Here is a 110,116-nt window from a genome sequence, read left to right on the forward strand (position 1 = left end):
CGCGGCGACGGCGAATTGATCCCGGCGGCGATCTTTCTGTCGGATCTGCGCGGTTCCCCCGCCATGGCCGAGCGGCTGGGCGTCGGCCGGTTCATGGAACTGGTGAACCGCTATTTCGAATGCGCGGCCGAACCGGTGCTGGGGGCGGGGGGCGAGGTGCTGTCGCTGATGGGCGACAGCGTGCTCGCGATCTTCCCGCTGGCGGTCTATGGCGACGAGGTGGAGGCGGCCTGCGATGCGGCCCTGGCCGCGGCGCGTGATGCCGAACGCCGGCTGGAGCTGTGGAACCGCGAACGCGTGGCCGAGGGCGAGCCGCGGGTCGATTTCGGCATCGGCCTGCATCTGGGGCGGGTGATGTTCGGCAATATCGGCACCGCCGAACGGCTGCAGTTCACCGCCATCGACCGGTCGATCAACGAGGCGGCGCGGCTGGAAGATCTGAGCAAGACACTTGGCCACCGGATCATCGCCAGCGGCACCTTTGCCGCCAGGGCCACCGCCGCCTGGCGATCGCTGGGCCGGGTGCAGCTGCGCGGCTCGGCGCGGGAACAGGAGGTGTTCACCCCGGCGCCTGCCGCCAACCGCCTGGCCCTGGCTGCCGGCACCGATGCGGGCGGGCCGCCCTGCCCCGTGCCGCCCGATCTGGTGGTTCATGCCGATTGGAGCGTCGATGCCCGCAAGCGCTGGATGGCGGTGGCGACGCGGATGGAGGATGGCCGCTATGCCGCGGGTGTCCCGGAACCGGTGGGGCCGGTCGACAGCCTGATCACCCGGCTGATTGAGCGCGCCCAGGGTGGACGTAGCCGGGGTGGACGTAGCGGGGGCGGGCGGGTGCTGCTGGGGCTGGACGTGGTGCTGGGCCTGCCGGCGGCCTATGCCGGGCTGCTCAGGGCCGAACGCTTCTCCGACGCACTCGACCGGTTCGCGGCCGCGCCCGAAGGGCTTGAGCCGGCGGACCGGCCCGAGGAGATTTCGCCCGAGCGGCCGTTCTTTCCGCGCCGCCCGGGGCAGGGGCAGGGCGGCCCGGCCGAGCTTGCCCGCCGGCTGGGGCTGGACGGGCCCGACGATCTGCGGCGGATCTGCGAGCATGCGACCATCGCCCGTCGGGCGGCGGCCCCGCTGTTCTGGACCATGGGCCCCGCCCAGGTCGGCCGTGCGGCCGCCCATGTCTGGCGGCATCTGCTGATCCCGGCCCGCCGCGCGGGGCTGGATCTGGGGCTCTGGCCCTTCGACGGCCGGCTGGGCGAGCTGGTCGCCCGCCATTCCGTTACCGTGGTCGAGGCCTATCCGGCGGCCTTCCATCGCCATCTGGGGGTGCGGCTGGGCCGTCAGGCCGCCAACGGCCGGGGCAGCAAGCGCAACCGCAACGATCGCGCCGCCAATGCCGCGACCCTGATGGAAGCGGCCCGCCGGCTGGATTTCGTCATCGACATGCCGCTGGTTGCCGAACTGGGCGACGGCTTCGGCAATGGTGCCCGCGGCGAGGACCAGTTCGATGCCGTGGTCGGGCTGATGGGCATGCTGCAGGTGCTGGCCGGGGCCCGACCCACGGGAGAGCCGCGGCTGGCGCCGGTCACGACCGTGGAGGGCTGGATCCTGGGGCAGTCCCCGGCCGAGCTGAAACTGCCCGAGGACAGTTTTTCGTGATCAACCGGTCGCTTCCGCGGCCCGGATATGGGCGGCGAGTGGGGCGAGGAACAGTGGCGTCGCTGCCTCGGTGATCAGATGACCCAGCCCCTCGATGACGTGCAGGCGGGCATTCGGGATCCGCTCTACACCTTCCCGCGCCCGGTCCAGCGCCACCACCGGGTCGGCGGTGCCGTGAATGAACAGGGGGGGGCATGTGATGCGGCCCAGCAGTTCGCGGCGATCCATCGTGCTCTCGATCGCCGCCATCTGGCGGCCGGTGCCGAGCGGCCGGTAGCTGCGGGTGACCGCCTGCGTGATCCGCCGCCGGTGCTCGTCGTCGGACGCCTGAAGGGCCGTGCCGTCGAGCAGGCGGGACTGGGCGACGAACAGCTCGATATCGGGGGCATGGAGCAGGCGTTCCGCCCGGGTGGCACCCAGGGCGTCGCGGACATCGGCCTTCGCTTCCACCTGCCGGCGGCCGCCGGTCGATGACAGGCAGGTGAGCGAGGCCACGCGGGCCGGCTCAGTGGCGGCGATGATCTGGGTGATCCGCCCACCCATCGAATAGCCGACCAGATGCACCCGATCGAGGCCCAGACGGTCGAGCAGGGCCATGACGTCGCGGGCCATGTCGAACAGGTCATAGGCCTGGGGCGGCGGGGCGTCCGGCTCTCCCAGCACCACCGGTCCGAAGGCGGAAGAGAGCCCGGCATCGCGATTGTCGAGCAGCAGGATCGGATGGTCTGCACTAAGCTCGTCCAGGAAGGCCGCCGGCCATTCAGGCCCCTGCATCGACAGCCCGTGGACGAACACCACCGGCAGCCCGCCGGGCCGGTCTGCCGGCAGCAGGGTATGGGCGATGGCGACGTGCCCCAGATCGGCGACGGAAAAGGCGGGTATGGCGGTCATGGATGCAGATCCTGAACGGAGATCGGGCACGGGTCAGGCGGCAGCCTCGGCATCGGCGGGTTCGACGGCGGCGAGGACATCGCCGACCAGATAGAGCGAGCCGAAGATCAGGATGCGGTGGGCGATGTCGGGATTGGCGGCGGCGATCGCGGCCTGCCAGCCTGCGGCGGGGGCGGCGTCGATCCCCGCCCGGCGGGCGAGACCGGCCAGCATGTCCGGGTCATGCGAGGGATGACCGGGTATGGCGATGGTCGCGAGCCGAACCCGGCCGGCGAGCGGCGCGAGCCCCGCGATCACGGCTGTGGCATCCTTGCGGGCGAGCAGGCCCAGCACCAGCTGCAGCGGCCGGTCCGACCAGGGGCCCAGGCTGTGGCGGACGAGCGCATCCACCGCATCGGGATTGTGGCCGCCATCGATCCAGATCTCGTGCCGACCGGCCGGATCGAGCGCCGGCAGCGCCCGGGCGATCTCTGCCGTCACCGGCTGCAGCCGCCCGGGATGACGGGTGGTGCGCAGCCCTTCGGCCAGGGCGTCGGCCCGACCGAGCGGCGCCAGTGCCGGTATGTCCGCGGCGGCAAGCCGGGCGAGGGTGAGTGCGAGACCGGCATTCCAGGCCTGGTGGTCGCCGATCAGGGCCGGCAGCGGCCAGGCGCCCGCAGCCGGGCCGCCGCTGATCACCAGCCGGTCCGTGTCGAGCGAGGCCTGCCAGTCGCGGCCGCCTTCGGTAAAGGGGGCCTGCATGCGCAGGGCGGCGGCACGGATGACGGCGGCGGCATCGGGCGTCTGGGCGACGGTGGCGGCGGGGCGACCCTGCTTGATGATCGCCGCCTTTTCGGCCGCGATCAGCGCCGGGGTGTCGCCCAGGAATTCCATGTGGTCGAGCGCAATGCGGGTGATGCCGACCGCGGCCGGCCGGGCGACCAGGTTGGTGGCGTCCAGTCGCCCGCCGAGACCGGTTTCCAGGATCACCAGATCGGCCGGGGTTTCGGCGAAGGCCAGGAAGGCGGCCGCGGTGGTGATTTCGAAGAAGGTGATCGGGCGGCCGGCATTGACCTTTTCGATCCGGGCCAGCAGCCGGGCCAGCACCGGTTCGGCAATCGGCCGGCCGCCAAGGGCGATGCGTTCGTGGAAGCGGACCAGATGCGGCGAGGTATAGGCATGGGCGCAAAGCCCGGCGGCACGGGCGATCGCCCCGAGGCAGGCCACCACCGAGCCCTTGCCGTTGGTGCCGGCCAGATGGATGACCGGCGGCAACCGGTCCTGCGGATTGCCGAGATCGGCGAGCAGACGCAGGATCCTGTCGAAACCGAGTTCGATCTCGGTCGCGTGCAGCCGGCCCAGCCGGTCGAGGATGGTGGCGCTGTCATCCATGGGCCGGCAGCCCCTTCACGTCGGATGGCACCCGGGCCTTCGGGGCCCGGGCGCAGTATCAGGCCTTGTGCGGCTCGTCGGTCGCAGCCGTGCCCAGGGCGGGCTCGGCACGCGGTGTCGCCTCGGCGGGCCTGGCCGTGGCATTGCCGGCGGGCTTGCGCGGCGGAGTGACGGTGTTGGTCACCGGCTCTGCAAGCGCGGTGCCGGGCTTGGGGGCCGCCACCGGCGGCAGCTTCAGCAGCAGCTTCAGCGTCCGGGCCAGCGTCTCCTTCAGCGCGTTGCGCGGCACCACCATGTCGAGCATGCCGTGTTCCATCAGGTACTCGGCGCGCTGGAAGCCCTCAGGCAGGGCCTCGCGGATGGTGGTCTCGATCACCCGCTGGCCGGCAAAGCCGATCAGGGCCCCGGGTTCGGAGATGTGGATGTCGCCGATCATGGCGAAGGAGGCGGTGACGCCGCCGGTGGTCGGGTCGGTGAAGACCACGACATAGGGCAGGCCGGCTTCCTTCACCCGGTCGACGGCGACCGTGGTGCGGGCCATCTGCATCAGCGACAGCGCACCTTCCTGCATGCGGGCACCGCCCGAAGCCGGGAAGACGATCAGCGGACGCTTCTTCTGCACGGCGACGGCGGCGGCCTTGACCAGGCCTTCGCCCACGCCCATGCCCATCGAGCCACCCAGGAAATCGAAATCGAACACCGCAACCACGGCCGGCACGCCGCCGATGCGGCCCTCGCCCACCTGGATGGCGTCGGTCTCGTCGGTCTTGGCCTGGGCCTCGCGCAGACGGTCGGTATAGCGCTTGCGGTCGCGGAAGCGCAGCGGATCGGCCGTCACCTTGGGGGTGTCGATCCGGTCATAGGCGCCGTCGTCGAACAGCATGGCGAGCCGCTGCTTCGCCGGCAGGCGCATGTGATGTCCGCAATTGGTGCAGACATGCAGATTTTCCACCAGATCGCGGTGGAAGATCATCTGCTCGCAGGACGGGCATTTGTGCCAGAGATTGTCCGGCGTCGCATCGGGCTTGCGGACCAGAGCCTGGATCTTCGGACGGACGAAGTTCGACAGCCAGCTCATGCGGTTGGGGTCTCCGTTCGGATGCCTGGGGCGGGGCGGGTCACGGGCGTCGCCGTCAGGCGCGGGCGGCAGCGCTCTGCACACCGCCGGCCAGCCGGCTGACCAGATGGCGGACCCGGTCCGGCGCGGTTTCAGGCGCGCCGTCGGCCACCGCCTGTTCGACCTCCTGCACGATCGCCGAGCCGACCACGACGGCATCACCGATCGCCGCGAAGGCGGCTGCCTGTTCGGGAGTCTTTATACCGAAACCGATCGCCACCGGCAATTCGCTCGCCGCGCGAATCCGGGCGACCGACGGTGCCACCCTGGAGATGTCTGCTGAGGCGGTGCCGGTGATGCCGGTGATCGAGACATAGTAGAGGAAGCCGCTCGCCCGGCCGACCACCGAGGGCAGACGCTCAACCGAGGTGGTGGGGGCGACCAGGCGGACCAGGGCAAGACCTGCGGGATCGGTGAAGCGGACCAGCTCCTCCTCTTCCTCGGCCGGCAGATCGACCACGATCAGCCCGTCGACGCCGGCGGCCATCGCATCGGCGGCGAAGCGCTCGGCACCATAGGCGTAGATCGGATTGTAATAGCCCATCAGGATGACGGGGGTATCGGTATCGGTCGCCCGGAAGGCGCGGACCATGTCCAGCACCTTGATCATGGTGACCCCGGCGGCGAGGGCACGCAGCCCCGCCCGCTGGATCGCCGGACCGTCCGCCATCGGGTCGGTGAAGGGCACGCCCAGCTCGATCACGTCGGCACCCGCTTCGGCCAGCGCGGCCAGCACTCGGGCGCCGGTGTCGAGATCGGGGTCGCCCGCGGTCACGAAGGTGACCAGCCCGGCCCGGCCTTCGGCCTTCAGCGCCGCGAAACGGCGATCGATGCGGGCGGTGCCGCCCGGCACGGCGGAACGGTCGATGGTCTCAGCCATGGCGCTCACAGGTCCACTCCCAGGGCTTCGGCGACGGTGAAGACGTCCTTGTCGCCGCGGCCGCACATGTTCATCACCAGAATGGCGTCGCGGGGCAGGGTGGGGGCGGTCTTCACCACCTGCGCCACCGCATGGGCGGGTTCCAGCGCCGGCAGGATGCCTTCAAGGCGCGCGCAGAGCTGGAAGGCGTCGAGCGCCTCGCGGTCGGTGACGGCCGCATATTCCACCCGGCCGATATCGCGCAGCCAGGAATGCTCGGGGCCGATGCCGGGATAGTCCAGGCCGGCCGAGATCGAATGGGCGTTCAGGATCTGCCCGTCGGCATCCTGCAGCAGATAGGTGCGGTTGCCGTGCAGCACGCCCGGACGGCCGCCGGCCAGCGAGGCGGCATGCTCGCCGGTCTCGATGCCGTGGCCCGCCGCCTCGACGCCGATCATCCGCACCCCGTCGTCGTCGAGGAAGGGATGGAACAGGCCGATGGCGTTGGAACCGCCGCCGATGCAGGCGACCAGCATGTCGGGCAGCCGGCCTTCGCGCTCCAGAACCTGGGCCTTCGTCTCCTCGCCGATGATCGACTGGAAATCGCGGACCATCATCGGATAGGGGTGCGGGCCGGCCGCGGTGCCGATGCAGTAGAAGGTGTCGTCGACATTCGACACCCAGTCCCGCAGGGCTTCGTTCATCGCATCCTTGAGGGTCGCGGTGCCCGACGACACGCCGCGCACCTCGGCGCCGAGCAGGCGCATGCGGAACACGTTGGGCTTCTGGCGGACGATGTCGGTTTCGCCCATATAAACGACGCAGTCCATGCCGAGGCGCGCGCACATGGTGGCGGTGGCGACGCCATGCTGACCGGCGCCGGTCTCGGCGATGATCCGCTTCTTGCCCATGCGCTTCGCGACCAGCAGCTGGCCCAGCACGTTGTTGATCTTGTGCGCGCCGGTGTGGTTCAGCTCGTCGCGCTTGAAGTAGATCTTCGCGCCGCCCAGATGCTCCGTCAGCCGTTCGGCCAGATAGAGCGGGCTCGGCCGGCCGACATAGTCGCGCTGAAACAGGGCCATCTCGGCGGCAAATCCGGGATCCTGCCGCGCCGCCTCGTAGGCCCGCTCAAGCTCCAGGATCAGCGGCATCAGGGTCTCGGCGACGAAACGGCCGCCGAACAGTCCGAAACGGCCGTGCTCGTCCGGCCCGGAGCGGTAGGTGTTGGGTGTATGCGACATGAACCGGCTGTTCCTGACTGTCAGGTCTTGAGGTCGAAGGCGGCGCGCGCCGCGGAAACGAAGGCCCGGATCGCTGCGGGATCCTTGACCCCGGGGGCGCTTTCCACGCCCGATGAGACGTCGACACCCTGGGGACGGGTTCGGGTGATCGCGTCCGCCACCGTCGCCGGGGTCAGACCGCCGGCCAGCCACCAGGGGGTGTGGCCGACGGCCGCCGCGAACTCCGCACCTGAAAGCAGGCGCCAGTCGAAGGCCTGGCCCAGCCCGCCGGGGCGGGTGGCATCGCGCGGCGGGCGGGCATCCAGCAGCAGCAGGTCGGCCGCGGCGGCCAAAGGCTTCAGCGCCGCGACATCGGCGGCATCGGCGATGCCGGCCGCCTTGATCACCGGCAGGCGATAGCGGCTGCGCACCGCATCGATCCGCTCGGGCGTCTCGTGGCCGTGCAGCTGCAGCAGATCGGGGCCCAGCGCATCCACCGCGGCATCCAGAACCGGCCAGTCGGCGTCGACCGTCAGCAGCACTTTGGCCGGGCCGCCTCGGGGCAGGCTGTCCGCCAGCCGCGCCAGATCGGCATGATCGACATGGCGCGGCGAGGGCGCGAAATGCACGAAACCCAGATGAGTGGCGCCGGCCTCGATCGCCGTCCGGATCATGTCGGGCCGGTTGAGGCCGCAGATCTTGATCGCGGGGGACGAGGTGGATGAAGGGCCGGCCGGCGCGGTCATCGGTCAGGCAGCTCCCGTCAGTTCGGCCGCCGCAATCTCGTGGGCGATCCGGGCGGCGGCGTCCGCCGGATCGTCGGCACCGGTGATCGGGCGTCCGACCACCAGCACGTCGGCACCGGCACTGCGGGCCTCGGCCGGGGTCATCACCCGCTTCTGGTCGCCGCGGGCGGCATCGGCCGGCCGGATGCCGGGCACCACCATCAGCGGTTGGGCACCGAAACGCCCGCGCAGCCGGACGAGTTCCGTGGGTGCACAGACCACGCCCGCCGCCCCATGCGCCAGCGCCGTGTCGGTCAGTCGCAGCACCTGATCGCCCGAAGGCCCGCGCTGGCCGACCGACATGAGGTCGGTGTCGTCCAGGCTGGTGAGCACCGTGACCGCCACCACGGCCGGCGGCGTGGCGATGCCCAGCCGGTCGGCGGCTTCCGCCGCCGCCTCGCGCGCGGCGCGGATCATGGCCGGCCCGCCCGAGGCATGGATGGTGAGCAGGGCCGGGGCCAGCGGCGCCACGGCGCGCACGGCACCTGCGACCGTATTCGGAATGTCGTGGAACTTCAGGTCCAGGAACAGCGGCAGATCGGGGGCAGCCGCCCGCACCGCGTGCACGCCCCCGGCCCCGTTGGCCATGAAGAATTCGAGCCCGAGCTTGATGCCGCCGGCGGACGAGGCGACCGCACGGGCCAGCGCCGCGGCGCGGCCGGCATCGGTCGTGTCGATGGCGACGAAGAGCGGATTGTCGAAACGGGGAGGCGTGATCTTGCTCATGGTCTTCCGGTATGTCGCGAACCTCCGGGCTTATACCAGAGGCCGAAGCCCGCTTCCTATACCATTCCGGGCGCACGGGCATTCCGGGCGCAACGGCTGCAGGTCGCAGCGTCACATGGGGCCGGTGCAGGGGCGGGGCAAGGGTGCCCGTGTCGATACGGGCCGGTCGATGCAGGCCGGGTGTCGGCCATGTATCGGCTGCGGATCAGGCGGCGTCGCGGCTGCCGGCAAGCCGCGGAGCGGCCTCTGCCCTGCCGAGGGCGGGCCCGGCCGGTGCTGTCGGAGCGGCCGGACGGGCAGCGCCGGAACGCAGGCGGTGCAGCTCTCCCTCAAGCTCTTCCACACGGCGGGCCAGGCGGCGGGCGCGGGTCCGGTGGCGGCCGGCGCGGAGCCAGGCCACCAGCCCGCCCAGCACCAGGCCGATCAGCAGGGTCGCCTCCAGCGCCAGGAACAGCGGCAGGGCCAGTTCCAGACCGAAGGGCCACAGCGACAGCACCACGCCATCCCGATTGCCGATCGCGAAGGCGGCAACGATGATCGCGATCAGGGCGAGCAGGGCGAGTTTCAGGGCGCGCAGCATGGGGCCTTACATCCTCCGGATGAGCGAACGGGCAAAAACCGGCGGACGGAGACCGGGGGCCAGGTCCGCACCGGACCGATCATAACCGAAAACGCGCGCCTGTGGCGCGCGTCGTCGTCTCTGCGTGGACCGGCCGCGGGGTCACTCGCCGTTCAGGCGGTCGCGCAGTTCCTTGCCGGTCTTGAAGAAGGGCACGAACTTCGACGGCACATTGACCGTATCGCCGGTGCGCGGGTTGCGGCCGGTGCGCGAGCGGCGGTGCTTCACCGAGAACGCCCCGAAACCGCGCAGCTCGACCCGGTCGCCTCGCGCCAGCGCTTCGGAGATCTCGTCGAAGACGGTGCTCACGATCTGCTCGACGTCGCGCTGATAGAGATGGGGATGGCTCGCAGCGAGGCGGGCAATCAGCTCCGACTTGGTCATGGTGGTAAATGGTCCCTGGTGAAGGCATGTGAAGCGGGCCGCGCCTGGGGCGGGCCGCAGGATCGGCGGCCGGAAATGGCGGCACTGCGCCACCGTCCTCGCGGGCCGTATTCAGGGCCCGCCGGCGGTCATGCATCCGTCATGTTCAAGTCAGGGGCGAGGTTGCCAAACCGATACCAGTCCGTCAACTCTAAGCCGTTCTGACAGTTCGGTATTTTTGAGCAGGGCTTCGACCGCGGCATCCGCCGCGGCACCCAGCAGCCCACGCCCGTCTTCCGGACGGGGGGTGATATCCTCGATCGGGAGGTCCGCGTCCAGCCCCTTTTCGCCTTCAAGCCAGGCAAGCGCTGCCTTTTTGCCGCCCAGACCGTCGATCAGCCCCGCCGCAAGCGCCTGGCGGCCGGTGAAGACCCGGCCATCGGCCACCGCATCGAGCTTTTCGCCCGCAAGGCTGCGACGATCGGCCACAAGGCCGCGGAAATAGCCGTAGCTGTCGGCGACCACGTCGGCGAGGGCGGCACGGGCTTCGTCGCTCAGCGCTTCCAGCGGGTTGGGCTGGCCCTTGATCACCGAGCTTTTGATCAGATCGGCCTCGATGCCGATCGAGCGCAGCAGCTCGGTCGCCTCGACCGCCTGAAGATAGACGCCGATCGAGCCGGTCAGCGTCTCGCCATGGGCATAGATCCGGTCGGCACCGAGGGCGGTCATATAGGCGGCCGAGGCGGCAATGCCTTCCATCACCGCCACCACCGGCTTTTCGGCTGCGACCTCGCGGAGCTTTTCGTAATTCAGCTCGCCGCCGATCGAACTGCCGCCGCCGCTGTCGATGCGCAGGATCAGCGCCTTGACCGCAGGATCCTCCCGGGCCTCGTCCAGCCGGTCGTACAGCTCGTCATCCGGGGCGATGAAGCCGTCGATGGTGAGTTCGGCGATGCGGTCGCCCTTGAACGCGCCGCTGCCGCCGATATCCGTGGCCCGGAAGACGATGCCGCCCAGAATGGCGGCCAGCACGATGGCGGCGATGCGCCAGAAGGTCAGACCCCGCTTCAGGCGGCGTCGATCGACCGCACGGTCGGCGTCGAACGGAGACGCATCGAACGGAGACATGGGGTCGGCTTCCTTCCGGCTTGGTCCCGCGCCGCCCGGCGGCGGCGCCTCGGCGACATCTATAGCCGCTTGGACCCTTGCCGGCCAAGGGGATAAGCGCCGGGGGCGCTACTTGCCGACATCGGTCAGCCCGGCCACAAGCCGGCGCTGCAGAACCAGCACCAGGATCACCGGCGGCGCCATCGCGACCAGCGCCCGCCCCATGGTCAGCCCCCAGCGGGTTTCGGCATTATCGGTGGGCAGGGTGCGCGCCACCCCCATCACCACGGTCGCCATCCGTTCGTCGGTGGTGATCAGCAGCGGCCAGAGATACTGGTTCCAGCCATAGACGAACAGGATGACCGCCAGCGCCGCCGTCGCCGGCGCCGCCAGCGGCAGGGCCACGTCGCGCAGGAACCGCAGCGGACCGGCGCCGTCGATCCGGGCGGCCTCTACCAGATCCGCCGGTACGGCCAGGAAGACCTGGCGATAAAGGAAGGTGGCGGTGGCCGAGGCGATCAGCGGCAGCACCAGCCCTGCATGGGTGTCGAGCAGCGAGGGAGAGAGCCCGATCTCGATGCCGAGCAGGCGCAAGCCTCCGATCAGGGGTGCCAGCGGATCGGCCGCGACCGCATAGGTCGGCACGATCCGGACTTCGACCGGCAGCATCAGCGACAGGAAAATCGCCCAGAAGGCGAGCGCCCGGCCGCGGAAACGGAAATAGACCACCGCAAAGCCGGCCGTCAGCGAAATCGCGATCTTGCCCGCGGTGATCGCCGCCGCCATGACCAGGCTGTTGAACAGCTGCCGCTGGATCACCGGATCCAGGATCACATCGGCGAGCGTGTCGATCAGCGCAGGGCCCGGCAGGCTGCCGATCGACAGGCGACCGTCTTCGGGCATCGAGGCGATGGCCAGGGCATACCAGACCGGCAGCAGCATGACCAGGGCGCCGGCCAGGAAGACGCCGGCGGCGACCGCCCGGAAGACCGGGTCGCGGCGGACCATGCCGCCCGCGGATGCGGCTTTCGGATCAGCTGCGGGCATAGGACACCTTGCGCTCGATCCAGCCGAACTGGATGACCGTCAGCACGCCGACCAGCGCCATCAGCACGATCGACTGTGCCGCCGACCCGCCCAGATCCTGGGCCTGGAAGCCGTCGCGATAGGCCTTGTAGACCATCAGCCGGGTGGCCCCGCCGGGGCCGCCTTCGGTGATGGCGTCGACGATGCCGAAACTGTCGAAGAAGGCGTAGATCAGGTTCATGACCAGCAGGAAAAAGCTGGTGGGGGAGACCAGCGGCCAGACCACGTCGCGCAGCCGGCGCAAGGGGCCGGCCCCGTCGATGGCGGCGGCCTCGATCAGCGATTTCGGCACCGAGCGGATGGCGGCGAAGAAGAAGATGAAATTGTAGGAGACCTGCTTCCACACGGCCGCCGCCACGATCAGCGCCATGGCGTCGGTGCCGTCCAGCAGCGGGTTCCAGGCCAGCCCCGCCTCGTGGAGCAGCCGCGCGATCACGCCGAAGGACGGGTGCAGCAGGAACAGCCAGAGCACGCCCGCGACCGCCGGGGCGACCGCGTATGGCCAGATGATCGCCGAGCGCAGGGCCGGACGTTCCCCCAGCAGCCGGTCGGCGGCAGCGGCCAGCACGAAGGCCAGCGCCATGGCGACGCCGGCCACCAGACCGGCGAAGATCAGGCTTGCCCGAATGCTGTCCAGGTATTCCGGTTCGGCGAACAGCGCCCGGAAATTGTCGAGCCCGACGTAGATGCCGCGGCCGGTGAAGGGATCGGCCAGATGGAAGGCCTGCCGCAGCCCTTCCGCCGCCGGGCGGAAGAAGAACAGGGCAAGGATGGCCAGCTGTGGGGCAAGCAGCAGCCAGGGCAGCATGCGGCCGCGGAAGACCGCACCGGCGGGCGGGGTGTGGATGGACATGGGGAATCCGGGGATAAGTAGTGCCGGGCGGACCCGCAGGAGTCCGCCCGGCCGGGAGGGGCAGCCCCGCGGTATTACTGGCCGATGGTGCGCTCGAAGCGCTCCAGCAGCGGGTTGGCGCGGCGCACCGCGTCATCCATGGCCTGGGCAGCGGTCTTCTTCATCGACCAGATGTTTTCCAGCTCCTCGTTCAGGATCTCGTCGATCTGAACCAGATAGCCGAGGCGGATGCCACGGGTGTTGGGCGTGGGGGTCCCGCGGGTCAGCTGCAGGATGGCCAGTTCCTGATGGGGGAATTTCTGGTAATAGCCTTCGGCCTTGGCGGCCTCGTAGGCATCCAGCGTGATCGGGACATAACCCGACACCTTGTGCCAGTCCACCTGGCGCGGGGTCTCGGCCAGGAAGGCGAGGAAGGCGGCGACACCCTTGTAGACCTCGGGCGTCTGGCCGTTCATCACGAACAGCCCGGCACCACCGATGAAGCTGTTCTTCGGATCCGTGGTCCCGGCCTCCACCGGCAGCATGGCCGCGGCGAAATCGAATTTGGCCTTCTGCGAGATCCCGCCATACCCGGCCGAGCTTTCCAGCATGATCGCGCAGCGCTGAGCGTAGAAGGCTTCGTGGGCGCCGGTCCACTGGCGGCCCTGATAGCTCATCAGCCCGTCCTTCACCCAGCGCTGAAGCCGGTCGAGATGGGCGACCATGCGCGGGTCGTTGACGGTGAGGCGTGCCCCCGGTCCTTCCATGCCGTTGGCCGGGGTGGCGACGGGGATGTCCTGGATGAAGGCGTAGTTCTTGATCAGCGTCCATTCCTGCCAGGAGGGCACGACCGGGCAGTCCACCCCGGCGGCCTTCAGCCTGACGGCGGCGGCTTCCAGCTCGTCCCAGGTGGTGGGCACGGCCTCGACCCCCGCCTTCGACATCAGGTCGCGGTTCATCCACATCAGCGGGGTGGAGGTGTTGAAGGGCATGCCGATCTGGTGGCCACCCTCCTGATAGGCGGCGATGACCGGCTGGATATAGCGGCTCCAGTCGACCTGGATACCGGCTTCCGCCATCACCTCGTCGACCGGCTTTGCGGCCTTTGAATAGATCACGGTGGGGGCCGCCGGCGCATGGACCTGCACGATCGCCGGTGCCTTGCCGGCCCGGGCGGCGGCGATGGCGCCGTTGATCACGTCGTCATAGCTGCCCTTGAAGACCGCATTGACCTGGTAGTCGCTCTGTGCGGCGTTGAACTCGGCCGCATAGCGGGCGATGGTCTTGCCGAGCGTGATGTCGGGGGAATGGGCATGCCAGAGGTCGAACTCGACCCGGGCCATGGCCGGGGCAGCGACACCTGCGATGGTGAGCGCCACAAGGCCGGCGAGGCCCGCGCGCAGACGGAGGGTGGTCATGGTGCTGGTTCCTCGGGATGGCGGGAAGGAAGGGATCGGCCCGGTCGGAGCGGTCTGGATGCCGCCTTCGTCATAAACTCTACGCATGTCCTATGACATGCTTATGAAGATGACTTATGGATTCGGACGTATGCAGTCGGAGCCCGCAGCATGAACTTCAACCAGATGCGCGCCTTCCACGCCGTGGCGGTGGAGGGCGGTTTCTCGGCGGCGGCCAAATCGCTGGGGGTGACCCAGCCGGCGGTGACGGTGCAGATCCGCGGGCTGGAGGCGGAGCTGGGCGTGCGCCTGTTTCTGCGCCGCGGCCAGGGGGCCGTGGCCACCGAGGCGGGGGAAAGGCTGCTGGCCCATGTCCGGGCAGTGATGCTGCTGATGGACCGCACCGAGGCGGCGGTCGCCTCTGATCCGGCCATGGCGGGTGGGCTGGTGCGGCTGGGGCTCAGCACGCCGGCAACGATCATGGGGCTGGCCAAGCGCTTCGCCGACGCCCATCCGGCGGTGGAGCTTCGGCTGTCCACCGGTAATACCGGTCAGCTGATCGAGGATGTCCTGGCCTGCCGGGTGGATCTGATCGCCGCCAGCCATATCGAGCCCGACCCGCGGCTGGCGGGGGTGGTGCTGGGGCGCCAGCGTCTGGCCCTGCTGGTGCCGGCGGCGGATCCTCTTGCCCGGTCCGGCGACCCGCTGCCGCTGGATGCCCTGGCGGGGCTGCCGGTGCTGCTGCGCGAGCCGAGTTCGGTCACCCGTCAGGTCTTCCTCCGCGCCGCCGAGGCGATCGGCCTGTCCCCCCGCATGGCGGCCAGCCTGGGCAGCCGCGAGATGATCCGCGAGGCGACCGCCGCCGGCCTCGGCTATGGCATCGTTTTCGACGGCGAGACCGGCCACGACCCCCGCCTGGCCCACCGCCCCCTGACCGCCGCCGGCCCGGCCGCCGAACTTCTGGCGGCCGATGTCCGCCTGTCCTGCCTGCCCGAGCTTGCCGGGATCGGGGTGGTGGCGGCGTTTCTGGCACTCGCAGAGGGCGTGTGACGTCGGACCGGGCGGCCCGTTACCACCGCCTGATCGCTACCACCGCCCGATCATCCCGCCCGGTGCCGCGCGGGCCTCGGAGAGGGTGCGGTCGGCGTGGCGTATGCGGTGGTCGAGCAGGCGGCGCATCATGCGGTGGACGACCGGGGTGAAGGCGGGGTCGGCGGCGAGATTGCGGGTCTGGCCGGGGTCTGCTTCAAGGTCGAAGAGCACGGGATCCGCATCGGGGAAGTGCAGATAGGCCCAGCGCTCGTCCTGGATGGCGGTGAATTGTGCCTCATGCGGCGAGCGGGCGAGGCCCGGAACCGGGCCGGGCAGCTTGTCGCGGAAGTCATGCTCGTAGACCGCGGCATCCCGCCAGTCCGACGGGCGATCGCCGGCGATCAGGCCCAGCAGCGAGCGGCCGTCGCATTGCGGAGGGGCGGCGATGCCGAACCAGTCGAGCAGGGTCGGCAGCAGGTCGACATGTTCGGTGATGGCGTGGATCTGTCCGCCGCGGGTCGGATCGGCGCCCGGCCGCGGGTCGGCGATGATCAGCGGCACCCGGAACGAGGCCTGGTGGATGGCGCGCTTGCCGAACAGGCCATGTTCGCCCCATTGCTCCCCATGATCGGACATGAACACGACCAGGGTGTCCTGGCCGCGCCCGCTCCGCTCCAGCGCCGCCAGCACCCGGCCGACCTCGTCGTCGACTTCGGCCAGCAGGGCCAGATAGGCCTTGCGCAGGGCGGCGACCGTGGCGGCGGGCAGGGCGGATGCAGGGCCGTCCAGGCCCGGATGGGCGATCGATGCCGGCACCACCCGGCGGAACAGGGCGGCCAGGGGGTGGATCGCATCCTCGGCGGCGGCGTCGATCGGCGGCAGCGGCGGGGCGTCGGGCACCCGGGCCAGGTGGCGGGCGAGTGCCGCCAGCGGCGGATGCGGCCGGTAGAAGCCCAGATGCAGCAGCCAGGGCCGCTCGGGTGCGGTATCAAGGAACGCCACCGCCGCATCGGCCAGCCAGCGGCTGTCATGCAGCCCGTCGGGCTGTGGAGAGGTTTCTACCGGCGCACCGGCGCGGAGATGACGCGCGAAGCCGGCATCATAGTCGGGATCGAGATCGGCCCCCTGACCGCGGGCCCAGGCCGTATAGCGCGCCTTGTCCTCGTCCATCTCGCGCAGGATCTGCCAGCCTTCGGCGACCGAGGGGCCGCGGAAGACGGGATCCTGAGGGTCGCGGCCGCGCGGATCCGGCACGGCCGTGGTGTAGCCGATCATGTAGGGGGTGATGCCGGCGGTGCGCAGATGGTGCTGCAACAGCCGGCGCCCCGCCGCCATCGGCACCGGATTGGCGAAGACCCGGTGGTTGAAGACATACTGGCCGCTGGCGAAACTCGCCCGGGCCGGGCCGCAGGGCGCGCTCTGGGCGAAATGGCGGGTGAAGACCGCGCCGCGCGCGGCCAGCCGGTCGAGCGCCGGTGTCGCGACCAGCGGGTTGCCGAGGCCGGGAGAAAGATCCCAGCGCCACTGGTCGACCATGATCAGCAGGACATTGCGGGCCATCGGGGCGCTCCCGGACAGGGCATGCAGGGTGGGGTGTGGATCAGAGGCCGAGGGCCAGCCGTTCCAGCAGCGGCCGGAAACGCGCGACGCCGTCGCGGCCGGCGCCCTCGATCTTGGCCGCTTCGTCGATACGCCGCAGCGCAATGGCGTCGGCGGCATGAGGATCGGCCAGGAAAGCCGCGGCCTCGGCCCCGGTCATCGGGCCGCCCTGCAGCTCCAGGGTCCGGCGCGAGACGGGGGAGAGGGCGGCGGCATAGGCGGGCTCGGTGGTGACCAGGCAGCGCTTGGCGTCCACATGCATCTCGATCGGCCGGATCACCGCCGGCGGAAACAGCCCGGCCAGATATTTGCCGGCCAGGCGTTCATGGGCATCGTCCCGGCCGTCATGAAAGGCGGCTGCGGCATCGCGGTGGATCATGTGGCCGATGTCATGCAGCAGGGCCGCGGCGATCAGCGTCTCGGCGGCACCCTGTGCCTCGGCAATCTCGGCGGACTGGACGGCATGCTCGATCTGGCTCACCGCCTCGCCATAGCTGTCGTCGCCACGGGCCGCGAAGATGCCGAAGATCTCGTCCAGTCGGGCGGCGGCATCACGAGGGCGGCGGGGATCCGACATGGGATTGGCTCCACATAGAGAAAATTAATGATGTGGAGATTTATATAATATGGATTGATGTCAATCCTGTGACGGCAGCTGTCATCGCCGACAGATCTGCCCCCTGAAACGGCTGCGGCCGGCCCGGATTGCTCCGGGCCGGCCGCAGGACGCTCATCGATCCGCCGGGCAGATGCCCGGGGCACGGGATCGGATCAATCGTCCGCCTGGGTCCGCTCGCGCTCGCGGAGCGCGGCACCCAGGATGTCGCCGAGGCTGGCGCCGCTGTCGGACGAACCGAACTCGGCCATGGCCTTCTTCTCTTCCGCCATCTCCAGCGCCTTGATCGACAGGGTGAGCTTGCGGCTCGACCGGTCGATGTTGGTGATCAGGGCGTCGAACTTGTCGCCCTCGCTGTAGCGGTCGGTACGCTGATCCTGGCGGTCACGGGCGATTTCCGACTTGCGGATGAAGCCCTTGGCGCCATCGGCCGTGGAGATCTCCAGACCATTCTCGACGACCTTGGTGACCGTGCAGGTGACGGTCTGGCCGCGACGCAGGTCCTGGGTCGCCTCGGTGAAGGGATCCTTGTCGAGCTGCTTGATGCCGAGGGAGATGCGCTCCTTCTCGACGTCCACATCCAGCACCACGGCCTTGACCATGTCGCCCTTGCGGAAGTCCTTGAGCGCCTCTTCGCCGGGGCGGCTCCAGTCGAGATCCGACAGGTGCACCAGGCCGTCGATGTCGCCGTCGAGACCAACGAACAGACCGAACTCGGTGATGTTCTTGACCTCGCCCTCGATCGCCGAACCCACCGGGTGACGATCCAGGAAGGTCTCCCACGGGTTGTCGGCAACCTGCTTCAGGCCCAGGCTGATGCGGCGCTTCTGCGAGTCGACGTCGAGCACCATCACTTCGATCTCCTGCGAGGTCGAAACGATCTTGCCCGGGTGCACGTTCTTCTTGGTCCAGCTCATCTCGGAGACATGGACCAGACCCTCGACGCCCGGCTCCAGCTCCACGAAGGCGCCGTAGTCGGTGATGTTGGTGACGCGACCGGCGAACTTCACGCCCACCGGGTACTTCACCTCGACGCCTTCCCACGGATCCGCCTCGAGCTGCTTCATGCCGAGGCTGATGCGCTGGGTCTCGCGGTTGAAGCGGGTCACCACCACGCGGACCGACTGACCGATGGTCAGGGCTTCGGTCGGGTGGTTGATGCGGCGCCAGGAGATGTCGGTGACGTGCAGCAGGCCGTCGACGCCACCCAGGTCCACGAACGCACCGTAATCGGTGATGTTCTTGACCACGCCTTCCAGGATCTGACCTTCCTTGAGGTTCTCGATCAGTTCCTTGCGGGCTTCGGCGCGGCTCTCCTCGAGGACGGCACGGCGCGAGACGACGATGTTGCCGCGGCGCTTGTCCATCTTGAGGATCTGGAAGGGCTGGGTCGTGCCGATCAGGGGCGTGATGTCACGCACCGGACGGATGTCGATCTGGCTGCCCGGCAGGAAGGCCACGGCACCCTGAAGGTCGACGGTGCAGCCGCCCTTCACGCGCCCGAAGATCACGCCGTTGACGCGCTCGGCGTTCTTGAACGCCTGCTCGAGCTGGGTCCAGGCCTCTTCGCGGCGCGCACGCTCGCGGCTGATGACGACCTCGCCCTGGGCGTTCTCCATCCGGTCGATATAGACCTCGACCTCGTCGCCGACCGCAAGCTCGGTCTCCTGACCGGGCTGGGCGAATTCCTTGAGCGCGATGCGCCCGTCGGACTTCAGGCCGACGTCGATGAGGACCTGGTCGCCCTCGATGGCGGTGATCCGACCCTTAACGACGCTTCCCTCCAGGCCATCCTGGGCAATGAAGCTGTCGGCCAGCAGGGCTTCGAAATTCTCGTCCGACATGACGTCCTTCTCGGGCGCGGGGCTGGTGTTGATCATGGGTTCTCCTACCTCTCCACCCGTCCTGCCGGGGAACCTCGGCTCCAGGGCCATCCGGGCGTCGGTGGCTGGCCTGGGGAGAGGCTCCGGCACCCGCCGAGGCTCCGGCCGTTGCGGATCCTGCCGCTTCGGGTCGGGGCCGTCGTGGACGTCTGAACGCCGCGGTTCCTTGACCGGCGCTGCCGGGTGGGGCGGGTTCCGACCGACGGGGGTTCGGATACGGCGGGCATCCCCGCCGGTTGCTGGTTTACAGGATCGCGACGCCCGGCCGTCCGGCCGCCGCGGGCTTCAGTCGTCAATGCGCCGAAACGCCGCTCCTCCCCCGGGTGGGGGTGGGCGACGACCGGCGAAACCTCGATCCGGTGACGATCCGGCCCGTGCCCTGCCCCGGCCGGTCAGAGCCGGCTGGTGACATGCGCGAGCGCTGCCGCGAAAACCTCGTCCGCCGACATGTCGGTGGTGTCGAGGATGACCGCGTCGTCCGCGGGACGCAGCGGGGCCACCGCTCGTTCCCGGTCGCGACGGTCTCGCAGCCGCATCTCTTCCAGAACGTCGGCGAATATACTGGCAACCCCCTTGCCCCGCAACTCTTCGTGTCGCCTGAGTGCACGCGCTTCGGGCGAGGCTGTCACGAAGATCTTCGCGCGCGCGTCGGGGAAGACCACGGTGCCGATGTCGCGGCCGTCGAGCACGGCGCCCGGAGCGGTGCGGCCGAAGCTGCGCTGGAAGTCGAGCAGGGCGGCACGGACGGGGCCGAGTGCCGCGATTTTCGACGCGGTTTCCCCGGTGCGCTCGGCCCGCAGATCGGTGCGGACGAGATCGTCGGCACCAAGGGTCTGTGCCGCCAGGGCGGCCGCGGCCGGGTCGTCCGGATCGCCGCCGCCGGCGAGCAGCCGGCTTGCCGCCGCCCGATAGATCATGCCGGTGTCGAGATGGCGCAGCCCCAGTTCGGCGGCGAGCCTGCGGGCGAGCGTGCCCTTGCCGGCTGCGGCCGGGCCGTCGATGGCGATCACCGGCGGATGGATGAGGGTCTGGGTCATGATGCGCGGCGGGCTCCGGCAGGCTCAGAGATCGGTGATGTCGCAACCGAGCCCGGTCATCAGGGCGCGGAAGCCGGGGAAGCTGGTGGCGATCATCCGATCGTCGTCGACCACCATGCCGTTGCGTGCAGCCAGGCCCAGCACCAGGAAGGCCATGGCGATGCGATGGTCCAGATGCGTGACGACCGCGTCGGTGCCGCCCGGAACCGGGCCGCCGCAGCCGTCCACTTCCAGCCAGTCCTCGCCGGTGCGCACGGTGACGCCGGCACGGATCAGGCCGTCTGCCACCGCCTGAAGCCGGTCGCTTTCCTTCACCCTGAGTTCCGCCAGCCCCTCGAAACGGCTGGTGCCGTGGGCAGTGGCGGCGGCGGCGGCGAGCACCGGGAATTCGTCGATCATCGACGGCGCGCGATCCGCCGGTACGGTCACGGCCCTGAGCGCGGAAGAGCGCGCCACCAGATCGCCCACCGGCTCGCCGCCCACATCACGCGGATCGGTGACCGTCAGATCGGCGCCCATCTCGGCCAGGGTGCGGATCAGCCCGTCCCGGCCGGGGTTGAGGCAGACATTGCGCACGGTGACGGCCGAGCCTTCGGTGATCAGCCCCGCGACCAGCGGGAAGGCGGCCGAGGACGGATCGCCCGGCACCGTCATGTCGCGGGCGCTGAGTTCCGGCTGGCCGTCGAGGGTGATGACCCGGGCGCCGTCGGCTTCGGTTTCGACCGTGATCCGGGCGCCCATGGCCCCCAGCATGCGTTCGGTGTGGTCGCGCGTCGCTTCCGGTTCCACCACCACGGTCCGGCCGGGGGTGTTGAGCCCGGCCAGCAGGATGGCCGACTTCACCTGGGCCGAGGGCACCGGCAGGCGGTAGCGGATCGGCACCGGGCTGCGGGTGCCGATGACGGTGGCCGGCAGACGGCCGCCGGCGCGGGTGACGATCTTCGCGCCCATTTTTTCGAGCGGGGTGGCGACCCGGGCCATGGGCCGCTTGCGCAGACTGGCATCGCCGGTCATCACCGCCACCAGCGGATGGGTGGCGAGCAGGCCCATCAGCAGCCGCGCCGCCGTGCCTGAATTGCCCATGTCGAGCACATCGGCCGGTTCGGCCAGGCCGCCGACACCCACGCCGTCGATCACCCAGCGGATGGCCGGCGCGCCGTCGGGACCGGCGGTCTCTTCGCGGGTGATGCCGGCGCCGAGCGCGCGCATCGCGGCCGCGGTCGCGAGCACGTCTTCGCCTTCCAGCAGGCCGTCGACGGTGGAGCGCCCCACCGCCAGCGCCGACAGCATCAGCGCCCGATGCGAGATCGACTTGTCGCCGGGGACGGTGACGTCGCCCGAAAGCCCGCGGGAGAGGCGGGCGGTGGCGGGATGCGGCGCGGCATGGGTCATGACGGGGCCCTTGTCCGGAAAGGCGGGGCGGAAGCGGGAAAGGTTCGGGGCTGGTCTATCACAGCATGGGCCCCTGTGCATCATCGCAGGCCCCCCACGGAACGGCGATGTCGGCGATGCAACCCTGCCCGGACGCATTTAGCGGTTTGACAGCCCCGGCGCTTCGTGGCAAACGCAGCCGACGGGGTGGCGCACCGGATTGCGTCATCACCATGGCCGGCCCCTTGTGCCGGCGACCCGTTCCCGTGAATTCGTTCCTGTACACGTCCAACAGCTATCAAGGGTGGTCGCGTGGCGAAGGAGGAGTGGGGGCAGAAGCACACCTGCCGCAGCTGCGGTGCGCGCTTCTACGATATGCGCCGCACGCCGGTGACATGCCCCAAATGCGGTGCCGAGCAGCCGCAGATCGAAGAGACCCGTTCCCGCCGCGCCGCACGGGAGGCCGACGAGCTGGCCCGTGAGCGTGCGGCCCAGGCCCGCAAGGCCAAGGCCGTGCCGGCAGAGGTGGAGGATGTCGACGAGGAAGGCTTCGACGAAGCCTTCGACGATGACGACGAGGATGATGTCGGCATCGAAGATGCCTCGGAGCTGGGAGACGACGACGTCGGTGACGTCCGTCTCGGCGACGAGGACGACGAGAACTGATCCCGCGACCGGCGCCCCTCGACCCAGGGGCGCCGGTTTCGGTTTCAGAGGGCGGTTTTTAAGCAAAACCAGTGGCTTGCGTCGCAGTTCCTGCCGCCGTCGTCGAAGATGACGGTGGCGTGAAAAAAACCGCTTGCCAAGCCCGGCCGCGGCCACTATGTTCCGCTCCGCTGACGCACGGCGCGCCGCCCCAAACGGCGCAGGGCAGCGGAAACCGGGATCCCGGTCGCACGTAGCCAACGGCATCAGACAGGTTTCGGGGCCATAGCTCAGTTGGGAGAGCGCTTGAATGGCATTCAAGAGGTCAGGGGTTCGACTCCCCTTGGCTCCACCATCTTCGAAAAAGCCCGGTGCTTCGGTACCGGGCTTTTTCGTTGTTGCCCGGGGGTGGTTGTTGCCCAGGGGGCGCGTGTCGCCTGCCCCGGGCCGGGCCTGCCCGGTCTTGAACGGACCTCTCGGCTTCCCTATCTCCAGATAACCGATGGAACGGCCGGTGAACGCCGTCTCCGGCCCGGAATGCGGGCGGAGAAAGCGACCGGAGACCACCCGTCGGACGGACCTGCCGGCGCGCCGGCCGGGCGCGGTGGATGCTCCCCAAGGAGGTCGCCGCCACGGCAGCCGGATCCGGATCTCGCTCGTCTGTCGCGGAGGAGATGTCAGGGATGTCGCGGTTCACCGCTTTCAATCACCCGATGATGCTGGGCTTCGACCACATGGAGCGCATGCTGGACCGTCTGGCCAAGACCGGCTCCGACGGATACCCGCCCTACAACATCGAGAAACTCGGCGAGCGGCGGCTGCGCATCACGCTTGCGGTTGCGGGTTTCACCATGGACGACCTGACGGTCACGCTGGAAGACAACCAGCTGGTGATCCGCGGGCGGCAGCACGACGACGCCAATGACGGCCGGGAGTTCATCCATCGCGGCATCGCGGCCCGGCAGTTCCAGCGCACCTTCCTGCTCGCCGACGGCATCCAGGTGATGGACGCCTCGCTGGACAACGGCCTGCTTCATATCGATCTGGAGCAACCGCTGCCGCAATCCTCGGTGCGGACGATCTCGATCCGCAAGACCCAGCCGGACGGACGCCAGTCGGGCAGCCTGCTCGACGAGCGCTGACCGCTTATCCCCAAGAGACGTGGACCCATCGCGGGCGACAGGGCGACCGATCCGGTGCCCGGCACGGCCGCGGACGAAGGAGGCTGATCCCATGCCCCGCTTCAACCTGGAAGAGACGACCCGTTCCCCTGCCGATGTGGCTGAAGCGGCCCGCGCCGCCATCCGCCGGATGACCCCCGAAGCCTTCGCGGCGCTGGGGCTTGAGCAGGTGGCCTATGTTCGCCCGGTGACCACTGCCGGCGGCGTGATGTTCGGCGTATTTTCAGCAAGCGGTGAACGCGTCGCCGTGATGGCCGACAGCGCCTCTGCGATCGGCGCCATCCTGCAGCACGAGATGGTGCCGGCGACGATCCATTGATCGCCGTCGCCTGCGATCCTGCCCCACCAGCTTTTGCCCCACGACCTTTCCCGGCCGGTTGACGGATGTCGACCGGCCGGTCGCGTCTGGCGGCCGGGCGCCATGCATGATGCTAGGATGCCATCAGCCGACGCACATGCCCCGGCGGCCCCCGCCGGGCAGCCCCGTCGGGTCGCAACCCAGCTTGCAGGAACGCCCCCATGTCCGATGACAGCGCCCGTCTTCTCGTCGATCTGCTTGCCGCCGATCCGGGGCTTGCGGCGGCCCTGGCCGATGCGGCGACGCCGGCCGCCCGCGACGCCCTGCTGACCGCGGCCGCCGATGCCCAAGGCTTTGCCCTGGCCCCCGAGGTGCTGGCGCGGATCGAGGCGGCGCGGGATGCGGTCGGCCCCGACGGCGCAATCGACGACACGGCACTGGAGCGCGTGACCGGCGGTGCCGGCATCGACTGGATCTCGGTCGCGCAGGGGCAGATCTACGGCGGCTGAGGCGGTTCAGGCGTCGAGCAGGCTCATCAGTACCCGACGGCTGCGATAGCGCCGTCTGATCTCGTCCAGATGCGTTGCATGCGCGGCGGGGCTCCTCAGCGCTGCCAGCTGCTTCAGCAGCTGGCAGGCCTGTTCATAGGCCGGCCTGCCCCCGGTCGCGATCAGCGCTTCGATCCGATCCGTACGTGCCCGGATCTCCGCATCCGCAGGGGGGGACGGCGCCTTGGCCGGCGTCTCCAGCCTGGTCTTGAGGATGATCAGATCCCGGACCAGTTGCTTCCTGCCCTCAAACAGCCAGATCCCCTCGTCCAGCCAGTGCCGGGCAGCATCGGGCCGGTCGGCCTCCAGGCAGAACTCCACCAGTTTCCGATAGTCGGCGGGCGAGGTCAGGGTTCTGGCCCGGATGGCAATCCGGGCCTCGACATCGCCATCAGCTTCCGCGATCTGGTCCATGATCCGCGCCAGCGCGAGGCGCCGCGCCGATACCTCCGGGAACGTGCCACTATCAGGCCTGGGTGCAATCACCGGTTCGGCAGCCCAGGCATCGACGACCAGCCGGCGCCAGCTCGCAAGGCCTTCGGGTCCGAGGAGATCTGTGTAATCCGCGATCGTACGGCTGCCGATCTCTTCCGGTGCGATGATATCGCGTGCGAAAAGCCGCTCGGCCAGCGTGACGGGCGGCGGCGGTGCTGCCCGGCAGGCGGCCAGATGCAGCTGGTCCAACCTGGAGAACAGCTCGATGACCGGCGTGTTGTCGCCATCCATGCCGATAATCAGCCGGCAGGCGGCGGCCCGGATATGATCGATCAGGCGTCGGGCCAGCTCAGCGCGGCCGGTCTCGATCATTGTCAGCAGGGCGGTCAGGATCGGGTCGATCGAGAGTGTCCAGCCCTCGGCCATATCCGCATCGAGCCAGCCATCATCCTCCACGTCGGGCAGCGCAGCGTCGATCGCCCTGGCGAGGCGCGTGAAGGCGTCGTCGTCACTCTCATCGCCAGGCAAGGCGGTCAGATCGAGCCTGCGATAAAGCTCCGGATCGGTGAGCGCGCAGTCGAGCACGATTCCCACCAGGGTGTCGACGTCCAGGCTTTTCAGATGGGTGCGGATCCGCGCCCGGGTCCGGGCGATCTCGGGATCGGGCTGAAGCCCCGTCTTCAGGATGGTCAGCCCCACCGCGACCATATGCTTGCACGGCCCGTAATTTTCATAGGCCGGGCAGCTGCAGTCGCCATCGACATGGCCATCCCGGTCGATGAACAGGCGGCTGATGTAGGGCTCCGTGCCCTCCACCCTGGCCAGTACCCGGTGCGGATCGGCGTCGAGGATGGTCACGCGGCCATCGTGGTGGTAGCGCTCGCCCCGGCTGACGATCGAAGGGGCGATCTCATCGAGCAGACTGTCGATATCGATCCGGATCTTCAAGACGTGCTCCGCAAGAGGGCTCGGCTCGTGCTCAGGCGCTGACGACCTCGACCGTATCCTCGATCTCGATCGGACAGCTCAGGCTGTTGGCGATGAAGCAGAGATGATGCGCTTCGCCATGCAGCGACTGCGCCACGGTCGGATCGCCGGCGGAAATGGTCACCCGCGGCCTGAGCCGGATGCGGGGGAAGGCGCCGCCGCCATCGGTGCGTTCGGTCATCTCGCCCTCGGCGGTATCGGTATAGCCGCGCACGACGATGCCCCGGGTGCTGGCCAGATGCAGATACCAGAGCATGTGGCAGGCAGAGGCCGAGGCGACCAGCAGGTCTTCCGGATTGTGGCGCGTGGCGTCGCCGCGGAAGGCCGGGTCCGAAGAGCCGGCGATGACCGGCTTGCCCGCGATCTTCAGGTCGTGATCGCGGGAATAGCTGCGATAGCCGGCGGTGCCCGGGCCGGTATCGCCGGTCCAGACGGTTTCGGCGGTGTAGCGGTGGATGCGGCCGCTCATGGGCGTTTCTCCTCCGGCGGGGTGGCGGCGGCCCGCTTGCGGGCAAGCCGCGGGGTGGCGCCCTCGGCCCCGGCGGCACCCAGGGTGGAGAGCAGCAGCGTCTGGGCGTCGAGGGCGGCTTCCCCCCAATGGGCGGTGGTGCGGGCGACCTCGGCCGCGGAAATGATTTCGGCATCGTGATAGGCGCGGGCCACCGCCTTGCGCACGCCCAGATCGCCGGTCGCCACCACCGGCCGGCCCAGGCCGCGGGCCAGAACCCAGTCTGCGGTCCAGTCGCCGATGCCCGGGATGGCGGTCAGCCGGCGGCGGATTTCCGGCGTGTCGGCCGCGGCCATGGCGGCTGCATCCAGGCGGCCGTCGACGATCGCCCGGGCCACGCTCACGATCGCCCGGGCCTTGGCGCCGGTGAACTGCAGGGCCTTGATGTCGTCGGGGTCGATCGCCGCGATCCGGGCCGGATCGATGTCGATCACCCAGCCGCTGCCCACCGGCCGGCGGATGCCGAAGGCCTCGGCCAGGCGACGGCGGGTGGTCGCGGCCCAGGCGAGGTTGACCAGCTGGGCGCTGATCGTGCGCAGCATCACCACCATCGGCTCGGGGTAGAGCAGGGTGGGGCGCACCCCCTGGGCGGCGGCGATCCGGCCGATCACCGGATCCTCGGCGGCGAGCGCCGCGAAGGCCGCACCCGGCAGATGCAGACGGGCGGCGATGGCGCGGGTCGCGATCTCCAGCAGGTCGACGGCGCCGGTTTCCACCGTCACCTGCAAATCGCCCCGGGCATCGGGGGTGAGGACGGTTTCCACCGCCACCGGCGCGCGCTCGATCCGCTCGATCGTATAGAGCCGGTCGCCGTCGAGCCGCACCAGCCCGTCATCGCCATGGGCTGCGAGGCCCGCGAAGGCGGTGACCAGATCGATGCCGGCCGGCAGCCGGATCCGGCCGGGGGCGACCGCCTCGACGGCTCCGCTGTCTGCAGGCATCGCCGTCAATGTGCGGCATCCCAGTCGAGTCCGGTGCCGACCTCGACGACATAGGGCACCGGCCGCGACACCACATCTTCCATTACCCGCTTGACCAGGGCGGCGGTCTCTTCGACCTCGGCCTCGGGCACCTCCAGCAGGATTTCGTCATGGACCTGGAGCAGCATGCGCGCGCCGAGCGGGCTTGCCTTCAGCGCCTCATCCAGCGCCACCATGGCGAGCCGGACGATATCGGCGGCCGACCCCTGAAGCGGCGCGTTGATCGCGGCGCGTTCGGCAAAGGCCCTGAGCGCCGGGTTCTTGGCGGCGATGTCGGGCGTCCAGCATTTGCGGCCGAAGATCGTGGTCACGAAGCCATGGGCGCGGGCATCGGCCTTGGCCCGTTCCATATAGTCGCGGATGCCGGGATAGCGCTCGAAATAGGCCTCGATATAGCGCTTGGCCTCGGATTGCGGGATGTCCAGCTGCTGGGCCAGACCGAAGGCGCTGATGCCGTAGATGATGCCGAAATTGATCGCCTTGGCCCGGCGGCGGGTGATCGGATCCATCCCCTGCACCGGCACGCCGAAGACCTGAGAGGCGGTCAGTGCATGGATGTCGATGCCCTCGCGGAAGGCCTGGCGCAGGGCCTGGATGTTGGCGATGTCGGCCAGCAGGCGCAGCTCGATCTGGCTGTAGTCGGCCGACATCAGCACATGGCCCGCCTCGGGCACGAAGGCGCGGCGGATCCGCCGGCCTTCCTCGGTGCGCACGGGAATGTTCTGAAGATTGGGGTCGTTCGACGACAGCCGGCCGGTGGTGGTGACGGTCAGGGCGAAGCTGGTGTGGATGCGGCCGGTTTCCGGGTTCACCGCCTCGGCCAGCGCATCGGCATAGGTGTTCTTGAGCTTGGCGAGCTGGCGCCAGTCCAGCACCTTTGCCGGTAGTTCATGGCCGTCGGCGGCCAGCTTCTGCAGGATGTCGGCGCCGGTGGCATAGGCGCCGGTCTTGCCCTTCTTGCCCCCGGGCAGGCTCAGCTTGTCGAACAGAATCTCGCCCAGCTGCTTGGGGCTGCCGACGTTGAAACTCTCGCCGGCCAGCTCGTGGATGCGCGTTTCCAGCGCCGCCATGCCGTCGGCGAATTCCCGCGAGGCCTTGCCCAGCATGTCGCGGTCGATGCGGATGCCGCGCCGTTCCATCCGCGCCAGTACCGGCACCAGCGCCCGGTCGGTGCGCTCGTACAGCGCCCGCACGCCTTCAGGGCCGAGGCGGGGTTTCAGCAGCCGGTGCAGGTTCAGCGTGACGTCGGCGTCCTCGGCGGCATAGTCGCGGGCGCGGTCCAGCGGCACCTCGTCGAAGCCGATCCGGTCGCGGCCCTTGCCGGTGACCTCGTCATAGGAAATCGGCGTCACCCCCAGATGGATCTGGGCCAGCTCGTCCATGCCATGGCCGTGGCGGGTGCCGTCGAGCGCGTAGGACATGACCATGGTGTCGTCGATCGGCGCGATCTCGATGCCTTCGCGCGCCATGACGATCATGTCGTATTTGATGTTCTGGCCGACCTTCAGCACGCCCGGCGCTTCCAGCAGCGGGCGGAGCAGGGTGATCGCCCGGTCGACCGGGATCTGCTCGGGTGCCCCCTCATCCGCCCCGGCCTCGCCGGCCGCCCCCAGGTCGAGCGCACCCTGCCGGGCCTTGCGGGGTGCCACATGGCGAAGCGGCACATAGCAGGCCCGGCCCGGCGCCACCGCCAGCGAAAAGCCGACCAGCACGGCGCGATGGGCGTCGAGGCTGGTGGTCTCGGTGTCGAAACCGACGATGCCCGCCTCGGTCGCCATCTCGATCCAGCGGGTGAGGGCGGGTTCGTCCTGGATCAGCTCGTAATCGCGCACCGCCGCACGCACATCCTCGGCCGCCGCCGCGGCAGCCGAGCCGGCGCTGCCGCCATGGGCGGGTTTCGAGGCGCCCAGATGCGGCCGCAGCTTGGCCACCAGCGAGGTGAAGCCCTGCTGCTCCAGGAAGGAGAGCACGACCTCGGCGCTCATCTGGCCGACATGCAGGCTGTCCAGCGGATCGGGCAGGTCGACATCGTCGCGCAGCCGGACCAGCTCACGAGAGACCCGCGCCTTGTCGGCATTGTCGATCAGGGTCTGGCGACGCTTGGGCTGCTTGATCTCACCCGCGCGGGCGAGCAGCGTGTCCAGATCGCCATATTCGCCGATCAGCTGGGCGGCGGTCTTGACCCCGATGCCGGGCACGCCCGGCACGTTGTCGGTGGAATCACCCGCCAGCGCCTGAACGTCGACCACCTTGTCGGGGGCGACGCCGAATTTGGCCATCACCTCTTCAAGGCCGATCTTCTTGGCCTTCATCGGATCCATCAGCGACACGCCGTCCTGGATCAGCTGCATGAGGTCCTTGTCGGCCGAGACGATCACCACCTCCTGGCCGGCCTCGCGCGCCGCTTTCGCATAGCTCGCGATTAGGTCGTCGGCCTCAAAGCCGGGCAGCTCGATGCAGGGCAGGGCGAAGGCGCGGGTGGCGTCGCGGATCAGCGGGAACTGGGGCACCAGCTCTTCCGGCGGCTCGGGGCGATGGGCCTTGTAATCGGGGTAGATCTCGTTGCGGAAGCTCAGCCGGCCGGCATCGAAGATCACCGCCAGCCGTTCGGCCTTCAGATCCTCGATCAGCTTCAGCAGCATCGAACAGAAGCCGTAGACCGCGTTGACCGGCGTGCCGTCGGGGCGGTTCAGCGGCGGCAGGGCGTGGAAGGCCCGGAAGATGTAGCCCGATCCGTCGACGAGGTAGAGGGGGCTCTGGGGGCTCGGGGTCTGGTCGCTCATCTCTACCGTCTCGGCTCCGGGAAGTCTGGGTACAGGAAGGCCGCGGTCATCGCGGCGGGCAGTATGGCACGAAAGTCGCGCGGAACCCATCCGCGAACGGACACGGAACAAGGCCCCGGCCTGCCGGCCATGGCCGCCAGCACGAAGAACCCGGGCCGCGGCGGCGACCCGGGTTCCGGATGTCTCTGGGGGCCCCGGATAATCGGGGCCCGTGCCGGCTCAGTGGCCGTGCGAGGCCTTGGCGCCGGGCTTCAGCACATAGTGACGCCCGCAATAGGGGCAGTCGACATAGCCCTTGCCTTCCATGTTCAGAAAGACCCGCGGATGGCCGAGGGCGCCGACGCCGCCGTCGCATGCGAGCTGGGTCTGCTCGACGATGATGGTCTCAACGGGTTCCATGTTTCTCGCCTCGGATGTCGCCTGAACACGATATCTGTTTTGGGACCGGTCTGATCAGGGCCCTGGCCCGGCGCGCGCATCGCCCGGATGACGCCGCCCGGCCGGCCGGCGTTGACCGGACGGTGGCCCGATGATACCCAAGGTCGGCCCATGCGCAAGTGCGTCCCGCGGCCTCCGGCCGGGCCTGAAGCCCGGCTGCCGGTGACCGCCGCCAGGAAAGCCCCGCCGATGTCCCCGACCCGTACCGCCTCTGCCACCGCTCCCGACCTCGCCATCTCGGCCCGCGAGCTGCGCAAGACCTATGCCGGCGGCAAGACCGCGCTGCACGGGGTGACGCTCGAGGTGCCGCGCGGATCGATGTTCGCCCTGCTCGGCCCCAATGGCGCCGGCAAGTCGACCTTCATCAACATTCTGGCGGGCATGGTCCACAAGACCTCGGGCACGGTGGAAATCTGGGGCCGCGATCTCGATCGTCGCCAGCGCGATGCCCGGCTGGCCATCGGCATCGTGCCTCAGGAACTGGTGCTCGACCCCTTCTTCACCCCGCGCGAGGCGCTGGAGCTGCAGGCCGGGTTTTACGGCGTTCCCAAATCCGAACGCCGGACCATGGAACTGCTGAGGGCGGTGGGGCTGGACGACAAGGCCGATGCCTATGCCCGCACGCTTTCGGGCGGCATGCGCCGCCGGCTGCTGGTCGCCAAGGCGATGGTCCACAACCCGCCGGTGCTGGTGCTGGACGAGCCGACGGCGGGTGTCGATATCGAACTGCGCCGCAAGCTCTGGGATTATGTCCGCGAGCTGAACACCGCCGGCACGACGGTGGTGCTGACCACCCATTATCTGGAAGAGGCGCAGGAACTCTGCGACCGGATCGCGATCATCAATCACGGCCGGCTGATCGCCTGCGACCGCACCGACGCCCTGCTCTCGCAGCTGGACGCCAAGGAACTGGTGGTGCGGGTGGCCGAGGCCCTGGCCCCGGGCCAGGTGCCGGCACCGCTCGCCGCCTTCGGCGCCGCGGTCGATGCCGAGGCCGGCACCGTCTGCTTCCGCTTCCGCCCGAGCGAAACCCCCGTCGGCCGCCTGCTGGCCGCCGTGACCGCCGCGGGGCTGACGGTCGCCGACATCACCACCCGCGAACCCGACCTGGAAGACCTGTTCCTGCGCCTGACCCGCGAATCCGACGCGGCCAGAGAGGCGGCGGCCTGACCGGCGTCACCCCCGGCCCTCACCCCCTGTCAAAACCCCGCGCGAAACACTTTACGCCGCCGCCGCCTTCGGCTAATGTCCAGGCCTCGACGCCGGGGGCCACCCCCGCCGTCCGCCGCAGGTTCGCCCCGGCCACGCACTCGTAGCTCAGTTGGATAGAGCGCCGCCCTCCGAAGGCGGAGGTCACAGGTTCGAATCCTGTCGAGTGCGCCATTCTCAATTACCCTATGTCATGATCAGCTGGTCCCGGTTGCAGGCATTTTAGCTCTGTGCGGTGGCTCGGGATTCCCGACGGCTATTGCAGCGCCGTTGCTCCACTTGTGGTGCCCAAGGCGTTAGGCCATATCTGTTCATCGGAAAATGCTTCATCCGGCTTTTCACAGCCGCAATAGATGCAGACTCTCATTCCTTGCTCCGTGGTGGCATTCGGCCGACGGAGGTCGAAAGGTAATGTGGCCGAATCATAGAACCAGCTTCCCCACCACCACCATAGGCAACACCAGCCGCATCGAGTCCGGCAGCTGCATGAAGCCATGGGCGGCATAGAACGCCGCTGCCCGTACGTTCAGGGCATCAACAACTACCATGCAGGAACCGATCGTCGTAGCGGAGGCGTAAGCGCGGCGGAGGGCGTCGGCGAGGAGGATGGCGCCGAGGCCCGTGCCCTGGCAGGTCGTCGAGACGGCGAGCCGGCCGAGCAGGGTGGCGCTGACCAGGGGATAGCGTGGGATGTGCTTCCGAGCGGCAGCGGGGACCGCTCCCGGCTCAAGCGCGGTGGCGCACAGCGTGTAATAGCCGAGCACGGTTTCGGGCCGGGCGCAGGCCGTTACCACGAAGACGCCATTGGCCTTGCGCCGTACATCCTGCCCGGCCTGCGTCGCAAGATAGCGATCCAGGTCGTCGATACCGCAGGAGAAGCCGGCCCGATCGTGATGTGGCGCAAGAGCGTCGATCCGCAAATCCGGATCCGTCGCCGCCATCGTCAGGAAACCACGCGCCGCCCGTGTTCCGAGAAGGCGTGGCGGAGCCGGTCGTTCGGTTCGGGGGGCGCGATCAGGGCATCGAAGAAGGCTGCCCGATCCCGGTCGGACAGAGCGAGGGTCTCATGTTCGGCGATCGTTCGGCGGGCGGTCTCGACGAGGGCGGTGACGCAGAAATCACTCACCTTGCGCCGCGACAGATGGGCGGCCCGCTCGATCAGTTCCTTGGTTTCTTCGTCCAGCCGGAAGCCGAACCGTTCAGCCCGGGCCGGCGTATCCCGTTCGAGGCGGGGCTGCTTGTTTGCCATGGGGATGCTCCGGCCAAAGTGGTGGTGGACGAATTGTACGTCGGATTGCCCCACACTGAAAGATGCTGTGGCGGCTATCGTCATGGTCAGTGACCCGGCCTATCATGCTGTCGAGGATCATGCCGAGCGGAGACGCCCCCATGCCCGTCGCCGATCTCTTCCCCCCGTCGATGACCTTCTCGCACCTCTGGCCCTGGATCGGGCTGGTGCTGGCGGTGCCGCTGGCGATCGCGCTGGCCGGTGGGGGATTGCGGGGAGACCGTTCCGTCACGCGCTGGCGGGATCCGGTCTGGCTGTGCTGGGCGGGGACGCTGGCCTATCTGTTCCATCAGGTGGAGGAGCACGGCGTCGATGCGCTGGGGGTGCCCTATGCCTTCCGGGGCATGCTGTGCGCCACCTTCGGCTTTCCGGATCCCGCCGCCTGTCCGATCCCTGAGGCCTTCATCACCGCCGTGAACATCCCGGTGGTCTGGCTGGCGGGGCCTGTCTGTGCGCTGCTGGGGCGGCGGCGGCCGGCGCTGGCGCTGGCCTGGCTGGGGGTGCCGGCGGTGAATACCATGGCCCATCTTGTGCCGGCCGTGGTGGAGGGGGCCTATAACCCCGGTCTGGTGACCGCGCTGGTTCTGTTTCTGCCGCTGTCGGTGTGGAGTTTCCGCATGGCGCTGCGCCGGCCCGATCTGGGGCGGCGGGCGGTTGCGGGCACGGTTGCAGGCGGGGTGCTGCTGCACGCGGTGCTGATGGGCTCTCTGGTCGCCTTCCTGGCGGGACGGATCGGAACGGCGCTGCTGGTGCTGATCCAGATCGTCAATCCGGTGATCCCCCCGGCACTGGTCGCGCGGGTAACGGCCGGGCAGCAGATCAGCCCGCCGCCGGCACGGCCCCGGCCAGGAAGCCGCTGATCAGCTCCACCAGGTCGGCCTCTGATTCGCGGTGGGGCACATGGCCGATGCCGGCCAGGATGCGCGCGGTGCCGGTGGTGCCGGCAATGCGGCGGGGATGTTCGGTCGAGCCGTATTCGTCAAGCTCACCATGGATCGCGAGCACCGGGCAGCGCACCAGGGCGCGGGCCGCATCCACCGTCCAGTCGGCGAAGACGGGTGACAGCCAGGTCTCGGTCCAGGCATCGACCACCCAGCGTGCCTTGTCGCCGTGATAGCGGGCGAGTTTGGCCAGCTCTTCAGGCCGCTGAAAGCCGGCCTTGGCGACCTCGATCCCGGCGATGGTGCGGTCCTCGACGAAGGCCTGTGCGGCAATGGTCACAAGCGCCCGGCAACGCTCGGGAAGGGCGGCGGCGGTATGGATGCCCATGCCGCCGCCGACACTGTGGCCGCAGGCGATGAAGCCCTCAATGCCGAGCGCGTCACAGATTGCCGGCACCACCTCGCGCGCTTCGGCGGCGACGAAATCGATCGGCAGCAAGCCGGGAAAGGGATCGGAACGACCGAAGCCCAGCCGGTCATAGGCGATCACCCGCCGGCCGGTGGCGGCGGCGAGCCGTTCCGGAAAGCTGCGCCAGAGCGCGACGCAGCCGAGCGAATCATGGAAGAGCAGGATGGGAACCTCGCCATTCCCGGCCTCACCCTCCGAACCGGGCGGCGTCCAGCTGCGGGCGAAGAGCCGCCCTTTGGGCGTCGGGATCAGATGGTCCTGCACCTGGGGGGCGGTCGGGGCGGCAGTCTCGGCGGGGGCGATCTCGGTCATGTCCGGTCCGGGCTTTTTCGGGGCATGGCCGCTAGCATAGACACGTGGGCGGGATTGATCACCCGCCAGATGAGGGGACAGATCCTGGCCTGCCCCCTTGCCGACCCGCCCGGGCCGTGTCCAGATCTGACCGGGTGCCGTCAGTGAGGTGCCATCCCCTGCGACGAGGAGGTACAGGCCATGACCGGAACACGCACGGTCCGGGTGCCCGGGCCCGACCATCCGATCACCGTCACCGCCTGGCCCGGCCGGGTCCGGGTGCGCGCCGACGGCCGGGTGATCGCCGACAGCCGCAAGGCGGTGGTGCTGAAGGAGGCCGACTATCCGCCGGTCTTCTACCTGCCGCGCGCCGATGTGGCGATGGGCGCGCTTGCCCGCACCGGCCACACCAGCTGGTGCCCCTATAAGGGCGAGGCGGCCTATTTCTCGATCCCCGCGGCTGGTGCGCGTGGCGAGAACGCCGTCTGGAGTTACGAGGATCCGCTGCCGGCGATGGCATCGATCTGCGGCCGGGTCGCCTTCTACCCGGACAGGGTGGATGCGATCGAGACCGATGATGCGCCCGCAACCGATGGTCGCGGAGACGATGGCGATGGGCCGGCATGACCCTGCCCCCGGACTGGCGGAGCCTGCAGATCCTGCTGGCGGCGATCGATTGCGGCAGCGTCACCCGTGCCGCCGGGCGCTGCGGCATCGCGGTTTCGGCCGCGGCCAAGCGCATCCAGGAGCTGGAGGCGGAACTTGGGGTGCGGCTGCTCGACCGGGCCGCCCGTGGGGTCACCCCCACCCCCGAGGGGGAGGTGCTGGCCCGCCATGCCCGGGCGATGTTCGCCTTTGGTGACCGGCTGGCCGATGATCTGCGGGCGGTGGCGGGCGGCGGGCTCGGTCGGGTGCGGCTGGCGGCGACCATGTCGGTGGTCGCCGGCCATCCGCTGCCCCAGGCCCTGGCCGCCTTTGCCCGCACCCGGCCCGGCATCGAGGTCGAGCTGATCGAGAGCACCAGCCTGACCATTCTGAGCGAGCTGGTCGAGGGGCGGGCGGATCTGGGGATCATCACCATCGGGACCGCCCTGCCCGAAGGGCTGACCGGCCAGCCCTGGGGGCGCGACCGGCTGCTGGCGGTGGTGCCGGCCGGTCACCCGCTTGCCGACAGAGGCGGGCCCGGCGGAGAGGGGATCGGTCTGGGGGAGCTGCTGCGCGAGCCGCTGATCGAGATCATCGAGGGTGGCGCCATCACCCTGCTGCTGAACGACATGGCCGAACGCGCCGGTCTGAACCCGCGCGCCGCCTTTCGGGTGGCGACGGTGGACAGCGCCATCCGCATGGTGGCGGCCGGCCAGGGCGTTGCGGTCATCCCCGACGGTGTGTTCGACATCTTCTCGCCGGCGCTGGGCCTGGTGGGGGTGGCGATCGCCGAGCCCTGGGCACATCGGCGCCTGCGGCTGGTCGGGCGCCCGGCGGCGGTGCTGCCGCCGGCGGCGCGGCTGCTGCATGACCACCTCGCCAGCCTGAGTGAGGCAGATTGAGCTTCCGTCAATGACGGAAGCTTCCTTCGCATCTTTGCGATTCTCCTTCGTGTTCTGCGGAGGCACTCTTCCTGAAAACCGCATACGGACGGCCTGCACCCGCAGGTGCATGGGAGGATCAGGAGATGACGCAGGAAACGAGCGGCCGCCCCCGGGTGATCGTGCGCGAGGTCGGCCCGCGCGACGGGTTGCAGAACGCCCGCGCGGTGATGGCCACGGCCGACAAACTTGCCTGGATCGCCGCCCTGGTGGCGGCCGGCCTTCGAGAGATGGAGGTGGCGAGCTTCGTGCCGCCCGCCCTGATGCCGCAGATGGCGGATGCCGCCGAGGTCACCGCCCGGGTCCGCGCCGCCCATCCCGACCTGCATGCCGTGGTGCTTGCCCCCAATATGAAGGGCGTCGAAGCCGCGATCGCGGCCGGCGCCACCACGATCATCCTGCCGGTCTCGGCCAGCGAGGCGCACAGTCAGGCCAATGTCCGCCGCAGCCGTGCCGAACAGGTGGCGGCGGTCGCGGAGATCGTGGCCCGCCTGCACGATGGCGGGCCCGGCCGGCCACTGATCGAGGCGGGCATCTCCACCGCCTTCGGCTGTTCCCGCCAGGGCGTGGTGCCGGAGCGGGACGTGATCGACACCGCGGTCGCACTGGCCCGGGCCGGGGCCGATGCGGTGGCGCTGGCCGATACGCTGGGCTATGCGACCCCCGGTCAGGTCCGCCGGCTGGTGCGGGCGGTGCGCGCCGAACTGGGGGCGGTGCCGCTTGGCAATCTGCATCTGCACGACACGCTCGGCACCGGCCTCGCCAATGTGCTGGCCGGGCTGGAAGAGGGGGTGCGCGGCTTCGACGCCGCCCATGGCGGCCTTGGCGGTTGCCCCTTCGCGCCCGGATCGGTCGGTAACGTGACCACTGAGGATCTGGTCTATCTGCTGGAATCCGAGGGCTTCGACACCGGCATCGATCTGGACCGGCTGATCCGCGCGCGGGAGCTGCTGTCGGCCGGCCTGCCCGGCGAGACCCTGCACGGCCGGGTTGCCGCCGCCGGCATTCCGCCGACCTGGCACATGGCCCGGTGATATCCGTCTCGCCTCTGTCTGCCCCTGCTTTGCAAGAGGATACCGTCTTGCCAGTCTCCTCCCCGAACACCCCCGTTCTGCCGCTTGCCGGTCTGCGCGTGCTCGAATTCACCCACATGGTCATGGGGCCGTCCTGCGGCATGATCCTGGCGGATCTGGGCGCCGATGTGGTGAAGATCGAACCCGGCCCGGCGGGGGATGCCACCCGCCGGCTGACCGGGGCGGCGATCGGTTTCTTCCCGACCTTCAACCGCAACAAGCGCAGCCTGTGCATCGATCTGAAGCGGCCCGAGGGCGTGGCCCTGGTCCGCCGGCTGGCGGAAGATGCCGATGTGCTGATCGAGAATTTCCGTCCCGGCGCCATGGAGGCACTGGGGCTTGGGCCGGCAGCGATGGCAGAAATCAATCCCCGGCTGGTCTATTGCGCGCTGAAGGGTTTTCTGCCCGGGCCTTACGAGCACCGCACCGCGCTCGACGAGGTGGTGCAGATGATGGGCGGGCTTGCCTATATGACCGGGCCGCGCGGCCGGCCGCTGCGCGCCGGATCTTCGGTCAACGACATCATGGGCGGCATGTTCGGGGTGATCGCGATCCTGGCGGCGCTGCGCGAGCGCGAGAGCACCGGCCGCGGCGGGCTGGTCCAGTCGGGCCTGTTCGAGACCAACATGATCCTGGTCGCCCAGCACATGGCGCGCGCGGCCATCGAGGCGGCCGATCCGGAACCCTTCGGGGATCCGGGCATGCGCAAGCCCTGGCCGGTCTATGACGTGTTCGACACGGCCCGGCCCGGCGAGCAGGTCTTTGCCGGGGTGGTGAGCATGGGCCAGTGGCGTGCCTTCTGCGGCGCCTTCGGGCTGGAGGATCTGCTGGCCGATCCGGCGCTGGACAGCGTGCCGCGGCTTGCGGCGGCGCGGCCGGCCTTTCTGCCCCGGGTGGCCGACGCCTTCCGGCGCGTGACCAAGGCCGAGGCGATGGCGCGGCTGGAGCGGCTGGGCGTGCCTTTCGCGCCGATCGCCAAACCGTCGGACCTGTTCGACGACCCGCATCTTCTGGCCTCGGGCGGGCTGCTGGATGTGGATCTCGCGGCCTCGGAAGGTCGGGCCGGGGGGCCAGCGGCCGCGCGGGCCGGCATTCCGGCCCTGCCGGTGCATCTGCCCGGCGGCCGGCCGGGTCTGCGCCGCCAGCCGCCCGCGGCGGGTGAGCACGGGATCGAACTGCTGCGCGAGGCGGGACTGTCGGAGACCGAGATCGGCGATATCCTGGCAGCGGGCGTCGTGACGGCGCCCCCATCCAAGGCGGCCGACTGACCGGACCGCCCGCCACCCGCGAGAGGAGACCCCGCCGATGCCGCTCTATGCCCTGGACGACCTGGAACCCGAGATCGCCGATCCCGCCCGGATCTGGATCGCCCCCGATGCCCATGTCATCGGACGGGTACGGCTGGGGCTGGATGTCGGCATCTGGTTCGGCGCGGTGCTGCGCGGCGACAACGACCTGATCGCGGTCGGCGACCGGACCAATGTCCAGGACGGCGCCACGCTCCATACCGACCAGGGCATGCCGCTTACCATCGGCACCGGCGTCACCATCGGCCACCACGCCATGGTCCATGGCTGCACCATCGGCGACAACGCCCTGATCGGCATCGGCGCCACCATCCTGAACGGCGCCCGGATCGGCGCCAACTGCCTGGTCGGCGCCCATGCGCTGGTGACCGAAGGCAAGGACTTCCCCGAGGGCAGCCTGATCCTGGGCTCCCCCGCAAAGGCGGTCCGGCCGCTCGACGCGGCAGCGCTTGCGATGCTGAAAGGCTCGGCCGAGGGCTATGTCCGCAATGCGGCGCGATTCCGGACGGGGTTGCGCGTCATCGGCTGACCGACGCGGTCCTGTCGGGAGACCGCGTCATCAGCCGTCCGGCCTTCAGCCGAACAGCAGCACCATCACCAGCGAGACGACCACCAGCGCGCCGAGCCAGACCACGGGGTTCGCGCCTTTGCCGTGGCTGCCATGGCCGTGACCATGATCGTCATGGCCGTGATCGTCGTGGCCATGGCCGTTATGGCCGGCGATATCCATCGCCGCGGCGGCCGGCGAGATGCCCGCGCTCATGCCGGCGGCGGCCGGCGAGACCGGGGCCCCGCGATCGGGCTGCGGTGCCGGCTGAGGGGTGTCTGCCGTTGCGGGCGCTGCGGCAGGTGTGGCCGCCGGGGTGGCCGGTTCACTTGCCGCGGCGAGTTCGGCGAATTTGGCGAAGAATTCGTCGGCCAGCTTCTGCACCGTGCCCTGAATCAGCCGGGCGCCGAGCTGGGCCATCTTGCCGCCGACCTGGGCATCGGCCGTGTAGCGCAGGATGGTGCCGCCCGCGCCGTCGGGCTCCAGCGTCACATCGGCGGTGCCCTTGCCGAAGCCGGCGGCACCGCCCTTGCCCTCGCCCGCAATGCGGTAGCTCTTCGGCGGATCGAAATCCGACAGGGTCACCTGGCCGTTGAAGGTGGCCTTCACCGGGCCGATCTTGGCGGTGACGACGGCGGCATACTGGTTCTCGCCGGTCTGCTCGACCGACTGGCAGCCTGGAATGCAGTCCTTGAGCGCTGCCGGATCGACCAGCTTTGCCCAGACCGTCTCAGGGGCGGCGGGGATGCGGTATTCGCCCGAAAGCTCCATGGGTTTCCTCGTCCTTCCGTATCGTCTGCCGCCGGTCGGAACAGGCTGCCGGCGTGGGGCATTCCTGATGCGATCCTAGCATTCCTGCGGACGGGGGACAGCCTGCGCTTCATTGTGTGCAATCAGTCACGCACATTCGGCACCTTCCGGGCATCAAGTGCCCCGATCACCACAGGCGCCAGCCGCGCCGCCATCTTCTTGACCCCCGCCGCATTCGGGTGCAGCCCGTCGGGCTGAACGAGTGACGGCTCCAGCGCCACGCCTTCCAGAATGAAGGGGTCGAGCGGCACGTCATGGGCCCGGGCCAGGGCCGGATAGATCGCATCGAAGGCCTTGCGGTAGTCCGGGCCCCAATTGGTCGGGGCCAGCATGCCGACCAGCAGCACCGGCAGGCCCTTGCGGCCGAGCGTGTCCAGAATGGCGTCCAGATTGGCTTTGGCCTCGTCGGGCGCGATGCCGCGCAGGGCATCGTTGGCGCCGAGTGCCACGATCACCAGATCCGGCTGGCGGGGCAGGCCCCCCAGGGCCCAGTCGAGCCGGGCCCGACCGCCGGCGGTGGTGTCGCCCGAAACCCCGGCATTCTCCACCTGTGCCGGCCGGCCGGCGGCTTCCAGGGCGGCTTCAAGCTGCGGCACCAGGCCCTCGCCTTCCGGCAGGCCATAGCCGGCGGTCAGGCTGTCGCCGAGCGCCAGGATCAGCGGCTGGTTCTCTGCGGCGCCGAGGGGTCCGGGGCGGACAAGAAGGGCGGTGAGGCCGAGGCCGATCAGCCCCAGCCCCGCCCGCCGCGTCGGAGATCCGCAGTCTGCCCGTGAAGGAAGGGTGTGTGGTGAAACCGACACCGCCGATCCGTCGGAACGGGCTTCCGGTTTGATCCCGCCCGTCGCGGCGCCATATGGCGACGGAGATCCATGCGCGCGACGGGCATTGTCCGTGCCCGGGGCATGGCGGGAATGGTCGCAGGGGCCGGCATCGGTCGGTCGGAACAGGGTCACGTCTGGGAGGCTCCTCAATCTCATGATCCGGCTGCAACAGGTGTCGGTGTCGTTCGGCCGCGGATCCGCCGCGGTCGACGTGCTGAAATCGGTCGATCTCGATCTCGAAGCCGGGCGCACGCTGGCGGTGCTGGGGCCCTCGGGCGCGGGCAAATCGACACTGCTCGCGATCGTTGCGGGGCTGGAGCGGGCGAGTGCCGGCCGGGTGGAGATCGCGGGCCAGGATCTGGGCCGGCTCGACGAGGATGGCCTGGCCCGGCTCCGCGCCCGACATATCGGGATCGTCTTCCAGGCTTTCCACCTGATTCCGACGCTGACCGCGCGCGAGAACGTCGCCCTGCCGCTGGAACTGGCCGGGGCGGCCGATGCCGACGACCGCGCCCGGGCCGCGCTGGAACAGGTGGGGCTGGGGCCTCGTCTCGACCATTATCCGGCAGCCCTGTCGGGGGGTGAACAGCAGCGGGTGGCCTTTGCCCGGGCGGTGGTGCATCGCCCGTCGCTGCTGCTCGCCGACGAGCCGACCGGCAATCTGGACCGGGCGACGGCACGGCTGATTTCCGATGCGCTGTTCGGCTATCGCGACGAGACCGGGGCCGCGGTGATGGTCATCACCCATGACGAGGCGCTCGCTCGCCGGGCCGATCGGGTGGTGCGGATCGAAGACGGCCGCCTGTCCGAAGCGGCGGGGCTTCCGGCCGAGGTTCGGCCATGAGCGCGGGCGAAACGGTCGCCGGCCGCGCCGGGCATGCCGTGCCGTCTGCGCGCGGCCTGCCCTGGCGGGCGCTGATCCGCTTCGCCCTGCGCGATCTGCGCCGGGGGGTCGGCGGGTTCGCCATCGTGCTCGCCTCTCTGGCGCTGGGCGTGGCGGCGATGGCCGGCATCGGGGCGCTGGATGCCGCGGTGGTCGCCGGCCAGGCCCGCGATGCCCGCGCCCTGCTGGGCGGTGATCTGGAACTCGCCACCACCGGCCGGCCGCTGCCCGATGCGGTCCGGGCCGATCTGGCGGCGCGGTCCACGGCGATCTCGGCCGTGGTCGACCTGCGCGGCATGGTCCGCCTGACGCCGGACGAGGTCCGGGCCCGGGGTGCGGTACGGGGGGCGGCGCCGGGTGCGCCGGTCAACGACCGCGCCCTGGTCCAGGTGCTGGCGGTGGATGCGGCCTATCCGCTGGTGGGCCGGATGGAGACGGAGCCGCCGATCGCAGGGTCACCGGCTGCGGCGTTGGGGGCCGACGGGCTGCTGGCCGAGGGCACCCTGCTTGCGCGGTTGCGGCTTGCCCCGGGGGATGTCGTGCAACTGGGCGGGGCCGATTTCACCATCCGCGGCCGGCTGATCGCCCAGCCCGATCAGGGCGGGTTCGGCTTCGCGCTCGGGCCGCGGGTTGTGATCGCCCAGGCCGGGCTGGCCCGGGCGGGGCTGGATGCGCCGGGCACGATCTCGCGCCACATGACCCGTGCTTTGCTGGCGCCCGGTGTCTCCCCCACCGCCACGGTGGCGGCGCTGGAGGCGGCCTGGCCGGCCGAGAGCTGGCGCGCCCGCACCCTCGACCGGGCCAATCCCGGCCTGGCGGGCTTCGTCGACCGGCTGGCGACCCATCTGGAACTGGTGGCGCTGGCTGCCCTCGCCATCGGCGGTATCGGTGTCGCCGGCGCCGCACGGGCGCATCTCGAGGCGCGGGCCCGCACGGTTGCGGTGCTGAAGGCGCTGGCGCTGGGCCCGGCGGCGGTCTTCCTGGTCTACATGATGCAGATGGCCGTGGTGGCGGCGCTCGGCATCCTGATCGGTGTCGTGGCGGGGGCGACGGTGCCCTGGATCGCCGCCGGCTTCGCCGACGGGCTGCTGCCGACACCCATCCTGCCCGATCTTTACCTGCTGCCTCTGGCGCGTGCCGCGCTGATCGGCGCCGGGGTGGCGATCGCCTTCACCGCCCCCGCCCTGGGGCGTGCCTCGGGCGTGCGGCCCGCAGATCTGCTGCGGGCGGCGGTGGTGCCGCTGGCCGCCCGCACCGGCCGCCGGGGAATTCTGACCGGTCTTGCCGCGGGCACGCTGGTCGTGGCCCTGGTGGTGGGCGGTGCTGCGGACCCGATGCTGGCCGGGGTCGCCATCCTGTCGATCGCGGTGGCGCTGCTGGTCTTCCGTGCGGCCTCGATCGGGATTGCGGCGGTGGCGCGGCGGGTCCGGGTGCCGGGGCGGCCGGCGCTGCGCCTGGGCGTCGCCGGGCTGCGCCGCCCCGGGGCGCCCACGGCCGAGATTGCAGCCGCGCTGGGGGCCGGGCTGATGGTGCTGACCGCCCTTGCCCTGGTGCAGGACAATCTGACCCGGCTGATCGATCGCAGCCTGCCCGCGCGGGCGCCGCAATACTTCTTCCTGGACATCCAGCCGGACCAGGTGCCGGTCTTCGATCGCCTGGCGGCCGAGGCGGTGGGACCTGAGAACCTTGCCCGCATGCCGACGCTGCGTGGCCGGATCCGGGCGCTGAACGGCCAGGTGATCGACGAGGCGGATGTGGTGGAGCGCGAGCGCTGGGCGATCCGCGGCGAGGTCGGCATGTCCTGGTCGGCAGAGATGCCCGAGGGTACCCGGCTGACCGAAGGCAGCTGGTGGCCGGCCGATTATGACGGGCCGCCGCTGGTCTCGATCGATGACGAACTGGCCCGGGGCATGGGTGCGAAGATCGGCGACCGGCTGGATGTGCTGGTTCTGGGCCGGACCATCACGGTGGAGATCGCCAATCTCAGGCGGATCGAATGGCTGGATCTGTCGCTCAACTTCGTGATGGTGCTGTCACCGGGCGCCCTTGCCGGGGCGCCGGCCACCCATATCGCCACCGTTTCGGGCGATCCGGCTGCAGCCGAGGGGCTGATGGTCGAGGCCACCGACCGCTTCCCCAATGTCTCGGCGGTCAGCGTCGGCGATGCCGTGCGCCAGGCCGGCGCGCTGATCGAGGGGGTAGCGGGGGCGGTGCGGATCACCGCGATCGCCGTGCTGGCGGCGGGCGCCCTGGTGCTGGCGGCGGCGGTGCTGGCCGCCCAGTCCAAGCGGCGCTTCGATGCGGTGATGATGAAGGTGGTCGGCGCCTCGCGTCGGACCATCGCCGCCGGGCTTGCGATCGAATTCCTGATCGTGGCGGTGGTGGTGGGGCTGATCGGGGCGGCCGGCGGCACGCTGGCCGCCTGGGCGATCACCCGCTGGCTGCTGGAGATCGATTTCGCCTTCTCGGTGCTGCCGGTGGCGGCATCGGCCCTGGCGGGCATCGGCCTTGCCCTGGCTGTGGGGCTGGCGGCGGTGGCCGGCGCGCTGCGCGTGCCGCCGGCGCGGATCCTGCGCGAACGTGCCGGTCTCTGAGGGTGGGCCGGTCTCTGAGGGTGGGCCGGTCTCTGAGGTTGGGTCGGGGCGGCGGAAAAAGAACGTTATGCGCGATGAAACGCCGACTGCTTCGCTTTGACAGTGGGCGGCAAGGGAGTATGCTTTCATCCAGAACATGCCGGCTGCCTGCCCTCGGAACGGAGGGCAGGGGCGGCATCTCGACGTCCCGTTGCCCCGCCACCGGCGCCCGAGCCTCCGGACCCTCCCGAGACCCCGGTTTCAATCCGGGCCGAGCCTCGCGGGCCCGCCGCTTTCGTGCAGGATCGTGACCGGCAGCGGCATCGCTTGCAGGAGCAGCACCCCATGGCTTTCGCCAATCTGTCGAGCCTGGCGGCCTGGTCGTATATCGACGGCCGCTGGGTCGAAGGCAATCCGCCGATCATGGGACCGATGTCCCAGGGCTACCAGTTCGCCTCGATGGTCTTCGACGGCGCCCGCTCCTTCGATGGCGTGGTGCCCGATCTCGAGGGGCATTGCGCCCGCCTGCTCCGCTCGGCCAGGTCGTTCGAACTTGAACCCAAGGTCGATCTCGACACCGTGATCGGCACGGCGATCGACGGCGTGAAGCGCTTCCCGCGCGAGGTGGCGACCTATATCCGTCCGGTGATGTACGCCGATGACGGCATGGTTCAGGTCAACCCCGACAGCACGAAATTCGTGATGACGGTGTTCGCCATCCCGTTCTCGAACGAGATGGGCAGCTTCTCGACCGGGCTCAGCCCCTATCGCCGGCCCGGGCCCGACATGGCGCCCACCGACGCCAAGGCGGCCTGCCTTTATCCGATGACCGGCCGGGCGCTGAACGAAGGCGCGCGCCGGGGCATCGACAACCCGGTCATGCTCGACCCCGAGGGCAATGTCGCCGAATTCGCCTCGGCCAATCTGTTCATGGTCAAGGACGGCGTGGTCCACACCCCGAAGCTGAACGGGACTTTCCTGGCCGGTGTCACCCGCAAGCGGGTGATGGAGCTGTTCGCCGCCGACGGCATCGAGGTGGTCGAGCGCTCGATCACCTATGACGAGCTGAAGGATGCCGACGAGCTGTTCTCGACCGGCAACTTCAACAAGGTGGCGAGCGTCAACCGGATCGAGGATCGCAATCTTCAGCCCGGCCCGATCGCCCGCAAGGCCTGGGATCTGTACTTCGCCTGGGCGCGCGATCAGGCCTATTGATCCGGCGCATCCGACGATCTGGCGGCGGCCGTGGAGCGGACAGCTCTGCGGCCGCCGTCGTCGTTTCGGGAGATGGAAAACGACGGTTGGCCGCGGGCGCCTGCCGCCATTGGACAGAATTCCACCCGACCCCTCACGGTACCTGGACCGGGACCGGTGCCCGCGGTTATTCTCGGGCCACTTCCGGCGGCGCGCCCCCGAACGCGCTGGCGACGACCGGATCAGCGTCAGCGACCCCGAGGAACATCATGAGCATCGACGACACCGGGTCTGTACCCGAAGACGACGAGGACGGCGTTGCACCAGGCGAGGCAGGCCAGATCGAGAGCCGTGTCTCCCGGCGCATCCGCGAGCTTCGCCGCGACCGCGGCATGACGCTGCAGACGCTGGCCGAGAAGGCCGGCGTCTCGAAGTCGATGATCTCCAAGGTCGAACGCGGCGAGGCCAGCCCTTCGGCGGCGACCGTGGCGCGGCTGGCCGCCGGGCTGGGCGTCCCCATCTCCAGCCTGCTGGGCGAACATGACCGCCACGACGTGCTGGTGTTGCGCCGTGCCGATCAGGCGGCCTTCGTCGACCCCGAGACCGGTTTCGAGCGCCGGTCGATGTCGCCGATCTTCCCCTCGCGTGGGCTGGACCTGGTTCAGGTGACCGTGCCCCAGGGGGCGACGGCGGGGCCCTTCGTCGGCCATCGCTATGGCGTCGAGGAATATCTGGTGGTGGTGGAAGGCCGGCTGGGCGTCACCGTCGGCGGCATCAACCACGTGCTTCAGCGCGGTGATGCGATCTTCTATCAGGCCCATGTCGCGCATCAATACGCCAATCTGGGCGAGGGCCCTGCCGTGGCCCTGGTGGTGATCGGCGACATCCGCGATCTGCGCGACGGCCGGGATTGAGCCTGCCCGCTTTCCCCGGCGGCGCGCGACACGCCGGGGGGCGGGGGCCTGGCAGGCGAGGTGGGCTCAGTGGCCGCCCGACAGGTTCAGGCCGATCACGCCCAGCACGATCAACCCCAGAGAGACCAGTTTGATCGTGTTCATGCTCTCGCCGAAGGCCAGCACGCCGATGGTGGCGATGGCCGCCGTACCCACCCCCGACCAGATGGCATAGGCGACACCGATCTCGATCCGCTTGAGCGCGACCGCCAGCAGGCCGAAGGCGATCAGATAGCCGACCACCATCACCGCCGTCGGCCCGAGCCGGGTGAGGCCGGCCGACATCTTCATCGAGGTGGTGGCGACGATTTCAGCCATGATGGCGCCGGCAAGCAGCACCCAGGCGAGGCCCGCACCCATTCCGCTGCCACCCATGGCCTGCAGATCTCCGCATGTGAGTGTGACGGGTGTAACCGTGACGAATGTAACGTGACGGGCCGGTCAGCGGGCGGTGGCGTCCGGATCCTGCTGCCGGCGCGGGCTTGCCGGATAGACGCCCAGGATGCGGACATCGGTCGAGAAGAAGCCCAGCTCCTCCATCGCCAGCGCCACGGCCCGGTCTTCCGGGTGGCCCTCGATCTCGGCATAGAACACCGCCGGCGTGAAGGCGCCGTCGATCAGATAATTCTCGAGCTTGGTCATGTTGACGCCGTTGGTGGCGAAGCCGCCCAGCGCCTTGTAGAGCGCCGCCGGCACATTGCGCACCTGGAACAGGAAACTGGTCACCACCAGCCCGTTATCCGGCGCCGGGATCACCGGTTCGCGCATCATCACCACGAAGCGGGTGGTGTTGTGCTCGGCATCCTCGATCGCCTCGGCCAGCACGTCCAGGCCGTAGATGTCGGCCGACAGCCGCGAGGCGATGGCGGCGACCGCCGGGTCACGCAGCTCCGCCACCCGGGCGGCGGCACTGGCGGTGTCGGAATGGATCACCGGCCGGATGCCGTGCGCTTCCATGAAGCGGTGGCACTGGCCAAGGGCGTGGACGTGGCTGAGTGCCGTCTTTACCTGATCCAGACGCGCGCCGGGGGCGCCCAGCAGGCAGTGGCTGACCCGCATGAAATGCTCGCCGGTCAGATGGAGCCCTGAGGTCGGCAGCAGCCGGTGCACATCCGCGACCCGGCCGGCCAGGGTGTTGTCGATCGGGATCATCGCCCGGTCGGCCTTGCCCTCGCGCACCGCCTCGATCGCATCGGCGAAGGTCGGGCAGGGCAGGGGGACCAGCTCGGGAAACATCTCCAGGCACGCCATGTGGGAATAGGCACCGGGCTGGCCCTGGAAAGCGATGGAGCGGGCTGGCGTGACGGGCATGTCCTGGGCGGCGGGCATCGATGGGTTCCGGCTGGAATGGCAGGGGCCGGCATCTTGCGCCCGCCCGCTGCATCTGTCCATCGCCCCCGCATGTCACGGACGCCGTTGACACCGGGCGCCGTCGACGCCGTGTCTCCGGCCGGCCGCCCAGGTCAGCCGGCGGGCTTCAGCAGCCGGCGGGCCACTTCCAGATCCTCGGGCGCGTTCACCTCGAAGGGCACGGTGTCGACGATGGCGGCGTCGATGCGCAGCCCCGCTTCAAGGGCGCGCAGCTGCTCCAGCCGCTCGCGCAGCTCCAGCGGGCTGGGCGGCAGCGAGACGAAGCGGTCGAGCGCGCCGCGCCGGAAGGCATAGAAGCCGATATGATGGTGAACCGGCCCGTCCCCCCAGGGGGCGTTGGCGCGGGTGAAATAGAGCGCCCGGCCGATCCGGCTGCCCGGCGCCATCGACAGCACCGCCTTGGCGGCATTGGGGTTCGCGCGGACCGCCGGATCCGAGGTCTCGACCACGAGCGTCGCGATATCGGCCTGATCGCCCAGCGCCTCCAGCGCCGCACGCGGCAGGGCCGGGTCCAGCGCGGGCATGTCGCCCTGGAAGTTGATGATCACGTCATGGCGCCGGTCGGGATCGAAGATCTCGGCCGCCGCCTGGACGCGGTCGGACCCCGACGGCAGGGCCGGATCGGTCAGCACCGCCGTGCCGCCGGCCGCTTCCACCACGTCCACGATCTCCTGATCGCCCGCCGCCACCACCACCGGGCCGACGCCGGCGGCAAGGGCATGGTCGAGGCAATGCAGGATCATCGGCCGGCCGTTGATGTCCGCCAGCGGCTTGCGCGGCAGGCGGGTGGCAGCCAGACGGGTGGGGATCACGACCAGGGGGTTCATTCTCTGCCTCGGCGATGGAACAATCGGGCGTCCACATTCCGGACCGGAGGTTGCGACCATGTGACGCAGGCTCGACCTCTCGTATGGAACCGGAGCCCCTGGAACCCTTATAGGGATTGGACAGAAGCGGGGGAAGTGGCTAATCTTCGCCCGTCATGACCGCATCTGCGGTGTGACCCATAAACCCGTGCCGTAACGCTTCCCGAAGGTGTCCGGACGCTCCCGCAAGTGCGGCTGCCGCCTGACGGAATTCCCTCCGCTGGGACGGGCCGGATCCGCAGATCGACGGGCATGTCATCCGTCGGCCGCGGGCTCCGCCGGGACCGCTCCGGAGAGTGCGGCGCTCATCAAGAACCTGCGGCACGGCCGGATCCGTGTCGACCCGTGCCCTGCTGTCCGGAATGCATGTCAAGGGCCGTCGGGCGTCGTGTGGAAGAGGATTGGGCATGTCAGGCTTCGAATTCAACAAGCTGATGGCCGCGTTCCTGACGGCGGCATTGTTCGCCATGGTCGTGGGTGTCATCTCCGACATGGTGTACGAGCCTGAACACCTGGAGAAGAACGCCTACGCGATCGAAGGCGTCGCCACCGACGCCGCCGCCGAGGCGCCGAAGGAAGTGCCGTTCGAGGTGGCGCTGGCCAGTGCCGATCCCAAGGCCGGTGCCAAGGTCTTCGCCCGCTGCACCGCCTGCCACGACGACTCGAAGGGTGGCCCGAACAAGGTCGGCCCCGAGCTGTGGAGCGTGGTCGGCCGCCCGGTCGCCTCGGCCGACGGCTTCGCCTATTCCGACGCCCTGAAGGGCATCGGCGGCGAGTGGACCTTCGAGAAGCTCGACCACTTCCTGACCAAGCCGGCCTCGTTTGCGCCGGGCACCAAGATGTCCTTCGCCGGCCTGTCGAAGGTCGAGGATCGCGCCGCGGTCATCGCCTATCTCAACAGCCAGTCGGATGCCCCCAAGGAGATCCCGGCGGCGCCCGTCGAGGGTGCGGCCGAAGGTGGCGAGCAGCCCGCTGCCGAACAGCCGGCCGGCGAGCAGCCCGCCGCCCAGCAGAACGCCGGCTGAGGTCAGACCAGGCGGCGGATTTCCGGCGATGCCGTCGCCGGGTTGCATCCCCTGCCCGGCCCGGTCATCTTTCGCGACGCCCGCCGGTCCCATGCGGACCCGGCGGGCGTCGTCGTTCCGGACCCCGCTCTCTCGGAGCCATCCTCTCGGAGCCCTGTGCGCCACATGACCCCGACCCGTCTTGCCGAAGACGCCGCCGCTTTCCTGCCCGTCGCCTTCCGGCTGGCCGATGCCGCCCGGGCAGAGGCCCGGCGCTATTTCCGCACCGCCGTGCCGGTCGACGTGAAGCCAGATCAGAGCCCGGTGACCTTGGCCGATCGCGAGGCGGAGGCCGCCATGCGCCGCATTCTCGAGGCGGAGCTGCCCGCGCACGGCATCTTCGGCGAGGAGCATGGCCGGGTGCGCGAGGCGGCGGACTGGCAATGGGTCCTGGACCCGATCGACGGCACCCGCTCGTTCATCACCGGCCGACCCACCTTCGGCTCGCTGGTCGGGCTGTGCTTTCGCGGCCACCCCGTGCTGGGGGTGATCGATGCCGGCGGCACGGGGGAGCGCTGGTGGGGGATCACCGGCGGACAGAGCTGTTTCGACGGCCGGCCGATCCGCACGCGCGCCTGCGCGGATCCCGCGCTGGCCCGGCTTGCCGCCACCTCTCCCGCCATGTTCGGACCCGACGACCGGGCCCGGTTCGACCGCCTGGCCGGGCGGGTCACCGACGTGCTCTGGGGGGGGGATTGCTACAATTACGGCCTGCTCGCCCTCGGGCTGATCGATCTCGTCGCGGAAGTGGATCTGAAACCATACGACTGGTGCGCACTTGTGCCGGTGATCGAGGGTGCCGGCGGGGTGGTGACCGACTGGTCGGGGCAGAAGCTGGGGCTGGAGGGCGATGGCCGCGTGCTGGCCGCCGGCGACCCGCGCGCGCATCGGATTGCACTGGAAATGCTGGCCTTGGCCTGAACTTGCCCTATCATCGCGGATGGAGGGATAGCGTCACCGACCGGAGGGATGACGACAGGTGATGGCCGAACAACGGATGCGGGGACGCGGATGGCGTCGCCCCGCCCGGGTGGTACTGATGCTGGGCGGCCTCTTGGCCGGAAGCATCGCCGCCTTCACGCCGGTTCTTTCGGGCCAGGCTCTGGCGGAGCCGTCGCATGGCATATCGATGTATGGGGATCTGAAATATCCCGCCGATTTCGATCACTTCGCCTATGCCTATCCCGAAGCACCCAAGGGCGGCACGCTGAGAAGCGCCGCCCGGGGCACTTTCGACAGTCTCAACCCGTTTGCGCTGCGGGGCATCTCCGCACCGGTCAGTCTTGCCTTCGACACGCTGACCGTGCAGAGCCTGGACGAACCCTTCTCGGAATACGGGCTGATCGCCAGGACCATCGACAAGGCGCCGGACAATTCCTCGGTGACCTTCACCATCCGCCCCGAAGCGCGTTTCCACGACGGGACGCCGATCACCGCCGCCGATGTGGCGGCGACCTTCGATCAGCTGCGCGAGAAGGGCCACCCGACCTATCGGATCTATTATGCCGAGGTGGCGGGCGTCGACGTGCTGGACGACCGCACCGTCCGCTTCCGCTTCGCCAACACGAAGAACCGTGAACTGGCGCTGATCCTGGGTCAGCTGCCGGTGCTGCCCAAGGCCTGGCTCGATACCCACGATCTGGGGGCGGGCACGCTGGAGCCGATCCCCAGCAGCGGGCCCTACAGGGTGGCCCGCGCCGAGCCCGGCCGCACGCTGGTGATGGAGCGGGTGAAGGACTATTGGGCCAGAGATCTGCCGGTGAATGTCGGCCGGTACAATTTCGACCGCATCGTCACCGACTATTACCGCGACGACGAGGTCTCGGTGGAGGCGTTCAAGGCCGGCCAGTACGATCTTCGGGTCGAGAACAGCGCCCGGCGCTGGGCCACCGCCTACAACATGCCCGAGGTCGAAAGCGGCAAGCTGAAGCTCGACACCATCCCGCACCGGCTGTCGACCGGCATGCAGGGGCTGGTGATGAACACCCGCCGTCCGGTCTTCCAGGACCCGGCGATGCGCCGGGCGATGCAGTATGTGTTCGATTTCGAATGGTCGAACAAGACCCTGTTCTACGGCGCCTATACCCGCACCGACAGCTATTTCGAGAACTCGAACATGGCATCCTCGGGCATTCCCGAGGGGGCGGAGCTGGCGCTGCTGGAGCCCTATCGCGACCAGCTGCCGGCGGATCTGTTCACCAGGCCCTATACCGTGCCCAAGACCGATGGCAGCGGCGCCAATCGCGCGGGGCTGAAGACCGCCTACGACATCCTGGCCAAAGCCGGCTACGAGGTGAAGAACGGCAAGCTGTTCGCCCCTGATGCCGATGCCCCGGTGCGGATGGAGTTCCTGATCCAGGATGCCGCCGAGGAACGCATCGTGATGCCGATCACCCGCAGTCTGGGCCGGCTGGGCATCGAGGCGACGGTACGACAGGTGGATGCGGCGCAGTACGAGAACCGGCTGCAGACCTTCGATTTCGACATCATCACCGAAATCTGGCCGCAGTCTCAATCCCCCGGCAACGAGCAGCGCGAATTCTGGGGCAGCGAGGCTGCCGACCGTCCCGGCAGCCGCAATTATGCCGGGATCAGGAACCCCGTGGTCGATGCGCTGATCCAGAAGGGGATCGATGCCGAGGACCGGCAGAGCCTGGTGACCGCCGTGAAAGCGTTGGACCGGGTGCTGCTCTGGGGCGACTACGTCATCCCGCAATTTCACCTCCCGGCCTTCCGGATCGTCCACTGGAATAAGTTCGGTCGCCCGCCGGTGCTGCCCGATTACGGCATCGATCTTTACACCTGGTGGGTCGACGACGCGCTCGCCGCCCGCTACGGCCTGCGCTGACAGGGGGCCCGGTTCCGGATGTTCGCTTACGTCCTGCGCCGCCTGGCCCTTATTCCGCTCACATTGTTCGGCATCATGGTGATCAACTTCGCCGTCGTCCAGTTCGCCCCCGGCGGACCGGTCGAACAGATGCTGGCGACGCTGAGCGGGGCCCAGGCCGACGCCACCTCGGGGTTTTCCGGAGGGGGCCGAGAGGTCGCCACCCCCTCCATGTCGGGCAGCGATTATCGCGGCGCCCGCGGCCTGCCGGACGGGCTGGTCGAGGAAATCCGCACCCTTTACGGCTTCGACAAGCCGCCGGTCGAACGCTTCCTCGACATGATGGGCAGCTATCTGGCCTTCGATTTCGGCGACAGCTTCTTCCGCAACGCGCCGGTGGTGGACCTGATCCTCGACAAGCTGCCGGTCTCGGCCTCGCTCGGGCTGTGGAGCACGCTGATCATCTATCTGGTCTCCATTCCGCTCGGCATCGCCAAGGCGGTGCGCGACGGCACGCCCTTCGATGTCTGGACCAGCGGTCTGGTGATCGTGGGATATGCCGTGCCGGGCTTTCTGTTCGCCATCCTGCTGGTGGTGATCTTCGCCGGCGGCTCGGTGGTGTCGTGGTTCCCGCTGCGCGGGCTCGTCTCGGACAACTGGGCCGAATTGCCCTGGTGGCAGCAGATCCTCGACTATTTCTGGCATCTGGCGCTGCCGGTGGCCTCGCTGGTGATCGGCGGCTTCGCGACGCTGACCCTGCTCACCAAGAATTCCTTCCTGGACGAGATCGGCAAACAATACGTGATCACCGCCCGGGCCAAGGGGTTGAGCGAGAACCGCGTGCTCTACGGCCATGTCTTCCGCAACGCCATGCTGATCGTGGTCGCCGGCCTGCCCGCCACCATCGTCGGGCTGCTGTTCACCGGCTCGCTGCTGATCGAGGTGATCTTCTCGCTCGACGGGCTGGGGCTGCTGTCCTACGAGGCGGTGCTCAACCGCGACTATCCGGTGGTCTTCGCCTCGCTGTTCATCTTCACCCTGATCGGGCTGCTGCTGAACCTGATCGGCGACCTGATGTATGTGGCGATCGATCCGCGGATCGATTTCGAAGCCAGGGGAGGCTGAGCCATGGGCATCGCTGCACGCCTCGGCTTTCGACCGCTCGGGCCGCTGAACCGCCGACGGCTGCGCAATTTCCGCCGCAATCGCCGGGGCTTCTGGTCGTTCTGGATCTTCCTGGTCCTGTTCCTGGTCTCGCTCGGTGCCGAATTCGTCGCCAATGACCGGCCCATCCTGGTCTCGTATCAGGGGCGTCTCTATGCCCCGGTGCTGTTCGACTATCCCGACACCGAATTCGGCGGCTTCCTGCCGACCCCGGCCAATTATCGCGACCAGATCACGCAGGAGACGATCGACGCCGAAGGCTGGGCGATCTGGCCGCCGATCCGCTTCTCCTACGACACGATCAACTTCAACCTCGACCGGCCGGCGCCGGCGCCCCCCTCGGCCGAGAACTGGCTCGGGACCGATGATCAGGGGCGTGACGTGCTGGCCCGGCTGATCTACGGCTTCAGGCTCTCGGTGCTCTTCGGGCTGGGGCTCACCATCGCAAGCTCGGTGATCGGGGTGATCGCGGGCGCGATCCAGGGCTATTTCGGTGGTGTCACCGACCTTATCTTCCAGCGGCTGATCGAGATCTGGGCGGGGCTGCCGCAGCTTTATGTGCTGCTGATCCTCTCGGCCCTGTTCGAGCCGACGGTCTGGCTGCTGCTGGGGCTGCTCACCCTGTTCTCGTGGACGGGGCTGGTCGGGCTGGTGCGGGCCGAATTCCTGCGCACCCGCAATTTCGACTATGTCCGCGCCGCCCGGGCCATGGGGGTGGGGGATATCGGCATCATGCGCCGCCATATTCTGCCCAATGCCATGGTCTCGACCCTCACCTTCCTGCCCTTCATCCTGTCGGGCGGGATCACCGCGCTGACCTCGCTCGACTTCCTGGGGCTGGGCCTGCCGGCGGGCTCCCCCTCGCTGGGTGAGCTGCTCAATCAGGGCAAGAACAATCTTCAGGCCCCCTGGCTCGGCATTTCGGGCTTCGTGACGCTGGCGGTGATGCTGTCGCTGCTGATCTTCATCGGCGAAGCGATCCGCGACGCCTTCGATCCGCGCAAGGTGTTCTCGTGAGCGGCGCCCGTCAGGCAAATCCTCCCGTCCTGTCCGTCCGCGATCTGTCGGTCACCTTCCGGCACGAGACCGGCGAGACCAGGGCGGTGGCGGGGGGGTCGTTCACGGTGGGGGCCGGCGAGACGCTGGCGATCGTGGGCGAAAGCGGCTCCGGCAAATCGGTGACGGCGCTGGGCATTCTGGGGCTGCTGCCGCGCAGCGCCGATGTCGCCGTCGGCGGCAGCGCCCGTCTGGGCGAGGCGGAACTCGTCGGCGCATCCGAGCGGGCGCTGCGCCAGGTGCGCGGCAACCGCATCGCGATGATCTTTCAGGAACCGATGACCGCGCTCAATCCGCTGCACCGGGTGGAGCGGCAGATCGCCGAGACGCTTGCCCTGCATCGCGGCCTCGAGGGGGCTGCGGCCGCGGCGCGGATCGATGCGCTGCTGCGCGAGGTGGCGCTGGTCGATGCCGAAGGCTCCACCGCCCGCATCCGGCGGTCCTTCCCGCACGAGCTGTCGGGCGGCCAGCGCCAGCGGGCGATGATCGCCATGGCCTTGGCGAACGAGCCCGAGATCCTGATCGCCGACGAGCCGACCACGGCGCTGGACGTCACCGTCCAGGAAGAGATCCTGGGCCTGCTCGCCCGCATCCGGCGCGAGCGCGGCATGGCGCTGATCCTGATCACCCATGACCTCGCCATCGTCCGCCGCACCGCCGACCGGGTGGTGGTGATGCGCCGCGGCGAGATGATGGAGACGGGCACCGCCGAGGAGATCTTCCGCACGCCGCGCAACGACTATACTCGCATGCTGATCGCCTCGCGCCCGCGTGGTCTGCCCGATCCGGTCCCGGCCGGGGCGGCTCCGCTGCTGTCCGTGCGGGATCTGGCGGTGCGCTATCCGGTAAAGGGCGGGCTGCTGCGCCGGGTGGTGTCTCATGTCGAGGCGGCGGTGGGGGTGAATTTCACCCTTCGCCCCGGCGAGACCCTGGGGTTGGTGGGCGAGAGCGGCTCGGGCAAGAGTTCCGTCGCCGCCGCTCTCGTCCGGCTGACCACCGCCGAAGGTGTGGTCGATTTTGCCGGCACCGACCTCGCGAAGCTGGATCAGAAGCGCCTCCGGCCGTTGCGCAACCGCTTCCAGATCGTGTTCCAGGACCCGTTCGGCGCGCTGAGCCCACGCATGACCGTGGGCGATATCGTGGCCGAAGGGCTGGATGTGCATGCGCCCATCGCCGACCGGGCGGCGCGTCGGGACCGGATCGGTGCGGCACTGGCCGAAGTGGGGCTGGATGCGGCGATGCAGGATCGCTTCCCCCATGAATTCTCGGGCGGGCAGCGCCAGCGCATCGCCATTGCCCGGGCGCTGATCCTGGAGCCCGAGCTGATCGTGCTCGACGAGCCGACCTCGGCGCTCGACGTCTCGATCCAGGCCCAGATCGTCGAGCTGCTGCGCGGCCTGCAACGGCGGCGGCAGCTGGCCTATGTGCTGATTTCCCATGATCTGGCGGTGGTGCGGGCGCTGGCTCATAAGCTGATCGTGCTGCGCCAGGGCCGGGTGATGGAGCAGGGTGAGGCGGCCTCGGTGATGGCCTCGCCCGAGACCGATTATACCCGGGCGCTGATCCGTGCGGCTTTTCCCGACGGCCTGTCCTGAGCGCGAGCGGGCTTGGGCGCGTGACATCCCTGTCCGGTCGCGGATGGTGTGGCGGGGGCCATGGGTGCAGGATGGGGGCAATCGATCCCCTTGATCTGCCGGGAGGAAACCCGACCCATGGCCTCTGATCCCATCGAACGTTCTGTACCCGTCGACCTTGCGGCGCCGGCCGACGTGCTGGCGCTTGCCGGCGATCAGGTCGGCGACGACCGGCTCTGGCGCATCGTCGCCGACCGGGACCGCCGCTTTGCCGATGCTTTCCGCCTGGGCGTGATCACCACCGGCATCTACTGCCGGCCGGGCTGCCCTGCCCGGCTGCCCAATCGCGAGAATGTCCGCTTCTATCCCGACGCCCATGCCGCCGAGGCGGCCGGTTTCCGCGCCTGCAAGCGCTGTGCGCCAGAGGCACAGGCGCTGGGGCCTGAACAGAAGCTGGTCCTCTCCGCCATGGGCGCCATCGACCGGCGCGAAGAGGTCCCGGGGGCGACGGAACTTGCCAGCCTGCTGGGGGTGGAGACCCGGCGGCTGGCGCGCGCCTTCGGCCGGGTGCTGGGGGTGGCGCCGGCCGAGATGCTGCGCGGGCTGAAGCGCCGCCGGTTCCGCGCGGCCCTGAAGGCGGGGGAAAGCGTCACCGAGGCGGTCTATACCGCCGGCTTCGGCGGCCCCGCCCGGGTCTATGACGGCGGTGCGGCGGGGCTGGGCATGGCGCCCGGGCGCTTTGCGGCCGGCGGGGCCGGCGAGGTGGTGTCGTGGCGGATCTTCGACTGCCCGCATGGCCGGCTGCTGATCGCGGCGACCGAACGCGGGATCGCGATGATCGCGATCGATCCCGACGATGCGGCCCTGCTCAGGGGGCTTGCGGTCGATTTTCCCGCGGCCCTGCGGGTGGAGGCCGCAGCCGACCATCCGCTGATCGGCCGCGCCGCCCAAGTGGTGCTGGACGGGCTGACCCGCGATGCCGCCCGGCTGGATGATCACGGCCTGCCGCTGGATCTGCGGGCGGGCGCCTTCACCCTCAGGGTCTGGGAGGCGTTGCGCCGGCTGCCGGCCGGCACCGTCACCACCTATGGGGCGCTCGCCCGGGCGCTGGGCAATCCCGGCGCAGCCCGGGCTGTCGGGCGGGCCTGCGCCACCAACAAGATCTCCCTGCTGGTCCCCTGCCATCGGGTGCTGCCCGAACAGGGCGGTTTCGCCGGCTATCGCTGGGGAGAGCGGGTGAAGCGGGCCCTGCTCGAGGCCGAGCATGCCGAGATCCACCCGGACCGTGCCGCCACGGATGCGGCGACACGGGCGGCGACCGAGCCGCGGGAGGAGGTGGCGGAAGCCCCGCTCAGGATGCGCCGCAGGTCGAGCTGACCGGCTTGCCTGCCATCACCTGGCGCACGAAGGGCACGCTGTCCTTGAGCGAGCCGTTGACGGCCCCCGAATGGTCGAGCCCCGGATAGACATGGGCCTGAACCACGGTGCCCGCGGCGCAGGCGGCATCGACCACCGCCTTCTGCATCGCCGGCGGCACGTCATGATCTTCGGCGCCGGTGCCGACGAACAGCGGATGGGCCAGCTTGACCGTCGGATAGGCGAGCGACGGCGCAAGCCCGGTGATCACCTCGATGGCCTTGGGGGTCATGGCGTTGCCGCGGGTGAGGCCGGCATCGGTGACTGCCTTGAAGATCGGCATCACGCAGCCGGTGCGGGCCTGGTTCAGCACCGGCATCGCCTTGGGCGTGAACATCTGGCTGACATCGGCTTTGGTCGGGGCCTGTTCGGCCAGCAGGCCGATATAGAGCAGATAGGCGATGGTCGGGTCGACCTTGTCGGGATTGGCCTTGGCGACCGCGGTCATCAGCTGCGGTGTCAGATAGGGAATGCCGGTCGAGACCGTGCCGCGGATGTCGATATCGGGGGCATAGTCCGGTGCGAAGGCGGCGGTCGCAAAGGCGGCGCCGCCGCCCTGGGACTGGCCGATCAGCACCACCCGGTCGGCAAGGGCGACCCCCAGTTCTTTCTGGCCCGACTGCACGGCGCGGACCGAATCGAGCGTGCTGTAGGCTTCGGGCCGGGTGGCGAGATAGGGGTGCGGGCCGGCGACGCCCAGGCCCTGATAATCGGTAGCGACGATCGCGAAGCCTTCGCGCAGCCACCGGCCCAGATAGTCGACATCGCGCCTGGACCGCCCGGTCCACGAGGGTGCGCAGGCATCGGCCACGCCGACCGTGCCATGCGCCCAGGCGAGCAGCGGCCAGCCGCCGGCCGGCGGCCGACCCTTGGGCACGAACAGCGCACCTGAGACCACCACGGGTCCGTCACCCGAAACGCCGTCGGTCGAGGTGTAGAGGATGCGCATCTGCTGGCCGGCCCCGGGCAGGCCCAGCTTTGCGGGCAGGGGTTCGGTCCGGAGCAGCAGGCCGGCCTGATCCGGGATGCTGCCGGTCCAGTCGTAAAAGGCCGAGACCCCGCCGTCGCCCTGGGCGGCATTCGGGCGGGGCATCTCGGCGGCGGTGACCGGCGTGGCGGCGATGGCCACAAGGGCGGCGAGTGCCGCAAGCGGTGCGGCGAGGCCGCGCCGGGTAAGGGCTGTACGTGACATCGGGGGGCGTCTCCCTGCGCTGGTTCTTCTTGCAGATCAAAGTCTGCCAGAACCGACGCAGGGCGCCTTGCGAAGATTGGGCAAATTCCGCTTTGCGGTTGTTGATTGCCGATCAGGCCCGCGCTCCGGATGTCAGGCCGAAGGCGCCCAGCGGTCGGCGATCATCCGGTAGAGCGCCCGCACGCCCATGATTTCGCCACCTTCCGGCCGGCCCGGGCGATTGCGCGTGTTCCAGGCCATCAGGTCCAGATGCAGCCAGCCCTTGCGCGCCTCGCCCGCGAAGGCATCCAGGAACAGAGCGGCCGTGGTCGCCCCGGCGAAACCGCCGCCGCTGACATTGCAGATATCGGCGATCTTGCTGTCGAGCATGTGGCGATAGGCGCGATGCAGCGGCAGGCGCCAGACCGGATCGTCTTCGGTACGGGCAGCACTTTCCAGGGCCGCGGCCAGAGCGTCGTCTTCGGCGAAGAAGGCGGCGATTTCGGTGCCGACCGCCACCCGGGCGGCGCCGGTCAGGGTGGCGACGTCGATCAGCAGTTCAGGCATGTCACGCGCCGCCTCGGCCAGGGCATCGGCCAGGATCAGCCGTCCCTCGGCATCGGTGTCGCCCACCTCGACCGAGATGCCGGCGCGGGTCTTGAGCACGTCGCCGGGGCGGAAGGCATCGCCGGCGATGACGTTGTCCACCGTCGGGATCAGCACTCTCAGCCGCACCGGCAGGTTGGTGTCGATGATCATCCGCGCCAGCGCCAGCACATGGGCGGCGCCGCCCATATCCTTCTTCATCAGCCGCATGGCCGAGGCCGGCTTGATGTCGAGCCCGCCGCTGTCGAAGCAGACCCCCTTGCCGACCAGGGTGACCCTGGGATGGCTTTCGTCGCCCCAGCTGAAATCGATCAGCCGCGGCGGCCGGGTGCTGGCCCGGCCGACGGCATGGATCGCCGGGAAATTCCGCTGGACCAGATTGTCGCCGACGATCTCGTCATAGCGGCCGCCGGCATTCTCGGCGATCCGCCGGGCTGCAAGCGCCAGCTCGTGCGGGCCCATATCCTCGGCGGGGGTGTTGATCAGGTCGCGGCCATGGGAAATCGCCTGGACCAGGGCGGCCAGCCGCACCTGATCGGCCGCGGCCGGCACCACCAGGGTGGCCGGGGCCCGGCGATCCTCGGTGCGACCCAGATAGCGGTCGAACCGATAGGCGCCCAGCGCCCAGCCCATGGCGAGGTTCGTGACGAGCCGGGGATCGGTCGGTTCCGGATCCAGCCGCCAGCGGCCCTCGGGCAGCTTCTGGGCCAGATCGCCGATAGCCCAGGGGCCCGGTTCCGCTGCGGTCACCATCACGGCGCCGGCGATGCCGCCCTCGGCATCGGGCAGCAGCGCATGTGCACCCTGCCGCGGCTTGAAGCCCTGCGCCGAAAGCCAGGCCGCGATCCGGGGCTCGGCAGCATCGCGCCAGGCGGCGAAATCGCGCTCGGTCACCAGGGTCAGCGGCAGGGCGGCGGCGTCGCGGTCACGCGACAGGCTCGGGATCTCGGCCATGGACGTGCGGGGCTCCTCGATCGATGGATGCGGAAAATCGCGCCAATCGACAAGGTCAGCGCCCGGGGCGCCGCCGTCAAGCCCGGGGGATCATCATCCGGTACCGTCAGATGATGCGGCTCAGCTGGCGGGGGTGCCGGGCTTGGGTTCGGGCATCGGTGCATCCGGTGTCGCCGGTGCCTCGGGCGTGGCCGCGGGCTCGCTGCCCAGATCATCCAGCGGTGCCGCTTCGGGCGGGCTGCCGGATGGGGCATCCGGGGCCGCATCGGCATCGGCCGGCTTGCCCTCGGCGGCCGCCTTGTCGCGGGCCGCCCGCCATTCGGCATAGAAGCGCTCCGCCCCCGGATGAAGCGGGATGCCGACGCCGAGCGTGGCGGTCTCGGGCCGGATCAGCCGTCCCTTGGCATGGCCGGCATCCAGCAGGCCGCGAGTGGGCGTGCTCCACAGCGCCCGGGTCAGGCCATAGACCAGTTCGGCATCCAGACCCTCGCGCACCACCCAGAGTGCGCGCACGCTGACCGTGCCCACCGGGGCTGCCAGGTCATAGGCATCGCGGGGGATGACGTCTTCCACGAAAAAGGGGTGTTTTTCGACCAGGGCGCCGCGCAGTTCGGGTGCCAGCGGCACCAGGTTCGCGACCCCGTCGCGGATCGCGGCCCCGATCGAGACCGCGGGATAGCCGCTCATGAAGAACATCGCGTCGAGCGAGCCGTCGCGCAGATGGTCGACGGCCACCTCGGGATCGAGGTTCTCGACCTTGATCCTGTCGAGCGGAATGCCCGCTGCAGCCAGCACCAGCCGGGCGTCGACCAGGGTGCCGGATCCGGTGCGGTCGAGCGATACCCGCTTGCCCACCAGATCCTTGAGATCGGTGATGCCGGCCCCGACCCTGGCCACCACATGCAGGCTTTCAGGGTAGAGGCTCGCGATGGCGCGCAGATCCGGCATGGAGGGCGCGCCGATTTCGGCGCCGCGACCGGCCTCGGCCAGAACCGCGATATCGGCCTGGGAGAGGCCGCTGTCGACCTGGCCGTCGTTCAGCAGGTTGAGATTGTCGACCGACCCGCGGGTGGTGACCGCCACGGCGACCAGGTTCGGAATGCCGCAGGCGCCGCCATCCTCGCAGGGGCGGGAACCGGGCGGGTTGCTGACCGCATTGGCGATGATGCCGCCGATCGGGAAATAGGTCCCGCCGGTCGATCCCGTGCCGATGCGGAAGAAGCGCATCGCCTCTTCCTGGGCGGCGGCCTGACCCGATGCCGAGAGCAGGCCGGCGACGACGGTTGCAGCGGCCCATCGTCGCAGCGCCACCAGTCTCATCAACCCCAGGTAGATAATCTGCATGAAGTCCGGGGCGGGGACGGGACAGGCGGACACGGCGGTCCGGGTGCTGCGGGCCATGATGCACGGATCTCCGCTGGCGAGACGAGGCGTCGCAGGGGGCCGCACGACCCTTGTCCGGTGTGTGCGGAGTGCGACTTGCTTGTCCGGTCGATCCTAGCCACACTCGCGGCATCCGTCGAGCCGCCGTGACACACGTCACGGAACGGTCGCAGGCCCTGCCGCAGGATGGCCCGCCCGGCCGCCCGTGCGGCCGTCCGACATGCCGGAGAGAACGCGCCCCATGTCCCTGCTCACCAAGCCCGTCGACCTGATGGCGGCACGCCTGCGTGCCCGTGGGATCGATCCGCTGCTGCCCTTTCTGGGGGCCGCCAGCCTTGCCCTGCTGGCCGGCGCCCTCGGCTTTCAGGTCCTGGGCGGGCTGGAGCCCTGCGTGCTCTGCCTGCAGCAGCGCTGGCCGCATCTGGGCGTGGTGGTGGCGGCAGGTGCGCTGACGGCGCTCGGGCCCTCGCGGCGGGTGCAGGGCTGGGGGCTGCTGCTGATCACGGTACTGCTGCTGGTGACCGGCGGCATCGGCCTCTACCATGTGGGCGTCGAGCAGGGCTGGGTGGAGGCAAGCGCCGCCTGCACGATGAGCACGGCCCAAGGCGGCGGTGCCCAGGATCTGGCCGCGCTGCGGGCCGCCATTGCCGGCGCACCGCGTGCCGCGTGCACCGATATCGTCTGGTCGCTGCTGGGGATCAGCATGGCGGGGTGGAATGCGCTGCTGTCGGTTCTGCTGGCGGGGATTGCCGCGGGCGGCGCGCGGCGTATCTTCAGGCATGGCTGACAAGCCGACCGGAGGATCCTTCGCCGGATCATCCCCGACCGGAGACCGCCCTGACATGACCGACGAGCCCCGCCCGACAGACGGCCGCCCCACCGCCGCGCGTATCCTGCCCGGCGATCCCGATCCCCGCACCCTGGTCGAACGCATGATCCGGGTCGATCAGGCGGGGGAATATGGTGCCGCCCGGATCTATGCCGGCCAGCTGGCGGTGATGGGCAAGGGTCCGCATGGCGCCACCATCCGCCATATGGCAGATCAGGAACGGGTACATCTGGAGACCTTCAACCGGATGATGGTCGACCGCCGGGTGCGCCCGACCCTGCTGTCACCGGTCTGGCATGCCGCGGGTTTCGCGCTGGGGGCGGTGACCGCCGCCATGGGGCCGCGGGCGGCGATGGCCTGCACGGTTGCGGTCGAGGAAGAGATCGACCGCCACTATCGCGCCCAGTCTGCCGCACTTGGCCCCGACGAAGCGCCGCTCCGCGACACGATCGAGCGTTTTCGCGCGGAAGAGCTGGAGCATCGCGATACCGGCCTTGCCCATGGCGCCGAACAGGCGACCGGCTACAAGGCGATGAAGGCGCTGATCGGCACGGGCTCCCGGCTTGCGATCTGGCTGTCGACCCGGGTCTGATCGGCACTGTTGACACCGCGCCCGGGCGGCGCGCAGTCTGAAGACCTCACCAGGGGTGTCCCGACAAGGGGCTGAGATTCTGCCGGGCCGCAAGGCAGCGCAGGGACCCGAAGAACCTGATCCAGTTCATACTGGCGGAGGGATGGTGCGGATGGCCGGCCCCTGCAGCCCGATGAGGCGCGGGGGAGGCGGCGTTTCGAAACCTCTCCCTCTCTGCCGGTGCGGGCCGGGTCGATCAAGACCGAGAGAGGGAGGAACCGGAATGACCTCGCAGAAGACCGCCGGTGCCGCTGAACTCCATGCCCGCATGCGGCAGACTGCGCCGCTGGTGCAGTGCATTACCAATTATGTGGCGATGAACGTGGCGGCCAATGTGCTGCTCGCCGCCGGCGCCTCTCCGGCCATGGTCCATGCCGAGGAAGAGGCGGGTGAGTTCGCGGGCCTTGCCGGCGCACTGACCGTCAATATCGGCACCCTTTCCCCCGGCTGGGTCGGCGGCATGAAAGCGGCGATTGCGGGCGCCATGGCCGCCGGACGACCCTGGGTGCTGGACCCCGTCGCCCATTTCGCGACCGGCTACCGGCGACGTGTGGCCGCCGAGCTGCTGGCCTTGCGGCCCAGTGTAGTGCGCGGCAATGCGTCCGAGATCATCGCGCTCGATGGCGGGGTCAGCGCCGGCCAGGGGGCGGATGCCGGCGATCCGGTGGAACAGGCGGAAGAGGCGGCCCGGCGGCTGTCGCGGGCCCATGGCGCGGTGGTGGCGGTGACCGGCCCGGTGGATTTCGTGACCGACGGCAGGCGGGCGGCGCGGATCTCGGGCGGCTCGGCGCTGATGCCGAAGGTGACGGCGCTCGGCTGCTCGCTCACCTGCCTGGTCGGCGCCTTCACGGCCGTGGCCCCCGACGCCCCGTTCGAAGCGACGGTCGCGGCGCTCGCCACCTTCGCGGCGGCGGGAGAGGCGGCGGAACGGGGGGCAGAGGGCCCCGGCTCCTTCGCCATGCGCTTCCTGGATGCGCTGCATGGTCTCGAAGCCCCGGCGCTCGAGGCGGGGGAAAGGATCCGGCCGGCATGAAGCGTTTCGATCTCTCGCTCTATCTTGTTCTCGACCCCGATCTCTGTCGGGCGCGATCGATGGTGGAGACCACCCGCGCCGCCGTTGCCGGCGGGGCGACGATCGTTCAGCTGCGTGACAAGGCAGCCGGCACGGCCGGGCTGATCGAGACCGGCCGGGCGCTCATGTCGGTGCTGGACGGAACCGGCGTGCCGCTGATCGTGAACGACGATGTCGAGGCCGCGGTGGCGATCGGTGCCCATGGGCTGCATGTCGGCCAGGGCGACATGCCCGCGGCAGAGGCCCGCCGCCGGGTCGGGCCCCGGATGATCCTGGGCCTGTCGGTCGAGACCGAGGCGGCGGTACGGGTGGTCGATCCGGCGGTCGTCGACTATGTGGGGGCGGGCCCCGTCTTTGCGACCCAGACCAAGCCGGATCACGAGCCGCCGACCGGTTTCGACGGCCTTGCCCGGCTGGTGGCGCTGTCGCCCGTGCCGGCGGTGGCCATCGGCGGGCTGAAGGCGGAGCATGTGGCGCCGGTGCTGGCGTCGGGCGCCGAGGGGCTGGCGGTGGTCTCGGCCATCTGCGGCCAGCCCGATCCCGAGGCCGCGGCCCGGCTGATCGCCGGGGCCATCCGGGACTGTCGCCGGGGCTAACCCTGTCGCCGGGACTAAGTCTCCCGGGTGCCGGCAAAGAAGGCGTCGAGCCGCCGGGCCGCCTCGGCGGCGAGCGCCGGATCGATGGCGAAGCACAGGCGCAGATAGCCGCTGCCGCCGGGGCCGAAGGCGGAGCCGGGGGCGAGCCCGACGCCCGCTTCGCGCAGGATGCGCACGGCGGTGGAGAAGGCGTCGTTCATGCCGCGCACGCCGAAAAACAGGTAGAAGCCGCCATCGGGCTTCACCACCGTGATCTCGGGGATGCCGGCCAGCGCATCGAGCAGCACGTCGCGGGCGGCCATGGTGCGGGCGACCAGCGCCCTGACGCCGGGATCGCCCTCGTTCAGGGCCGAGATGGCGGCCTGCTGAATGAAGGTGGCGACGCCGGTGGTGTTGTACTGGGACAGGTTCTCGAACACCCGCGACATGCCGTCGGGGAAGATCACCCAGCCGGCACGCCAGCCGGTCATGCACCAGTTCTTGGAGAAGGTGTTGGTGACCAGCAGACGGTCATCGGGCTCCGTCACCTCAAGGAAGGAAGGTGCCGGCCGGTCGCCGTCGACGAACAGGCCGTAGACCTCGTCCGAGAAGATCCAGAGTCCGCGGGCGCGGGCGATGTGCACCAACTCGGCCATCTGCTCCCTGGGCATCACCCAGCCGGTCGGGTTGGAGGGGGAGTTGATCGCGATCGCCCGGGTCCGCGGGCCGATCGCCGCCACCAGATCGTCGAGGTCGAGCGAGAAGTGGCCGCCGTTCACCCTGAAGGGCACCGGCACCATCTTGCCGTGATTGATGCGCACGATCGCGTCCAGGTTGGGCCAGGTCGGCACCGGGGCGATCACCTCGTCCCCCGGCTCCAGGATCGCCTGGAAGGCCTGCATCATCGCCTGAACGCCGCCGGCCGTAACGCTGAACCGCCCGGGATCGACGGCCACGCCCCAATGACGGGCGTGATAGTCGGCGAGCGCCCGACGCAGTGCCGGCAGGCCATGGGCGTAGGTGTAGCGGGTCTGTCCGGCCTGCATGGCCTGTTCGGCGGCCACACGGATGAAATCCGGGGTCGGCAGGTCGCCTTCGCCGATCCACAGCCGGATCACCGACGGATCCTCGCGGGCCAGGTCGGCGATATCGGCGATCTGGTTGGTCGGCATGGCGGCCACCCGCGCCGACAACCCCAGCCTGCCGGCCACGCCCGTATTCGCCCCGCTCTCATGCCCGCTCATGACGCCCCACATCTGTCGACACCGTCTCAGGGTGCCGATCCTCGCGGATCGCGGGCACGAACGCAACGGGCGATCAGTCGTCTTCCAGCTGGACCCCCCAGTATTCACCCTCGGTCATGTCCCGCGGGAAGGCGCGGCCCTGGGCCTCGCTCTGGATGGCGCGCAAGGTGGTATGGGCGGCCAGCGCCCCATCCACCGCATCCTCGTCCGAGCGGATCTCGGACAGGCCGGCGAAGTTCAGATAGTCCCGCCAGCTTGGATGCAAATTGCCGGGCGGAAAGTGGCGCCCGGCTTCCTGGAGTTCGGTCAGGTCCGGGGCTTTGGGCACCGACCTGAGGGTCAGACCGCACTGCTCGGGCGTTCGGGCACCCTTGGCGGTGTTGCAGGCCGTGCAGGCGGTGACGACGTTCTGCCAGGTGGTGGTGCCGCCGCGGGCGCGGGGGACCACATGGTCGAAGGTCAGTTCTTCCGTGGCGAAACGCCGGCCGCAATACTGGCAGCGGAAACGGTCGCGCAGGAAGACGTTGAAGCGGGTAAAGGCCGGGCGACGGTTCACCGGCACATAGCTGCGCAGCGAGATCACGCTGGGCAGACGCATCTCCAGGCGCGGGCTGTGCACCACGGAGTCGTATTCGGAAAGGATGTTCACGCGATCGAGGAATACTGCCTTGATCGCGTCCTGCCACGACCACAGGGACAGCGGGAAGTAGCTGAGTGGTCGGTAGTCGGCGTTCAGTACCAGCGCCGGACAGGTGCTCGCGGATAGGCCCACAGGCTCCGTCTCCCCCTGAACCGGGCGGGCGTGGAGGACGCCCGCCTCGCGACCATATGGTATCAATGATTTGTGATGCTTGCATGAAAGATCAAGAGCCTGTGCGCGGGCCGGACTGGGGCCGGCACGGCACGGTTTCAACTGCAGGGGGATGCAGTCCGGTCGTTGACCGGGGGAATATCGGCTCAGGCGACGGGTAGTCTGAGGGTGATCGCGGTGCCGATGCGGCGCTGGCGTTCGATCGTCACGCTCCCCTCCATGGCTTCGGCCAGACGGCGGCTGATCGCGAGGCCGAGCCCGGTGCCTTCGATGCTCCGCCGGATGACGTTGCCGCCGCGCTCGAAGGGCTCGAACACCCGGTCGATCGCCTCGGGAGGAATGCCGATACCGTCATCGGTGACGGTGATCGCGACCATCTGACGGCCCGGTCCGGACGTCCGGTGTGCGGCGATGGTGATATGCCCGTCCTCGGGCGTGAACTTGACGGCGTTGCCGAGAAGATTGTTCAGGATCTGGCCGAGCGCACGATGATCGGCCGCCACGGGTGGCAGGTCCGGGGGCAGGTCGACCAGCAGCGACTGCCGTTTGGCGGCCGCCTGCGGACGAATGGCCGTCAGGGCGCCCTCGATCGCCCGGGAGACAGCCACTCTGCCGATCTCGACCTCGGTGCGGCCGCTCTCGATCCGGGCGACATCGAGCAGATCCTCGATCAGCGCCTTCAGCATCTGCCCAGACTGGTGAATATAGCCGGCCTGTTCGGAATAGCGGCGGAAGGTGGCGGCATCCGACCCGAACATCTGGTCGCGGATGATTTCGGAATAGCCGAGGATCGCGTTCAGCGGCGTCCGCAGCTCGTGGCTGACCTGGGCCAGGAAGCGGCTTTTGGCGTCGTTGGCCGCCTGGGCATCGTGCAGCGAGCGTTCCAGCCGGGCATTGGTGACGGTCAATTCATCGACCAGGGCCCGGATCCGTCCGGCATCGCGGGCCTGGCGTTCCAGCAACTGCCGGTTTTCGATGTTGAGCCGCAGCATGTCCGCGATCCAGCGGTGATGGCGGCCGGCAAAATTTCCGAAGATGACCAGATAGACGACATAGCATGCGGCCATGGTCAGATCCTGCCCCTCGTGACGGACGAGCAGGAAGACGATCGGCGGAATGGCCAGCGGTATCATGAAGGCCACCAGCATCGCCCGATCCATCACATAGGCGATGCCCACCGACGAGATGGCAAGCAGGACCACGACGGCAATCATCGTCGCCCCTGCGGTACCGAGCCCCAGGCCCGCGGCAACCCCCAACCCCCAGCCGAAGGACGCGACGGCGATGCCGCCGGCGACCATGGTTCTCTGGGCTTCGGTGACGGCGTCGGCTTCAGCGGCGCGCAGGGCCAGAAGGGCGACCGGAATGCGGATCGCCGAGATCGCCCACATCAGCACCACCCAGCCGATCGCCCAGAGATGGTCGACATAGGGCCACATCAAGGCGGTGGCCGCAGCCGCCCCCGGGAAGGTGGCGATTGCGGCGCGCCTCGAGAGTTCGGCCTCCATCGCCACCCGGGCGTTGCGCAGGCCGTCGCGTATGTCCCGCTCTCCCATCCGTCTCCGTCGTCCACCGCCATGATCAGGTGCGTACATCATGGCGACAGCCGGGGATCGAAAGTCAATCGGGACCGGTGGAAACCGCGCAAAGCAGGCAGGGAACGGCGCAGGTCGGGCCGATCGGTCAGGGCCGGGGCTCGACCTTGAGGGCGAAGCGGTTATAGCCGTGGCGGCGGCGTGCCTCGGCCAGAGGGATGCCGGCGCGGACATCGGCGATCACCCGCGCCTCCATCGCCTCCACCTCGCGCACCAGCCCGGCCACTTCCGCGCGCCGGGCCGCCGGCACGGCAACCACGCCCGAATCGTCGCCGACCAGCCAGTCGCCCGGCTCCACATGCGTGCCGCCCATGGTCACCGGCACCTGGGTCGCCACCATGCGCACCCGGTTCTTGCCCGACTTCATATAGGCGGTCAGCGAGAACATCGGATAGTCGAGCGCCATGATCTCGGTCGCATCGCGGCAGGCGCCGTCGATGACGGTACCGGCGATGCCACGGCTCTGGGCCAGCGCCGACAGGATGTCGCCCCAGACGGTGCACCAGGTGCGGCCGTCATTGGCCAGCGCCACCACATGGCCCGGCGGCACCTGTTCGATATAGTCGGCAGCCGGCGCCGGCTCGCCCGGGGCCACCGGTTCGAAGGCCACGGTGAAGGCCGGGCCGCAGACCCGATGGCCGGGCTTCAGCGGGCGGATGCCGAGCAGCCCGTTATTGTAGCCCAGCATGTCGAGCACATCGGAAACCGCGGCGGTCGAGGCGCGCGAGAGCACGGCGAGGACGCCGGCATCGTCGAGCGGCAGGGTTTCGGCAGCGGCGGCGGGGCTCTGGTCGGTCATGGGATGGTTCTTCCGTTGTCGTCGGGCGCGGGGGTGCGGGGACGGAGGCCGGGGGCGGCCGATCAGGCCGCGTCGGAGGCGAGGCCGGCGGCCTGGCGCGGCTCCGCCACCCGGACCGCAAGCTTGCGGCCGCCCTGGAACACGTTGACCCGTTCGTTGTTGCTGGCCTTGGCGCCGAAGCCGATGAAACGGCCACCGAAGACGAAGGTGTCGAGGCTGACCTTCATCGGCACGCAGGCGCCCGTCGCCGGGTCGGTCAGGATCGGATAGGTCAGCGGCGGCACGTAGCGCTGGGCGATATTGCCCTCGGCGAAGCCCTGTTCGATCTTCGCGATCCAGGTGGCGTGATCGGTGTCGCGACCGATGGTGACGCCGTCGCCGCGGATGTCGTAGGGCTCTTTCAGCACCCAGTCCTGCGGGCGTTCCATCAGCAGGTCGCGCAGATCGCGCGCGGCGCCCTCGAACAGCACCTGCTTGCCCGGCTCCAGCTTCGAGGCCCAGGGGAGCAGACGCTCGGCCAGCGCGCGTTCATCCTCGGTGAAGTGATGGGCGAAGCGCGGCTCGCGCACCAGCGCCAGGGTGCGCTTGCTTTCGGCCACATAGCGGGCCGGGAAGGGGTTGAGGTGCAGGATGGCGCGCGCCTCGATTGCCGCCGCCCAGCGCGGCAGCAGATCGGGATGGTCCGCGGTCAGCCGGCGCCAGTAGACGGTGTTGATCTTGTTCCAGCAGAGATCGATGCGGGTATCGCCCGCCCAGGCGGCGCCGTCGCGGAACACGACCGCGCGCGGGTCGACCACCAGGGTCCTTGTGCCGAGCGCCGTATAGGCGGCCGCCATTTCGACCGATTCGACATTGGCCTTGCCGTCTTCCTGCAGCACGGCCAGCACCGGATCCGGATTGGTGCCGCCCCAGAGCCGGTAGTCTTCCAGGAAGCGTTCGAGCAGGGGGGCGCCCTTGTCGAGCGGCAGCTTGCAGATGCCGAGCCCGGCGGCAGCGAGCGGCGCCTCGACCAGATCGTCGATCACGGCGTTGATCCGGCCGGTGAACATGGTGCCGGCCGGGCTGTCGGCATTGTTCTCCAGCACCACCACCCGGCCGTCGGGCAGGGCGGGATAGCCGTCGATCCGGCAGACCCGAACGGTGGAGGGCAGGTGATGGGGGGCCAGCGATGCGGCTTCTTCCGCGGGATCGAGCGCGATATAGGCCCGGACATCGGGGTCGGCGCGATAGGCTTCGACCGCCGATTCCAGCAGCGCCACATAGGCCTCCAGGTCGCGGGCATGGGCCTCTACCCGGTCGGCGCGCACCATCAGCGGCGCCGGGGCCAGGTCGAAGGCCTTGTTCTGGAAACGGGGAGCTGCGGCGACGGCGGCGGAGACGCGCCGGGCGAGGCCGGCCCCCTCGGCGGTCAGCCCGGCGAGGACGGTGGCGGCGGCATGCCAGTCGATCATGGCTCTGGACCCTTTTTCGGGGATGTATCCCTGACGAGGCGTGCGGCGGTCAGGCGACGGCGGCCGCATCGGGAAGCGGCAGGATCAGATCGCCCGCGGCGGCCCGGATGTCGCGCGCGCGCTCGAAATAGCGCGCAATGATCTGCTGCGAGACCGGTGCCGCGTCGGCCCGCTTCAGCACATGGCCGTCGATCTGGCCGATCAGCGCGTATTCAAGCCCGGTGCCGCAGAGGAAGGCTTCGTCCGCCGTCCAGGCATCGGCGCGGGTCAGCCGGGTTTCGACCGCGGGAATGCCGAGTTCGGCGGCAATGTCCAGGGTCAGCGCCCGGGTGATGCTGGGCAGCACGCCTTCCGACAGTGCCGGGGTCATCAGCCGGCCGTTCTTCACCAGGAACAGGATCGCGGTCGGCGCCTCGGACAGATAGCCGTCGGCATTGGCGAGCACGACGTTGTCGAAGCCCTGAGACTTCGCCTCCAGCATCGCGATGCGCGCGCCCGCATAATTGGAGATGTTCTTCGCCGCCGACGGGAAGGCCAGATCATGGGCGCGCTGCCAGGCGGAGAGCTTGACCTTCATCCGCTTGTCGTCGGCGAGCCAGGTCTTGCGCCCCTGGGCGGTGATGGTGACGGTCAGCAGCGGCTGGGCCGCCTGGCCCAGCTCCCCCGGATTGCCGGCCGAGATCGAGGGGCGGATATAGGCGTCGTCGGTGACGCCGTTCTGCGCCACCAGTTCGGCGATGATGTCGGGGATGCGGTCGATCCCGGGATCCGGCAGCCACATCATGCCGGCCGACGCCGCCAGCCGGTCGAGATGCGGGTGCAGTTCCAGCACCTTCAGCCCGCGGCCATCGGCCGTGCGGTAGATGCGGATGCCCTCGAAGACCGAGACCGCATAGCGCAGCGCAAGGCTGGCGGCATGCAGGGTCGCGGTTTCCCAGGGCACCAGGGCACCGTCGTGATGGCAGAGCGGGAAGGTCTTCGGTGAACGCACGGGTGTGGGCATGGCGCGGCTTCCGGGGCGGGGCGTCGGAGGGGGGCGTCGGGAGTGACGGGTCCGGGTCCGCCGCATGTACGGCGGCCCCGGACCCGGTCAGCTCAGGCGGCGACGTCCTGGTAGCGGAACGGCGCTTCGGCCGGGTCGTAGAAGTTGCGCAGCATGGCGTCGAAATGGGCGTGGCGCAGATCCAGCGCCCGGCCCAGCATGCGCACGCACTGGTCCTGCAGCTCGGGAGTGTTGGCGTAGCGGCGCAGCAGCTCACGCGCGACCGAGGCATGCTCGTCCTCGAGCTCGCTCACATGATCGTCGCCCTCGGTCGACGACGCATGATGGACGAAGTAGTCATAGCCCTCGGGCGGCAGCTGATAGACGTCGCGCATCACGTCGAGCATCGAACGCTTCTGCGGGTTCACGATCGGCGGCTGGCCTTCCATCAGCAGCAGCACCGAGGCGACGCCGGCCGTGAAATGGACGGCGGTGTTGTTGCAGACGCCGACATTGTGGTCGATCACCGCCTGGGTCTCGGGCAGCAGCGGGGCGGCCTGAATGTCATCCATGGTGACGCCGACCGAGTTGCCGAAATCGACGAAGGAGAGCAGGTGGCGGCGGCTGTCGGTCAGCCGGCCGGTCTCTTCCTCGTAGATGTTCTCGACCAGCGAGATGCGCAGCTCGTAATCGTCGATCCGCGAGGCGATGCCCAGGATGTTGCGGGTCCAGAAGTTCTTGATCGGCCAGCGGTGGATGACGAAGTTCTGCAGCAGCCGCTGCGTCGCCTTGCCGCTCATGATCAGCTGATAGAGCGGGCTGGTCATCTTCTTGCGCTCGGCAATCATGCGGTCGAGCGTTTCGACGAAGTCCGTCATGTCGAACCTTCCAGTCGTCGCGTGGGTGGATCGTTTGGTGAGAACGGGAATGGAGCCGGGGCGGTCGCGGTTCAGGCCGCGCCGCGGGCCAGGGCGCCTGCTTCCGCCGGCTGCATCAGACCGGCCAGCCGGCCGGCAAGCACATCCAGGAAGGCACGGCCGTCACGGGCCGCGTCTTCGCGCAGCGCCCGAAGATCGTCGAGATTGAGGTTCATGGATGCGGCGAGGCAGTTCTCGTAGAGCGCGAAGGCCCGCCGGTCGACCCAGTCGAGCAGATGCTCCGAGATCAGCCGCGCCAGCCGCTCATGGGCGAAGGCCCGGCCCTGGCCACGATGCAGATGCACGGCCAGCGCCTCGGTCTGGCAGTTGCCGCCGCCCTTGCCCATGCCGCCCAGCGACCCGTCGACGATGACGGCGCCGGCCTCGATCGCAGCCAATGTGTTGGCAAAGCCGAGACGGAGCCCGTCATGGGCATGGAAACCGATACCGGGGCCGGCCGGGCCCGTGGCCGCCACGATGTCCGAGATGCGCCGCGACACTTCGTGCGGATAAAGCCCGCCATTGCTGTCGGCGATGTAGAACCAGTTGGCACCGGCATCCCGGGCACGCCGTGCCACGTCGGGCGCCAGATCCAGCGGCTGTTCCGATGCCCGGATCAGATTGATCGCCGCTTCCATGCCCAGAGAGCGGATGCGCTCTGCATGGGTGAGCGCGGCATCGAGCCGGGCCGGCGTCGCCGGCATGCGCACCAGCCGCACGCCCTGATCGGCGAGGCGGGCATAGTCGTCCAGCATCACCTGATGGACATGCGCCATCACCGTCAGACCGGTGCGGTCCGACACCCGGCGCATCTGATCGACATACCAGGCCGGGCAGCAGGCTGCCGGCCGGCCGTCGTACAGGGCCTCGTCATGGGGCCGGTAATAGCCGATCTCCACATAGTCGAGGCCCGATGCCGCAAGGCCTGCCACCAGTGCTGCAGCCTGTTGCGGCGTAAAGCCGTGATCGTTGACATATCCGCCGTCGCGGAGTGTCACGTCGATGACCCTGATCGTCATGATACCACTCCTCAAGCTGGCGCCAGCCTTGCCTGCCCCCGAATGACCCGATCCCGCCCTGAGACCGGCAAATCCTGAAGGCGGGGCGCGCGCCGCCCGCGTCGCCCGTGATGGACATTCCGCGTCGCCTGGGGGTTTCATGGTCTTTGCTGCAGTCCCTTTGCAGCTTTATTGCAATATGAAACCCAAACCATAACGACCTCTGGTTGATATCCTCTGTCAGGACAGGACCGAGAGTCAATTATCGTTTTCGTTAATCGTCCCACGGTTGCATATGCACCTGAAAGACCCGGAGAAGGCCGGATGAGCCAGACCATCGATCCCGCGCCCCCGGCCGTGATGCCGGTCACCCGCTTCGCGCCAAGCCCGACGGGGCTGCTGCATCTGGGCCATGCATTGTCGGCGATCCTGTCTCACGATTACGCCCGGGCGCATGGCGGACGTTTCATCCTGCGGATCGAAGATATCGACACCACCCGGTGCCGCCCCGAATTCGTCGAGGCGATCTTCCGGGACCTGGACTGGCTGGGGGTGAGCTGGGATGGCGAGGTGCGCCGGCAATCGGAGCATTTCGACGACTATCGCACCGTGCTGGACCAACTGACGGCACGGGACCTGGTCTATCCCTGCTTCTGCACCCGGTCGGAGATCGAGGCCGAGATTGCGGCCAGTGCCTCGGCGCCCCACGGCCCGCCGCCTGCGGGACCCGACGGCCCGCTCTATCCCGGCACCTGCCGCAGGCTGACGCCTGCCGCGCGTGCGACCAGGCTGGCGGCGGGGCACCCGCACGCCCTCAGGCTGGACATGGCGGCAGCGCTGGCCGCCCTGGGGCCAGGCGCCGCCAGCCTCAACCGGACCGGCGCCGCCAGCCTCAACCGGACCGGCGCCGCCAGCCTCAGCCGGACCGACGCCGCCAGCCTCAGCCGGACCGACGCCGCCAGCCTCAGCCGGACCGATGCCGCCGGCCTCAGCTGGACCGATATGGATGGGGGGCCGGTGAAGGCGACGCCGGCCATTCACGGCGACGTGGTGCTGGCGCGCAAGGACGTGCCGGCCAGCTATCACCTGGCGGTCACGCATGACGACGCATTGCAGGGCATCACCCACATCATCCGCGGCCGCGATCTGGAGGCGGCAACCCATCTCCACCGTCTGCTTCAGGCGCTGACGGGCTGGCCGGTACCGGTCTGGCGGCATCATCGCCTGTTGACCGACGATCAGGGCCGACGGCTGGCCAAGCGCACGCCCGGCGTGCGGCTTGCCGATCTGCGCGAGGCGGGTGTCACGCCGGCCGACATCCGCCGGCGGCTGGGGCTGGCTGCCGCCGATTGAGCCCGGCCGCCCCGGACGGAAAAGCCCGGCCGCGCGGTGGGGCGCCGCGGGCCGGGCTTCGGGGCCGGCATGTCATGGGGATCAGCGCGCACGATCCGGGGGAAGGGGGCGTGGATCGCAGGCGGAGACATGCCGCCGCCGTCCCGGGGCATCATCGGAGGGGCGGATGCCGGTCGGGACGGGTGCGGGGAGGGCGGGGCCTAGTCGGCCACCGCCTTGAAGGTGATCAGCACCTGGCGGACCTCGACCAGCTGGCGGAGCTTGCGCGCCAGCTTTTCGGCCTCGCCCGGTGCAACGTCGTCGAGCTGAACGTCGATATGAACCTCGTCCGCACGGCCACCGACCCGCTGGCTGTGCCAGCGCGACGGCAGCAGGCTGCGCAGGGCGAAGACTTCCAGCACCCGCGACATGGTGCCGACCTCGGCGGCGGCGACCACGAAGAAGCAGGCGGTGGCAGGCGCCACCGCTTCGGCGGCCGGGGCGAGATGGGCGGTGGTGGTGCTGAGGGTGGCGGTCAACATGGGGGCGGTCCTCGTCGTCGGTAACCGGGGCCCTGCCGTTGTCGGGGGCCGTTTTCCGGTCACGGTCTCTGTCCCGACATCCGCCTGCCGCAACCGTCACGGGCGGGCAGGGGGACATCGCATGCCGTCATCTGGTCTCCCGGTCCTCAGCGGAGAACCGGGCCGATAATTCGAAGACCGGTCCAGCATGCAGTGTGACGCCGGCGGTGTCGGACAGAGACGCAGCTGCGGGGGAAGACGAAGACAGAGACGGTCATCGGGACCAACGCATCGATCTGGTGGCGGGCCGCAGGCGCCGCAAGCCGGCAGCGACCCTCATCGCAAGACGGGAAAACCCCCGGCCCCCTCAGAAGAGGGCCGGGCCCGTAATTCGCGCAAAACCGCGCGTATGGCGATGTCCGATCATGCTCATGTCCGCGATGGTATACCGATGCGCCGGGCTGTCAAGCCCCACGGGCGTTGCACCACGGGATCTGGCCGGCCGTTGCCGGCCCGTCTAGGATAGGCACCGCATGCCCCGGCCCGTTTGGGCGGCGGCAGATCAAAGAGAGGCGCCCGCATCCCGCGAGGCGCCCGCACCCAGGAGACGCCCTCCCCCATGGCCCGTTCGGATTTCGCGTTCCATTTCCCCTTCCGCATCCGCTATTCCGAGGTGGATGGTCAGCGCGTGGTGTTCAACGCGCATTACCTGACCTATTTCGACACCGCGATCACGGAATTTCTGCGCTCGCGCGAGATCGGCTATAACGATCACTTCTCGCCCGACACTTTCGACTTCCACCTGGTCAAGGCGACCGTCGAATACAAGCGGCCGATCCGGTTCGACGACGAGATCGATGTCTGCGTGCGCATCGGCGCGGCCGGCCGGTCGAGCGTGACCTTCGCGATCGAAATCCATCCCAAGGGCGAGGACGCGCTGCTCTCCACCGGCGAGATCATCTGGGTCTATACCGACATGAAGGCCGGTCGCTCGGCGCCCGTGCCGGGCTGGTTCCTGGAGCGCATGGGCTGGCAGGGCGCCTGACGGCTGCGGAGACCTCGGGGGGTCTGCGCGCGGGGGCGAGGCGGCGGTCAATCCGCCTCGATCCGCTCCATATCCTCGTCCGAAAAGCCGTAATGATGGCCGATTTCATGGATCAGCACATGGCGGATCAGCTCGTAGAGCGTCGAACCGGCGGCCTCGCCCTCGGTCTCGGCCCAGGCGTCGAGCAGCGGGCGGCGGTAGAGGAAGACCATGTCCGGCCAGGCCTGCGGCTGTGTCAGTGACCGCTCGGTCAGCGGCACGCCACGATAGAGGCCAAGCAGGCCGAACGGGTCTTCGATGCCCATCTCGGCCAGGGTCTCGTCGTCGGGAAAATCCTCGACCCGGATGGCGACCGGGCCGATCGCCTCGCGGAAGGCGGCTGGCAGGCTGCCGAAGGCCTGATCGGCGATCGCATCGAACACATCGAGGCCGGGCGCCACGAGATTGCCATAGCGGCGGGCCGGATCGTCCTCGGCAGCGGTCATCGGGCTTGCGTCTCCGTTGGGATGTCACGTCTCTCGGGTTGACAGGCCCTGCGCCTGCTGGCCCTTCTGGTGGTCAGGGATCCGCGGGCGCCAGAGGCCCGTGGACGCGATATGGGGAGCCCCGACATGGTCGAAAAGCTCGACCCCGCCGCCCGTGCCGAACTTCTTGCCTCGCTCTCCGGCTGGACCGAGGTGGAAGGCCGTGACGCGATCGAGAAGACCTTCCGCTTCACCGACTTCAAGGCCGCCTTCGGCTTCATGACCCGGGTCGCCATTGCGGCCGACGGACAGGACCATCATCCCGAATGGTCGAACGTCTACAACCGGGTCACGATTCTGTTGACCACCCATGATGCCGACGGCCTGTCGGCGCGCGACGCGAAGCTCGCCCGGGTGATCGAAGAGGCGGCAGCCGGCAGCGGCCTGTCCACCTGACCGGTCACAGGGAAAGGGCCGCTCCCCGTCGCGGGGCAGCGGCCCTTTCCCTGTCGTTTTTGCGGCCCTGCCGGGCCCGGCGGCGGTTCAGCGCGCCGACATGCGGATGGCGCCGTCCAGGCGGATGACCTCGCCGTTCAGCATGCTGTTCTCGACGATGTGGCGGGCGAGCGCCGCATATTCCTCGGGCCGGCCGAGGCGCGAGGGGAAGGGCACGCTGGCGCCCAGGCTGTCCTGAACCTGCTGCGGCAGGCCGAAGAGCATCGGCGTGCCGAAGATGCCCGGGGCGATGGTGCACATGCGGATGCCGTGCTGGGCCAGTTCACGCGCAACCGGCAGCAGCAGGCCGACCACACCGCCCTTCGACGCCGAATAGGCCGACTGGCCGACCTGGCCTTCAAAAGCCGCGATCGAGGCGGTGTTGATGATCACGCCGCGCTCGCCGTCCTGGGTCACCGGATCGGCCTTCGCCATCTGGGCGGCGGCAAGGCGGATCATGTTGAAGGTGCCGATCAGATTGACGTTCACCACCTTCGAGAAGGCGTCGAGCGAGGCCGGGCCTTCCTTGCCGAGCACCTTGAAGGCGGGCGCGATACCGGCGCAGTTGACCAGGATGCGGACCGGGCCATGGGCGGCGGCGGCCGTTTCGAAGGCGGCCTCGGCGGCGGCCGGGTCGGTCACGTCCAGCTTGATCGAGAGGCCGCCGATCTCGCGCGCCAGCTCTTCGATCGCCTGCTCGTTCAGGTCGACGACGGTCACCTTGGCGCCGGCGGCGGCGAGCGCCCGGGCCGTGCCGGCGCCCAGGCCGGAGGCACCACCGGTCACGACTGCGGCAACACCGTTGATCTGCATGGGTCCTGGTCTCCTCGATCGCTGTCGCTGCGGGGCCGGGGCGCGGGGCGGCGACCTCCGGAATTCTCCCCCATCGCCGGGCATTGATCCGCCATTCAGCGGCAGGGGTCAAGCCCGGCCGACCCGCGGGTCACCCCGCGACGGCCGGGTCGCGCCGCAGGCGAGCGCCCGGTTGCCGGATCAGGGCCGAAGCCATCGCGCGGCGTGAGGCCGGCGGTCAGGAGTCGAGGGTGCGGGTGCCGACCGGCGTCCAGCCGGCCCAGCCGGCCAGCCAGTCGATCAGGTCGTGGAAGGCATCGAGGTCGTCGTCGCCTGCAGGCGGCACCACCGTCGGGCGCCCGCCGCGTTCAACCACCCGGCTGAGGGCCAGCCGCCCGCGGCTTCGGTCCACCGCGACCACGGCCAGCCAGCGGGCACCGTCGCCCGCGATCAGTTCCTCGCCCTCGTCATCCTCGTGCTGGATCATCGGCCGCGAGGCGCCACCGGCCGAGGGCGCGCCCTCGAACACGCCCGAGAACACGATCGCGCTCGGGTTGGCCGCGACCGCGATCGCACGGGCGGCGCGCTCGTCTTCCGGCCCGTCGCCGGGCAGGTCCAGCTCCAGCACCCGTTCGGCCTCTTCCTCGCCGCGATCCACTTCGGCCAGGAAGTCGGGGAAGTCTTCGCCCAGCGCATCCTGCAGGGCTTCGAGCCCGGCATCCCCCATGCCGATGCGCGAGGCACCGAACCAGATCAGCCGCCAGAGCGGCCGGCCGTCGCCGGCTTCCACGCGCTCCACCGCCTCGCGCTGATTGACGGCGAGAATGGTGGCGAGGGCGGGGCGGCTTGTCTCACGGTCGGTCATTTGTCCTCGGACGTGATTTCGGGGCGGTCGGGCTGTGGTGCCGTCGTGATCTGCCCGGCCGTGGGCCGGCTGGCCAGCCGCGCCTCGCGGCGGGTGATGTAGACGGCCGAGCCGATGATGACGGTTGCGCCGACCAAGGTCCAGGGGTCCGGTACCTCGTCGAAGAAGGCAAGGCCGATCAGCACCGCAAAGGGCAGGCGGGTGAAGTCGAACGGCATCACCGCCGAGGGGGGGGCGGCGGCATAGGCGCGGGACAGGAAGATCTGGGCGATGATGGCGGTGGCGCCCACCAGCAGCAGCCAGGCCCAGCCCTCCCAGCCCGGCCAGGTCCAGACGAAGGCGGCCGGGATCAGCGAGATCGGCGTCATCACGATATTGGACCAGAAGGTGATCACCGCCGGCCCGTCATGGGCGGCCATGCGCCGGATCGAGATCGCCGACGAGGCCATGAACAGCGCCGAGGCGAGCGCGGCGATGGTGCCGGCCGACACCTCGGTAAAGCCGGGGCGCAGCACCACCAGCGTGCCGGCGAAGCCCACCGCCAGCGCGGTCCAGCGCCGGGCCCGCACCGTTTCACCCAGGGTGATGACGGCGAGCAGGGTTGCAAAGAGCGGCAGGGTGAAGTTCAGCGCCACCGCATCGGCAAGCGGGATGGTCGCCACGGCGAAGAACCAGGTGGACATCGCCAGGAAGCTGGTCAGCCCGCGCAGCCCGAACAGGGTCCAGCGCCGCCGGAAATCATAGGGCAGCGGCAGCCGGCGCAGCATGGGCACCATCAGCACCACGCCGAACAGGTTGCGGAAGAACACCACCTCCAGCGGGTGGACATGCTGGGCCGCCATGCGGATCTCGGCCGCAAGCAGGGCCAGCATGCCGCAGGCGGCGGTCATCCAGAGCCCGCCCACGATCAGGGCGCGGCCCGGATCGACCGGGGCGGACGGGACAGGACGGACGGGCATCTGGGGAACCTGACGGGCGGATCGCGGCGGGTGACGAGACAATAGCCCCCCGATCGGCGGCGATGCCAATGGTCTGCGGACCCCTGCTTGCGCATGGCCGGAATGCAGGCGGCAGCGAACGCCGTATGGATGCGGCCCCCGATCCCGACGGCCGGCCGCCCAAAGCCCGGCGGGCCAAGCACTTGCCGGATATCCGCGGTTTCGCCCCGGCCAGGGGCGGCGCTCATTGACAGCGTCGGCCCCGCCGCTTATCAAACGGGGACCGGGGGTATCATCGGGGGGAAACCCTCGCGAGAAAAGGCGGTATGCATGAGCAAGAAAGTCTACCCTGACGCGGTGGCGGCGCTCGCCGGCCTGCTCAGGGACGGCATGACCATCATGTCCGGCGGCTTCGGACTGTGCGGCATTCCGGAAAACCTGATCCTTGCGATCCGCGAGTCCGGCGTTCGCGACCTGACTGTCATCTCGAACAATGCGGGCGTCGACGGCTTCGGCCTCGGCATCCTGCTCGAGACCCGGCAGGTGCGGAAGATGGTCTCGTCCTATGTGGGCGAGAACAAGACCTTCGAGAAGCAGTACCTCGCGGGCGAGCTGGAGCTTGAGTTCAACCCGCAGGGCACGCTGGCCGAGCGCATCCGCGCCGGCGGTGCCGGTATCCCGGCCTTCTTCACCAAGACCGGCGTCGGCACCATCGTCGCCGACGGCAAGGAAGTCCGCGAGTTCGATGGCGAGCAGTACGTCATGGAGCGCGGCCTGGTCGCCGATCTGTCGATCGTGAAGGCCTGGAAGGGCGATACCGAGGGCAATCTGATCTATCGGATGACCGCCCGGAACTTCAATCCGATGATGGCGACCGCGGGCAAGGTGACCGTGGCCGAGGTCGAGGAACTGGTCGAGCCGGGTGCCCTTGGCGCCGACGCGATCCATACCCCCGGCATCTTCGTCCAGCGGATCCTGGCCGGCAGCAATTACGAGAAGCGCATCGAGCAGCGCACCACTCGTGCCCGTGGGGAGGCGTGACCATGGCCTGGACTCGCGAAGACATGTGCCGTCGCGCGGCGAAGGAGCTGAAGGACGGCTTCTACGCCAATCTCGGCATCGGCATCCCGACGCTGGTCGCGAACTACATCCCCGACGGCGTGCATGTGGTGCTGCATTCCGAGAACGGCATGCTCGGCATGGGGCCCTTCCCCTATGACGACGAGGTCGACCCCGACCTGATCAATGCCGGCAAGCAGACGATCACCGAACTGTCCTATTCCAGCTATTTCGACAGTGCGACCAGCTTCGCCATGGTGCGTGGCGGCCATATCAACCTGTCGATCCTGGGCGCGCTGCAGGTCTCCGAGACCGGCGATCTCGCCAACTGGATGATCCCGGGCAAGATGGTCAAGGGCATGGGCGGCGCCATGGACCTGGTGGCCGGCGTTCAGCGCGTGGTGGTCATCATGGACCACAATGCCAAGGACGGCTCGGCCAAGCTGGTCAAGGAATGCAGCCTGCCGCTGACCGGCAAGGCCTGCGTCGACCTGCTGATCAGCGAGGTCGGCGTGTTCAGCTTCGAGGACGGTCTGACCCTGATCGAGCTGGCCCCGGGCCTGACGGTCGACGAGGTCAAGGCCCGTACCGAGGCCGAATTCAAGGTGGCGCCCGGTCTCGCCTGACCGGCCGTCGGCCGATCATACCGGTTGCCTGAACAGATATGGGGGCCGGCATCGCATCCGCGGTGCCGGCCCCCGTGTCGTTTCGGATGCCCCGTGTCTTTTCAGATGAAGGCATCGGATGGCCGGATCACGCCGACCTCGGCACCGGCCCAACTGGTGATGCCGCGCCGGCTCCAGGGGGCGAGCGCATCCAGATCGGCGGCATCGAACACGCCGAGCCGGGCGAGCGTGGCCAGCAGGGCGGTTTCGGCGGCCCGGACCGCCCCGTCCTCGACCTTGAGCGCCACCCCGAGACCCAGGCCGGGCAGGGCTGCGGCATAGACGCCTTCGGCGCCGACCTTGGCCAGCACCCGGCCCTTGGCCTGACGGGCGATGGCGGAACAGAGGCGGCCTGTGCCGGCGATCATCTCGGGCGCCGACCAGACGGCCCGGCTCAACCGGGCCATGGCATCGCGTCGGGCGGCGGTTTCGCGCGAGGGGTCGGCAATGCGGGCGAAGGCGAGCGCGAGGGACCGAAGCGGCATGGCGATCACCGGGATGCCGCAGCCGTCGATGCCTTCGGGCGCATCATCCAGCGGATGGTCGCCCAGCTCCGACAGGGCATCCCGCCAGCGCCGCTGTACCGGGTGGTCCCGATCTCCATAGCCAGTGATGGCCTCGCCCAGATGGCGGGCGGTGGCCAGGAAGCCGCAATGCTTGCCGGAACAGTTGTTGTGGGCACGGGAGGGTGCGCCGCCGTCGCGCGCTATGGCGCGGGCGGTTGCGTCGTGCGACGACCAGTGGGCACCGCAGATCAGGTCCTCGGTGCCGAGCCCCATCCGATCCAGCCAGGCGGACACCCGGCCGACATGCATCGGCTCACCGTTATGGCTGGCCTGAGAGAGGGCCAGTTCCGCCGCGCTCAACCCCATCGCATCGGCCGCGCCGCTTTCGATCAGCTGCAGAGCCTGGATCGGCTTGGTGGCAGAGCGGGGAAAAACCGGCCGGTCGCCATCGCCCAGCGCCAGGATCACACGGCCCCGTGCATCGCACACCACGACAGCGCCGCGATGGCGGCTTTCGACGAAGCCGCCGCGGACCACTTCGACCAGAACCGGATCGCTCATCATCACCCTCTCCGCCTCCACTGTGCGCCCGGCGGTCAGGATGATGCCGCAATCCCCGCAGTTCAAGGCCTCGGGGTGGCGCTCAGAAGCGGATGAAGGGGTTGAGCAGCCGGCCGACGGTGCCGGTCAGCGAGATCGGGGCGTCGAGCACCGCAAGGCACAGGCATTCGCCGTCGTCATGGGCGATGGGGCGATGATCCACCTCACCGGTCGAGATCGCGACGTCGCCGGGGAAGAAGTCGCCGCTCTCGTCGCGATAGCCGCCGGCCAGGACCATCAATGCCTCGGTGCCCTTGTGGGTATGCTGGGGCATGGCGCGACCGGCGCCGATCTTCATCAGCACGGTACGGGTGCCCGGATGCCGGCCGACCGCAAGGTCGATGACATGGACGCCGGGACCGTTCCAGCGCCAGGGCAGATCCTGGGGGGCGGTGGGCAGATAGGCGAGCAGCGGCCTCGGCAGGCGCAGCGTGCCGTCGCCCGCCGGCAGCAGGGCGTCCAGATCCACGGTCTGGTGACCGGGCCGGTGGCCGGGCCGCGCCGGCTCGGCCGCGGCATCCTCGGCATCGATCCGGGCAAAGAGTGCGGCCAGCGCGTCATCCGCCAGTGCGACCGGTGCCTGATCCTCGAGCAGGGCCCCGCCTGTCGCGTCAAGCAGGCGCAGCGTCTCGCGGCAGGTCGGGCACAGCGCGGCATGGCAGGCGACCAGCAGGGCGTTCGCCTCGTCCAGCGTGCCGGCCGCGTAATCGACCAGCCACGCCTCCGGCATGTGGTGCTGCGGACCCATCGTCTCGTGATGCTCCATCAGTGTACCGGCCCCAGCGCCGCCCTGAGTTTGGACAGCGCCAGTCTCAACCGTGACTTGACCGTACCGAGGGGAAGGTCTTCGCTCTCTGCAATGGCGCTGTGGGACTTGTCCTCGAAGAACGCCATATGCAGCAGGCGGGCCTGCTCCTCGGGCAGGGTTCCGATGGCCGCCTTCAGCCGTTCGGCCTCCTGGCCGGCGGCATAGGCAGTTTCGGCCGGCTGGGCCAGGCCGTCCCCGACCAGGGTCGGGTCGTCCAGCTCGATCTCCGGCCGCTTCTCGCGGCGCAATTCGTCGATGCTGCGGTTGCGGGCGATGGTGAAGATCCAGGTCGCCACCGATGCCTGGCGCCGGTCGAACCGGTCGGCCTTGCGCCAGACGGTCAGCATGGCTTCCTGGGCGACTTCTTCAGCCCGCTGGGCATCGAGGCCGCGCCGGATCAGGAAACCCTTCACACGGGGCGCGAACCACGCATACAGCTCGGCGAATGCCCGACGATCCCGGTCGTGTGCGACCAGGACCATCAGATCGGCCATGCGTTCAGATACCGTGCGCGATCCGTCGGACGGGCCGCCACGACCACTCACCGTGCTCATGGCGCCATCTAACAGGACTCCTCCCCGCGCCGCAAGGCGCGGACGGATGCAGGTCTCATCGGTCATGGACCGGCCTTTCAGGCCATTGGTTCCTTTACCCGATGGATACGCGGCCCGGCGCTGAGTGGATCAGTGCAGAACGACGCCCCGCGAAAAAAGTTCCGCGGGGCGTGGATGGGCGCGGGTCGGGCGGTGCCGGCCGGGCCGGCCTCGGATCAGCGGGCGCCGCGCATGCGGCGGCCGTCCAGCCCGGCCTCGGCGCGGGCGATCAGCCGGCCGATATCCTCGCCCGGCTGCAGGGTCGCGCGCGAGACCGAGAGCGCGATCCGGCCCACCGCTTCCCGATTGTCGCGACGCACGATCCGCCGGCCGGAGACGATGTTGCGGATCTGCTCGGCGATGGCGCCGGATTCGCTTTCGGTGGTATGGGGCAGGGCAACGGCGAAGCGCTGGGCGCCGAAGCGGGCGGCGACATCGCGTCCGCGCACGCCGTCGGCGAGCGTCTTGCCCACCAGCCGCAACACCTGGTCGCCGATGCCGGGCCCATGGGTGGCGGCAATGGCGTCGAAGCCCTCGACATCGACCAGCATGACGGTCAGCGGGTCGCCGGTCTCGCGGGCCAATGCGATCTCTTCGCCCAGGCGCAGCTCGAAATGCCGGCGGTTGGCAAGACCGGTGAGCGGATCGGTGGCGAGTTCGCGCCGGACCTTGTCCAGATCGCGACGGACACCGCCGATCTGATCGGTGGCGGCATCGAGCGAACGCACCGCGCCTTCGGTCCGCTGGGCCGTGCGCCGGGCCAGCAGCGCCAGCCCCCGGGCCGCCTCGGCCAGGCGGCGGGGATCGATCGTGTCGCCCTGCTCCAGCCGCTCGGCCAGGCGCTGGGCCTCGTCGGCGGCCGTGTCGAGCGCCGAGCGGGCGCCTTCCGCGGCGCTGAGCGCCCGTTCCGCCTCTGCTGCAAGCCGGGCGCCGCCCTCGCGGACCGCCTGGGCCTCGCGGGCCATGCCGAAATGCCGCTCGAAGGCTTCCCGCAGGAAATCCGGGGTCAGCTGCCCGCCATCGGCCAACAGCCCGTCGATCGCCCGGCTCAGTTCCGGATCGCGACCGGCCTCGTGGACATAGGCCACCGTATAATTGATCGGATTTGGCGCAACTGCGTGGGATTTGAGAAGTCCGAGGGCAGCCTGTGCGTGGGATTCCGACCGATCGGTCTGTTCCGCGTATTCCACGCGACCCCTCCGACAACTCTGCTGCATACGCGGCGCCGGCATCACCGGCGCAGGGTGCATCCGCCAATTCGGACGCACCCTGTAGCATAAGGGTTCAATTGTTTAAGAGTCGTTAACGCACACCGCAGTGCAAAAAATCGACGCCGGGCCTCAGTCTTCGGCGGTCGCGACGCCGGCCTCGGCAAAGGTGGCCATCCCGTTATGGGTGGCGATGGCCGCCTGGACCAGGGCCGAGGCCAGCACCGCGCCCGAGGCCTCGCCGAGCGCCATGTCGAGATCGAGCAGCGGCCGCTGGCCGATGGCCGCGGCCAGGCGCTGATGGCCGGGTTCGCGTGAGAGATGGGCGATGCGGCAATGGTCGAGGGCGGTGGGATCGAGCTTCCAGAGCACCGCTGCGGCGGCGGTGCAGGTGAAGCCGTCGAGCAGCACCGGCACCCTGAGCATGCGGGCCGCGATCACCGCCCCCACGATGGCCGCCAGTTCGTGACCGCCCAGCCGGCGGAGAACCTGGAGCGGGTCGGCAAGGGCCGGGCCATGGAAGCCCAGAGCCTCGTCGATGACCGCGATCTTGCGGGCGAGGCCGGCATCGTCGACACCGGTACCGCGACCGGCCCAGTCGGCGCCCATGCCGCCGAACAGTGCGGCGGCGATGGCCGAGCCGGCGGTGGTGTTGCCGATGCCCATCTCCCCCAGGCACAGGATGTCGATGCCGGGCTCCACCGCCCGCATGCCGAAGGCGATGGCGCGCAGCACCTCGGCATCCTCCAGCGCCGGGCCGCGGGTGAAATCCGCCGTCGGCTGGTCGAGGCCCATCTCATAGACCGACAGCCCCGCCCCGAACGAGCGGCAGAGCTGGTTCACCGCCGCCCCGCCTTCGACGAAATTCGCCACCATCTGCCCGGTGACCGAGGCGGGATAGGCCGAGACGCCGCGTTCGGCGATGCCGTGATTGCCCGCGAAGACGCAGGCGAGCGGCCGGGCGGCCCGCGGCGGATGGGCGGCCTGCCAGGCGGCGGTCCAGATCGCCAGCTCTTCCAGCCGGCCGAGCGCGCCGCGTGGCTTGGTCAGTTCCGCGTCACGGGCGCGGGCGCGCTCCATCGCTTCCTCGTCTGGGCCGGGAAAGGCGCGGACCAGCTCGGCGACGCCGGCGAGATCCGTGAACGGGATGGCGGAATGGTCGGCTGCCACGGCTCGGGGCCTCCTGAGGCGCGGGCCGCAGGCGCCTGAGGAGCGTCGCGGCCGATCAATGCGGACGGTCGCCCCGGACGATACCGGGACGCGATGGCCGGAACGATTACGCGCCCCGCCCGTCGGGTCAAGCCTTCTGGCGTCAGAGACGAGCCGCAGACTGGTCGGGTGGCCGGGCTGCCGCTATCTTCGGGCGAGTTCCCCGTTCCGCAACCGACCTCGCAGGCTCATGACCGATCCGCTGCCCGTCCAGCCGCCGGCGCCACCCCCGCCACCCCCTGCGCCGTCGCCGGCACGACCGTTCGACGGGTTGTGGCTGGCGCTGGGGCTGGTGACCCGTCTGCCGGTTCCGGCGCCGCATGGTCTGCAGCCGGCCGCGCGCTTTGCCGGCTGGCTGGGGCCGGCCGGGCTGATCGCAGGCGGGCTTGCCGGGCTGGTGCTGGCCGGGGCGGCAGAGGTTTTTGCCGATCGCTGGATCGCGGCCCTGCTGGCCCTGATCGCCGCGGCGCTGATCGGCGGGCTGATCCACGAGGACGGCCTTGCCGATGTCGCCGACGGTTTCGGCGGCGGCCGCGACCGGGCGGCGAAGCTGGAGATCATGAAGGACAGCCGTGTCGGTACCTTCGGCGCCGGGGCGCTGATCCTGGGCTTCGGCCTGCGGGCGGCGCTTTATGCGGCGCTGGCCCCGCTGGGCATCGGGGCGGCCGTGCTGGCCGCGGGGGCAGGCGGGCTGTCCCGCGCCGCCATCGGCCTTGCCATGGCCTGGATGCCGCCCGCCCGGCGGGACCGGCCGGGCCTTGCCGATGCGGCGGGCCGCGGCCCCGCGGCCGCAGCCCTTGCCGGTCTGGCCGCAACCCTGCTGATCACCGCCGGGCTTGGCTGGTGGGCGCTCGATCTCCAGGCCCTGCCGGCGGTGCTGGGGCTCGTGGCCGGTGCGGTGATCGGCGCGCTGGTCATCCTGCGCCTGGCGCTTCGCCAGATCGGTGGGGCCACGGGCGATGTGTATGGTGCGCTTCAGCAGGCGGCCGAAATCGGCGCCCTGCTCCTGGCCTATGGAGGCTTGCTGTGGTGGCCGTGACCCGCTGGTACTGGTTGAGGCATGCCCCGCTTGCGGCATCGGCCCTCGGGCGCATCCATGGCGCGGGCGAGGCGCCGGTCGACCTGCCGGCGCCGATGCGGGCGGCACGGATCGCACGCGCCCTGCCCGAGGGGATGCGGCTGGTGGCGAGCCCGCTTGCCCGTGCCCGCGACACCGCATCCGTGCTCCGGCCCGACCTGACGGCGCAGATCGAGCCGGGCTTCATCGAGCAGGATTTCGGCCTCTGGGAGGGCCGCGTGCATGCCGAGATCGAGGCGGCGGAGCCCGAGGCCTATGCCGCCTTCTGGCGCCAGCCTGCCCGTGCCCGCCCGCCCGGGGGCGAACGCTATGCCGATGTGATCGCCCGGGTCGCCGCGACCGTCGACCGGATCTCTGCCGAGGCCGACGCGCGGCCGGTGGTGGTGGTGGCCCATGCCGGCGTGGTGCGGGCCGCCCTTGCCCAGGCGCTGGGGCTGACGCCTGAGCAGAGCATTTCCTTCGTCGTCGATCCGCTGTCGCTCACCCGGATCGATCGGATCCAGATGGATGACGGCGCGGTGCTCTGGCGGGTGGAGACGGTGAACCGGCCGCTGCCGACGGGAGAAGACGAGCCATGCTGACCCTGGTTCTGGGCGGGGCCCGTTCGGGCAAGAGCGCGCTGGCCGAGCGGCTGACGCTGTCCGCAGCGGGGGACGCGCCGCCGCTCTATGTCGCCACGGCCGAAGCTTTCGACGACGAGATGCGGGATCGTATCGCCCGCCACCGCGCGGATCGGGGGACTGGCTGGCGGACGGTCGAAGCCCCGGCCGACCCGGCGGCGGCGATCGCGGCGGCGGCGGAAGCGGGGGCGGTTCTGCTCGACTGTCTGACGATCTGGGCGGCGACGCTGATGCATCTGGAGCGGGATCCGGACACCGAGACGGCACGTCTCGTGGCGGCTGCTCGCGATCTGGGCCGCCCGGTGGTGATGGTGGCGAATGAAGTGGGGCTGGGGATCGTGCCGGACAATGCGCTGGCGCGGCGGTTCCGTGATGTCGCGGGACGGATGAACCAGCAGGTGGCGGCCGCGGCCGACCGGGTGATCTTTGTGGCGGCGGGCCTGCCGCTGGTGCTGAAAGGGCCTTCTTTCGGTGCCGGAGAGGTCGCATCTTGATCGCACCCCTGTCACAGCCGGTCATGGCATAACAGCGGGGACAGGACGGCACGGAACCGATCTCCGCCGCTGCCGTCGGATGCGCACCCGCCGAGGAGTTTTCCCCATGTTCCGCATGCGCCTCAACGACCGCCGCCCGCTTGCGCTGACCGTCGCCGCCATGGCTGCCATGGCGCCGCTGGCGATCGTGGCGCCCGCCTATGCCAATGATCAGCAGGAGACGGTCTCCAAGGCCGCCGCCACGGTCGAAGCGATCCGCAATTCGCCCCAGGGTAAGGATTTCGAGGCCCAGCTGAAAAGCGCGCGGGCCGTGCTGATCGCCCCGAGCCTGGTCAAGGCCGGCTTCATCATCGGCGGCGAGGGCGGTGTCGGCGTGCTGATGGCCCGCGATTCGGGCGGCTGGCGCGGCCCGGTCTTCTACGACATCGCCAAGGGCGGCATCGGCCTGCAGGCCGGCGTGCAGGTGTCGGAGACGGTGCTGGTCGTGCGCACCGAGCGCGGCCTGCAGAAGCTGCTCTCCGACAAGGTTTCGCTGGGCGGTGACGTCTCGATCGCGGTGGCGACCGTCGGTGCCGGCGTCGAGGGCAGCACCACGACCAATATGGATGCCGACATCGTCGCCTTCTCCAACGCCAAGGGCCTGTTCGGCGGCGCCTCGCTCGACGGTACCGTGATCGTGCCCGAAGAGGACTGGAACCGCGCCTATTACGGCCAGTCGCTGACGGCGGAGAATATCCTGCGCACCAATGTTTCGGACGGCAAGGCCGACACGCTGAAGAGCACGCTCTCGGGCCGCTGAGCCGGCAGGGCTGCGGTCAGTCGAGCAGTGTGGCAAGCAGGGCCAGCAACGGCGCCCCGGCCATGCAGGCACGCAGATACAGGGTGAGGGCCCGGTCGATATCGGCCGGGCCCGCTTCCGTGTCGCCGCGGCCCATCCAGGCATCGTCCACCACCCGGTTGCCATAGCGGCGCGGGCCGGCGAGCCGAAGCCCCAGGGCGCCGGCCATCGCCGCTTCCGGCCAGCCGGCATTGGGGGACCGGTGGCGGCGGGCGTCGCGGCGCATGGCGGCCATCGCCTCGCCGGCATCCCCCGGTCCGGGCAGGGCGGCGGCCAGGGCAATCAGCCCGCCGGCGATCCGGGCGGCCGGCCAGTTGACCAGATCGTCCAGCCGCGCCGCGACCCGGCCGAAGGCGGCATGGCGCGGGGTCATATGACCGATCATGCTGTCCATGGTGTTGATCGCCTTGTAGGCGGCAATTCCGGGCAGCCCCGCCACGGCGAACCAGAACAGCGGCGCCACCACCCCGTCGGAAAAATTCTCGGCCAGACTCTCGATCGCGGCCCGCGACACCCCGGCTTCGTCGAGGCTTTCGGGGTCGCGGCCGACGATGCGGGCGACCATGCGCCGGCCGGCGGCGAGCCCGTCGCGGGCGAGCGCATCGGCCACGTCGCGGACATGTTCGTACAGGCTCTTCTGCGCGACGAGGGTCATGGCGATCAGCGCCTCGCCGACCCAGCCGAAGGGAATGCTGCGCAGCAGCCCCGACAGGCCCCAGGCGACGAGCGCCGTACCGCCCGCCACCAGGATCACGGTCAGCGCGCCGCGGCGCACCCGTTCCGCCTCGCTACGCTCCGGCCGGTTCAGCCGGCGGTCGAGTGCCGAGATCGCCCGGCCGATCACCGCCACCGGATGGGGGATGCGCGCCCAGAGCCCGGGCGGGTCGCCGATGAAGCCGTCGAGAACCGCGACCACCAGCAGCAGGAGGCCGGGATCGGGCGCGAAGACCGGGCCGATGATGGCGGCGAGGGACAGCGTGTCCGCGGGCATGGAGCAGACCCCTTGGGACGGGACGGAGGGCGAGGGGGTGATGCGACAGGAAGATCGCCGGAGTGTGCGGCGGGCGATGGGGGCGGGTCAATTGTCGGCAGACGGCCATGGCGAGCGACGATCGGTCGCAGATGCTTCGGTTGCAGCCCCGGGCGCCGGCTGCTATGGGGTGAAGACGTCTCCATCGCCGGCCCCGACCCCTGGTCCCGGCGGTGGTCCCGTCGGGGCTCTCCGGTCTCCCTCACCGGGCGCCCCTCGGCACTTCCCGACCGGTGGCCTTCCAGCCTTGCCGGCCTTCCCCGCGGATCGTGAACATCATGTCGAAGAAGGCCCCCCGCCGCCCGTCCATTCTGGCCGTCATCGCGATCGCTGCGGTGGTTGCGATCGGTGGTGTGCTGGCGCTGCGCTGGGTGGAAATGTCGGCGGATCGCGCCGGCGGCGTTTCCTCGGGCCGGGCTCTGATCGGCGGCCCCTTCGCGCTCAACGATCAGACCGGCAAGCCGGTCACCGACCAGGATTTCCGTGGCCGGCTGATGCTGGTCTATTTCGGCTATACCTTCTGCCCGGATGTCTGCCCCACCGATCTTCAGAAGATTTCAGCAGTCATGGAGATGTTGGGCCCGGATGCCGACAAGGTAGCGCCGGTGTTCATTACCGTCGATCCTGAGCGTGATACCACGGATCAGATGGCGCGTTACCTCAGCCTGTTCAATGATCACATCACCGGCCTGACCGGAACGCCCGAGGCCATTGCGGCGGCGGCCAAGGAATATCGCGTCTATTATCAGGCGGTGCGCGACGACGCCAGCGCCACCGATTATCTGGTCGACCACAGCGCCTTCATCTATCTGATGGATCGCGAGGGGGCCTATCTCACCCATTTCAGTCGCGGGGACACGCCCGATACGATCGTGGCGGCGATCAAACAGCGTCTTTGATGGCACCTTGCTGCATTTTGCAGCGCATCCAGGCCTGCCGGGTGACCGTTTCGGGTCGTTGTCGTGGATTTTCGGCAACGTCTTCGGAACTCGTTTACTTTTTCGGCGGATAATGCCTAATTGAAACAGATGTTTAACACGGGCGCTCTCCGGAAGCGCGCGAACGGGGCCTTTCGGCCCTCTGCGCAACGGATGCAAAGCCCGGGCCGAAGACCGAACCAGCCTCGACCGACCGAGCCGGCGCCCGCGAATGGTGCCGGCCGTATCAAAGATCGACAGTGACAGACGGCATCGGCCACGAGGGAGGTGGACGATGCCGCCGCAGCCGGCGGCTTCCCCAGTTCCGCCGGACAGCGCGTGAGGGGTCATGCTTTACCAGCTCCACGAACTGCATGCCGCGACCGTGACGCCCATCCGTCTGATGGCGAAGGCCGCGCAGCGCATCCACAGTTCGCCGTTCAATCCGATGTCGTACTCGCCCTATGGTCGCATGGTTGCGGCCGCGGCCGAGGTGATCGAGCGCGTCACCGACCGCTACGAGAAACCCGCCTTCGGGCTTGACCACACCATCATCGACGGCCGCACAGTGCCGGTCGTCGAGGAGATCGTCCACGATCTCACCTTCTGCAAACTGCTGCATTTCCGCCGCGATACCGAGGGTCTGAACGACCCGAAGCTGCTGCTGGTGGCGCCGCTGTCAGGGCATTACGCCACGCTGCTGCGTGGCACGGTCGAGGCCCTGCTGCCCGACCATGACGTCTACATCACCGACTGGGTCGATGCCCGGATGGTGCCGGTTTTCGACGGGCCCTTCCATTTCGACGATTATGTCGAATACGTCATCGAATTCCTGCATCTGCTGGGCCCCGGCACCAATGTGATGGCGGTCTGCCAGCCGTCGGTGCCGGTGATGGCGGCAGTGTCGCTGATGAATGCGGCCGACGATCCGTGCGCGCCCGCCACCATGACCCTGATGGGCGGCCCGATCGACACCCGCGAGAGCCCGACCCAGGTCAACCAGCTGGCCATGACCCGGCCGCTGAAGTGGTTCGAAGACAATGTCATCCACTCGGTGCCGGGCATCTATCCGGGCGTGATGCGCCGGGTCTATCCGGGTTTCGTGCAGCTGACCGGCTTCATGACCATGAACCTGGAGCGCCATATCGGCGCCCATGTGAAGCTCTACGAGCATCTGGTCCGCGGCGACGGTGACAGTGCCGAGTCGCACCGGTCGTTCTACGACGAATATCTGTCGGTCATGGACCTGCCGGCGGAATACTACATCGAGACCATCGACCGGGTGTTCCAGCGCCATCTGCTGCCCAAGCGCGAGATGGTCGTGCACGGCAAGCTGGTCGACCCCTCGGCCATCACCCGGACTGCGGTGATGACGGTGGAAGGCGAGCTGGACGATATCTCGGGTATCGGCCAGACCCGGGCGTCGCACAAGCTGTGCGACCGGCTGCCGGAGCATATGCACGCCCATTACGAACAGGCGGGTGTCGGCCATTACGGCATCTTCAACGGCCGCCGCTGGCGCGAACAGGTGAAGCCGCGCATCGCTGCCTTCATCCGGGCGCACGCCCCGGCCTGATCCGGGTTCTTGCTCTGATCCGGCCTCCTGGCCTGACGGATCCGAGCCTGACAGATCCGACGGCAGAAAGGCCGGCTTCCTTTGGGGAAGCCGGCCTTTGCTTTGCCCGTCTCCGGCCGATCAGCGGCTCCAGATGTCCTCGTCGATCTCGCCGGCGAGTTCGGGATAATCGGCGGCGTGGAAGACCGGGGTCTGGCCGCCACGGCGCTGTTCCAGATAGTCGCGGGTGAGCTTTGCGACCGTGCCCGACAGAAGGACGATGGCGACCAGATTGATCACCGCCATCAGGCCCATGGAGGTATCGGCCGCGTTGAACACGGTCGAGACGCTCTCATAGCTGCCCCAGAGCACCATGGCGAGGGTGCCGCAGCGCAGGATGGTGATGCCGATGGCGCTGTCGGCCTTCACGAAGACCAGGGCGTTTTCGGCATAGGCGTAGTTGCCGATGATCGAGGTGAAGGCGAAGAAGAAGATCGCCACCGCCACGAACCAGGCACCGGCATCGCCGATATGGGCGGTCAGCGCTTCCTGGGTGAGCTGGGTGCCGGTGACGCCCGAGCCGGGCACCAGCCGGTCGGAGAGCAGGATCATGATCGCGGTCGCGGTGCAGATCAGCAGGGTGTCGATGAACACGCCCAGCGACTGCACGAAGCCCTGCGAGGAAGGGTGGTGCGGATCGGGCGTTGCGGCGGCGGCGATGTTCGGCGCCGAGCCCATGCCGGCCTCGTTCGAGAACAGGCCCCGCTTCACGCCGTTGAGCATGGCGGCCGCCATGCCGCCGGCGATGCCGCCGGCTGCCTGCTCCAGGCCGAAGGCGCTGCGCAGGATCATGCCGATCGCGGCCGGCACCTCGGCGATGTTGACCACGATGACATAGAGCGCCACGGCCAGATAGATCACCGCCATGAACGGCACCACCAGCTCCGCCACCCGGGCGATCTGGCGGATGCCGCCGAAGATGACGATCGCGGTCAGCACGGCGATGGCCAGGCCGATCCACATCTTGCCGAGGCCGAAAGCTGCCTCGCCTGCCTCGGCGATGGAATTCGCCTGCACCGCATTGAACACCAGGCCGAAGGTGAGGATCAGGAAGATCGAGAACAGCCAGCCCGCCCAGGGCGCCTTCAGCCCTTTGGCCATGTAGAAGGCCGGCCCGCCGCGATACTGGCGATGACCGTCGCGAACCTTGTAGAGCTGGGCGAGGCTGCTTTCGGCATAGGCGGTGGCCATGCCGATCGCCGCCACCACCCACATCCAGAAGATCGCGCCCGGCCCGCCCAGATACAGCGCCACGGCCACACCGGCCAGATTGCCGGTCCCGACGCGGGAAGCAAGGCTGGTGCACAGGGCCTGGAAGGGCGAGATGCCCGAGCGATCGTTATCCCCTGAGCCGATCACCGCCCGGATCATTTCGGGGAAGTGCAGGATCTGGACGAAGCGCAGGCGGAGGGTGAAGTAGATACCCACCGCCAGCAGGCCGTAGATCAGCACATAGCTCCAGAGCAGGGTGTTGAGAAAGTCGATGACTGCATCCATACGGGCCGGACCCCTTTCGGCTGGTCGGACCCGTGGTTGGATGTTTCGAATTCAGGTCCGACCGCTCCATTTGAACCGATGACGCGAACTGGCGCCAGTGACACGGCGATCTCCGCCATGCCACCTTCCGGCGATCGGCATACGCAGATCTGTAAATCAGAACAGGTTGAAGCTCTCTCCGGTGATCGAGACCGGCCAGCGACCCCGTTCGTAGAGCCGGAATTTGAGCGCGAAAGGATGTTCGGCCCCCAGCCCCGCCGCCAGGACCAGGGCCGCCTGATGGCAGGCCTGAACCGCATGGCCGGCCGCCGCCCGGGCCAGGGCCTCGTCGTCCAGACCGCCGACCCGCATCGAGAGCACGGCGGCGGGGCCGACCAGAGAGGCGGCCTGATGGGCGACATGGGAAAGCGCCACGTCGAGCGCCTCTTCATCGGTGATCTCGAGCGCGGTTTCATGGGCAACCGCGCGGAGATGCTCCTCCTCCTCCCAGGACAGGGAGTGCATGTCCAGTGCCTCGGCGCAGTCCGCCGCCTCGTACCAGTCGCCGACCGGGACCACCGCGGCACCGGGGAAGCCCAGCGCCGACAGATAGTCTTCGGCCGCAGCCCGGTCGTCGGCGTCCAGCCGGTCGCCGACGCGAGAGAACCAGGGAATGGTCTCGAGCATACGTGCGAAGCGGGCGACCGCCGCCAGTGCCGGCTGATCGGCCAGCGGGTGATCGGGGTCAAAACCGTCGTCGTCGTCGAAATCGTCGGGCAGGCGGGGCATGAGGCAGGGTATCCGGCAGGGGGTCAGGCGGCGGCTTCGGCGCGGGCAGCCCATGCGCGGGCGGCCTCTCCGAACGCCTTCAGGATGGCGTCATGGGCGGGGTCGATCCGCCACAGCGCCTCGGGATGCCACTGCACACCCAGGACGAAACGGCGGCCGGGGATCGAGATCGCCTCGACCAGACCATCCTCGGCCCGGGCTTCGACGCGAAGCCCGGGGGCCAGCCGGTCGATCGCCTGGTGGTGCAGGGAGTTGACCAGGAAGGGCGTGACACCGCCCTGGATCCGGGCGAGCAGGCCACCGGCTTCGGGTGTCACCGGGTGGGCATGGCCGAAGCGCTCTTCCCAGGGCAGGCTGGCATCGTCGCGATGATCCATCATGCCAGGCACTTCATGGACATGCTGGTGCAGGCTGCCGCCCAGGGCGACGTTCAGTTCCTGATGGCCGCGGCAGATGGCGAGCAGCGGCATGTTGCGCTCGATCGCAGCGCGGATCAGCGGCAGGGTGGTGGCATCGCGCGCCGGATCGCCCTTGTTGCCGGGTCGCGGCGCCGGGCCGCCATAGATTTCGGGTGCGACATTCGAGGTGCTGCCCGTCACCAGCACGCCGTCAACCAGGTCGAGCACCTGATCGATGTCGATGCCGTCGCCCAGTGCGGGCACGATCAGCGGCATGCCGCCGGCACCTTCCGCCGCGGCTTCGACATATTTCATGCCCGCAGCATGGGAGGGGCTGCCCTCGACCAGCTTGATGCAGGCGGTGACGGCGATGACCGGCCGGCGGCCGGAGGAGATGGGCGCGCTCGACAAGGCGATCGGCTCCGATGGCTGGTGCGGCCGCTGCGACAGGCCGCGAGGTGGCGTGCTCAGATGCTGGATCGTTGAGGCTGGGGCGAGAGGCGACGCCGACGGGCCAGATACCAGCCGGCCATCGCCAGGTCACGCGCCGCGAACAGGCCGAGGAAGGCGATCCACAACCCGTCCGCCCCCATCATATCGGGCAGAACCAGTGCCGGTCCAAGATGTATCGCGAAGGCGATGAGCATTGCATCGCGCATGGCGCCCGACCAGGTGACGCCGATGAACACCCCGTCCAGCCAGAAGCAGGCCCAGGCGATCAGCGGCAGGGCGACGACATAGGGCAGAAGATCGCCGGCCACCCGCCGCACCTCGTCGAGATCGGTGAGGGTTGCGATCAGCAGCGGGCCGGCGAGGGCGAAGATCAGGGCCGCCAGCACGCCCAGCGCCGCGGTCCAGATCCCGGTCATGCGCACGGCCCGGTCGAAGCCCGCCAGATCGCCGGCGGCAAGGGCGCGGCCGGCAAGCGATTCCGCCGCATAGGCCATGCCGTCCAGCCCCTGCGAGGCCATGCTGAAGAAGGTGAGCAGCAGGGCGGTGGCGGCAAGCTGGGTTGTGCCGAGGCGCCCGGCCAGACTCATGAACAGAGCGAAGCCGCCGATCAGCAGCAGGGTCCGGACGAAGATGTCGCCATTGATCCGGGCCATCCGCGCAATGGCCGGCCAGTCGAGCAAAGCCCGCCTGCCGGGGCGGGGCGTGCGCTCGTGGGTCAGGGTGCGAAGCGCGGCCGCAAGGCCGATCAGGCAGCCGGTCCAGTCCGCCACGGCACTCGCGATCGCCAGCCCGTCGAGGCCGAGGCCCAGATGCAGGGCCAGCAGCAGGTCGAGCCCGGCATTGACCAGATTGGTCGCCAGGATCATGACGAGCGGCAGCCCCGCCTCTCCCCGGCCGACGAACCAGCCGACCAATGCCAGCACCGCGAGCGCAGCTGGCAGGCCGGCCAGGCGGATCAGGACATAGCCGGCTGCCAGATCCCTGACCGCAGGCGCTGGTCCGAAAAGGGCAAGAAGCCAGGGCAGGGTGACGGCAAGTGCCAGGCCGAGCAGGGCGGAGAGCCCGAGTGCCAGCGCCAGCCCGCGGCCCAGTACGGCGGCACCTTCCGGACGGTCGCCCCGACCGGCCGCACCGGCGGAAAGCCCGGTGGTGCCCATGCGCAGGAAGCCGCAGCACCAGACGAAATACGACAGCAACTGGCCGCCGATCGCCGCTGCGGCCAGGCTGCCCGCCGAGCCCAGATGGCCGGCGACGCCGGTATCCACGGCGCCCAGGGCCGCGACCGAGAGGTTGGACAGGCTCATCGGCCCGGCGATCCGCCAGATCGCGCGGCTGTCGACCGCGGGGCCGGCCCTGGTCACAGGACCATCACTTGCCGGGCCTCGTCACTTCTTCGGGGCGAAGCGGTTGAAGACGAAAAGGTCGCTGTCCAGCGTCGGATCCAGCTTCACATCGCTCAGCGTCACCCGGGTGACGCCGCGCTGCGGATCGGTCACCACCCACTGGCGCAGCTGCACCGGGTTGTCGGTGAAGACCAGGGCCAGCGAGCCCAGATCCGGGTTCTTGGCGTCGCGAAGCGTGATCGCAAAGGCATTGGCATCGCGTTCGTAGCCGGCGAATTCGAGCAGCGGATCGTCGAAATCGAAGGTCTCGCGGGTCAGCAGCCCGGCGGGCGTCTGGCTGAGCGGGATGTAGGAGGGCTGATCGAGCTTGCGGTCGTAATGGATCAGCTGCGATCCGTTGGCGACCAGAAGCTGATCGACCGGCGGATCGTAATCGACCCTGAGCCGGCCGGGCCGGGACAGGTAGAAGGTGCCTTCCGAGGTCGAGCCATCGGCCGCGACCTGGGTGAAATGCGCCTTCATGCGCCGGAAGCCGTTCAGATAGGCTTCGGCGCGGTCCATGTCGCGTCGGGCCTCGGCCGCGGCGACATTGGGTGCCTTCGCAGGAGCGGCAGCCGGCTTCTGCTGCGCGAGGGCGGCCTCGGGCAGGGCCGTGGCGATCACCGCGAGGGCACCCGCAGCGAAAGCGGCACGGCGAAGGGTGCCTGACAGGCGAAGGGACATGGGGGGAAACTCCTCGTATCGGCGCTCAGTCGTCGCGGGGCTCGCCGAGCAGTACCTCCCGGCGGCCGGTGCGATCGGCCCGGCTGACGACGCCTTCGTTCTCCATGCGCTCGATCAGCCGCGCCGCCCGGTTGTAGCCGATCTGCAGGTGGCGCTGGATGAAGCTGGTCGAGGCCCGGCGCTCGCGGAGCACGACGGCAAGGGCCTGATCGTAGAGATCGTCCTCGCCACCGCCGCCGCCGGCCCCACCACCCTGTATGATGTCGGCGGTGCTGCCGGAGGCAAGCTCCGGATCGTCGGTCACCGCTTCGATGTAGGTGGGCGCACCCTGTTCTTTAAGAGCCCGGACCACCTTCTCCACCTCTTCGTCAGAGACGAAGGGGCCGTGGACGCGGGTGATCCGTCCGCCGCCTTCCATGTGCAGCATGTCGCCCTGGCCCAGCAGCTGCTCGGCACCCTGCTCGCCCAGAATGGTGCGACTGTCGATCTTGCTGGTGACCTGGAAAGAGATGCGGGTGGGGAAATTGGCCTTGATCGTGCCGGTGATCACGTCGACCGAGGGGCGCTGGGTGGCCATGATCAGATGGATGCCGGCGGCACGGGCCATCTGGGCCAGGCGCTGGATCGCCGCTTCGATGTCCTTGCCGGCCACCAGCATCAGATCGGCCATCTCGTCGACCACGACCACGATATAGGGCATGGGCTCGGTCTCGAGGGTCTGTTCCTCGAAGATCGGCTTGCCGGTTTCGGGGTCGAAGCCGGTCTGAACGGTGCGGGTCAGGATCTCGCCGGCGTCCCGGGCCTCGGCGACGCGCTTGTTGTAGCCGCCGATATTGCGCACGCCCAGGTTCGACATGGCGCGGTAGCGGCCTTCCATCTCGCGCACCGCCCATTTCAGCGCCACGACCGCCTTGCCCGGCTCGGTCACCACTGGTGCCAGCAGATGTGGGATGCCCTCATAGACCGACAGCTCCAGCATTTTGGGGTCGATCATGATGAACTTGCACTGGTCGGGCGACAGCCGGTAGAGCAGCGACAGGATCATGGTGTTGATCGCGACCGACTTGCCCGAGCCGGTGGTGCCGGCGACCAGAAGATGGGGCATGCGGGCAAGATCGGCGATCACCGGCGCGCCGCCGATATCCTTGCCGAGCGCCAGCGCCAGCCGCGAGGCGGTGACCTCGTAGGCCTCGCTCGCCAGCAACTCGCGCAGGAAGACCATCTCGCGCTTCGGGTTGGGCAGTTCGATGCCGATGGCGTTGCGCCCCGGAATGACCGCGACGCGGGCCGAAATCGCGCTCATCGAGCGGGCGATGTCGTCGGCCAGGCTGATCACGCGCGACGATTTGATGCCGGGGGCCGGCTCCAGCTCGAACAGCGTGACCACCGGGCCGGGGCGGACCTCGACGATGCGGCCCTTGACGCCGAAATCGTCGAGCACGCCTTCCAGCGCCCGGGCCTGTTCGGCCAGAAGCCCCGGATCCTGGCTGCCGGTACCGCCGCGCGGTGCCAGCGCCAGCAGATCCAGGGCCGGCAGCCGGTAGTTGGACGCCTCGTCCAGGTTGAGCGGGTTGCGGCGGCGGGCCTCGGCGGCGGCCGCCTCCACATTGCGCCGGGGCGTGCCGATCCGCGGACCGCCGGCGGCAGGGGCCTCGGCGGGTTCGGGGGCACGGCGCCGGGGCGGGGCGGGGATGGGTGCTGCATCGTCGTCGAACCGCGGCTCGGCGGTCCGGCGGGCGGCCTGGCCGCGCGCGGGGCGCCCGCGGGCCTCTGGTGTGTCGTCTGCCGCAGCATGGCGCCGCCGCAACAGGCCGGCCAGCCGGCTGCCGCCCCGGCCGGCGAGGCCGCCGGCGGAGCCGATGCCCCGGCCGATGCTGCGCCAGTCGCCCAGCCCCATGCCGGCCGCCGCCAGCATGCCGCCGAGTGCCAGGCCCAGGGTGATGACGAGATAGGGGCCGACGCCGGTGACGGCGGTGAGCCGGGCATAGAGCAGCATGCCCACCCCCCCGCCGAGCCCGCTTTCCAGCGGCCAGCCTTCCGGCCGGCCGAAGGCGGCGGCAAGGCCCGCGGTCGCGACCAGGGCGACGGGCAGCACGGTCAGGTTCAGCCACAGCATCGGCAGGCCGCGGCCGCGCATCAGCCGCCATGACCAGCCGAGCATCACCATCGGCAGGATCACCGCTCCCAGCCCCAGCGCCTGCAGGGACATGTCGGCAAAATAGGCGCCGGCCATGCCCATCACATTGGCGACGATGGGGAATTCCGCCGTGTGGTTCAGCGACGGATCGTTCTGGTCATAGCTCGCCAGGGCCAGGATCAGGCAGATCGCGATCACCGCCAGGACCAGCCCGCCGGCGGCGCGGGTCAGGCGCTGGGCAAGGCCGGCAGCCCCGGCGGGCAGGAAGCGGGTCGTCCGATCGGTTCCGGTCGAGCGTGCGGCCATGGGTCTCGGCTGATCGTGTCTGGAAGACGGGATGTCCACGAGGGGGCGGGACGGTGGCGGAAGGCGGCGGCGGTCAGCCGGCGAGGGTGCGGGCGATGCGGGTCAACCCCTCCTCGACGACATCCGGGGCGTGGACCAGCGCGATGCGGACATAGCGGGCGCCGGGATTGTCGGGGGCGAAGCCATGGGCCGGATCGCCCTCGCGGGAAAGATAGGCGCCGGGCAGGACCTTGACACCGGCCTCGGCCCACAGCCGGCGCGCGGCTGCCTCGCCATCGCCGACATCGGCCCAGGCGAAGAAGCCGCCGGCCGGCATGGTCCAGCCGAAGGCCGGGCCCAGGATCCGCTCGGCCGCGGCCATCGAGGTCCGATAGCGGGCGCGGTTGATCTCGACATGGGCCTCGTCGGCCCAGAGTGCGGTGGCGGCGGCCATCAGCGGCGGCGACAGGAAGCCGGTCGAATAGGTGCGCATGCGCAGCAGGCCGGCGATCAGCTTCGGATCGCTGGCGATGAAGCCGGCGCGCAAGCCCGGCGCGCCCGAGCGCTTGGACAGCGAATTCATGACCAGCAGATTGTCGAGGCCCAGCCCATGTTTCGCCGCCACTTCCAGCAGGCCCGGGGGCGGGGTCTCGACCCAGATTTCGGAATAGCATTCGTCGGCGATCAGCACCGCGTCATGCGCGCGCGCCAGGCGGATCAGATCCAGCATCGCCGCCTCGCTCAGCACCGTGCCCTGCGGGTTGGCGGGGGAGCAGACGATGGCGGCCGAGGCGCGCCGCCAGAGATCGGGCGAGACCGCCGCCAGATCCGGCTGGAAGCCGGTCTCTGCGGTCGCCGGCACGAAGACCGGCTCGGCCCCCGCCATCACCGCCCCGCCGGCATAGACCTGATAGAAGGGGTTGGGCATCAGCACCACCGGGCGCGCGCCGTCCTTCACCTCGGGTGTCACCGCCTGAAGGGTGGCGAACAGCGCCTCGCGGGTGCCGGCCGCGGCCAGGACCGAGGTCTCGGGGTCGAGAAAGCCGTCGGGCAGGCCGTAGCGGCGGGTGGCCCAGGCGGCGATCGCCCGGCGCAGATCCGGCGCGCCGGCCACGGCCGGATACTTCCCGAAACCCGCCGCATCTGCCGCCACGATCTCGGCAATCAGGGCCGGGGCGCCACCCTGCGGCTCCCCCAGCGACATCATCAGCCGGGTGATCTCCGCCGGCGGCTCGGCGCCGGCGATCAGCGCGTCCAGGCGCCGGAACGGGGAGTCGGTGAGCGCGGCGAGCCGGGGATTGAGCATGGATGACGCCAGAGGATTGAAGTCGTTCCGAAACCGCCGTCCGTCGGTCGTGCCACCCGGGCGTTGGCCGGGGGCGTCCTGGGTGCGGGCCGCGGGGGTGCCGGGGCACCTTACGGCGCCTGACCGCTCTGCCGCAAGAGCGGACGCCCCGGCCTTCACCAGAAGGCCGGGGCGTCGCAGGCAGGACCGGCTGCCGGGGCAGCCGGGTGTGCGATGAGTGGTGGCGTCAGAGGGTCTGCGACCCGCGGCCGAACTCGGGGTAGGCTTCGAGGCCAAGCTCCGCCTTGTCCAGCCCGCCATGTTCGACCTCTTCCGAGACCCGGACACCGACGGTGAACTTGATCAGCAGCCAGGCGACGGCCGAGAACACCGCGGTGAAGGCGCCGATCGCGACGATGCCGACGATCTGGGTGCCGAAGCTGGCATCGGCATTGGTGATCGGCACGGCGATCGTGCCCCAGATGCCGCCGACGAGATGCACCGGGATGGCACCGACCACGTCGTCGATCTTCAGCTTGTCGAGCAGCGGCACCGTCAGGCTGGCGAGGACGCCGCCGACCGCACCGATCAGGATCGCCCCGCCGATGGAGGGGGTGTCGGGGCCGGCGGTGATCGAGACCAGGCCGGCCAGCGCGCCGTTCAGCGCCAGGGTGAGGTCGACCTTCTTGTAGAGGAGCTGCGAGAGGATCATCGCGGCGACGATGCCGCCGGCAGCCGCCATGCTGGTGTTGGCCACGACATTGGCCATGCCGGTGGCATCCGCGCCGGTGCCGAGCGCCAGCATCGAGCCGCCGTTGAAGCCGAACCAGCCGAGCCAGAGGACGAAGGTGCCGAGGGTGGCCAGCGCCAGGTTGGAGCCGGGCATCGGGTTCACCCGGCCGTCACGGCTGTACTTGCCGATGCGCGGGCCGATGATGATGGCGCCGACCAGGGCCGCCCAGCCGCCGACCGCATGCACCAGGGTGGAGCCGGCGAAATCGACGAAGCCCATCTCGGACAGCCAGCCGCCGCCCCAGACCCACGAGCCGGTGATCGGATAGCTGATGGTGGTCAGCAGCACGACGAAGAGCAGGAACGACCAGAGCTTGCTACGTTCCGCGACGGTGCCCGACACGACCGACGCAGCGGTGGCGACGAAGACCATCTGGAAGAACCAGTCCGACGCCGAGGCATAGGTGCCGGCCTCGTAGACGATGGCGTCGCCCGTGGCGTCGCTCTGCGACCAGATGGCCAGGCTGCCGATCCAGCCGCCGTCGACGTTCATGTACATCAGGTTGTAGCCGACGAGGTAGAAGGTGATGCCGGCCACGGCAAAGAGCGAGATGTTCTTGAGCAGGATGGTGGCGACGTTCTTCGTCCGGGCCAGGCCGGATTCGAGCATCGCGAAGCCCGCGGCCATCCACATGACCAGGGCGCCGTTGATGATGAACGAGAAGGTGTTGAGGATATACTGAACCTCGGGATCGACTTCGGCCCGCGCCGGTGCCGCAACGAGGGTGAGAGCGATCGCCGCAAGGGCGGCACGCCGGAAGTTGGTGGCCGTCAGCGCCATCTCTGGTGGGTCTCCTTCCCGTTGGCTCAGAGAGCGTCCTTGTCGGTTTCGCCCGTGCGGATGCGCACCACACGTTCGAGGTCGAACACGAAAATCTTGCCGTCGCCGATCTTGCCGGTCTGGGCATTGGTCTGGATCGCCTCGACCGCTGCCTCCAGCAGGTCGTCGTTGAGGGCGATCTCGATCTTCAGCTTCGGCACGAAATTCACTTCGTACTCCGCGCCGCGATAGATTTCGGTCTGACCCTTCTGCCGCCCATATCCCTTCACCTCGGTGACGGTCAGGCCCTGGATGCCCAGATCGGTCAGCGCCTCGCGAACGGCTTGCAGCTTGAAGGGCTTGATGATCGCAGAGATCAGCTTCATGGCGCCCTGTTCCTTTCCCCCGCAGCCTTGATGTCCTGGCGGCCGGCACCTTGGGCGCCGGCGGTCCGGGCGTGACACTTCAAGACCCGTGCCAATTTCGTGTCATTGGCGGGATTCTGCGCTGCAATGCGCGATGGACGGGCAATCCGGCGGGATCGGAGCCGCCGGGACGCGGGTGCAGCGAATGATATTGTCTATTTTTTGTGCAGATCACCCGATGGTGGGCAATTCCTGGTCACGCCACTGAATTGGCGGGCATGGCTGGACTTTCGGAACCGGCGGGCCGATCTTGCGCGGCAGGGCCGGGCTCACCGGCCCGGCATCACCGAGCAGGCGTGGCGGAGCGGAGGCCGATGGAGATGATGGCGGGCGACCTGGTGATCGTGGGCGGCGGGCTGGTCGGCATGACGCTGGGCGTTGCCGCCGCCGCAGCCGGCCTCGACGTGATCGTCGTCGATCGCGAAGACCCCACGGCGCAGCTCGATCGCGGGTTCGACGGCCGGGCCAGTGCCATCGCCCATGGGTCGAAGCAGGTGCTGGCCGCGATCGGCGTCTGGCCGCTGGTGGCGGAAACCGGCGCGATCGAACATATCCGGGTGACCGACGGGCCCAGCCTGATGCATCTGCATTTCGACCATGCCCAGGTGGGGGAAGAACCGCTGGGCTGGCTGGTCGAGAACCGCCACATGCGGGCTGCCCTGGCGCAGCGTGCCGCGGCACTTGCCGATCGGCTGACCGTGGTGGCCCCCGCAGGCGTGGTCTCGGTCGACCGGCAGGGCGCGCGGGCGACCGTTACCCTGGCGGATGGCCGGGTGCTGCGTGCGCCGCTGGTGGTGGCTGCCGATGGCCGCCGGTCACGGCTGCGCGACGAGGCCGGGATCGCGGTCACCGAATGGGGCTATGGCCAGACCGGCCTGGTCTGCACCGTGGCCCATGAATACCCGCATGAAGGTGTGGCCCATGAACGTTTCCTGACGCCGGGCCCCTTTGCGATCCTGCCGCTGGCCGGCAATCGCTCGTCGATCGTGTGGACCGAACGGCACGAGGATGCCGCCCGCATCCAGGCGCTGGACGATCTGCGATATCTGGAAGAGCTGCGCGCCCGCTTCGGCGATTTTCTGGGGCGGCTCCGGCTGGAAGGACCGCGCTTCGCCTATCCGCTGGCGCTGACCCTGGCGCGGCGCTTCGTCGACCGGCGCCTGGCGCTGGTGGGCGATGCCGCCCATGCCATCCATCCGATCGCGGGGCAGGGCTTCAATCTGGGCATCCGCGACGTGGCGGCCCTGGTCGAGGTGATGGTGCAGGCGCGGCGCCTGGGCGGCGATGTCGGCGCCCCGGATGTGCTTGCGGCATATGAACGCTGGCGCCGCACCGACACCATGGCGCTGGTGGCGGCGACCGACGGGCTGAACCGGCTGTTTTCCAACGATGTGGCGCCGGTCCGCCTGGCGCGCGATCTCGGGCTTGCGGCGGTGAACCGGCTGGGGCCGGTGAAGAAACTGGCCATGCGCCATGCGATGGGCGAACTGGGCCGCCTGCCGGCCCTGGTTCAGGGACGCATGCCCTGAGACGCATCCTGCGGGAGACCGCGTGTCCCGGGCCCCCATGTTCCGGGCCGCATTTTCCGGGCGCCCCCCATGATCGGGGGCTGGCCGTGCTTCGCTACCGCTGGTAATCATCACCCGAACTGACAACATGGCGGACCGGGTGGGTGCATCCTGTCGGGCCGATGTTCAAGGAATGCCCCCATGACCATGGTTCGCCCCCCGCGCAACCACGCCCACGCCGGCTCCGCAGCGCCCCGCATGGCCGCGCCGGCCCCCTATCCTGCCGGCCTCCGCGCCACGGCCGATGCGCCGCGGCGCGGCCGCACCTATCGCGGCCCCGGCACCGGAACGGGAACCGGCAGCCGCAACCCGCGCCGCCGCCGGGTTGCCCGCTGAGACCAGCCGGAACCGCAACGCCGCAGATTTCAGAATTAAGAAAGCTCGGGCCCGATCACCCGAAGCCTGGCCGTCGCGACATGCCCCGTCGCGGCGGCCACTTTTTCGTCGGCTCTGCTCAGTCCCGCTTCTGGCCCGCAGCGGCGAGGGCGTCGAGATAGTTTTTCCAGCGCCGGTCGTGCTCACGCGCGAGTTCCGCGAGATAGCCCCAGCCATAGATGCCGGTGGAATGGCCGTCGTCGAAGACCAGCCGCACGGCGTAGTTGCCCACCGGCTGAACGTCGACGATCGCCACATTGCGCTTGCCGGCCGGCACCTTCTTCTGCCCGGGGCCGTGGCCCTGCACTTCGGCCGAGGGGCTTTCCACGCGCAGATACTCGGCCCCCAGCCGGACATGGTTGCCGTCGTCGAAGGTGACCTCCAGAACCCGTGCCGACCGCTTCAGGCGGATTTCCACCGGCCAGGGGGCGGCCGGTGCCGGCATGTGCCCGTGCTCGTGGCCATGCTCATGCCCGTGGGAACCAGCCATGGGATCAGGCTCCGGCCGCGTCGTCGAGCGAACGGGCTTCGTCGACCAGCATGATCGGGATGCCGTCGCGGATCGGATAGGCGAGCTTCGCCGCATCGCTGATCAGCTCCTGGGCAGCGGCGTCATAGCGCAGCGGCTCGCGGGTCAGCGGGCAGACCAGGATCTCCAGCAGGCGCGGATCGACGCTGGCAGGCGGCACGGGGGTGGTGTCGGAAATGGGGGTGGCGTCGGACATGGGGCACGAAATCCTTGCGGTCAGTGACGCGGCGCGTCGTCGTCGTCCTCTCCGGTATGCAACGCCATCTCCATCATGTCGAGGATCAAGGCGGCGCGTTCCGGCAGGGAGGGGGCCTCGAGCAGGGCCTGCTTCTCTGCCTCCGAGAAGGGGCAGATCATGGCGAGCGAGGTGATCAGCGCCTGGTCCGAGGCCTGATCGATCGCCTGCCAGTCGGCAGACAGCCCCTGCAGGGCGAAATAGCGCTTCAGCCGGTCGGTCAGCAGTGCGCGGTCCAGCCCGGCCGGCGGCGGCTCGCCGCGATCGGCCTCGAACGCGGCAAAATCGGTGCGGACCTGGCGATAGGGCGTGGTGACGGCCAGTTCCTCGGCCACGCGGAAGCGGGCGACGCCGGTCAGCGTGATCAGATAGCGGCCGTCGCCGCTTTCCTGGAAACTGCTGATCCGGCCGGCACAGCCGACACCGTAGATTTCGGGCGCACCCGAGACGAGGCCCATATTGGTGCCGAGCCCGGCGCGGGCCGGCTGGACCATGCCGATCAGCCGGTGGCTGCCCAGCGCGTCGTCGATCATCGCCAGATAGCGCGGCTCGAAGATGTTCAGCGGCAGCCGCCCCCCGGGCAGCAGGATGACACCGCCGAGCGGGAAGACCGGCAGCACCGGCGGCAGGACGTCGTGGGCACGGATCATGGCAGGTTCGGGCTCTGCTCGGTCGGCCGGCGGGTTGCGGGCGCAGGATCCGGAAGGCGGGGGCGCGCCGGTCGCCCACCGCCCCGTCCGGGATCCGGCGGATCGTGTCGGCGGATCAGGCGAAGAGGATCGAGGTCAGCTTGCGGCGGCCGCTCTGGGCCACCGGATCCTTGGGGCCCAGCGCATCGAAGATCTCGAACAGCTGGGTGCGGGCGGCATTCTCGTTCCACTCCCGGTCGCGGCGGACGATCTCCAGCAGCTGGTCGATCGCGGCCCTGGCATCGCCTGCGGCATAGAGCGCCATGGCGAGTTCCATGCGGGTGGCGTGGTCGGCCGGATCGGCGGCGAGCCTGGCTTCCAGCGCCGCGGTCTCGCCGGCACCGGCCGCCTTCTCGGCCAGATCGATGGCGGTGCGGGCGCGGACCAGATGGGGATCCTTCGCCATCTCTTCCGGCGCGTGGGCCAGCACCTCGCGCGCCTTCTCCAGGTCACCCATCTTCACATAGACCTGGGAGAGCCCGGCCAGCGCTTCGGTGCGCGACGGATCCGCCTGCAGAACCTGGGTGTAAAGACCGCCGGCCATGCGCACATCGCCGGCTTCCAGCAGCTCGGCCGCCTGGGCCAGCGCCTCGTCGATCATCCGGGTTTCGTCGTCGCCGCCGGCGCGGAGCAGGTTGTCGACGAACTGGCGGATCTGGCTTTCGGGCAGGGCGCCCATGAACCCGTCGACCGGCCGGCCGCCCACGAAGGCATAGACCGCCGGAATCGACTGGATGCGCATCTGCTGCGCCAGTTCCGGGTTCTCGTCGATGTTCATCTTGCCCAGCCGCACCTTGCCCTTGGCGGCCAGGACCACCTTTTCGAGCACGGGGGTCAGCTGCTTGCAGGGGCCGCACCAGGGCGCCCAGAAATCGACGATGACCGGCGTCTCACGCGAGGTCTCGATGACGTCGGCCATGAAATGCGCGGTGTCGGTGTCCTTGATCACATCCGCCGGGGCGGTGCCCCCGGCGCCGCCGATGATGGTCTGCATGGCAACGGTCCCGTTCTTTTTTCGAAGCGCGATGGCGAAACTCTGCCGCGCCCGGAAGGCCGGCCGCGGCCTCCCGCTTGTAGCATGAAAGATGGCACGGCGCGCGTCTCCAGCAAGGGGCGCCCCTGCCGGATTACGCCTCAGACGCGATCCGCATGCCCCATCGCTCAGGCCGGGGTGTCCAGATCGACGATCCGCACGTCATGCCCGAAGCTCGCGACGAAGCGCTTCAGCCCCTCGCCCGTCACCACGGTCGAGGCATCGTTGAACAGGGGATGGGCGTTGATCCGCTCCGCCTCGGCCACAAGCCGGTCGAGCGCGAAGACCACCCGGCGATCGGGATCGTTGATCAGCGCGAAAGGCGTGACGGAACCCGGGGTGACGCCCAGCACCTCCATCAGCAGATCGGGCTTGCCGAACGAGAAGCGCCCGGCGCCGAGCAGCGTCTGCAGATGTTTCAGATCCACCCGCCGGTCGGCGGCGACGGTGGCCAGCCAGAGATCGCCGCGCTTGTCCTTCAGGAACAGGTTCTTGACGTGCAGCCCCGGCACATGGCCGGTCTCGGCCTCCGCCTCTTCGACGGTGAAAACCGGCGCATGGTCATAGGTCTCGTGCGCGATGCCAAGGGCATCGAGACGGGCGAAGAGGTCGGCGCGGGGGGCGGGCATGACGGATCCGGTGGTCTTTGAACGACATCAGGCGGGGCGAAGACGCGGATCATCGCCGCTTCCCCGCCCCGCCTGCAAGTCCGGATCCCGCGACCGGGACCCCGTCAGGGCCGGGCTGCGTACTTCGCCACCAGCGCCTTGGCTTCCTCGATGAGGGCAGGGCCGTCGATGCCGCGGGCGGTCATCCGCTCGGCCCAGGCCTTTTCGACCTCGGCACCGACGGCGCGGAAGCGGTCGGTTTCCTCGGGCGTCAGCGCGATGATCCGGTTGGTCGTGGACTTTTCGATCGAGGCCACCACCGGCGCATCGGCCTGATCCATCACGCGGCCGATCGCGCGGGCCTCGGCGATGCCGGCATTGTCGTCGATGACCTTCTTCAGGTCGGCGGGCAGGCCGTCATATTTGGCCTGGTTCATCGCCACCAGCATCATGGTGGTGTAGAGCGCGTTCTCGCCCGCGAACACCATGTGGCGGTGGACCAGTTCCTGCAGGCGCAGCGCGTCCAGCCCTTCCATGGGCAGAACCGTGCCGTCGATCACGCCGCGCGACAGCGCCTCGGCCGTCTGGGGCACGGGCATGCCGACCGGCTCGGCGCCCAGCGCCTCGATGAAGGAATTGATCAGCCGCGACGGCCCGCGCAGCTTCAGCCCCTTCATGTCTTCGGGCGTGCGGACCTCGCGATCGCGGGTGTGGATCAGCCCGGGGCTGTGGGTGTGGGCTGCGATCACCTTCACGCCTTCGAAGCGGCTGGTGAGGTGCTTCATGGCGAATTCATGGGCGGCCTGGCTGGTGATCTCGGCCGAGCGTGGCAGGAAGGGCAGGTCGAAGACCTCGGCCTCGGGGAAGCGGTCGGGGGTGTAGCCGACCACCGTCCAGATGATGTCGGCTTGGCCGGTGC

The 110,116-nt window shown here is 69.4% G+C and carries 108 protein-coding genes, 2 tRNA genes, 1 pseudogene and 1 riboswitch (2 of these 112 only partly in view); of the genes and pseudogenes, 43 read left to right on the plus strand and 68 right to left on the minus strand.

The genetic code is table 11. From position 1 onward, the window contains the following. On the plus strand, nt 1-1,647 hold the 3' portion of the coding sequence (locus CMO28_RS09680) for an adenylate/guanylate cyclase domain-containing protein (RefSeq protein ID WP_296712959.1). 714 nt of this gene lie to the left of the window's left edge; only the last 1,647 of its 2,361 coding nucleotides appear in the window; its start codon lies off the left edge, out of view; it ends in the stop codon at nt 1,645-1,647. Here CMO28_RS09680 and CMO28_RS09685 read toward each other — a convergent pair whose 3' ends face one another. The 13 genes from CMO28_RS09685 to CMO28_RS09745 form a co-directional block, all read right to left on the minus strand. Then, entirely contained in the window at nt 1,648-2,538 is an 891-nt protein-coding gene (locus CMO28_RS09685) for an alpha/beta fold hydrolase (RefSeq protein WP_296712961.1), read from the minus strand. It abuts the gene before it with no gap. A gap of 33 nt (nt 2,539-2,571) precedes the next feature. Continuing rightward, complete coding sequence (locus CMO28_RS09690; protein ID WP_296712963.1) at nt 2,572-3,909, minus strand: bifunctional folylpolyglutamate synthase/dihydrofolate synthase; 1,338 nt, start codon at nt 3,907-3,909, stop codon at nt 2,572-2,574. Nucleotides 3,910-3,967: 58 nt separating this feature from the next. Further along, entirely contained in the window at nt 3,968-4,987 is a 1,020-nt protein-coding gene (accD, locus tag CMO28_RS09695) for an acetyl-CoA carboxylase, carboxyltransferase subunit beta (protein WP_296712964.1), read from the minus strand. Nucleotides 4,988-5,042: 55 nt separating this feature from the next. Continuing rightward, the gene (trpA, locus tag CMO28_RS09700) at nt 5,043-5,906 is read right to left on the minus strand and encodes a tryptophan synthase subunit alpha (RefSeq protein WP_296712966.1); all 864 of its coding nucleotides are present in this window, start codon (nt 5,904-5,906) and stop codon (nt 5,043-5,045) included. Between the two features lie 5 nt (nt 5,907-5,911). Continuing rightward, nucleotides 5,912-7,126, minus strand: a complete 1,215-nt coding sequence (gene trpB, locus CMO28_RS09705) for a tryptophan synthase subunit beta (RefSeq protein ID WP_062770542.1) — start codon at nt 7,124-7,126, stop codon at nt 5,912-5,914. A gap of 20 nt (nt 7,127-7,146) precedes the next feature. After that, complete coding sequence (locus tag CMO28_RS09710) at nt 7,147-7,851, minus strand: phosphoribosylanthranilate isomerase (RefSeq protein ID WP_296712970.1); 705 nt, start codon at nt 7,849-7,851, stop codon at nt 7,147-7,149. Nucleotides 7,852-7,854: 3 nt separating this feature from the next. Next, the gene (gene pyrF, locus CMO28_RS09715) at nt 7,855-8,616 is read right to left on the minus strand and encodes an orotidine-5'-phosphate decarboxylase (RefSeq protein WP_062770548.1); all 762 of its coding nucleotides are present in this window, start codon (nt 8,614-8,616) and stop codon (nt 7,855-7,857) included. A 205-nt stretch (nt 8,617-8,821) separates the two neighbouring features. After that, complete coding sequence (locus CMO28_RS09720) at nt 8,822-9,196, minus strand: lipopolysaccharide assembly protein LapA domain-containing protein (RefSeq protein WP_296712972.1); 375 nt, start codon at nt 9,194-9,196, stop codon at nt 8,822-8,824. 141 nt (nt 9,197-9,337) lie between these two features. Next, entirely contained in the window at nt 9,338-9,619 is a 282-nt protein-coding gene (gene ihfB, locus CMO28_RS09725; protein WP_014746745.1) for an integration host factor subunit beta, read from the minus strand. 150 nt (nt 9,620-9,769) lie between these two features. Then, the gene (gene sppA / locus CMO28_RS09730; protein ID WP_296712974.1) at nt 9,770-10,726 is read right to left on the minus strand and encodes a signal peptide peptidase SppA; all 957 of its coding nucleotides are present in this window, start codon (nt 10,724-10,726) and stop codon (nt 9,770-9,772) included. A 108-nt stretch (nt 10,727-10,834) separates the two neighbouring features. Further along, on the minus strand, nt 10,835-11,713 hold the full coding sequence (locus CMO28_RS09735) for an ABC transporter permease subunit (RefSeq protein WP_296712976.1): 879 nt from the start codon (nt 11,711-11,713) through the stop codon (nt 10,835-10,837). 25 nt (nt 11,714-11,738) lie between these two features. After that, the gene (ugpA, locus tag CMO28_RS09740; protein ID WP_296712978.1) at nt 11,739-12,644 is read right to left on the minus strand and encodes a sn-glycerol-3-phosphate ABC transporter permease UgpA; all 906 of its coding nucleotides are present in this window, start codon (nt 12,642-12,644) and stop codon (nt 11,739-11,741) included. A gap of 74 nt (nt 12,645-12,718) precedes the next feature. Further along, the gene (locus CMO28_RS09745; protein WP_296712980.1) at nt 12,719-14,041 is read right to left on the minus strand and encodes an extracellular solute-binding protein; all 1,323 of its coding nucleotides are present in this window, start codon (nt 14,039-14,041) and stop codon (nt 12,719-12,721) included. A gap of 150 nt (nt 14,042-14,191) precedes the next feature. Here CMO28_RS09745 and CMO28_RS09750 point away from each other — a divergent pair, with 150 nt between their 5' ends. Continuing rightward, the gene (locus tag CMO28_RS09750; protein WP_296712981.1) at nt 14,192-15,070 is read left to right on the plus strand and encodes a LysR substrate-binding domain-containing protein; all 879 of its coding nucleotides are present in this window, start codon (nt 14,192-14,194) and stop codon (nt 15,068-15,070) included. Nucleotides 15,071-15,106: 36 nt separating this feature from the next. On the opposite strand, the gene CMO28_RS09755 is transcribed toward CMO28_RS09750, so the two are convergent. From CMO28_RS09755 to aroA, 5 genes are all read right to left on the minus strand, one after another. Further along, a complete protein-coding gene (locus tag CMO28_RS09755) occupies nt 15,107-16,612 on the minus strand; it encodes an alkaline phosphatase family protein (RefSeq protein WP_296712983.1) in 1,506 nt (501 codons plus the stop codon). Between the two features lie 40 nt (nt 16,613-16,652). After that, nucleotides 16,653-17,228: a phosphonate degradation HD-domain oxygenase gene (locus CMO28_RS09760; protein WP_062770567.1), complete on the minus strand. Its 576-nt coding sequence runs from the start codon at nt 17,226-17,228 to the stop codon at nt 16,653-16,655. Nucleotides 17,229-17,422: 194 nt separating this feature from the next. Further along, nucleotides 17,423-19,147, minus strand: coding sequence for a 30S ribosomal protein S1 (gene rpsA / locus CMO28_RS09765; protein WP_014746736.1), 1,725 nt, complete (start codon nt 19,145-19,147; stop codon nt 17,423-17,425). A 395-nt stretch (nt 19,148-19,542) separates the two neighbouring features. After that, nucleotides 19,543-20,187 (minus strand): (d)CMP kinase, encoded by a 645-nt coding sequence (cmk, locus tag CMO28_RS09770; RefSeq protein ID WP_062770570.1) that lies wholly within the window; start codon nt 20,185-20,187, stop codon nt 19,543-19,545. 24 nt (nt 20,188-20,211) lie between these two features. Then, nucleotides 20,212-21,579, minus strand: a complete 1,368-nt coding sequence (gene aroA / locus CMO28_RS09775) for a 3-phosphoshikimate 1-carboxyvinyltransferase (protein WP_062770573.1) — start codon at nt 21,577-21,579, stop codon at nt 20,212-20,214. Between the two features lie 291 nt (nt 21,580-21,870). Here aroA and CMO28_RS09780 point away from each other — a divergent pair, with 291 nt between their 5' ends. The 5 genes from CMO28_RS09780 (at nt 21,871) to CMO28_RS09800 (ending at nt 24,191) form a co-directional block, all read left to right on the plus strand. Beyond that, on the plus strand, nt 21,871-22,224 hold the full coding sequence (locus tag CMO28_RS09780; protein ID WP_062770576.1) for a TIGR02300 family protein: 354 nt from the start codon (nt 21,871-21,873) through the stop codon (nt 22,222-22,224). A gap of 258 nt (nt 22,225-22,482) precedes the next feature. Beyond that, nucleotides 22,483-22,558 (plus strand) — tRNA-Ala (locus tag CMO28_RS09785). 328 nt (nt 22,559-22,886) lie between these two features. Further along, entirely contained in the window at nt 22,887-23,345 is a 459-nt protein-coding gene (locus CMO28_RS09790; RefSeq protein WP_014746732.1) for an Hsp20 family protein, read from the plus strand. Between the two features lie 91 nt (nt 23,346-23,436). Continuing rightward, nucleotides 23,437-23,703: a DUF1150 family protein gene (locus CMO28_RS09795; RefSeq protein ID WP_014746731.1), complete on the plus strand. Its 267-nt coding sequence runs from the start codon at nt 23,437-23,439 to the stop codon at nt 23,701-23,703. A gap of 200 nt (nt 23,704-23,903) precedes the next feature. Then, entirely contained in the window at nt 23,904-24,191 is a 288-nt protein-coding gene (locus tag CMO28_RS09800; protein WP_296712987.1) for a hypothetical protein, read from the plus strand. 6 nt (nt 24,192-24,197) lie between these two features. On the opposite strand, the gene CMO28_RS09805 is transcribed toward CMO28_RS09800, so the two are convergent. The 5 genes from CMO28_RS09805 to CMO28_RS09825 all read right to left on the minus strand — a co-directional run bounded on the left by CMO28_RS09805 (nt 24,198) and on the right by CMO28_RS09825 (nt 30,322). After that, the gene (locus CMO28_RS09805) at nt 24,198-25,613 is read right to left on the minus strand and encodes an SWIM zinc finger family protein (RefSeq protein ID WP_296712989.1); all 1,416 of its coding nucleotides are present in this window, start codon (nt 25,611-25,613) and stop codon (nt 24,198-24,200) included. Nucleotides 25,614-25,644: 31 nt separating this feature from the next. After that, nucleotides 25,645-26,121: an OsmC family protein gene (locus tag CMO28_RS09810; RefSeq protein ID WP_296712991.1), complete on the minus strand. Its 477-nt coding sequence runs from the start codon at nt 26,119-26,121 to the stop codon at nt 25,645-25,647. Further along, nucleotides 26,118-27,101 (minus strand): DNA-3-methyladenine glycosylase family protein, encoded by a 984-nt coding sequence (locus CMO28_RS09815; protein WP_296712992.1) that lies wholly within the window; start codon nt 27,099-27,101, stop codon nt 26,118-26,120. Before CMO28_RS09815 ends, CMO28_RS09810 begins: the two co-directional genes overlap by 4 nt. Before the next feature lie 5 nt (nt 27,102-27,106). Next, a complete protein-coding gene (gene polA / locus CMO28_RS09820) occupies nt 27,107-29,923 on the minus strand; it encodes a DNA polymerase I (protein ID WP_296712995.1) in 2,817 nt (938 codons plus the stop codon). A 219-nt stretch (nt 29,924-30,142) separates the two neighbouring features. Next, the gene (locus tag CMO28_RS09825) at nt 30,143-30,322 is read right to left on the minus strand and encodes a zinc-finger domain-containing protein (protein ID WP_014746725.1); all 180 of its coding nucleotides are present in this window, start codon (nt 30,320-30,322) and stop codon (nt 30,143-30,145) included. Between the two features lie 228 nt (nt 30,323-30,550). Between CMO28_RS09825 and CMO28_RS09830 the strand changes: the two genes are divergently transcribed. Together CMO28_RS09830 and CMO28_RS09835 are read left to right on the plus strand one after the other, a co-directional pair. Beyond that, entirely contained in the window at nt 30,551-31,531 is a 981-nt protein-coding gene (locus tag CMO28_RS09830; protein ID WP_296712997.1) for an ABC transporter ATP-binding protein, read from the plus strand. A 136-nt stretch (nt 31,532-31,667) separates the two neighbouring features. Then, nucleotides 31,668-31,744: transfer RNA gene (locus tag CMO28_RS09835), tRNA-Arg, on the plus strand. A gap of 248 nt (nt 31,745-31,992) precedes the next feature. Here the strand turns inward: CMO28_RS09835 and CMO28_RS09840 are convergent. Both CMO28_RS09840 and CMO28_RS09845 read right to left on the minus strand, forming a co-directional pair. Further along, a complete protein-coding gene (locus CMO28_RS09840; protein ID WP_296712999.1) occupies nt 31,993-32,511 on the minus strand; it encodes a GNAT family N-acetyltransferase in 519 nt (172 codons plus the stop codon). A gap of 2 nt (nt 32,512-32,513) precedes the next feature. Then, entirely contained in the window at nt 32,514-32,819 is a 306-nt protein-coding gene (locus CMO28_RS09845; RefSeq protein ID WP_296713001.1) for a DUF1778 domain-containing protein, read from the minus strand. A 140-nt stretch (nt 32,820-32,959) separates the two neighbouring features. Between CMO28_RS09845 and CMO28_RS09850 the strand changes: the two genes are divergently transcribed. Next, nucleotides 32,960-33,718 (plus strand): HXXEE domain-containing protein, encoded by a 759-nt coding sequence (locus CMO28_RS09850; protein WP_296713003.1) that lies wholly within the window; start codon nt 32,960-32,962, stop codon nt 33,716-33,718. On the opposite strand, the gene CMO28_RS09855 is transcribed toward CMO28_RS09850, so the two are convergent. Beyond that, a complete protein-coding gene (locus CMO28_RS09855) occupies nt 33,678-34,520 on the minus strand; it encodes an alpha/beta fold hydrolase (RefSeq protein WP_296713004.1) in 843 nt (280 codons plus the stop codon). The genes CMO28_RS09850 and CMO28_RS09855 overlap by 41 nt on opposite strands. Nucleotides 34,521-34,700: 180 nt before the next feature. Between CMO28_RS09855 and CMO28_RS09860 the strand changes: the two genes are divergently transcribed. The 5 genes from CMO28_RS09860 to CMO28_RS09880 all read left to right on the plus strand — a co-directional run bounded on the left by CMO28_RS09860 (nt 34,701) and on the right by CMO28_RS09880 (nt 38,994). Then, complete coding sequence (locus CMO28_RS09860; RefSeq protein WP_296713006.1) at nt 34,701-35,126, plus strand: DUF427 domain-containing protein; 426 nt, start codon at nt 34,701-34,703, stop codon at nt 35,124-35,126. Beyond that, nucleotides 35,123-36,046, plus strand: coding sequence for a LysR family transcriptional regulator (locus tag CMO28_RS09865; RefSeq protein ID WP_296713008.1), 924 nt, complete (start codon nt 35,123-35,125; stop codon nt 36,044-36,046). The genes CMO28_RS09860 and CMO28_RS09865 overlap by 4 nt, the downstream gene beginning before the upstream one ends. Before the next feature lie 125 nt (nt 36,047-36,171). Beyond that, nucleotides 36,172-37,119, plus strand: a complete 948-nt coding sequence (locus CMO28_RS09870) for a hydroxymethylglutaryl-CoA lyase (protein WP_296713009.1) — start codon at nt 36,172-36,174, stop codon at nt 37,117-37,119. 116 nt (nt 37,120-37,235) lie between these two features. After that, entirely contained in the window at nt 37,236-38,426 is a 1,191-nt protein-coding gene (locus CMO28_RS09875; protein ID WP_416370966.1) for a CaiB/BaiF CoA transferase family protein, read from the plus strand. A gap of 37 nt (nt 38,427-38,463) precedes the next feature. Then, the gene (locus tag CMO28_RS09880) at nt 38,464-38,994 is read left to right on the plus strand and encodes a gamma carbonic anhydrase family protein (RefSeq protein WP_296713012.1); all 531 of its coding nucleotides are present in this window, start codon (nt 38,464-38,466) and stop codon (nt 38,992-38,994) included. A 45-nt stretch (nt 38,995-39,039) separates the two neighbouring features. On the opposite strand, the gene CMO28_RS09885 is transcribed toward CMO28_RS09880, so the two are convergent. Then, nucleotides 39,040-39,783: an SRPBCC family protein gene (locus tag CMO28_RS09885; RefSeq protein ID WP_296713013.1), complete on the minus strand. Its 744-nt coding sequence runs from the start codon at nt 39,781-39,783 to the stop codon at nt 39,040-39,042. Nucleotides 39,784-39,905: 122 nt separating this feature from the next. After that, on the minus strand, nt 39,906-40,556 hold the full coding sequence (locus tag CMO28_RS09890; RefSeq protein ID WP_416370967.1) for an arylesterase: 651 nt from the start codon (nt 40,554-40,556) through the stop codon (nt 39,906-39,908). Nucleotides 40,557-40,797: 241 nt separating this feature from the next. Here CMO28_RS09890 and CMO28_RS09895 point away from each other — a divergent pair, with 241 nt between their 5' ends. The 4 genes from CMO28_RS09895 to CMO28_RS09910 all read left to right on the plus strand — a co-directional run bounded on the left by CMO28_RS09895 (nt 40,798) and on the right by CMO28_RS09910 (nt 46,207). Continuing rightward, nucleotides 40,798-41,487: an ABC transporter ATP-binding protein gene (locus tag CMO28_RS09895; protein WP_296713016.1), complete on the plus strand. Its 690-nt coding sequence runs from the start codon at nt 40,798-40,800 to the stop codon at nt 41,485-41,487. Continuing rightward, the gene (locus CMO28_RS09900; protein WP_296713017.1) at nt 41,484-44,120 is read left to right on the plus strand and encodes an ABC transporter permease; all 2,637 of its coding nucleotides are present in this window, start codon (nt 41,484-41,486) and stop codon (nt 44,118-44,120) included. The genes CMO28_RS09895 and CMO28_RS09900 overlap by 4 nt, the downstream gene beginning before the upstream one ends. A 324-nt stretch (nt 44,121-44,444) precedes the next feature. After that, nucleotides 44,445-45,314: a branched-chain amino acid aminotransferase gene (locus CMO28_RS09905; protein WP_062769896.1), complete on the plus strand. Its 870-nt coding sequence runs from the start codon at nt 44,445-44,447 to the stop codon at nt 45,312-45,314. A 248-nt stretch (nt 45,315-45,562) separates the two neighbouring features. Next, nucleotides 45,563-46,207: a helix-turn-helix domain-containing protein gene (locus CMO28_RS09910; RefSeq protein ID WP_296713020.1), complete on the plus strand. Its 645-nt coding sequence runs from the start codon at nt 45,563-45,565 to the stop codon at nt 46,205-46,207. Between the two features lie 66 nt (nt 46,208-46,273). On the opposite strand, the gene CMO28_RS09915 is transcribed toward CMO28_RS09910, so the two are convergent. The 3 genes from CMO28_RS09915 to CMO28_RS09925 form a co-directional block, all read right to left on the minus strand. Beyond that, nucleotides 46,274-46,621, minus strand: coding sequence for a DMT family transporter (locus CMO28_RS09915; protein ID WP_014746708.1), 348 nt, complete (start codon nt 46,619-46,621; stop codon nt 46,274-46,276). A 66-nt stretch (nt 46,622-46,687) separates the two neighbouring features. Continuing rightward, complete coding sequence (locus CMO28_RS09920) at nt 46,688-47,575, minus strand: prephenate dehydratase (protein ID WP_082828881.1); 888 nt, start codon at nt 47,573-47,575, stop codon at nt 46,688-46,690. A gap of 134 nt (nt 47,576-47,709) precedes the next feature. After that, nucleotides 47,710-48,444, minus strand: coding sequence for a 3-deoxy-manno-octulosonate cytidylyltransferase (locus tag CMO28_RS09925; RefSeq protein WP_062769893.1), 735 nt, complete (start codon nt 48,442-48,444; stop codon nt 47,710-47,712). Between the two features lie 446 nt (nt 48,445-48,890). Between CMO28_RS09925 and CMO28_RS09930 the strand changes: the two genes are divergently transcribed. The 7 genes from CMO28_RS09930 to CMO28_RS09960 all read left to right on the plus strand — a co-directional run bounded on the left by CMO28_RS09930 (nt 48,891) and on the right by CMO28_RS09960 (nt 57,545). Continuing rightward, entirely contained in the window at nt 48,891-49,508 is a 618-nt protein-coding gene (locus tag CMO28_RS09930; RefSeq protein ID WP_296713023.1) for a c-type cytochrome, read from the plus strand. A 165-nt stretch (nt 49,509-49,673) separates the two neighbouring features. Then, nucleotides 49,674-50,468 carry an inositol monophosphatase family protein gene (locus tag CMO28_RS09935; RefSeq protein ID WP_062769890.1) on the plus strand — a complete coding sequence of 265 codons (795 nt, stop codon included), beginning with the start codon at nt 49,674-49,676 and terminating at the stop codon, nt 50,466-50,468. Nucleotides 50,469-50,529: 61 nt separating this feature from the next. Continuing rightward, nucleotides 50,530-52,395, plus strand: coding sequence for an extracellular solute-binding protein (locus tag CMO28_RS09940; RefSeq protein WP_296713026.1), 1,866 nt, complete (start codon nt 50,530-50,532; stop codon nt 52,393-52,395). An 18-nt stretch (nt 52,396-52,413) separates the two neighbouring features. Next, on the plus strand, nt 52,414-53,499 hold the full coding sequence (locus tag CMO28_RS09945; protein ID WP_296713028.1) for a microcin C ABC transporter permease YejB: 1,086 nt from the start codon (nt 52,414-52,416) through the stop codon (nt 53,497-53,499). 3 nt (nt 53,500-53,502) lie between these two features. Then, nucleotides 53,503-54,555 carry an ABC transporter permease gene (locus CMO28_RS09950; RefSeq protein ID WP_296713030.1) on the plus strand — a complete coding sequence of 351 codons (1,053 nt, stop codon included), beginning with the start codon at nt 53,503-53,505 and terminating at the stop codon, nt 54,553-54,555. After that, nucleotides 54,552-56,189, plus strand: a complete 1,638-nt coding sequence (locus CMO28_RS09955; protein ID WP_296713031.1) for an ABC transporter ATP-binding protein — start codon at nt 54,552-54,554, stop codon at nt 56,187-56,189. The genes CMO28_RS09950 and CMO28_RS09955 overlap by 4 nt, the downstream gene beginning before the upstream one ends. Nucleotides 56,190-56,306: 117 nt before the next feature. After that, entirely contained in the window at nt 56,307-57,545 is a 1,239-nt protein-coding gene (locus CMO28_RS09960; RefSeq protein WP_296713033.1) for a bifunctional transcriptional activator/DNA repair enzyme AdaA, read from the plus strand. Here CMO28_RS09960 and CMO28_RS09965 read toward each other — a convergent pair. From CMO28_RS09965 to CMO28_RS09975, 3 genes are all read right to left on the minus strand, one after another. Beyond that, the gene (locus CMO28_RS09965) at nt 57,520-58,776 is read right to left on the minus strand and encodes a lipase family protein (RefSeq protein WP_296713037.1); all 1,257 of its coding nucleotides are present in this window, start codon (nt 58,774-58,776) and stop codon (nt 57,520-57,522) included. The genes CMO28_RS09960 and CMO28_RS09965 overlap by 26 nt on opposite strands. A gap of 132 nt (nt 58,777-58,908) precedes the next feature. After that, a complete protein-coding gene (locus CMO28_RS09970) occupies nt 58,909-60,315 on the minus strand; it encodes a leucyl aminopeptidase family protein (RefSeq protein ID WP_296713038.1) in 1,407 nt (468 codons plus the stop codon). 120 nt (nt 60,316-60,435) lie between these two features. Then, complete coding sequence (locus tag CMO28_RS09975) at nt 60,436-61,659, minus strand: TAXI family TRAP transporter solute-binding subunit (RefSeq protein ID WP_228382238.1); 1,224 nt, start codon at nt 61,657-61,659, stop codon at nt 60,436-60,438. 280 nt (nt 61,660-61,939) lie between these two features. Between CMO28_RS09975 and CMO28_RS09980 the strand changes: the two genes are divergently transcribed. From CMO28_RS09980 to thiE, 4 genes are all read left to right on the plus strand, one after another. Further along, complete coding sequence (locus CMO28_RS09980; RefSeq protein WP_062761534.1) at nt 61,940-62,485, plus strand: disulfide bond formation protein B; 546 nt, start codon at nt 61,940-61,942, stop codon at nt 62,483-62,485. 55 nt (nt 62,486-62,540) lie between these two features. Then, the gene (locus tag CMO28_RS09985; RefSeq protein WP_296713040.1) at nt 62,541-63,119 is read left to right on the plus strand and encodes a demethoxyubiquinone hydroxylase family protein; all 579 of its coding nucleotides are present in this window, start codon (nt 62,541-62,543) and stop codon (nt 63,117-63,119) included. A gap of 41 nt (nt 63,120-63,160) precedes the next feature. After that, a riboswitch (TPP riboswitch) is annotated at nt 63,161-63,280 on the plus strand. A gap of 101 nt (nt 63,281-63,381) precedes the next feature. Beyond that, nucleotides 63,382-64,191, plus strand: coding sequence for a hydroxyethylthiazole kinase (gene thiM, locus CMO28_RS09990; protein ID WP_296713042.1), 810 nt, complete (start codon nt 63,382-63,384; stop codon nt 64,189-64,191). Then, a complete protein-coding gene (thiE, locus tag CMO28_RS09995; protein ID WP_296713044.1) occupies nt 64,188-64,826 on the plus strand; it encodes a thiamine phosphate synthase in 639 nt (212 codons plus the stop codon). Before thiM ends, thiE begins: the two co-directional genes overlap by 4 nt. A 14-nt stretch (nt 64,827-64,840) precedes the next feature. Here the strand turns inward: thiE and CMO28_RS10000 are convergent, their stop codons facing one another. The 8 genes and pseudogenes from CMO28_RS10000 to CMO28_RS10035 form a co-directional block, all read right to left on the minus strand. Continuing rightward, complete coding sequence (locus CMO28_RS10000) at nt 64,841-66,049, minus strand: pyridoxal phosphate-dependent aminotransferase (RefSeq protein ID WP_296713045.1); 1,209 nt, start codon at nt 66,047-66,049, stop codon at nt 64,841-64,843. Nucleotides 66,050-66,287: 238 nt separating this feature from the next. Next, nucleotides 66,288-66,821: pseudogene (locus CMO28_RS10005) on the minus strand (HNH endonuclease); the annotation flags it as partial. Nucleotides 66,822-67,006: 185 nt separating this feature from the next. Further along, nucleotides 67,007-68,416 carry a sensor histidine kinase gene (locus CMO28_RS10010; RefSeq protein ID WP_296713047.1) on the minus strand — a complete coding sequence of 470 codons (1,410 nt, stop codon included), beginning with the start codon at nt 68,414-68,416 and terminating at the stop codon, nt 67,007-67,009. Between the two features lie 127 nt (nt 68,417-68,543). Next, nucleotides 68,544-69,254 carry an RraA family protein gene (locus CMO28_RS10015; RefSeq protein ID WP_082828194.1) on the minus strand — a complete coding sequence of 237 codons (711 nt, stop codon included), beginning with the start codon at nt 69,252-69,254 and terminating at the stop codon, nt 68,544-68,546. A 62-nt stretch (nt 69,255-69,316) separates the two neighbouring features. After that, nucleotides 69,317-70,705 carry a hypothetical protein gene (locus CMO28_RS10020; protein WP_296713049.1) on the minus strand — a complete coding sequence of 463 codons (1,389 nt, stop codon included), beginning with the start codon at nt 70,703-70,705 and terminating at the stop codon, nt 69,317-69,319. A 49-nt stretch (nt 70,706-70,754) separates the two neighbouring features. Further along, complete coding sequence (locus CMO28_RS10025; protein WP_296713051.1) at nt 70,755-71,708, minus strand: aminotransferase class IV; 954 nt, start codon at nt 71,706-71,708, stop codon at nt 70,755-70,757. A gap of 92 nt (nt 71,709-71,800) precedes the next feature. After that, a complete protein-coding gene (locus tag CMO28_RS10030) occupies nt 71,801-72,565 on the minus strand; it encodes a TenA family transcriptional regulator (RefSeq protein ID WP_062761528.1) in 765 nt (254 codons plus the stop codon). Nucleotides 72,566-72,636: 71 nt separating this feature from the next. After that, the gene (locus CMO28_RS10035) at nt 72,637-73,623 is read right to left on the minus strand and encodes a hypothetical protein (RefSeq protein ID WP_296713053.1); all 987 of its coding nucleotides are present in this window, start codon (nt 73,621-73,623) and stop codon (nt 72,637-72,639) included. Nucleotides 73,624-73,926: 303 nt separating this feature from the next. Between CMO28_RS10035 and CMO28_RS10040 the strand changes: the two genes are divergently transcribed. Next, the gene (locus CMO28_RS10040) at nt 73,927-74,955 is read left to right on the plus strand and encodes a glutamate--tRNA ligase family protein (RefSeq protein WP_296713055.1); all 1,029 of its coding nucleotides are present in this window, start codon (nt 73,927-73,929) and stop codon (nt 74,953-74,955) included. A gap of 200 nt (nt 74,956-75,155) precedes the next feature. Here the strand turns inward: CMO28_RS10040 and CMO28_RS10045 are convergent, their stop codons facing one another. Further along, complete coding sequence (locus CMO28_RS10045; RefSeq protein WP_062761526.1) at nt 75,156-75,476, minus strand: hypothetical protein; 321 nt, start codon at nt 75,474-75,476, stop codon at nt 75,156-75,158. 598 nt (nt 75,477-76,074) lie between these two features. Here CMO28_RS10045 and CMO28_RS10050 point away from each other — a divergent pair. Next, nucleotides 76,075-76,500, plus strand: coding sequence for an acyl-CoA thioesterase (locus tag CMO28_RS10050; RefSeq protein ID WP_062761525.1), 426 nt, complete (start codon nt 76,075-76,077; stop codon nt 76,498-76,500). Between the two features lie 47 nt (nt 76,501-76,547). On the opposite strand, the gene CMO28_RS10055 is transcribed toward CMO28_RS10050, so the two are convergent. Then, entirely contained in the window at nt 76,548-76,985 is a 438-nt protein-coding gene (locus CMO28_RS10055; RefSeq protein ID WP_014746680.1) for a metallopeptidase family protein, read from the minus strand. A gap of 126 nt (nt 76,986-77,111) precedes the next feature. Here CMO28_RS10055 and CMO28_RS10060 point away from each other — a divergent pair, with 126 nt between their 5' ends. Continuing rightward, nucleotides 77,112-77,420, plus strand: a complete 309-nt coding sequence (locus CMO28_RS10060) for a 4a-hydroxytetrahydrobiopterin dehydratase (RefSeq protein WP_014746679.1) — start codon at nt 77,112-77,114, stop codon at nt 77,418-77,420. Nucleotides 77,421-77,507: 87 nt separating this feature from the next. On the opposite strand, the gene CMO28_RS10065 is transcribed toward CMO28_RS10060, so the two are convergent. The 3 genes from CMO28_RS10065 to CMO28_RS10075 all read right to left on the minus strand — a co-directional run bounded on the left by CMO28_RS10065 (nt 77,508) and on the right by CMO28_RS10075 (nt 80,075). Continuing rightward, nucleotides 77,508-78,272, minus strand: coding sequence for an SDR family NAD(P)-dependent oxidoreductase (locus CMO28_RS10065; protein ID WP_296713059.1), 765 nt, complete (start codon nt 78,270-78,272; stop codon nt 77,508-77,510). Between the two features lie 217 nt (nt 78,273-78,489). After that, entirely contained in the window at nt 78,490-79,116 is a 627-nt protein-coding gene (locus CMO28_RS10070) for a hypothetical protein (RefSeq protein ID WP_014746677.1), read from the minus strand. Beyond that, on the minus strand, nt 79,113-80,075 hold the full coding sequence (locus CMO28_RS10075) for a DMT family transporter (RefSeq protein WP_296713061.1): 963 nt from the start codon (nt 80,073-80,075) through the stop codon (nt 79,113-79,115). Before CMO28_RS10075 ends, CMO28_RS10070 begins: the two co-directional genes overlap by 4 nt. Nucleotides 80,076-80,384: 309 nt before the next feature. Between CMO28_RS10075 and CMO28_RS10080 the strand changes: the two genes are divergently transcribed. Then, nucleotides 80,385-81,095, plus strand: a complete 711-nt coding sequence (locus CMO28_RS10080; protein WP_062761522.1) for a CoA transferase subunit A — start codon at nt 80,385-80,387, stop codon at nt 81,093-81,095. Between the two features lie 2 nt (nt 81,096-81,097). Then, nucleotides 81,098-81,739 (plus strand): CoA transferase subunit B, encoded by a 642-nt coding sequence (locus CMO28_RS10085; RefSeq protein WP_014746674.1) that lies wholly within the window; start codon nt 81,098-81,100, stop codon nt 81,737-81,739. A gap of 101 nt (nt 81,740-81,840) precedes the next feature. Here the strand turns inward: CMO28_RS10085 and CMO28_RS10090 are convergent, their stop codons facing one another. The 5 genes from CMO28_RS10090 to cobT all read right to left on the minus strand — a co-directional run bounded on the left by CMO28_RS10090 (nt 81,841) and on the right by cobT (nt 86,663). Continuing rightward, the gene (locus CMO28_RS10090; protein WP_296713064.1) at nt 81,841-82,848 is read right to left on the minus strand and encodes an asparaginase; all 1,008 of its coding nucleotides are present in this window, start codon (nt 82,846-82,848) and stop codon (nt 81,841-81,843) included. 79 nt (nt 82,849-82,927) lie between these two features. Continuing rightward, a complete protein-coding gene (locus tag CMO28_RS10095; protein ID WP_296713066.1) occupies nt 82,928-83,632 on the minus strand; it encodes a ChrR family anti-sigma-E factor in 705 nt (234 codons plus the stop codon). A 17-nt stretch (nt 83,633-83,649) separates the two neighbouring features. Beyond that, nucleotides 83,650-84,246 (minus strand): sigma-70 family RNA polymerase sigma factor, encoded by a 597-nt coding sequence (locus CMO28_RS10100; RefSeq protein WP_322111321.1) that lies wholly within the window; start codon nt 84,244-84,246, stop codon nt 83,650-83,652. 215 nt (nt 84,247-84,461) lie between these two features. Beyond that, nucleotides 84,462-85,373 (minus strand): sensor domain-containing diguanylate cyclase, encoded by a 912-nt coding sequence (locus CMO28_RS10105; protein ID WP_296713068.1) that lies wholly within the window; start codon nt 85,371-85,373, stop codon nt 84,462-84,464. A 252-nt stretch (nt 85,374-85,625) separates the two neighbouring features. Next, nucleotides 85,626-86,663 carry a nicotinate-nucleotide--dimethylbenzimidazole phosphoribosyltransferase gene (gene cobT / locus CMO28_RS10110; protein ID WP_296713070.1) on the minus strand — a complete coding sequence of 346 codons (1,038 nt, stop codon included), beginning with the start codon at nt 86,661-86,663 and terminating at the stop codon, nt 85,626-85,628. A 229-nt stretch (nt 86,664-86,892) separates the two neighbouring features. Between cobT and CMO28_RS10115 the strand changes: the two genes are divergently transcribed. The 4 genes from CMO28_RS10115 to CMO28_RS10130 all read left to right on the plus strand — a co-directional run bounded on the left by CMO28_RS10115 (nt 86,893) and on the right by CMO28_RS10130 (nt 89,693). Further along, a complete protein-coding gene (locus tag CMO28_RS10115; protein ID WP_296713072.1) occupies nt 86,893-87,741 on the plus strand; it encodes an adenosylcobinamide-GDP ribazoletransferase in 849 nt (282 codons plus the stop codon). Beyond that, nucleotides 87,732-88,361 carry a histidine phosphatase family protein gene (locus CMO28_RS10120; protein ID WP_296713073.1) on the plus strand — a complete coding sequence of 210 codons (630 nt, stop codon included), beginning with the start codon at nt 87,732-87,734 and terminating at the stop codon, nt 88,359-88,361. Before CMO28_RS10115 ends, CMO28_RS10120 begins: the two co-directional genes overlap by 10 nt. Further along, a complete protein-coding gene (gene cobU, locus CMO28_RS10125) occupies nt 88,355-88,894 on the plus strand; it encodes a bifunctional adenosylcobinamide kinase/adenosylcobinamide-phosphate guanylyltransferase (RefSeq protein WP_296713075.1) in 540 nt (179 codons plus the stop codon). The genes CMO28_RS10120 and cobU overlap by 7 nt, the downstream gene beginning before the upstream one ends. A gap of 106 nt (nt 88,895-89,000) precedes the next feature. Next, nucleotides 89,001-89,693, plus strand: coding sequence for a lipid-binding SYLF domain-containing protein (locus CMO28_RS10130; protein ID WP_062762533.1), 693 nt, complete (start codon nt 89,001-89,003; stop codon nt 89,691-89,693). Nucleotides 89,694-89,709: 16 nt separating this feature from the next. Here CMO28_RS10130 and cbiB read toward each other — a convergent pair whose 3' ends face one another. Further along, the gene (gene cbiB, locus CMO28_RS10135; protein ID WP_156503069.1) at nt 89,710-90,723 is read right to left on the minus strand and encodes an adenosylcobinamide-phosphate synthase CbiB; all 1,014 of its coding nucleotides are present in this window, start codon (nt 90,721-90,723) and stop codon (nt 89,710-89,712) included. A 317-nt stretch (nt 90,724-91,040) separates the two neighbouring features. Here cbiB and CMO28_RS10140 point away from each other — a divergent pair, with 317 nt between their 5' ends. Further along, the gene (locus CMO28_RS10140; RefSeq protein ID WP_062762535.1) at nt 91,041-91,661 is read left to right on the plus strand and encodes an SCO family protein; all 621 of its coding nucleotides are present in this window, start codon (nt 91,041-91,043) and stop codon (nt 91,659-91,661) included. A gap of 367 nt (nt 91,662-92,028) precedes the next feature. Then, entirely contained in the window at nt 92,029-93,255 is a 1,227-nt protein-coding gene (locus tag CMO28_RS10145) for a polyhydroxyalkanoate depolymerase (protein ID WP_014746662.1), read from the plus strand. 120 nt (nt 93,256-93,375) lie between these two features. Here the strand turns inward: CMO28_RS10145 and CMO28_RS10150 are convergent, their stop codons facing one another. From CMO28_RS10150 to CMO28_RS10190, 9 genes are all read right to left on the minus strand, one after another. Next, on the minus strand, nt 93,376-94,791 hold the full coding sequence (locus CMO28_RS10150) for an alanine/glycine:cation symporter family protein (protein ID WP_296713078.1): 1,416 nt from the start codon (nt 94,789-94,791) through the stop codon (nt 93,376-93,378). Between the two features lie 156 nt (nt 94,792-94,947). Then, on the minus strand, nt 94,948-95,559 hold the full coding sequence (locus CMO28_RS10155) for a hypothetical protein (RefSeq protein ID WP_296713080.1): 612 nt from the start codon (nt 95,557-95,559) through the stop codon (nt 94,948-94,950). Nucleotides 95,560-95,582: 23 nt separating this feature from the next. Further along, complete coding sequence (locus tag CMO28_RS10160) at nt 95,583-96,368, minus strand: gamma-glutamyl-gamma-aminobutyrate hydrolase family protein (protein ID WP_296713082.1); 786 nt, start codon at nt 96,366-96,368, stop codon at nt 95,583-95,585. Between the two features lie 56 nt (nt 96,369-96,424). Then, nucleotides 96,425-97,771 carry an MATE family efflux transporter gene (locus CMO28_RS10165; protein WP_296713084.1) on the minus strand — a complete coding sequence of 449 codons (1,347 nt, stop codon included), beginning with the start codon at nt 97,769-97,771 and terminating at the stop codon, nt 96,425-96,427. Between the two features lie 24 nt (nt 97,772-97,795). After that, nucleotides 97,796-98,476, minus strand: a complete 681-nt coding sequence (locus CMO28_RS10170; RefSeq protein ID WP_014746657.1) for a LolA family protein — start codon at nt 98,474-98,476, stop codon at nt 97,796-97,798. A gap of 25 nt (nt 98,477-98,501) precedes the next feature. After that, a complete protein-coding gene (locus CMO28_RS10175; protein WP_296713087.1) occupies nt 98,502-100,919 on the minus strand; it encodes a DNA translocase FtsK in 2,418 nt (805 codons plus the stop codon). A 73-nt stretch (nt 100,920-100,992) separates the two neighbouring features. Beyond that, nucleotides 100,993-102,204, minus strand: coding sequence for an aminotransferase class I/II-fold pyridoxal phosphate-dependent enzyme (locus CMO28_RS10180; RefSeq protein WP_296713089.1), 1,212 nt, complete (start codon nt 102,202-102,204; stop codon nt 100,993-100,995). 226 nt (nt 102,205-102,430) lie between these two features. After that, nucleotides 102,431-103,756, minus strand: a complete 1,326-nt coding sequence (gene amt, locus CMO28_RS10185; RefSeq protein ID WP_062769614.1) for an ammonium transporter — start codon at nt 103,754-103,756, stop codon at nt 102,431-102,433. A 26-nt stretch (nt 103,757-103,782) separates the two neighbouring features. Then, nucleotides 103,783-104,121, minus strand: coding sequence for a P-II family nitrogen regulator (locus tag CMO28_RS10190; RefSeq protein ID WP_014746653.1), 339 nt, complete (start codon nt 104,119-104,121; stop codon nt 103,783-103,785). A 353-nt stretch (nt 104,122-104,474) separates the two neighbouring features. Here CMO28_RS10190 and CMO28_RS10195 point away from each other — a divergent pair, with 353 nt between their 5' ends. Continuing rightward, the gene (locus CMO28_RS10195; protein WP_296713095.1) at nt 104,475-105,689 is read left to right on the plus strand and encodes a UbiH/UbiF/VisC/COQ6 family ubiquinone biosynthesis hydroxylase; all 1,215 of its coding nucleotides are present in this window, start codon (nt 104,475-104,477) and stop codon (nt 105,687-105,689) included. Between the two features lie 180 nt (nt 105,690-105,869). Next, the gene (locus CMO28_RS10200) at nt 105,870-106,064 is read left to right on the plus strand and encodes a hypothetical protein (protein WP_296713096.1); all 195 of its coding nucleotides are present in this window, start codon (nt 105,870-105,872) and stop codon (nt 106,062-106,064) included. A gap of 118 nt (nt 106,065-106,182) precedes the next feature. On the opposite strand, the gene CMO28_RS10205 is transcribed toward CMO28_RS10200, so the two are convergent. The 6 genes from CMO28_RS10205 to CMO28_RS10230 all read right to left on the minus strand — a co-directional run. After that, nucleotides 106,183-106,548 (minus strand): DUF971 domain-containing protein, encoded by a 366-nt coding sequence (locus tag CMO28_RS10205; RefSeq protein ID WP_322111326.1) that lies wholly within the window; start codon nt 106,546-106,548, stop codon nt 106,183-106,185. 49 nt (nt 106,549-106,597) lie between these two features. After that, nucleotides 106,598-106,828, minus strand: a complete 231-nt coding sequence (locus CMO28_RS10210) for a Trm112 family protein (RefSeq protein ID WP_062769603.1) — start codon at nt 106,826-106,828, stop codon at nt 106,598-106,600. Nucleotides 106,829-106,848: 20 nt separating this feature from the next. Further along, nucleotides 106,849-107,517, minus strand: a complete 669-nt coding sequence (locus tag CMO28_RS10215) for an LON peptidase substrate-binding domain-containing protein (protein ID WP_296713100.1) — start codon at nt 107,515-107,517, stop codon at nt 106,849-106,851. A 115-nt stretch (nt 107,518-107,632) separates the two neighbouring features. Continuing rightward, nucleotides 107,633-108,550 carry a thioredoxin gene (trxA, locus tag CMO28_RS10220; RefSeq protein ID WP_296713102.1) on the minus strand — a complete coding sequence of 306 codons (918 nt, stop codon included), beginning with the start codon at nt 108,548-108,550 and terminating at the stop codon, nt 107,633-107,635. 167 nt (nt 108,551-108,717) lie between these two features. Beyond that, on the minus strand, nt 108,718-109,218 hold the full coding sequence (locus CMO28_RS10225) for a prolyl-tRNA synthetase associated domain-containing protein (RefSeq protein ID WP_296713104.1): 501 nt from the start codon (nt 109,216-109,218) through the stop codon (nt 108,718-108,720). Nucleotides 109,219-109,322: 104 nt separating this feature from the next. After that, a protein-coding gene (locus CMO28_RS10230) for a TRAP transporter substrate-binding protein (protein WP_296713106.1) crosses the window boundary here: on the minus strand, nt 109,323-110,116 show its 3' portion. The gene runs 277 nt beyond the window's last position; only the last 794 of its 1,071 coding nucleotides appear in the window; its start codon lies beyond the right edge, outside the window; its stop codon occupies nt 109,323-109,325.

The organism is Tistrella sp. (genome assembly GCF_002684955.1).
Taxonomy (GTDB): Bacteria; Pseudomonadota; Alphaproteobacteria; order Tistrellales; family Tistrellaceae; genus Tistrella; species Tistrella mobilis.

Excerpts from the sequence above, each read along its gene's own strand:
- CMO28_RS09685 (WP_296712961.1), bottom strand. The coding sequence starts at position 2,538 with ATGACCGCCATACCCGCCTTTTCCGTCGCCGATCTGGGGCACGTCGCC.
- CMO28_RS09690 (WP_296712963.1), bottom strand. The coding sequence starts at position 3,909 with ATGGATGACAGCGCCACCATCCTCGACCGGCTGGGCCGGCTGCACGCG.
- accD (WP_296712964.1), bottom strand. The coding sequence starts at position 4,987 with ATGAGCTGGCTGTCGAACTTCGTCCGTCCGAAGATCCAGGCTCTGGTC.
- trpA (WP_296712966.1), bottom strand. The coding sequence starts at position 5,906 with ATGGCTGAGACCATCGACCGTTCCGCCGTGCCGGGCGGCACCGCCCGC.
- trpB (WP_062770542.1), bottom strand. The coding sequence starts at position 7,126 with ATGTCGCATACACCCAACACCTACCGCTCCGGGCCGGACGAGCACGGC.
- CMO28_RS09710 (WP_296712970.1), bottom strand. The coding sequence starts at position 7,851 with ATGACCGCGCCGGCCGGCCCTTCATCCACCTCGTCCCCCGCGATCAAG.
- pyrF (WP_062770548.1), bottom strand. The coding sequence starts at position 8,616 with ATGAGCAAGATCACGCCTCCCCGTTTCGACAATCCGCTCTTCGTCGCC.
- CMO28_RS09720 (WP_296712972.1), bottom strand. The coding sequence starts at position 9,196 with ATGCTGCGCGCCCTGAAACTCGCCCTGCTCGCCCTGATCGCGATCATC.
- ihfB (WP_014746745.1), bottom strand. The coding sequence starts at position 9,619 with ATGACCAAGTCGGAGCTGATTGCCCGCCTCGCTGCGAGCCATCCCCAT.
- sppA (WP_296712974.1), bottom strand. The coding sequence starts at position 10,726 with ATGTCTCCGTTCGATGCGTCTCCGTTCGACGCCGACCGTGCGGTCGAT.
- CMO28_RS09735 (WP_296712976.1), bottom strand. The coding sequence starts at position 11,713 with ATGGTCCGCCGCGACCCGGTCTTCCGGGCGGTCGCCGCCGGCGTCTTC.
- ugpA (WP_296712978.1), bottom strand. The coding sequence starts at position 12,644 with ATGTCCATCCACACCCCGCCCGCCGGTGCGGTCTTCCGCGGCCGCATG.
- CMO28_RS09745 (WP_296712980.1), bottom strand. The coding sequence starts at position 14,041 with ATGACCACCCTCCGTCTGCGCGCGGGCCTCGCCGGCCTTGTGGCGCTC.
- CMO28_RS09750 (WP_296712981.1), top strand. The coding sequence starts at position 14,192 with ATGAACTTCAACCAGATGCGCGCCTTCCACGCCGTGGCGGTGGAGGGC.
- CMO28_RS09755 (WP_296712983.1), bottom strand. The coding sequence starts at position 16,612 with ATGGCCCGCAATGTCCTGCTGATCATGGTCGACCAGTGGCGCTGGGAT.
- CMO28_RS09760 (WP_062770567.1), bottom strand. The coding sequence starts at position 17,228 with ATGTCGGATCCCCGCCGCCCTCGTGATGCCGCCGCCCGACTGGACGAG.
- rpsA (WP_014746736.1), bottom strand. The coding sequence starts at position 19,147 with ATGATCAACACCAGCCCCGCGCCCGAGAAGGACGTCATGTCGGACGAG.
- cmk (WP_062770570.1), bottom strand. The coding sequence starts at position 20,187 with ATGACCCAGACCCTCATCCATCCGCCGGTGATCGCCATCGACGGCCCG.
- aroA (WP_062770573.1), bottom strand. The coding sequence starts at position 21,579 with ATGACCCATGCCGCGCCGCATCCCGCCACCGCCCGCCTCTCCCGCGGG.
- CMO28_RS09790 (WP_014746732.1), top strand. The coding sequence starts at position 22,887 with ATGTCGCGGTTCACCGCTTTCAATCACCCGATGATGCTGGGCTTCGAC.
- CMO28_RS09795 (WP_014746731.1), top strand. The coding sequence starts at position 23,437 with ATGCCCCGCTTCAACCTGGAAGAGACGACCCGTTCCCCTGCCGATGTG.
- CMO28_RS09800 (WP_296712987.1), top strand. The coding sequence starts at position 23,904 with ATGTCCGATGACAGCGCCCGTCTTCTCGTCGATCTGCTTGCCGCCGAT.
- CMO28_RS09810 (WP_296712991.1), bottom strand. The coding sequence starts at position 26,121 with ATGAGCGGCCGCATCCACCGCTACACCGCCGAAACCGTCTGGACCGGC.
- CMO28_RS09815 (WP_296712992.1), bottom strand. The coding sequence starts at position 27,101 with ATGCCTGCAGACAGCGGAGCCGTCGAGGCGGTCGCCCCCGGCCGGATC.
- polA (WP_296712995.1), bottom strand. The coding sequence starts at position 29,923 with ATGAGCGACCAGACCCCGAGCCCCCAGAGCCCCCTCTACCTCGTCGAC.
- CMO28_RS09825 (WP_014746725.1), bottom strand. The coding sequence starts at position 30,322 with ATGGAACCCGTTGAGACCATCATCGTCGAGCAGACCCAGCTCGCATGC.
- CMO28_RS09830 (WP_296712997.1), top strand. The coding sequence starts at position 30,551 with ATGTCCCCGACCCGTACCGCCTCTGCCACCGCTCCCGACCTCGCCATC.
- CMO28_RS09840 (WP_296712999.1), bottom strand. The coding sequence starts at position 32,511 with ATGGCGGCGACGGATCCGGATTTGCGGATCGACGCTCTTGCGCCACAT.
- CMO28_RS09845 (WP_296713001.1), bottom strand. The coding sequence starts at position 32,819 with ATGGCAAACAAGCAGCCCCGCCTCGAACGGGATACGCCGGCCCGGGCT.
- CMO28_RS09850 (WP_296713003.1), top strand. The coding sequence starts at position 32,960 with ATGCCCGTCGCCGATCTCTTCCCCCCGTCGATGACCTTCTCGCACCTC.
- CMO28_RS09855 (WP_296713004.1), bottom strand. The coding sequence starts at position 34,520 with ATGACCGAGATCGCCCCCGCCGAGACTGCCGCCCCGACCGCCCCCCAG.
- CMO28_RS09860 (WP_296713006.1), top strand. The coding sequence starts at position 34,701 with ATGACCGGAACACGCACGGTCCGGGTGCCCGGGCCCGACCATCCGATC.
- CMO28_RS09865 (WP_296713008.1), top strand. The coding sequence starts at position 35,123 with ATGACCCTGCCCCCGGACTGGCGGAGCCTGCAGATCCTGCTGGCGGCG.
- CMO28_RS09870 (WP_296713009.1), top strand. The coding sequence starts at position 36,172 with ATGACGCAGGAAACGAGCGGCCGCCCCCGGGTGATCGTGCGCGAGGTC.
- CMO28_RS09875 (WP_416370966.1), top strand. The coding sequence starts at position 37,236 with ATGGTCATGGGGCCGTCCTGCGGCATGATCCTGGCGGATCTGGGCGCC.
- CMO28_RS09880 (WP_296713012.1), top strand. The coding sequence starts at position 38,464 with ATGCCGCTCTATGCCCTGGACGACCTGGAACCCGAGATCGCCGATCCC.
- CMO28_RS09885 (WP_296713013.1), bottom strand. The coding sequence starts at position 39,783 with ATGGAGCTTTCGGGCGAATACCGCATCCCCGCCGCCCCTGAGACGGTC.
- CMO28_RS09895 (WP_296713016.1), top strand. The coding sequence starts at position 40,798 with ATGATCCGGCTGCAACAGGTGTCGGTGTCGTTCGGCCGCGGATCCGCC.
- CMO28_RS09900 (WP_296713017.1), top strand. The coding sequence starts at position 41,484 with ATGAGCGCGGGCGAAACGGTCGCCGGCCGCGCCGGGCATGCCGTGCCG.
- CMO28_RS09905 (WP_062769896.1), top strand. The coding sequence starts at position 44,445 with ATGGCTTTCGCCAATCTGTCGAGCCTGGCGGCCTGGTCGTATATCGAC.
- CMO28_RS09910 (WP_296713020.1), top strand. The coding sequence starts at position 45,563 with ATGAGCATCGACGACACCGGGTCTGTACCCGAAGACGACGAGGACGGC.
- CMO28_RS09915 (WP_014746708.1), bottom strand. The coding sequence starts at position 46,621 with ATGGGTGGCAGCGGAATGGGTGCGGGCCTCGCCTGGGTGCTGCTTGCC.
- CMO28_RS09920 (WP_082828881.1), bottom strand. The coding sequence starts at position 47,575 with ATGCCCGCCGCCCAGGACATGCCCGTCACGCCAGCCCGCTCCATCGCT.
- CMO28_RS09925 (WP_062769893.1), bottom strand. The coding sequence starts at position 48,444 with ATGAACCCCCTGGTCGTGATCCCCACCCGTCTGGCTGCCACCCGCCTG.
- CMO28_RS09930 (WP_296713023.1), top strand. The coding sequence starts at position 48,891 with ATGTCAGGCTTCGAATTCAACAAGCTGATGGCCGCGTTCCTGACGGCG.
- CMO28_RS09935 (WP_062769890.1), top strand. The coding sequence starts at position 49,674 with ATGACCCCGACCCGTCTTGCCGAAGACGCCGCCGCTTTCCTGCCCGTC.
- CMO28_RS09940 (WP_296713026.1), top strand. The coding sequence starts at position 50,530 with ATGGCCGAACAACGGATGCGGGGACGCGGATGGCGTCGCCCCGCCCGG.
- CMO28_RS09945 (WP_296713028.1), top strand. The coding sequence starts at position 52,414 with ATGTTCGCTTACGTCCTGCGCCGCCTGGCCCTTATTCCGCTCACATTG.
- CMO28_RS09950 (WP_296713030.1), top strand. The coding sequence starts at position 53,503 with ATGGGCATCGCTGCACGCCTCGGCTTTCGACCGCTCGGGCCGCTGAAC.
- CMO28_RS09960 (WP_296713033.1), top strand. The coding sequence starts at position 56,307 with ATGGCCTCTGATCCCATCGAACGTTCTGTACCCGTCGACCTTGCGGCG.
- CMO28_RS09965 (WP_296713037.1), bottom strand. The coding sequence starts at position 58,776 with ATGTCACGTACAGCCCTTACCCGGCGCGGCCTCGCCGCACCGCTTGCG.
- CMO28_RS09970 (WP_296713038.1), bottom strand. The coding sequence starts at position 60,315 with ATGGCCGAGATCCCGAGCCTGTCGCGTGACCGCGACGCCGCCGCCCTG.
- CMO28_RS09975 (WP_228382238.1), bottom strand. The coding sequence starts at position 61,659 with ATGCAGATTATCTACCTGGGGTTGATGAGACTGGTGGCGCTGCGACGA.
- CMO28_RS09980 (WP_062761534.1), top strand. The coding sequence starts at position 61,940 with ATGTCCCTGCTCACCAAGCCCGTCGACCTGATGGCGGCACGCCTGCGT.
- CMO28_RS09985 (WP_296713040.1), top strand. The coding sequence starts at position 62,541 with ATGACCGACGAGCCCCGCCCGACAGACGGCCGCCCCACCGCCGCGCGT.
- thiM (WP_296713042.1), top strand. The coding sequence starts at position 63,382 with ATGACCTCGCAGAAGACCGCCGGTGCCGCTGAACTCCATGCCCGCATG.
- thiE (WP_296713044.1), top strand. The coding sequence starts at position 64,188 with ATGAAGCGTTTCGATCTCTCGCTCTATCTTGTTCTCGACCCCGATCTC.
- CMO28_RS10000 (WP_296713045.1), bottom strand. The coding sequence starts at position 66,049 with ATGAGCGGGCATGAGAGCGGGGCGAATACGGGCGTGGCCGGCAGGCTG.
- CMO28_RS10010 (WP_296713047.1), bottom strand. The coding sequence starts at position 68,416 with ATGGGAGAGCGGGACATACGCGACGGCCTGCGCAACGCCCGGGTGGCG.
- CMO28_RS10015 (WP_082828194.1), bottom strand. The coding sequence starts at position 69,254 with ATGACCGACCAGAGCCCCGCCGCCGCTGCCGAAACCCTGCCGCTCGAC.
- CMO28_RS10020 (WP_296713049.1), bottom strand. The coding sequence starts at position 70,705 with ATGATCGACTGGCATGCCGCCGCCACCGTCCTCGCCGGGCTGACCGCC.
- CMO28_RS10025 (WP_296713051.1), bottom strand. The coding sequence starts at position 71,708 with ATGCCCACACCCGTGCGTTCACCGAAGACCTTCCCGCTCTGCCATCAC.
- CMO28_RS10030 (WP_062761528.1), bottom strand. The coding sequence starts at position 72,565 with ATGACGGACTTCGTCGAAACGCTCGACCGCATGATTGCCGAGCGCAAG.
- CMO28_RS10035 (WP_296713053.1), bottom strand. The coding sequence starts at position 73,623 with ATGACGATCAGGGTCATCGACGTGACACTCCGCGACGGCGGATATGTC.
- CMO28_RS10040 (WP_296713055.1), top strand. The coding sequence starts at position 73,927 with ATGAGCCAGACCATCGATCCCGCGCCCCCGGCCGTGATGCCGGTCACC.
- CMO28_RS10045 (WP_062761526.1), bottom strand. The coding sequence starts at position 75,476 with ATGTTGACCGCCACCCTCAGCACCACCACCGCCCATCTCGCCCCGGCC.
- CMO28_RS10050 (WP_062761525.1), top strand. The coding sequence starts at position 76,075 with ATGGCCCGTTCGGATTTCGCGTTCCATTTCCCCTTCCGCATCCGCTAT.
- CMO28_RS10055 (WP_014746680.1), bottom strand. The coding sequence starts at position 76,985 with ATGACCGCTGCCGAGGACGATCCGGCCCGCCGCTATGGCAATCTCGTG.
- CMO28_RS10060 (WP_014746679.1), top strand. The coding sequence starts at position 77,112 with ATGGTCGAAAAGCTCGACCCCGCCGCCCGTGCCGAACTTCTTGCCTCG.
- CMO28_RS10065 (WP_296713059.1), bottom strand. The coding sequence starts at position 78,272 with ATGCAGATCAACGGTGTTGCCGCAGTCGTGACCGGTGGTGCCTCCGGC.
- CMO28_RS10070 (WP_014746677.1), bottom strand. The coding sequence starts at position 79,116 with ATGACCGACCGTGAGACAAGCCGCCCCGCCCTCGCCACCATTCTCGCC.
- CMO28_RS10075 (WP_296713061.1), bottom strand. The coding sequence starts at position 80,075 with ATGCCCGTCCGTCCTGTCCCGTCCGCCCCGGTCGATCCGGGCCGCGCC.
- CMO28_RS10080 (WP_062761522.1), top strand. The coding sequence starts at position 80,385 with ATGAGCAAGAAAGTCTACCCTGACGCGGTGGCGGCGCTCGCCGGCCTG.
- CMO28_RS10085 (WP_014746674.1), top strand. The coding sequence starts at position 81,098 with ATGGCCTGGACTCGCGAAGACATGTGCCGTCGCGCGGCGAAGGAGCTG.
- CMO28_RS10090 (WP_296713064.1), bottom strand. The coding sequence starts at position 82,848 with ATGATGAGCGATCCGGTTCTGGTCGAAGTGGTCCGCGGCGGCTTCGTC.
- CMO28_RS10095 (WP_296713066.1), bottom strand. The coding sequence starts at position 83,632 with ATGGGTCCGCAGCACCACATGCCGGAGGCGTGGCTGGTCGATTACGCG.
- CMO28_RS10100 (WP_322111321.1), bottom strand. The coding sequence starts at position 84,246 with ATGAGCACGGTGAGTGGTCGTGGCGGCCCGTCCGACGGATCGCGCACG.
- CMO28_RS10115 (WP_296713072.1), top strand. The coding sequence starts at position 86,893 with ATGACCGATCCGCTGCCCGTCCAGCCGCCGGCGCCACCCCCGCCACCC.
- cobU (WP_296713075.1), top strand. The coding sequence starts at position 88,355 with ATGCTGACCCTGGTTCTGGGCGGGGCCCGTTCGGGCAAGAGCGCGCTG.
- CMO28_RS10130 (WP_062762533.1), top strand. The coding sequence starts at position 89,001 with ATGTTCCGCATGCGCCTCAACGACCGCCGCCCGCTTGCGCTGACCGTC.
- cbiB (WP_156503069.1), bottom strand. The coding sequence starts at position 90,723 with ATGCCCGCGGACACGCTGTCCCTCGCCGCCATCATCGGCCCGGTCTTC.
- CMO28_RS10140 (WP_062762535.1), top strand. The coding sequence starts at position 91,041 with ATGTCGAAGAAGGCCCCCCGCCGCCCGTCCATTCTGGCCGTCATCGCG.
- CMO28_RS10145 (WP_014746662.1), top strand. The coding sequence starts at position 92,029 with ATGCTTTACCAGCTCCACGAACTGCATGCCGCGACCGTGACGCCCATC.
- CMO28_RS10150 (WP_296713078.1), bottom strand. The coding sequence starts at position 94,791 with ATGGATGCAGTCATCGACTTTCTCAACACCCTGCTCTGGAGCTATGTG.
- CMO28_RS10155 (WP_296713080.1), bottom strand. The coding sequence starts at position 95,559 with ATGCCCCGCCTGCCCGACGATTTCGACGACGACGACGGTTTTGACCCC.
- CMO28_RS10170 (WP_014746657.1), bottom strand. The coding sequence starts at position 98,476 with ATGTCCCTTCGCCTGTCAGGCACCCTTCGCCGTGCCGCTTTCGCTGCG.
- CMO28_RS10175 (WP_296713087.1), bottom strand. The coding sequence starts at position 100,919 with ATGGCCGCACGCTCGACCGGAACCGATCGGACGACCCGCTTCCTGCCC.
- CMO28_RS10180 (WP_296713089.1), bottom strand. The coding sequence starts at position 102,204 with ATGCTCAATCCCCGGCTCGCCGCGCTCACCGACTCCCCGTTCCGGCGC.
- amt (WP_062769614.1), bottom strand. The coding sequence starts at position 103,756 with ATGGCGCTGACGGCCACCAACTTCCGGCGTGCCGCCCTTGCGGCGATC.
- CMO28_RS10190 (WP_014746653.1), bottom strand. The coding sequence starts at position 104,121 with ATGAAGCTGATCTCTGCGATCATCAAGCCCTTCAAGCTGCAAGCCGTT.
- CMO28_RS10195 (WP_296713095.1), top strand. The coding sequence starts at position 104,475 with ATGGAGATGATGGCGGGCGACCTGGTGATCGTGGGCGGCGGGCTGGTC.
- CMO28_RS10200 (WP_296713096.1), top strand. The coding sequence starts at position 105,870 with ATGACCATGGTTCGCCCCCCGCGCAACCACGCCCACGCCGGCTCCGCA.
- CMO28_RS10205 (WP_322111326.1), bottom strand. The coding sequence starts at position 106,548 with ATGCCGGCACCGGCCGCCCCCTGGCCGGTGGAAATCCGCCTGAAGCGG.
- CMO28_RS10210 (WP_062769603.1), bottom strand. The coding sequence starts at position 106,828 with ATGTCCGACGCCACCCCCATTTCCGACACCACCCCCGTGCCGCCTGCC.
- CMO28_RS10215 (WP_296713100.1), bottom strand. The coding sequence starts at position 107,517 with ATGATCCGTGCCCACGACGTCCTGCCGCCGGTGCTGCCGGTCTTCCCG.
- trxA (WP_296713102.1), bottom strand. The coding sequence starts at position 108,550 with ATGCAGACCATCATCGGCGGCGCCGGGGGCACCGCCCCGGCGGATGTG.
- CMO28_RS10225 (WP_296713104.1), bottom strand. The coding sequence starts at position 109,218 with ATGCCCGCCCCCCGCGCCGACCTCTTCGCCCGTCTCGATGCCCTTGGC.